98 protein-coding genes (1 of these 98 running past the window's edge) are annotated in these 115,343 nt (G+C 69.8%); 36 read left to right on the top strand and 62 right to left on the bottom strand.

Annotated features, from left to right (window positions below; genetic code table 11):
• Both ACH4EW_RS16505 and ACH4EW_RS16500 read right to left on the bottom strand, forming a co-directional pair.
• On the bottom strand, positions 1–220 hold the start of the coding sequence (locus tag ACH4EW_RS16505; protein WP_398257123.1) for an FtsX-like permease family protein. 2,096 nt of this gene lie to the left of the window's left edge; 220 of the gene's 2,316 nt are visible here — the first part of the coding sequence; the start codon lies at positions 218–220; its stop codon lies beyond the left edge, outside the window.
• Positions 217–939 carry an ABC transporter ATP-binding protein gene (locus ACH4EW_RS16500; RefSeq protein ID WP_398257120.1) on the bottom strand — a complete coding sequence of 241 codons (723 nt, stop codon included), beginning with the start codon at positions 937–939 and terminating at the stop codon, positions 217–219. The genes ACH4EW_RS16505 and ACH4EW_RS16500 overlap by 4 nt, the downstream gene beginning before the upstream one ends.
• A gap of 117 nt (positions 940–1,056) precedes the next feature.
• Here ACH4EW_RS16500 and ACH4EW_RS16495 point away from each other — a divergent pair, with 117 nt between their 5' ends.
• Both ACH4EW_RS16495 and ACH4EW_RS16490 read left to right on the top strand, forming a co-directional pair.
• Entirely contained in the window at positions 1,057–1,899 is an 843-nt protein-coding gene (locus ACH4EW_RS16495; RefSeq protein WP_398257117.1) for a sensor histidine kinase, read from the top strand.
• Entirely contained in the window at positions 1,896–2,624 is a 729-nt protein-coding gene (locus ACH4EW_RS16490) for a response regulator (protein WP_398257113.1), read from the top strand. The genes ACH4EW_RS16495 and ACH4EW_RS16490 overlap by 4 nt, the downstream gene beginning before the upstream one ends.
• Positions 2,625–2,930: 306 nt before the next feature.
• On the opposite strand, the gene ACH4EW_RS16485 is transcribed toward ACH4EW_RS16490, so the two are convergent.
• Together ACH4EW_RS16485 and ACH4EW_RS16480 are read right to left on the bottom strand one after the other, a co-directional pair.
• A complete protein-coding gene (locus ACH4EW_RS16485) occupies positions 2,931–7,508 on the bottom strand; it encodes a HEAT repeat domain-containing protein (protein WP_398257110.1) in 4,578 nt (1,525 codons plus the stop codon).
• A gap of 78 nt (positions 7,509–7,586) precedes the next feature.
• Positions 7,587–8,180 carry a TetR/AcrR family transcriptional regulator gene (locus tag ACH4EW_RS16480; protein ID WP_398257107.1) on the bottom strand — a complete coding sequence of 198 codons (594 nt, stop codon included), beginning with the start codon at positions 8,178–8,180 and terminating at the stop codon, positions 7,587–7,589.
• A gap of 455 nt (positions 8,181–8,635) precedes the next feature.
• On the opposite strand from ACH4EW_RS16480, the gene ACH4EW_RS16475 reads away from it, so the two are divergent.
• Positions 8,636–9,910 carry an exo-beta-N-acetylmuramidase NamZ domain-containing protein gene (locus ACH4EW_RS16475; RefSeq protein ID WP_398257104.1) on the top strand — a complete coding sequence of 425 codons (1,275 nt, stop codon included), beginning with the start codon at positions 8,636–8,638 and terminating at the stop codon, positions 9,908–9,910.
• Positions 9,911–10,097: 187 nt separating this feature from the next.
• Here the strand turns inward: ACH4EW_RS16475 and soxR are convergent, their stop codons facing one another.
• Positions 10,098–10,571 (bottom strand): redox-sensitive transcriptional activator SoxR, encoded by a 474-nt coding sequence (soxR, locus tag ACH4EW_RS16470; protein ID WP_398257102.1) that lies wholly within the window; start codon positions 10,569–10,571, stop codon positions 10,098–10,100.
• Positions 10,572–10,702: 131 nt separating this feature from the next.
• Between soxR and ACH4EW_RS16465 the strand changes: the two genes are divergently transcribed.
• Positions 10,703–11,164 carry a MaoC family dehydratase gene (locus ACH4EW_RS16465; protein WP_398257100.1) on the top strand — a complete coding sequence of 154 codons (462 nt, stop codon included), beginning with the start codon at positions 10,703–10,705 and terminating at the stop codon, positions 11,162–11,164.
• A gap of 18 nt (positions 11,165–11,182) precedes the next feature.
• On the opposite strand, the gene ACH4EW_RS16460 is transcribed toward ACH4EW_RS16465, so the two are convergent.
• Both ACH4EW_RS16460 and ACH4EW_RS16455 read right to left on the bottom strand, forming a co-directional pair.
• The gene (locus tag ACH4EW_RS16460; RefSeq protein WP_398257097.1) at positions 11,183–11,806 is read right to left on the bottom strand and encodes a TetR/AcrR family transcriptional regulator; all 624 of its coding nucleotides are present in this window, start codon (positions 11,804–11,806) and stop codon (positions 11,183–11,185) included.
• An 82-nt stretch (positions 11,807–11,888) separates the two neighbouring features.
• Complete coding sequence (locus ACH4EW_RS16455; protein ID WP_398257094.1) at positions 11,889–12,179, bottom strand: YiaA/YiaB family inner membrane protein; 291 nt, start codon at positions 12,177–12,179, stop codon at positions 11,889–11,891.
• 167 nt (positions 12,180–12,346) lie between these two features.
• Here ACH4EW_RS16455 and ACH4EW_RS16450 point away from each other — a divergent pair, with 167 nt between their 5' ends.
• Both ACH4EW_RS16450 and ACH4EW_RS16445 read left to right on the top strand, forming a co-directional pair.
• A complete protein-coding gene (locus tag ACH4EW_RS16450) occupies positions 12,347–13,021 on the top strand; it encodes a TetR/AcrR family transcriptional regulator (protein ID WP_398257092.1) in 675 nt (224 codons plus the stop codon).
• A gap of 15 nt (positions 13,022–13,036) precedes the next feature.
• Positions 13,037–13,759 (top strand): ArsR/SmtB family transcription factor, encoded by a 723-nt coding sequence (locus tag ACH4EW_RS16445; RefSeq protein WP_398257089.1) that lies wholly within the window; start codon positions 13,037–13,039, stop codon positions 13,757–13,759.
• Positions 13,760–13,985: 226 nt separating this feature from the next.
• Here ACH4EW_RS16445 and ACH4EW_RS16440 read toward each other — a convergent pair whose 3' ends face one another.
• Positions 13,986–15,872: an ABC transporter ATP-binding protein gene (locus tag ACH4EW_RS16440; protein WP_398257086.1), complete on the bottom strand. Its 1,887-nt coding sequence runs from the start codon at positions 15,870–15,872 to the stop codon at positions 13,986–13,988.
• Between the two features lie 155 nt (positions 15,873–16,027).
• Positions 16,028–16,648 (bottom strand): TetR family transcriptional regulator, encoded by a 621-nt coding sequence (locus tag ACH4EW_RS16435; protein ID WP_398257083.1) that lies wholly within the window; start codon positions 16,646–16,648, stop codon positions 16,028–16,030.
• Positions 16,649–16,755: 107 nt separating this feature from the next.
• On the opposite strand from ACH4EW_RS16435, the gene hmgA reads away from it, so the two are divergent.
• Positions 16,756–18,084 (top strand): homogentisate 1,2-dioxygenase, encoded by a 1,329-nt coding sequence (gene hmgA, locus ACH4EW_RS16430; RefSeq protein ID WP_398257081.1) that lies wholly within the window; start codon positions 16,756–16,758, stop codon positions 18,082–18,084.
• A gap of 82 nt (positions 18,085–18,166) precedes the next feature.
• Positions 18,167–18,937 (top strand): GntR family transcriptional regulator, encoded by a 771-nt coding sequence (locus ACH4EW_RS16425; protein ID WP_398257078.1) that lies wholly within the window; start codon positions 18,167–18,169, stop codon positions 18,935–18,937.
• Between the two features lie 11 nt (positions 18,938–18,948).
• Here ACH4EW_RS16425 and ACH4EW_RS16420 read toward each other — a convergent pair whose 3' ends face one another.
• A complete protein-coding gene (locus tag ACH4EW_RS16420) occupies positions 18,949–19,656 on the bottom strand; it encodes a TetR/AcrR family transcriptional regulator (protein ID WP_398257076.1) in 708 nt (235 codons plus the stop codon).
• A 64-nt stretch (positions 19,657–19,720) separates the two neighbouring features.
• Between ACH4EW_RS16420 and ACH4EW_RS16415 the strand changes: the two genes are divergently transcribed.
• Both ACH4EW_RS16415 and ACH4EW_RS16410 read left to right on the top strand, forming a co-directional pair.
• On the top strand, positions 19,721–20,698 hold the full coding sequence (locus ACH4EW_RS16415; protein WP_398257073.1) for an ATP-binding cassette domain-containing protein: 978 nt from the start codon (positions 19,721–19,723) through the stop codon (positions 20,696–20,698).
• A 71-nt stretch (positions 20,699–20,769) separates the two neighbouring features.
• Positions 20,770–21,522, top strand: a complete 753-nt coding sequence (locus tag ACH4EW_RS16410) for an ABC transporter permease (protein WP_382216973.1) — start codon at positions 20,770–20,772, stop codon at positions 21,520–21,522.
• Positions 21,523–21,759: 237 nt separating this feature from the next.
• On the opposite strand, the gene ACH4EW_RS16405 is transcribed toward ACH4EW_RS16410, so the two are convergent.
• Positions 21,760–22,023 carry a hypothetical protein gene (locus ACH4EW_RS16405; protein ID WP_398257070.1) on the bottom strand — a complete coding sequence of 88 codons (264 nt, stop codon included), beginning with the start codon at positions 22,021–22,023 and terminating at the stop codon, positions 21,760–21,762.
• A 272-nt stretch (positions 22,024–22,295) separates the two neighbouring features.
• Positions 22,296–23,105 carry an SGNH/GDSL hydrolase family protein gene (locus tag ACH4EW_RS16400; protein ID WP_398257067.1) on the bottom strand — a complete coding sequence of 270 codons (810 nt, stop codon included), beginning with the start codon at positions 23,103–23,105 and terminating at the stop codon, positions 22,296–22,298.
• Between the two features lie 224 nt (positions 23,106–23,329).
• On the opposite strand from ACH4EW_RS16400, the gene ACH4EW_RS16395 reads away from it, so the two are divergent.
• Positions 23,330–24,424 carry a DUF5925 domain-containing protein gene (locus ACH4EW_RS16395; protein ID WP_398257065.1) on the top strand — a complete coding sequence of 365 codons (1,095 nt, stop codon included), beginning with the start codon at positions 23,330–23,332 and terminating at the stop codon, positions 24,422–24,424.
• A gap of 82 nt (positions 24,425–24,506) precedes the next feature.
• Here ACH4EW_RS16395 and ACH4EW_RS16390 read toward each other — a convergent pair whose 3' ends face one another.
• Positions 24,507–24,884, bottom strand: coding sequence for a GntR family transcriptional regulator (locus ACH4EW_RS16390; RefSeq protein ID WP_398257062.1), 378 nt, complete (start codon positions 24,882–24,884; stop codon positions 24,507–24,509).
• A 69-nt stretch (positions 24,885–24,953) separates the two neighbouring features.
• Here ACH4EW_RS16390 and ACH4EW_RS16385 point away from each other — a divergent pair, with 69 nt between their 5' ends.
• From ACH4EW_RS16385 to htpG, 3 genes are all read left to right on the top strand, one after another.
• Positions 24,954–25,874 carry a GNAT family N-acetyltransferase gene (locus ACH4EW_RS16385; protein WP_398257059.1) on the top strand — a complete coding sequence of 307 codons (921 nt, stop codon included), beginning with the start codon at positions 24,954–24,956 and terminating at the stop codon, positions 25,872–25,874.
• A complete protein-coding gene (locus tag ACH4EW_RS16380; RefSeq protein ID WP_398257057.1) occupies positions 25,855–26,349 on the top strand; it encodes a DUF402 domain-containing protein in 495 nt (164 codons plus the stop codon). Before ACH4EW_RS16385 ends, ACH4EW_RS16380 begins: the two co-directional genes overlap by 20 nt.
• Before the next feature lie 225 nt (positions 26,350–26,574).
• A complete protein-coding gene (gene htpG, locus ACH4EW_RS16375) occupies positions 26,575–28,512 on the top strand; it encodes a molecular chaperone HtpG (RefSeq protein ID WP_398257054.1) in 1,938 nt (645 codons plus the stop codon).
• Between the two features lie 10 nt (positions 28,513–28,522).
• Here the strand turns inward: htpG and ACH4EW_RS16370 are convergent, their stop codons facing one another.
• The 5 genes from ACH4EW_RS16370 to ACH4EW_RS16350 form a co-directional block, all read right to left on the bottom strand.
• The gene (locus ACH4EW_RS16370; RefSeq protein ID WP_398257051.1) at positions 28,523–30,070 is read right to left on the bottom strand and encodes a trifunctional class I SAM-dependent methyltransferase/NUDIX hydrolase/VOC family protein; all 1,548 of its coding nucleotides are present in this window, start codon (positions 30,068–30,070) and stop codon (positions 28,523–28,525) included.
• 213 nt (positions 30,071–30,283) lie between these two features.
• Complete coding sequence (locus ACH4EW_RS16365; RefSeq protein WP_398257048.1) at positions 30,284–30,691, bottom strand: hypothetical protein; 408 nt, start codon at positions 30,689–30,691, stop codon at positions 30,284–30,286.
• A gap of 409 nt (positions 30,692–31,100) precedes the next feature.
• Positions 31,101–31,994, bottom strand: a complete 894-nt coding sequence (locus ACH4EW_RS16360; RefSeq protein ID WP_398257045.1) for an esterase/lipase family protein — start codon at positions 31,992–31,994, stop codon at positions 31,101–31,103.
• A gap of 190 nt (positions 31,995–32,184) precedes the next feature.
• A complete protein-coding gene (locus ACH4EW_RS16355) occupies positions 32,185–33,192 on the bottom strand; it encodes a DNA polymerase thumb domain-containing protein (RefSeq protein ID WP_398257042.1) in 1,008 nt (335 codons plus the stop codon).
• Positions 33,189–36,665, bottom strand: coding sequence for a DNA polymerase III subunit alpha (locus ACH4EW_RS16350; RefSeq protein ID WP_398257040.1), 3,477 nt, complete (start codon positions 36,663–36,665; stop codon positions 33,189–33,191). Before ACH4EW_RS16350 ends, ACH4EW_RS16355 begins: the two co-directional genes overlap by 4 nt.
• Positions 36,666–36,844: 179 nt before the next feature.
• On the opposite strand from ACH4EW_RS16350, the gene ACH4EW_RS16345 reads away from it, so the two are divergent.
• A complete protein-coding gene (locus ACH4EW_RS16345; RefSeq protein ID WP_398257038.1) occupies positions 36,845–37,858 on the top strand; it encodes a DUF3533 domain-containing protein in 1,014 nt (337 codons plus the stop codon).
• A 187-nt stretch (positions 37,859–38,045) separates the two neighbouring features.
• Complete coding sequence (locus ACH4EW_RS16340; protein ID WP_398257035.1) at positions 38,046–38,924, top strand: septum formation family protein; 879 nt, start codon at positions 38,046–38,048, stop codon at positions 38,922–38,924.
• Between the two features lie 157 nt (positions 38,925–39,081).
• On the opposite strand, the gene ACH4EW_RS16335 is transcribed toward ACH4EW_RS16340, so the two are convergent.
• Together ACH4EW_RS16335 and ACH4EW_RS16330 are read right to left on the bottom strand one after the other, a co-directional pair.
• The gene (locus tag ACH4EW_RS16335; RefSeq protein WP_398257033.1) at positions 39,082–39,609 is read right to left on the bottom strand and encodes a DinB family protein; all 528 of its coding nucleotides are present in this window, start codon (positions 39,607–39,609) and stop codon (positions 39,082–39,084) included.
• 99 nt (positions 39,610–39,708) lie between these two features.
• On the bottom strand, positions 39,709–40,230 hold the full coding sequence (locus ACH4EW_RS16330) for an ATP-binding protein (protein WP_398257030.1): 522 nt from the start codon (positions 40,228–40,230) through the stop codon (positions 39,709–39,711).
• Between the two features lie 252 nt (positions 40,231–40,482).
• Here ACH4EW_RS16330 and ACH4EW_RS16325 point away from each other — a divergent pair, with 252 nt between their 5' ends.
• From ACH4EW_RS16325 to ACH4EW_RS16300, 6 genes are all read left to right on the top strand, one after another.
• Positions 40,483–41,328 (top strand): helix-turn-helix domain-containing protein, encoded by an 846-nt coding sequence (locus ACH4EW_RS16325; RefSeq protein ID WP_398257027.1) that lies wholly within the window; start codon positions 40,483–40,485, stop codon positions 41,326–41,328.
• Positions 41,325–41,531 (top strand): DUF397 domain-containing protein, encoded by a 207-nt coding sequence (locus ACH4EW_RS16320; RefSeq protein WP_398257024.1) that lies wholly within the window; start codon positions 41,325–41,327, stop codon positions 41,529–41,531. The genes ACH4EW_RS16325 and ACH4EW_RS16320 overlap by 4 nt, the downstream gene beginning before the upstream one ends.
• A gap of 570 nt (positions 41,532–42,101) precedes the next feature.
• A complete protein-coding gene (locus ACH4EW_RS16315; RefSeq protein WP_398257022.1) occupies positions 42,102–47,468 on the top strand; it encodes a DUF6531 domain-containing protein in 5,367 nt (1,788 codons plus the stop codon).
• Positions 47,468–47,734, top strand: a complete 267-nt coding sequence (locus tag ACH4EW_RS16310; protein ID WP_398257019.1) for a hypothetical protein — start codon at positions 47,468–47,470, stop codon at positions 47,732–47,734. The genes ACH4EW_RS16315 and ACH4EW_RS16310 overlap by 1 nt, the downstream gene beginning before the upstream one ends.
• A gap of 60 nt (positions 47,735–47,794) precedes the next feature.
• Complete coding sequence (locus ACH4EW_RS16305) at positions 47,795–48,199, top strand: transposase (RefSeq protein ID WP_398257017.1); 405 nt, start codon at positions 47,795–47,797, stop codon at positions 48,197–48,199.
• 127 nt (positions 48,200–48,326) lie between these two features.
• The gene (locus ACH4EW_RS16300; RefSeq protein ID WP_398257014.1) at positions 48,327–49,202 is read left to right on the top strand and encodes an alpha/beta fold hydrolase; all 876 of its coding nucleotides are present in this window, start codon (positions 48,327–48,329) and stop codon (positions 49,200–49,202) included.
• 66 nt (positions 49,203–49,268) lie between these two features.
• Here the strand turns inward: ACH4EW_RS16300 and fxsT are convergent, their stop codons facing one another.
• From fxsT to ACH4EW_RS16275, 5 genes are all read right to left on the bottom strand, one after another.
• Positions 49,269–53,198, bottom strand: a complete 3,930-nt coding sequence (fxsT, locus tag ACH4EW_RS16295; RefSeq protein ID WP_398257011.1) for an FxSxx-COOH system tetratricopeptide repeat protein — start codon at positions 53,196–53,198, stop codon at positions 49,269–49,271.
• Positions 53,182–54,537: an FxsC protein gene (gene fsxC, locus ACH4EW_RS16290; RefSeq protein WP_398257647.1), complete on the bottom strand. Its 1,356-nt coding sequence runs from the start codon at positions 54,535–54,537 to the stop codon at positions 53,182–53,184. Before fsxC ends, fxsT begins: the two co-directional genes overlap by 17 nt.
• 210 nt (positions 54,538–54,747) lie before the next feature.
• Entirely contained in the window at positions 54,748–56,982 is a 2,235-nt protein-coding gene (fxsBH, locus tag ACH4EW_RS16285; protein WP_398257008.1) for a radical SAM/SPASM protein FxsBH, inactivated beta-hydroxylase extension form, read from the bottom strand.
• Between the two features lie 30 nt (positions 56,983–57,012).
• Positions 57,013–57,186 carry an FxSxx-COOH cyclophane-containing RiPP peptide gene (fxsA, locus tag ACH4EW_RS16280; RefSeq protein ID WP_398257005.1) on the bottom strand — a complete coding sequence of 58 codons (174 nt, stop codon included), beginning with the start codon at positions 57,184–57,186 and terminating at the stop codon, positions 57,013–57,015.
• A 273-nt stretch (positions 57,187–57,459) separates the two neighbouring features.
• Entirely contained in the window at positions 57,460–58,101 is a 642-nt protein-coding gene (locus ACH4EW_RS16275; RefSeq protein ID WP_398257002.1) for a hypothetical protein, read from the bottom strand.
• A 317-nt stretch (positions 58,102–58,418) separates the two neighbouring features.
• Here ACH4EW_RS16275 and ACH4EW_RS16270 point away from each other — a divergent pair, with 317 nt between their 5' ends.
• Complete coding sequence (locus ACH4EW_RS16270; protein ID WP_398256999.1) at positions 58,419–59,315, top strand: DUF4231 domain-containing protein; 897 nt, start codon at positions 58,419–58,421, stop codon at positions 59,313–59,315.
• Positions 59,316–59,371: 56 nt separating this feature from the next.
• Here ACH4EW_RS16270 and ACH4EW_RS16265 read toward each other — a convergent pair whose 3' ends face one another.
• Both ACH4EW_RS16265 and ACH4EW_RS16260 read right to left on the bottom strand, forming a co-directional pair.
• Entirely contained in the window at positions 59,372–59,851 is a 480-nt protein-coding gene (locus tag ACH4EW_RS16265) for a hypothetical protein (protein WP_398256997.1), read from the bottom strand.
• Positions 59,852–60,056: 205 nt separating this feature from the next.
• A complete protein-coding gene (locus tag ACH4EW_RS16260; protein ID WP_398256994.1) occupies positions 60,057–61,307 on the bottom strand; it encodes a DUF5685 family protein in 1,251 nt (416 codons plus the stop codon).
• A 284-nt stretch (positions 61,308–61,591) separates the two neighbouring features.
• Between ACH4EW_RS16260 and ACH4EW_RS16255 the strand changes: the two genes are divergently transcribed.
• Positions 61,592–62,035 (top strand): cell division protein SepF, encoded by a 444-nt coding sequence (locus ACH4EW_RS16255; RefSeq protein WP_398256991.1) that lies wholly within the window; start codon positions 61,592–61,594, stop codon positions 62,033–62,035.
• 22 nt (positions 62,036–62,057) lie between these two features.
• On the opposite strand, the gene ACH4EW_RS16250 is transcribed toward ACH4EW_RS16255, so the two are convergent.
• Both ACH4EW_RS16250 and ACH4EW_RS16245 read right to left on the bottom strand, forming a co-directional pair.
• A complete protein-coding gene (locus tag ACH4EW_RS16250; RefSeq protein ID WP_398256989.1) occupies positions 62,058–63,269 on the bottom strand; it encodes an acyl-CoA dehydrogenase family protein in 1,212 nt (403 codons plus the stop codon).
• Between the two features lie 73 nt (positions 63,270–63,342).
• Positions 63,343–65,034 carry an MFS transporter gene (locus tag ACH4EW_RS16245; RefSeq protein WP_398256986.1) on the bottom strand — a complete coding sequence of 564 codons (1,692 nt, stop codon included), beginning with the start codon at positions 65,032–65,034 and terminating at the stop codon, positions 63,343–63,345.
• Between the two features lie 544 nt (positions 65,035–65,578).
• Between ACH4EW_RS16245 and ACH4EW_RS16240 the strand changes: the two genes are divergently transcribed.
• A complete protein-coding gene (locus tag ACH4EW_RS16240; protein ID WP_398256983.1) occupies positions 65,579–66,622 on the top strand; it encodes a phosphatase PAP2 family protein in 1,044 nt (347 codons plus the stop codon).
• A gap of 110 nt (positions 66,623–66,732) precedes the next feature.
• On the opposite strand, the gene ACH4EW_RS16235 is transcribed toward ACH4EW_RS16240, so the two are convergent.
• The 4 genes from ACH4EW_RS16235 to ACH4EW_RS16220 form a co-directional block, all read right to left on the bottom strand.
• Positions 66,733–66,948: an I78 family peptidase inhibitor gene (locus tag ACH4EW_RS16235; RefSeq protein ID WP_398256980.1), complete on the bottom strand. Its 216-nt coding sequence runs from the start codon at positions 66,946–66,948 to the stop codon at positions 66,733–66,735.
• Between the two features lie 414 nt (positions 66,949–67,362).
• Positions 67,363–68,322, bottom strand: coding sequence for a helix-turn-helix transcriptional regulator (locus ACH4EW_RS16230; RefSeq protein WP_398256977.1), 960 nt, complete (start codon positions 68,320–68,322; stop codon positions 67,363–67,365).
• Positions 68,323–68,480: 158 nt separating this feature from the next.
• Positions 68,481–69,335 carry a transferase gene (locus tag ACH4EW_RS16225; protein WP_398256975.1) on the bottom strand — a complete coding sequence of 285 codons (855 nt, stop codon included), beginning with the start codon at positions 69,333–69,335 and terminating at the stop codon, positions 68,481–68,483.
• On the bottom strand, positions 69,332–70,615 hold the full coding sequence (locus tag ACH4EW_RS16220; protein WP_398256972.1) for a glycosyltransferase: 1,284 nt from the start codon (positions 70,613–70,615) through the stop codon (positions 69,332–69,334). The genes ACH4EW_RS16225 and ACH4EW_RS16220 overlap by 4 nt, the downstream gene beginning before the upstream one ends.
• A 357-nt stretch (positions 70,616–70,972) precedes the next feature.
• Here ACH4EW_RS16220 and ACH4EW_RS16215 point away from each other — a divergent pair, with 357 nt between their 5' ends.
• Together ACH4EW_RS16215 and ACH4EW_RS16210 are read left to right on the top strand one after the other, a co-directional pair.
• The gene (locus tag ACH4EW_RS16215) at positions 70,973–71,764 is read left to right on the top strand and encodes a hypothetical protein (protein ID WP_398257644.1); all 792 of its coding nucleotides are present in this window, start codon (positions 70,973–70,975) and stop codon (positions 71,762–71,764) included.
• 137 nt (positions 71,765–71,901) lie between these two features.
• The gene (locus ACH4EW_RS16210) at positions 71,902–72,240 is read left to right on the top strand and encodes a hypothetical protein (protein ID WP_398256969.1); all 339 of its coding nucleotides are present in this window, start codon (positions 71,902–71,904) and stop codon (positions 72,238–72,240) included.
• Between the two features lie 67 nt (positions 72,241–72,307).
• On the opposite strand, the gene der is transcribed toward ACH4EW_RS16210, so the two are convergent.
• The 5 genes from der to aroH form a co-directional block, all read right to left on the bottom strand.
• Positions 72,308–73,777, bottom strand: coding sequence for a ribosome biogenesis GTPase Der (gene der, locus ACH4EW_RS16205; protein WP_398256967.1), 1,470 nt, complete (start codon positions 73,775–73,777; stop codon positions 72,308–72,310).
• A gap of 52 nt (positions 73,778–73,829) precedes the next feature.
• Positions 73,830–74,540, bottom strand: a complete 711-nt coding sequence (locus ACH4EW_RS16200; RefSeq protein ID WP_398256964.1) for a lysophospholipid acyltransferase family protein — start codon at positions 74,538–74,540, stop codon at positions 73,830–73,832.
• Complete coding sequence (gene cmk / locus ACH4EW_RS16195; RefSeq protein ID WP_398256961.1) at positions 74,498–75,214, bottom strand: (d)CMP kinase; 717 nt, start codon at positions 75,212–75,214, stop codon at positions 74,498–74,500. The genes ACH4EW_RS16200 and cmk overlap by 43 nt, the downstream gene beginning before the upstream one ends.
• A gap of 124 nt (positions 75,215–75,338) precedes the next feature.
• Positions 75,339–76,424: a prephenate dehydrogenase gene (locus ACH4EW_RS16190; RefSeq protein ID WP_398256959.1), complete on the bottom strand. Its 1,086-nt coding sequence runs from the start codon at positions 76,422–76,424 to the stop codon at positions 75,339–75,341.
• The gene (gene aroH, locus ACH4EW_RS16185; protein ID WP_398256956.1) at positions 76,421–76,783 is read right to left on the bottom strand and encodes a chorismate mutase; all 363 of its coding nucleotides are present in this window, start codon (positions 76,781–76,783) and stop codon (positions 76,421–76,423) included. The genes ACH4EW_RS16190 and aroH overlap by 4 nt, the downstream gene beginning before the upstream one ends.
• A gap of 350 nt (positions 76,784–77,133) precedes the next feature.
• Between aroH and ACH4EW_RS16180 the strand changes: the two genes are divergently transcribed.
• On the top strand, positions 77,134–77,835 hold the full coding sequence (locus ACH4EW_RS16180) for a DNA polymerase beta superfamily protein (protein WP_398256953.1): 702 nt from the start codon (positions 77,134–77,136) through the stop codon (positions 77,833–77,835).
• 82 nt (positions 77,836–77,917) lie between these two features.
• Here the strand turns inward: ACH4EW_RS16180 and ACH4EW_RS16175 are convergent, their stop codons facing one another.
• From ACH4EW_RS16175 to ACH4EW_RS16110, 14 genes are all read right to left on the bottom strand, one after another.
• Positions 77,918–78,730, bottom strand: a complete 813-nt coding sequence (locus ACH4EW_RS16175) for a DNA polymerase beta superfamily protein (protein WP_398256949.1) — start codon at positions 78,728–78,730, stop codon at positions 77,918–77,920.
• A gap of 3 nt (positions 78,731–78,733) precedes the next feature.
• Positions 78,734–79,756, bottom strand: coding sequence for an ADP-ribosylglycohydrolase family protein (locus ACH4EW_RS16170; protein ID WP_398256946.1), 1,023 nt, complete (start codon positions 79,754–79,756; stop codon positions 78,734–78,736).
• Positions 79,753–80,487: an NUDIX hydrolase gene (locus ACH4EW_RS16165; protein ID WP_398256943.1), complete on the bottom strand. Its 735-nt coding sequence runs from the start codon at positions 80,485–80,487 to the stop codon at positions 79,753–79,755. The genes ACH4EW_RS16170 and ACH4EW_RS16165 overlap by 4 nt, the downstream gene beginning before the upstream one ends.
• Positions 80,484–81,563 (bottom strand): AAA family ATPase, encoded by a 1,080-nt coding sequence (locus ACH4EW_RS16160; protein ID WP_398256941.1) that lies wholly within the window; start codon positions 81,561–81,563, stop codon positions 80,484–80,486. Before ACH4EW_RS16160 ends, ACH4EW_RS16165 begins: the two co-directional genes overlap by 4 nt.
• A 26-nt stretch (positions 81,564–81,589) precedes the next feature.
• Positions 81,590–82,294 (bottom strand): nicotinamide riboside transporter PnuC, encoded by a 705-nt coding sequence (gene pnuC / locus ACH4EW_RS16155; RefSeq protein ID WP_398256939.1) that lies wholly within the window; start codon positions 82,292–82,294, stop codon positions 81,590–81,592.
• Between the two features lie 129 nt (positions 82,295–82,423).
• Complete coding sequence (locus ACH4EW_RS16150) at positions 82,424–83,530, bottom strand: pseudouridine synthase (protein ID WP_398256937.1); 1,107 nt, start codon at positions 83,528–83,530, stop codon at positions 82,424–82,426.
• Positions 83,530–84,177 carry an SMC-Scp complex subunit ScpB gene (gene scpB / locus ACH4EW_RS16145; RefSeq protein ID WP_398256934.1) on the bottom strand — a complete coding sequence of 216 codons (648 nt, stop codon included), beginning with the start codon at positions 84,175–84,177 and terminating at the stop codon, positions 83,530–83,532. The genes ACH4EW_RS16150 and scpB overlap by 1 nt, the downstream gene beginning before the upstream one ends.
• Positions 84,174–85,247, bottom strand: coding sequence for a segregation/condensation protein A (locus tag ACH4EW_RS16140; RefSeq protein WP_398256931.1), 1,074 nt, complete (start codon positions 85,245–85,247; stop codon positions 84,174–84,176). Before ACH4EW_RS16140 ends, scpB begins: the two co-directional genes overlap by 4 nt.
• Positions 85,248–85,356: 109 nt before the next feature.
• Entirely contained in the window at positions 85,357–85,989 is a 633-nt protein-coding gene (locus tag ACH4EW_RS16135) for a hypothetical protein (protein WP_398257642.1), read from the bottom strand.
• Complete coding sequence (locus ACH4EW_RS16130; protein ID WP_327366550.1) at positions 85,986–87,104, bottom strand: ParA family protein; 1,119 nt, start codon at positions 87,102–87,104, stop codon at positions 85,986–85,988. The genes ACH4EW_RS16135 and ACH4EW_RS16130 overlap by 4 nt, the downstream gene beginning before the upstream one ends.
• Before the next feature lie 399 nt (positions 87,105–87,503).
• Entirely contained in the window at positions 87,504–88,619 is a 1,116-nt protein-coding gene (ald, locus tag ACH4EW_RS16125) for an alanine dehydrogenase (RefSeq protein WP_398257640.1), read from the bottom strand.
• A 143-nt stretch (positions 88,620–88,762) separates the two neighbouring features.
• Complete coding sequence (locus ACH4EW_RS16120; protein WP_398256928.1) at positions 88,763–90,826, bottom strand: tetratricopeptide repeat protein; 2,064 nt, start codon at positions 90,824–90,826, stop codon at positions 88,763–88,765.
• A gap of 451 nt (positions 90,827–91,277) precedes the next feature.
• Positions 91,278–91,904, bottom strand: coding sequence for an NUDIX domain-containing protein (locus tag ACH4EW_RS16115; protein ID WP_398256926.1), 627 nt, complete (start codon positions 91,902–91,904; stop codon positions 91,278–91,280).
• 89 nt (positions 91,905–91,993) lie between these two features.
• A complete protein-coding gene (locus tag ACH4EW_RS16110) occupies positions 91,994–93,679 on the bottom strand; it encodes a CTP synthase (protein ID WP_398256924.1) in 1,686 nt (561 codons plus the stop codon).
• Between the two features lie 404 nt (positions 93,680–94,083).
• Between ACH4EW_RS16110 and ACH4EW_RS16105 the strand changes: the two genes are divergently transcribed.
• Together ACH4EW_RS16105 and ACH4EW_RS16100 are read left to right on the top strand one after the other, a co-directional pair.
• Positions 94,084–95,886 (top strand): glycoside hydrolase family 15 protein, encoded by a 1,803-nt coding sequence (locus ACH4EW_RS16105; protein WP_398257637.1) that lies wholly within the window; start codon positions 94,084–94,086, stop codon positions 95,884–95,886.
• A 218-nt stretch (positions 95,887–96,104) separates the two neighbouring features.
• Positions 96,105–96,836 carry a TnsA-like heteromeric transposase endonuclease subunit gene (locus tag ACH4EW_RS16100; protein WP_398256922.1) on the top strand — a complete coding sequence of 244 codons (732 nt, stop codon included), beginning with the start codon at positions 96,105–96,107 and terminating at the stop codon, positions 96,834–96,836.
• A 20-nt stretch (positions 96,837–96,856) separates the two neighbouring features.
• Here the strand turns inward: ACH4EW_RS16100 and ACH4EW_RS16095 are convergent, their stop codons facing one another.
• Positions 96,857–97,318 (bottom strand): GNAT family N-acetyltransferase, encoded by a 462-nt coding sequence (locus ACH4EW_RS16095; RefSeq protein WP_398256920.1) that lies wholly within the window; start codon positions 97,316–97,318, stop codon positions 96,857–96,859.
• Positions 97,319–97,401: 83 nt separating this feature from the next.
• Between ACH4EW_RS16095 and ACH4EW_RS16090 the strand changes: the two genes are divergently transcribed.
• From ACH4EW_RS16090 to ACH4EW_RS16075, 4 genes are all read left to right on the top strand, one after another.
• On the top strand, positions 97,402–99,558 hold the full coding sequence (locus tag ACH4EW_RS16090; protein ID WP_398256917.1) for a helix-turn-helix domain-containing protein: 2,157 nt from the start codon (positions 97,402–97,404) through the stop codon (positions 99,556–99,558).
• A complete protein-coding gene (locus ACH4EW_RS16085) occupies positions 99,545–100,687 on the top strand; it encodes an AAA family ATPase (protein ID WP_398256914.1) in 1,143 nt (380 codons plus the stop codon). The genes ACH4EW_RS16090 and ACH4EW_RS16085 overlap by 14 nt, the downstream gene beginning before the upstream one ends.
• Complete coding sequence (locus tag ACH4EW_RS16080) at positions 100,684–102,477, top strand: TniQ family protein (RefSeq protein ID WP_398256911.1); 1,794 nt, start codon at positions 100,684–100,686, stop codon at positions 102,475–102,477. The genes ACH4EW_RS16085 and ACH4EW_RS16080 overlap by 4 nt, the downstream gene beginning before the upstream one ends.
• A gap of 286 nt (positions 102,478–102,763) precedes the next feature.
• Positions 102,764–104,389, top strand: coding sequence for a PucR family transcriptional regulator (locus tag ACH4EW_RS16075; RefSeq protein ID WP_398256908.1), 1,626 nt, complete (start codon positions 102,764–102,766; stop codon positions 104,387–104,389).
• A gap of 27 nt (positions 104,390–104,416) precedes the next feature.
• Here ACH4EW_RS16075 and ACH4EW_RS16070 read toward each other — a convergent pair whose 3' ends face one another.
• The 6 genes from ACH4EW_RS16070 to ACH4EW_RS16045 form a co-directional block, all read right to left on the bottom strand.
• Positions 104,417–105,514, bottom strand: coding sequence for a glycosyltransferase family 4 protein (locus ACH4EW_RS16070; protein ID WP_398256905.1), 1,098 nt, complete (start codon positions 105,512–105,514; stop codon positions 104,417–104,419).
• A 178-nt stretch (positions 105,515–105,692) separates the two neighbouring features.
• Positions 105,693–106,457, bottom strand: coding sequence for a hypothetical protein (locus tag ACH4EW_RS16065; RefSeq protein WP_398256902.1), 765 nt, complete (start codon positions 106,455–106,457; stop codon positions 105,693–105,695).
• A gap of 56 nt (positions 106,458–106,513) precedes the next feature.
• Complete coding sequence (gene recN / locus ACH4EW_RS16060) at positions 106,514–108,259, bottom strand: DNA repair protein RecN (RefSeq protein ID WP_398256899.1); 1,746 nt, start codon at positions 108,257–108,259, stop codon at positions 106,514–106,516.
• Positions 108,260–108,367: 108 nt separating this feature from the next.
• On the bottom strand, positions 108,368–109,273 hold the full coding sequence (locus tag ACH4EW_RS16055; protein ID WP_398256896.1) for an NAD kinase: 906 nt from the start codon (positions 109,271–109,273) through the stop codon (positions 108,368–108,370).
• Entirely contained in the window at positions 109,270–110,085 is an 816-nt protein-coding gene (locus ACH4EW_RS16050; protein ID WP_398256893.1) for a TlyA family RNA methyltransferase, read from the bottom strand. Before ACH4EW_RS16050 ends, ACH4EW_RS16055 begins: the two co-directional genes overlap by 4 nt.
• A gap of 7 nt (positions 110,086–110,092) precedes the next feature.
• Complete coding sequence (locus ACH4EW_RS16045) at positions 110,093–110,443, bottom strand: hypothetical protein (protein WP_398256890.1); 351 nt, start codon at positions 110,441–110,443, stop codon at positions 110,093–110,095.
• 43 nt (positions 110,444–110,486) lie between these two features.
• On the opposite strand from ACH4EW_RS16045, the gene ACH4EW_RS16040 reads away from it, so the two are divergent.
• Positions 110,487–110,834, top strand: a complete 348-nt coding sequence (locus ACH4EW_RS16040; RefSeq protein ID WP_398256887.1) for an SCP2 sterol-binding domain-containing protein — start codon at positions 110,487–110,489, stop codon at positions 110,832–110,834.
• Positions 110,835–110,893: 59 nt separating this feature from the next.
• On the opposite strand, the gene ACH4EW_RS16035 is transcribed toward ACH4EW_RS16040, so the two are convergent.
• Positions 110,894–111,736, bottom strand: coding sequence for an ABC transporter ATP-binding protein (locus ACH4EW_RS16035; RefSeq protein WP_398256885.1), 843 nt, complete (start codon positions 111,734–111,736; stop codon positions 110,894–110,896).
• Between the two features lie 172 nt (positions 111,737–111,908).
• Positions 111,909–112,937, bottom strand: coding sequence for an HAD hydrolase-like protein (locus tag ACH4EW_RS16030; RefSeq protein ID WP_398256882.1), 1,029 nt, complete (start codon positions 112,935–112,937; stop codon positions 111,909–111,911).
• A 71-nt stretch (positions 112,938–113,008) separates the two neighbouring features.
• Here ACH4EW_RS16030 and ACH4EW_RS16025 point away from each other — a divergent pair, with 71 nt between their 5' ends.
• Entirely contained in the window at positions 113,009–114,292 is a 1,284-nt protein-coding gene (locus ACH4EW_RS16025) for a DUF1015 family protein (RefSeq protein ID WP_398256880.1), read from the top strand.
• Positions 114,293–114,347: 55 nt separating this feature from the next.
• On the opposite strand, the gene ACH4EW_RS16020 is transcribed toward ACH4EW_RS16025, so the two are convergent.
• Positions 114,348–115,073, bottom strand: a complete 726-nt coding sequence (locus tag ACH4EW_RS16020; RefSeq protein ID WP_398257635.1) for a tetratricopeptide repeat protein — start codon at positions 115,071–115,073, stop codon at positions 114,348–114,350.
• Positions 115,074–115,343: the final 270 nt, after the last annotated feature.

Below are 115,343 nucleotides of genomic sequence, written 5' to 3'. Positions count from 1 at the left end.
ACCGCTCCGCCGGGGCCTTCGCGGTGTCGAACGTCGCGACCACGTGGGCGCCGCGCTGCTGGCCGAAGGCCGCGTCGAACGGCGCCCGCGCGGCGCTCATGACGGCGAGTGCGAGCAGGATGGTCGTGGTCGAGCAGAAGACGACCAGGCCGATCACGATCGTCTGGAGCCTGCGCCGCTTGACCGCCGCGCGCGAGGCCCGCCACACGGCCCCGGTCATGCGGAGTGCTCCAGGGAGCGCTCGCGGGCGATCCGGCCGTCCGCGACCTCCACCAGCCGACTGGCACAGCGGGTGGCCAGGTGCGGGTCGTGGGTGACGATCAGCAGCGTCTGCCCGATCTGGTTGAGGTCGATCAGCAGGTCCATCACCTGCTCACCCGAGCGGCTGTCCAAGGCGCCGGTCGGCTCATCCGCCAGCAGCAGCGCCGGACGGTTCATCAACGCCCGGGCGACGGCCACTCGTTGGCGCTCGCCACCGCTGAGGGTGGCCGGGTAGGTGTCCTTGCGGTGGGCGACTCCGAGTTCGTCCAGCAGCTCCAGCGCCCGTCGGCGCGCCTGGCGCGCCGAGGTGCCGGTCAGCTGGGCGGCAAGGGCCACGTTGTCGAGTGCCGGCAGGTCGTCGATGAGGTTGAAGAACTGGAAGATCATGCCGATGTGCCGGCGGCGGAACAGTGCCAGCCCGGTCTCGTTCAACTGCCCCAGGTCCTGGCCGTGCACCTGGACCGTGCCGCAGGTGGGCCGGTCCAGGCCGGCGACCATGTTCAGCAGGGTGGACTTGCCGCAGCCGGACGGGCCCATCACGGCGACCGCCTCGCCGGCGCGGATCCGCAGGTCGATGCCGTCCAGAGCCTTGGCATCTCCGAACTCCTTGTGGACTTCTGACAGTTCGACGACGATCTGCGCGTCGCCCGGCCGGGTGGTCCCGTCGTCATTGCTCATGGCCGTGACGTTAGAAGCGGCAGGCCCGACGATGGATCCCACCCGGGATGTAACTGTCCGGGCCCGTAGTACCGGGGATGTACACAGACGGCACCCCCGAATGATGTGGACCATGCCGTGAGCTGGGAAGCTGGCGGCGTGTGGGGAACGAATGCGGGCTGGATCGCCGCCCTGGTGGCAGCAGGCGCGGCCAGCTGGCTGGCCGTGGCGCTCGCCCAGGCGCGGCGCGCGTACCGGGCGGCAATAGGCGAGCGCGGCTGGCTGCTGGAGCGGGAGCGGCAGAGCGCGGCGCGCACGGCCGTCGACGCCGAGCGGGCCAGGATCGCCGCGGAGCTGCACGACATCGTCAGCCACAACGTGAGCCTGATGGTTGTGCAAGCCGGTGCGGCCCGTGAGGTGCTGGCCACCATGCCGGAGGAAGCAACGGCCGCGATGACCGCCGTTGAGACCGCCGGGCGGAACGCGATGACCGAACTGCGACACCTGCTCGGCCTGCTCGCCCCCGCGCCGGACGGCGCCGACGAGCCGGATCGGGACGGCTTCGCGCCGCAGCCGAGCCTCAGTCGGCTCAGCCCGCTGATCGACCGGTTCGCCTTCGCCGGCCTGCCGGTGGAGGTGCGGATCTCCGGCGAGCCGCGGCCACTGCCGGGCGGAATCGACGTGACGGCGTACCGGATCATCCAGGAGGCGCTGACCAACGCGCTCAAGCACGGGGACGGGGTGAAGGCGGAGGTGACAGTGCGCTACGCGGACCACTACCTGCGGGTGGAGGTGCTGAACAGCGGGCCGAGCGTGCTCACCGGGGACGCGGCTGGTCCCGAGCGGCGGGCCGACGGGACGGGGCGCGGGCTGCTCGGCCTGAGCGAGCGGGTCGCCGTCTACGGCGGCGACCTCGACGCCCGGCGCCGCATCGGCGGCGGCTTCCGCATCCGCGCGCGCATCCCGCTGGACCGGCCGTGACGGACGCGCCCTCAACCGGCCAGCTCGGGCCCCGGGTCGTGATCGCCGACGACCAAGAGCTGGTCCGCACCGGGTTCCGGATGATCCTGACCGCCCGCGGGATCGACGTGGTGGGCGAGGCATCCGACGGCGCCGAGGCGGTCGCCAAGGTGCTCGAACACCGGCCGGACGTCGCGCTGTTGGACATCCGGATGCCCGGAATGGACGGCCTGGAGGCCGCCCGCCGGATCCTCGTCCAGGTCCCCCGGTGCCGGGTGATCATGCTGACCACCTTCGACCTCGATCACTACGTGTACGCCGCCCTCGCCGCAGGCGCCAGCGGCTTCCTCCTCAAGGACGTCACATCGGCCCATCTCGCCGCCGCCATACGCCTGGTGGACACAGGGGACGCGCTGCTCGCGCCCTCGATCACGCGCCGACTCGTCGAACGCTTCGCCACCGGTGCCCCCACCCCGGCCGCCTCCACCAAAGCCCCGGCGCCGCACCGCGACTTGGCCCCGCTGACGCCGCGCGAGCGGGAGGTGCTGACACTGCTGGGGCATGGCTTCTCCAACAGCGAGCTGGCGAGCGAGCTGACGCTCAGCGAGTCGACAGTGAAGACGCACGTGGCGCGGATCTTCGCCAAACTCAACCTCCGCGACCGCGCCCAGGCGGTGGTTCTCGCGTACGAGACGGGCCTGGTCTCGCCGGGTGGGGGGCAGCAGCGCCCGGTGCGCGGACGGTGACCCGGGCCAGGTTCCGCTCAGAAGGGTCCTGAGCCACCGTCGTTCCACATCAGTCACGGACGATCGAGACCTCAGCATCGTCGTCCCAACGGACATGCTTAGCCATGGGCGGCAACCTACGCCGCCCGCCCTGCCGCGCGCCTACGACCGTGGCAAGCTCCCCCAACAGGTGGCACCTCCAGCGAGTGCGCCGAACACCGGACGTCAAAAGTTTTGACAGCTATGCCGGTTTTCTGTTCCGTTCCTACCCGGACCCGGACCCGGGCTCGGTCGTCGGTGGACGGGCTCGGTTGTCGGCGGTGGTGGTCAGTGGGTTGCCCCGATCCGGTCGAGTACGGACGTGTAGAGGGAGCGTCTGTCGGGGCGGGCGTGGGCGGCGGCTCGACGGAGGGCGGGGATCGCTGCCTCGCTCATCCTGATGAGCCCCTCGGCCGCCGTCCTGCGCACGACGGGATGCGGGTGCGCGAGCAGTCCGGTCACGGCGGGGATCGCGGGCTCCCAGCCGGCGTGGCAGAGCGTGCGGATCGCCGTACGTGTCACGTCCGGCCGGGGATCGTCCAGCAGGAGCATGGTGTGGCTCAGATAGGTGCCCCGGTCCAGCATCGTCCGTGCGGTCCGGTGGGCTCGCAGGCGTACCTTGGTCCGGGGATGGTTCAGCAACTCACCGAGCAGGTCGCGCAGTCCGGGGTCCTGGTCCGTGTCCGGACCGAAGTGGGCCTCGGCCATTTCTGTGAGTGCCCGGCATATCTGTTCCGGGGTGCCGGTTCGGGCCAGGTCCAGCAGTTCCTGCCGGGACGGCCGGTGCGAGGGTCCGCCGGGTGCGGCAGGGGTGCGGTCACGGAGCGCTGCCAGCGCTGCCGCGTCCTGCTGTGCAGCGTCCGGGCCGCGCAGCGGGCCCTCTACGAGAAGAAGCCGGTCCGCAATGTCGTCGCGCCCTTCGGCGCGCAGCCGTCGGCACGTGCGCGTCAGCGCGGGGGTGCGCAGGAGCCGGCGGTCGAGGAGCAGGTCGAGGAAGCCCCAGGCCCCGGCGGCGAGGCGGTCGTCCAGGACCCTGGCGAGCGCGTCGGCGGGGTAGTTCCGCAACGCGTCACTGACTGCCGGTCCGGCGGCGGGCGGGGTGTTTTCCCACCACTCCAGCAACAGCCACACCAGCGGTTCCAGTGACCACGGAGAGAGCTTCGAGGCCACGAGAGCCACCCTGTCGCGCACGACGTCCTCGCTCCGGAGTTCCGTCTCGTCGAGGGTGAGCAGTGCAGGGGCCAGGTCCACGCCGATGGGTATGTCGATGTGCCCGCGGAGGTATGCGCGAAGCACCGGCAGCCTGGCCTCGGGCTCGGGCCACTTCGCCAGCGCCAGGGCAGCGCTCTCCCTGCGGTCCGCGGCGGTTGACCCCAGCATGTCCAGCAGGCGCTCTCTCAGAGCCGCGGAGCGGGGCTGGTCGAGGTCGTCGATGTGTACGTGCCGGGGCGGCGGCGTCGGTGCCTGGGCGGTCTCGGCCATGGTCCAGGGCGGTGCGTCGAGGGGCTGAAGAAGCGTCATCCAGTCGAGCAGGGCGGCCCGGACCTCGGGGTCCGTGCCGTGGTGGACCTCGATCAGTGCGGTCAGCCGGTCCCGCGAGCCGACCCTGCCGTCGTCCTGTCGGCGGAACTCCTCCAACGTGCCCGGTGCGCGCACCGCGTCGGCCAGTGCCGCCCGCCATGCCCGGGTCTCGGCGGGCATGCGTGCCGCGGTGGGCTCCGGGACTGCGAACGCCTCCCTCAGCACGGCGGCCTGGGCCTGCCAGGGGTCGGCTCCGAGCCGGGCCGACGCGAGCGCCTGATCGAGGTCGGCGCGGACCAGCACCGCTCCGAGCCTGCGCAGCAGCGTCAGCGTGGACCGGCTCGGCGTCGCGGGTGCGGGACGCAGTGCCCGTACCGCAGCGGTAACGGCCGGCTTGCCGGCCGCCGTCAGCGTCGGCGCGACCGCTTCGAGTACCGCTAGCAGGTCGTGCCGGTCCTCGTCCCGGGCATTGACGAGCGCGTCGAGCAGGACCGAGACGGACCGGGCGAACGTCGTCAGCTCCCCGGCCGCCCAGGGTGCGGAGCAGATACGCAGCGCGAACCGCACCACCCTGTCCCGGACCGCGGGCCGGGAGCCGGCCAGCCTGAGCCAGTCGGCGAGCATCGGTCGCAGCTTGTTCAGCCGGTCCTGGTCGAGCGGTACGTCCCTCGCTGCGACGCGCAGCGCGACCGGGGCATTCCAGCCCCCGGCCGCCAGCGACCTGATGTCGCGGTCTGTCGCACCGTCCACCGGTGACCGCTGCGCGACGGCCGATGTGGTGATGCCGTGTCCGGCCAGCGGTGTCGCCAGATCCTTCACGTCCCCGGAGGCCAGACCCACCCGGCCGTCCGCCACCAGGGAGAGCAGGGTGGCCGCCGCCGGTGACGCCTGGTCGTCCAGTGCGAGGACCGAGCGAGCACCGAGGGCGCCGTCGAGGCCCTCCAACAGCAGCTCGCGGGTACGGCCGTCCCGGCTGTGCTCGGCGGCGGCGAGAAGTGTCGCCGCGTAGGCGTCGCCGAGGACGGCGCGCAGGGCCGCGACGATTGCGCCGCGCAGCCCGGGGTTGTCGTGGTGGCCGAGCCAGAAGAGCAGCTTGGGCAGCGCCGCCGGTGTGCCCGCACGGACCAGCACATCGGCGGCGGTCTTCTTGATGTTCATGTTCGGGTGATCAAGACATGCGGCGATCGCGGTGCACGCCCAGTGGGCCTGTGCGTGACCCAGTGCCAGCAGGGCCTGCCGGACGGTCTGGATGTCCGGAGCGGTGGTCAGCGCGATCAAGGTCGCCGACAACGCCTGTGCGTCCTCGCCCGTGATGTCCCGGGCGAGCAGGGCGATGACGTGTTTGCGGACGTGCCGGTCGCGGTGGCGCAGCAGCCGGTGCACCTGGGCGCGGGTGCCCGCCCAAGGGGCCCGGAGCAGCAGTTCGAGCAGGATCGCCTGCTCACGGTCGGACAGTCCGGGCCGGTCCAGCAGATCCAGTGCCGTCGTCGCGACGAGTGCGTGGCCGGCCTCCTGCGCGTCTGCCGTGTCCAGCAGGCAGACCGGCCGGATCGCGCCCCGCTCGTGGAGACGGCGGCCCAGGGCGTGCACGGCGTCCAGGACCTCTTGGGGCACCACGGGCTCACCGCTCGGCTGTGGGTGTTCCCGCTCCTGAAACGCCGCCTGGTCGGCGACGATGCGCAGCAGCAGGTCGGCGATGACCGGCAGTGTGCCGACGTGGCCGTGGGCTGCGAGACGGCACAGTGCCGCCACCGGCTCGTCCGGGTTCAGATGGGAACTCAGCAGGGCCAGTTCCCGCTCGTCCGGACCACCGAGGTCCGCTGAGATGCGCGCAGGAAGGTCGACGGGATCGAGCCGTACGAGGAGGGCGCGCCGGAGCGCCGGATCGCGGTTCAGCTGCCACAGCACTTCGAGGGCGCGGTTCCGTACGGCGTACAGGTGAGGCGCGATCGCGTCCCCGGTGACGCCCAGCCCTTCTCGCAGGGCCAGTACCGTCTGCTGCCCGCCGATGGCCTCCAGTGCGTCCAGGGCAGCGGCGGGCGCCGAGGGCAGCAGAGCGATCACGGCGTCTTCGGCATCCGTATGGCGCAGCTCACGGATCGCGTCGAGGAACGGACCGGGGGCGGGAGCCGAAGGAAGTGCGCGTGTGATCGCGTCCCCGATCGGAAGCTCGTCAGCTCCCTGCCCGGCCAGGGCCACCAGCAGGGCGAGCCGTCGCACCCGGCTCGGATCGTCGGCGGCCGCATCCGTCAGTACCCGGAACACCTCCTTCCGGCAGGTGAACAGGATCGTTGCGATCTCACGGGGCGGAATCGAGTGATCGGCCAGGGCCAGGCCGATGACGGCCGGGACGTCCGCGCCGTCCACGAAGTGCCCGCGCCGGTGGAGACCGCGCAGGCACGTCGTCGCCGGCCCGCCGAACAGCAGCGGATCGCGTGCGGCGACGGCCGTGATTTCACCGATGTCGTCGCGGTCCGCCAAGTCGCCGAGCAGTTCCATTCCCCGTCGGCGAAGGCCCGGCGGAAGATCCGGATCGTCGATGATCTGCCGCAGCAGGTCCTTGTGACCGTGGCGGGCGGCGGTCGCGAGGGCAGCATCGGCCACCGCGGGCCTCTCCCCCGCCGGACCCGCGGCGAGAAACGGAGAGATGCACCCGGGCGGAAGCGGCTCCATCGCCGTCCACGGCTCGGTAAGTTCTCCCAGCGCGTCGGCGACGACTCTGTCGCTTTCGGCGCCGAGCAGACCGATCAGGTCTTCGCGGACCAGCGCGGGAGCCAGCAGTCCGGCGTGCAGCCCCTGTCGCGCGAGCCGAAGCGCCTCGGCCTGCAGCACGGGGTCGCCGCTGTCCGCCAGCTCGTCCACAAGTTGCGCCGGCCGACGCGCACCGCTGATGCCCGTCTCCCGTACGGCCTGGTAGAGGAGTTCACCCGGGGCTTCGTCACGGATCACCGCCGGCTCGTGGAGGAGTTCGGTGCGCAGCCACGCGATCCTCACCCGTACCGGCAGCCCGGCCGTGCGCCATGACAGGCGGGGGCGGCCCCGGAGACGGGGGCCGAGTCGCTCGTAGAGCCCCGCCAGCAGGAGGTCCGCCTCGGGCGGCCCCGTCAGCGATACGGGCAGCAGCCCGGCGAGTTCGGCCGTCTCGCCGTCGTCGGACGGGCGGCCCGCTGTCGCTCGCTCGGTGAGCATGACCAGCCCCAGATGGCGCAGGGCGGGGTCCTCGTGCCGGATCAGACGTCCAAGGACTGCAGGTGGGCAGTCCTGCGCGTCCAGGAGCCCGGGCAGCCGTCCGGCGTCGGCTCGGCACACGGCATCGTGGAATGGTTCGTCTGCCGGCGTCTTCACCGTCGGATGCTAACCGGGGCGCTGCTGGCTCCACCAACGGGATTCGCCCCTCCACGGCGGTGCGGCGGCGCACACCCGCTAGGGACGCAGGGCGCGCAGCAGCAGGTCGGCCAGGTGGTCGGCGACCTCCTGCCGGCTGAGCGGGCCGTCGGGCCGGTACCAGGTGGACAGATGGTGGACCGAGCCGAAGTGGTAGTCGACGATCAGGTCCGCCGGGGTGGCCGTGGAGAACACTCCGCTCCGCCGGCCCTCTTCCACCAGGGCCCGGAAGCGCTCGTGGTAGCGGCGCCGCTCCCTACGTACCTGCTTGTTCTTCTCCGGGCTGAGGTAGTGCATGGACCGGAAGAAGATCGAGGCGTCGTCGAGGTTCTCGATGGTCGTGACGACCACATCCGCGGCAGCGTCGCGCAGCCGTTGTTCGACCGGGGCGTCGGCGTCGGCGAAGGCGTCGAGACGCTCCTGCTGGAGCCGGAGCACCCGGGCGTAGACCTCCTGGAGGAGGTCCTCCTTGGAGCCGAAATAGTGGTAGAGCGCGCCCTTGGTGACGCCTGCCGCCTCGACGATCTCCTGGACCGAGGTGCGGTCGTACCCCTGCTCGGCAAAGAGCCGGGTGGCGGCGGCGAGCAGCCGCTGAGGGACGGGGGCCGTGTCCCCGTCCGTCGCCTTGGCCATTGCCGCCACCTTCCTTCCGTACCGTGCGTGAATCCGTGCTGTGCGTGAACCGGTCTGCCGAGGTGAACGCAGTTCCCGCCCGAGGATCTTCCCACTCGCCGTCTTCGGGAGTCCGGTCAGGATCTCGAGCAGGAGAGTTCCGGATTCCCGGGGCTGCGGGCGCCGGAGACGCGGAAGGCGTGGACCGGGGTCCCGGCGGGATCGGCGGGGGCCCGGTGGGCCTCGCCGCGCAGGGAGATCCACGTCTCCCGCCCCCTGCACCGCACTCATCGAATCCCGCCTCTCTCAGCCGGCCACCTCGGCAGACTAACCAGTCGGTATGTCGTAGTGGAAGGGGTCGACATCGCTCGGGCGACACTCCTGTCACAACTGTCGCGTCCGCCTCATTCCGTATTGCCTGAACGCGCGCTAGCGTGCGTGACCATGACAGTCGTCGCGATCACGGAGGTAGCCGAATGAGCCTGTCCAGACGTGGTTTGCTGGCCGCCGGCGGTGCGGTGGGAGCCCTCGCGGCGGCATCCGGCACCGGGGTCGCGAGCGACGCCCCCGCGGCCGGCCAGGGGCGGGGCACCGGGCACGGCCGGGTCCGTACCGGCTTCGACCGGCTGGCGGCGGACGGCTACGCGCTGCTGAAGGGCCAGAAGGTCGGGGTCGTCACCAACCCCACCGGGATCACTTCCGACGTGCGCCACATCGTCGATGTGATGCACCCGGACGAGCGGGTGGACCTGATCGCCGTCTTCGGGCCCGAGCACGGTTTCCGCGGCACCGCGCAGGCGGGCGGTTCGGAGGGGCGTTACGACGACCCGGCGACCGGACTCCCGGTCTACGACACGTACTTGAAGAGCGGGCAGCCGCTCGCCGATGTCTTCACCGCGTCCGGTGTGGACACGGTCGTCTTCGACATCCAGGACGCGGGCGCCCGCTTCTACACATACATCTGGACGCTGTACGACTGCATGGAGGCAGCCGCTCTCGCGGGCAAGCGGTTCGTCGTGCTGGACCGGCCGAACCCGGTGACCGGGCGGGCGGCGCTCGGGCCGGTGCTCGACCCGGCGTTCGCCACGTTCGTGGGCCGCCGGGAGATCTCGCAGGCGCACGGCATGACGGTGACCGAGCTGGCACTGCTCTTCAACGCGGAGTTCCTGGCCCGGCGGCCGGTGGACCTGCGCATCGTGAAGATGTCGGGGTGGAAGCGCTCGGACTTCTTCGACGCGACCGGACTGCCCTGGGTGCCGCCGAGCCCCAATATGCCGACGCCTGACACGGCGCTGGTCTACTCGGGGACCTGCCTGTTCGAGGGTACGAACCTCTCCGAGGGGCGCGGCACGACCCGGCCGTTCGAGCTGCTCGGCGCGGAGGGCATCGACCATCGGTGGGCGGCGGCCGCGAACGCGCTCGACCTGCCGGGAGTGGCCTTCCGCGAGGCGTACTTCGCACCGACGTTCTCCAAGTTCCAGGGAAAGACGGTCGGCGGTGTGCAGCTGCACGTCCACGACCGTGCGGCCTTCGATCCGGTACGAACGGGGATCGCTCTGCTGGTGACGGCGAAGCGGACATGGAGTGGTTTCGCCTGGCGCTCGGACAACTGGATCGACAAGCTCACCGGCAATAACCGGGTCCGCACATTGATCGATGCCGGGGCGGACACGGATGAGGTGGTGGGGGCGTGGGAGGCGGATCTTGCCGCGTTCCGGGCCGTGCGGAAGAGGTATCTCCAGTACCGGTGAGCCCGGCATCGGCGTAGGTGTACGCATGCGATCCGGGACTGCTCTCCTTGCGCTGCGATCCTGCCGCTTGCGCTGCGATCCTGCCGCCCGCCAGGACTCCAGCCGCTGGACGACTCCGCCGGTGGCGTGACGGACGGAGAAGGCACCCGGCGCGCCCGCCTTGCCTCTCAGCGGCCGGGCCCCGCCGCTACGGGCAGCCGGTCGACCGGCGCTCCGGCATCAGGCGTGAGCCGCTGATCCGCTGACCGGAGATGTCGTTCGGGTTGGAGAGCACACAGTTCTCCAACGACAGACAGCCGCAGCCGATGCAGTCGGTGAGATGGTCCCGCAGCCGGCCCAACTGCTCGATGCGCTCGTCCAGTTCGGATCGCCATGCCGCCGAGAGCCGCGCCCAGTCGTCACGGTTCGGGGTGCGCTCCTCCGGCAGTTCGGCGAGTGCGTCCCGGATGGTGGCGAGCGGGATTCCGACCCGCTGCGCCGCACGGACGAACGCGACCCTGCGCAGCGCGTCCCTGGTGTAGCGACGCTGGTTGCCGCTGGTGCGGCGGCTGCTGATCAGGCCCTTGGCCTCGTAGAAGTGCAGGGCCGAAACCGCGGCGCCGCTGCGCGCGGAGAGCTGGCCGACCGTGAGTTCATGGAGTGTCTGCGGGATCTGGGGCACCCCTCCAACCCTACTTGTCCACCCCTGGCCGGTCCGTCGTTGACAGGAACGCACCCGCCAACCATGCTGAGCAAGCGCTTAGACAGTGTGACGACGGATGGTCGAGAGCTGGAAGGGCAGGGACCAGGGACATGGCAGAGCCGAGGATTTTCAGGTCCGCGCAGGAGCTGCGCGACGGGGTGGACGAGCAGCTGGGTCACAGCGAGTGGCTGGAGGTCGAGCAGAAGAGGATCGACCTCTTCGCCGAGGCCACCGGCGACCACCAGTGGATCCATGTGGATCCGGAGCGGGCCGCGGCCGGGCCGTTCGGCACGACGATCGCGCACGGCTACCTCACACTCTCGCTGCTGCCGGCGCTCGTACCCCAGATCATGCGGGTCGAAGGCATGAAGATGGGCATCAACTACGGGACGAACAAGGTCCGTTTCCCGTCCACCGTGCCCGTGGGCTCGCGGCTGCGCGCGACGGCCGTCCTGAAGAGCGTCGAGGAGACCGGGGGCGGCGTGCAGGTCACCGCGCTCGTCACGGTCGAACGCGAGGGCGGCGACAAGCCGGTATGCGTGGCCGAGTCGGTGTCGCGCTACTACTTCTGACGACGCGCCCGGCGACCGCTACCGCTTGGCAGCGACCATGCGCAGCACGAGGTCGGCGTACAGCTCGCCGACCTCGTCCGGCGTCCGGCTGCCCTGCGCGTTGAACCAGCGCGCCACATCGATGCAGAGCGAGAGCACCGCGAGCGTGGTACCCGGGACGTCGGGCACGTCGAACTCCCCGGCCTGCACACCCTCGCTGATGATCCTGCGCACCACCGCGTCGCTCTTGCGGCGCAGCTCGACGATCTCGGTGCGGTGCTCCTCACCGAGGGCCTCGAGTTCGTACTGCACCACGCGGGCCGTGGTGTGCCGTTCGGCGTGCCAGCGGACGAAGGACCGTACGGCCTCGGCCAGCCGCTCGGCGGCCGTACCGCCGCCGTCGGCGGCGGCCTCCAGGACGAACAGGGCGCGGTCGTGACCGATCCTGCTGATCCGGTGGAGCAGCTCTTCCTTCGTCTTGTAGTGGATGTAGAGCGCGGCAGGGCTCATCCCCGCGCGGCCGGCGATGTCGCGGGTGGTGGTGGCGTGGTACCCGCGCTCGGCGAAGGCTTCGACGGCGGCGACGAGGAGCCGCCTGGCCGCCTCGGGCGCCACCTCGGCCCACGGCGCACTGTCGCCGTCGGTCTCCTCCGCCGTGCTCATCGTCACTCGCCCCTCTCGTCAGCAGGACGAACACCATACCCCGAACCTGAGCAAGCGCTTAGGGCCCGCCCGGGCGGGGCCGTCAGAGCTTCTGGAACGGGTCGTGCTCGGCGAGGATCTTCTCCAGCCGGGCCTGGTCGACCCGGCTGACGATCTGTCCCGCTTCCTGACGGTCACGGATGACCTTGGCCAGGGTGAAGCAGGAGGTGACGAGGTAGAGGACGCCGATCGCGAGGAATCCGCGGACCCAGGCGTCTGCGTCCAGGAAGTAGATACCGAGAGCCACCGCGGCCATCGCCACCCCGAAGGACGCGACGGCCTGGCCGTAGAAGGCTGCGGTGCTCTGCTGCTTGACCGATGTTGTGTCACTCATGCCACCCAGCATCGGCCGACGTGGTGTGCGCGACATCCGCCCCCGTACTCAGTCCGGTACTCAGACTCCCGTTCGAGCGATCCCTCGACTCTCCCCATTTACCCTTCTGCCCTTCGGCCTTAATTAGCGCTGCTAGTTTTCCGCTTGTCGCCCCTACCATGTGCCGCATGGCCCGACCGCGCAAGCCCCTCCTCAGCAGAGACCGCATCGTCGAGACGGCGAGCGCACTCGTGGACTCCGAAGGCCTCGACGCCGTCTCCACCCGTCGGCTCGCCGCCGAACTCGGGGTCAGCGGACCCTCGCTCTACAACCACTTCCGCAACAAGGACGAGATCCTGGACGCGGTCGCGGATGCCGTGTCCGCCCAGGTCGACCTGTCGATGTTCGACGAGTCGGACACCCGCGACTGGCGCGCCGCCCTGCACGACTGGGCCGTCTCCTATCGTGCGGCGCTCACCGAGCACCCGCACATCGCCCCGGTGCTCGCCCAGGGCCCGGGGCGCCGCCCTGCCGGTCTGAAAGTCGCCGACGCGGTCTTCGGTGCGATGGTCAGGGCCGGCTGGCCGCCCGCCCGGGCGACGTACATCGGGGCCCTGATGCGTTACTTCATCACCGGCTCGGCCCTCGGTTCGTTCGCCCGCGGCTTCGTCGACGACGAGACGGCGTACGACCCCGCGAACTATCCGCACCTCGGCCGGGCCCATCTGCCGGCCGACCGCCGCCAGAAGGTCGACGAGGGGGCGTTCGAGACCGGGCTGCGGGCACTGATCGACGGCCTCTCCCTCCAGTACGAGCAACTGGCGCCCGCGGGGACTGTTCGGCCTGCACCGAAGCGTTCCTGACGCATCCTGGACCACATGGCACGCATGGCGCACCCCGACCCGGCCGCACCCCGCCTCGCCGCCCTGGCCGCGCTCCTCGCCGACGAGACCCGGGCCGCCTTCTGCCTGGCCCTGCTCGACGGCCGCGCCTGGACCGCGGGCGAGCTGGCCAGATACGCCTCGGTGGCACCGTCCACCGCCAGCGAACACCTGGGCAAGCTCGTCGCGGGCGGGCTGCTGACCGAGGAGCGGCAGGGCCGCCACCGCTATCTGCGGCTCGCCGACGAACGGACCGCGCACCTCGTCGAGGACCTGGCGGCCCAGGCCGTCCCCGGCACCGTGCCCGAGCGTCCGCGCACCCTGAGCGCGGTGAGCGCCGGCAGCGCACTCGCTCGCGGACGCACCTGTTACGACCATCTCGCGGGCCGGATCGGCATCGCGATCGCCGATGCCATGACCGTACGGGGACTGCTGCGGCAGGACGCCGGCTTCGCGCTCACCGACGACGGGCTCGGCTGGTTCGGCGGACTGGGCATCGGTCTGGAGTCGGCGTCGCGGCGTCCGCTCGTCCGGAGCTGTCTGGACTGGACGGAGCGCAGGCCGCACCTGGCAGGCGTCGCAGGGGCGGCACTGTGCCGGCATGCGCTGGATGCCGGGTGGTGCGTACGGATCGGGTCCGGGCGCGCGGTGAAGGTGACCCCGGACGGGGAACGGGCGCTGAACGAACACCTCGGCATCGAGCCGTCCACCATTCGGTAGGGGCCGAACGAACGCTGTCTCACCGTCGGGTCCATGACGACGACACCCGCCCCGGCGGCGACACCCGCGGCACATCGCGACTGGCGAGCCCCTGCCGCGGCCTGCACCGGCGTGGATCGAGCTCGCGGCCGACGCCGCCCCCACTTGCCGGTCGGTCTTGGTTTTCGGGGGGCCACCGCGACTCGTGCCGGATTCCCCGGATGTCCGCCGCTCCGGACCGCCGTCGTCAGCCGAGTTCCGCGGCCTCCGTACCGGGGCTCGCGAACTGGGTGCGGTACAGCTCCTCGTACCGGCCGCCGGCCGCCAGGAGTTCTTCGTGGGTGCCCCGCTCCACGATCTGCCCGTTCTCCACGACAAGGATGAGGTCGGCCGCCCGTACGGTGGAGAGCCGGTGGGCGATCACGACCGCCGTGCGGCCGGCGAGCGCTTCGGTGAGCGCCTCCTGTACGGCCGCCTCGGAGGTGTTGTCCAGGTGGGCGGTGGCCTCGTCGAGGATGACGACACGCTGGCGGGCCAGGAGCAGCCGGGCGATGGTCAGCCGCTGGCGTTCGCCGCCGGAGAGGCGGTAGCCGCGTTCGCCGACGACTGTGTCGAGCCCATCGGGAAGTGAGGCGACCAGGCCGTCCAGGCGTGAGCGGCGCAGGGCGTCCCAGAGGTCTTCCTCGGTGGCTTCGGGGCGGGCGAGGAGAAGGTTGGCGCGGACCGACTCGTGGAAGAGGTGGCCGTCCTGGGTGACCATGCCCAGGGTGTCACGCAGAGTGTCGGCGGACAGATCGCGTACGTCGATGCCTCCGATGCGTACCGAGCCCTCGTCCGTGTCGTACAGGCGCGGCAGCAGTTGCGCGATGGTCGACTTGCCCGCGCCGGACGAGCCGACGAGTGCCACTGTCTGGCCGGGTTCGGCGCGGAAGGAGACCCCGCGCAGCACTTCGCCGCCGCCGCGGGTGTCGAGAGTCGCGACGTCTTCGAGCGAGGCGAGGGACACCTTGTCGGCGGACGGGTAGCCGAACCGCACCTGGTCGAACTCCACGGACACCGGGCCCTCCGGGACCGCTCGTGCGTCCGGCTTCTCCGCGATGAGCGGCTCGAGGTCGAGGACCTCGAAGACCCGCTCGAAGCTGACGAGGGCGCTCATCACCTCGACGCGCGCCCCGGCAAGGGCGGTGAGCGGCGCGTACAGCCGGGTCAGCAGCAAGGCCAGGGAGACGACCGCGCCCGCGTCCAGTTGCCCGCGCAGCGCGTAGAACCCGCCGAGCCCGTAGACCAGGGCGAGCGCCAGCGCGGACACGAGGGTGAGGGCGGTGATGAACGCGGACTGGGCCATGGCCGTGCGCACCCCGATGTCGCGCACCCTGCCTGCTCTGGCGGCGAATTCGGTGGACTCGTCGGCGGGCCGGCCGAAGAGCTTGATCAGTGTGGCGCCGGGCGCGGAGAAGCGCTCGGTCATCCGGGTCCCCATCGCGGCGTTGTGGGCCGCGGCCTCCCGCTGGAGCCTCGCCATCCGGGTGCCCATGCGGCGCGCGGGCAGCACGAACACCGGCAGCAGCACCAGTGCGAGCGCGGTGATCTGCCAGGAGATGGAGAGCATGACGCCGAGGGTGAGGAGCAGCGTCACGACATTGCTGACGACGCCGGAGAGTGTGTTGCTGAAGGCGCGCTGGGCTCCGATGACGTCGTTGTTGAGGCGGCTGACGAGCGCGCCGGTACGGGTGCGGGTGAAGAACGCGATCGGCATGCGTTGCACATGGTCGAAGACGGCGGTGCGCAGATCGACGATCAGCCCTTCGCCGAGGTTCGCCGAGAGCCAGCGGCTGACCAGACCGAGTGCCGCCTCCGCGACAGCGATCACGGCGATGAGCAGGGACAGGCGTGTGACGGTGCCCGCGTCCTCGCCGGCCACGATCGCGTTCACGACGCGGCCGGCGAGGACGGGGGTGGCGACAGCGAGCAGCGCCGTCGCCACGCTCAGGATCAGGAACAGGGCGACCCGGCGCCGGTGCGGACGGGCGAACGCGGCGATGCGCCGCAGGGTGGCTCGATCGAAGGGGCGTCGGTCCGCTTGTGCGTTCATGACGTTGTGGAGCTGCGTCCACGCGGTGGCTTCCATGCTCATGAAAGGAACGTACGACCTCCAGCGTGCTTGAGGTCAACCGCCGTGTTCGACAGGCCTGGACGTCGAGTTCCGGGATGTCCTTGGGCAGTGGGCGGATCCGGCGGCCGTGGTGACCGAGACGGTATTGCCGTGGTCGCGGAACGTGGCCCTCGTGGTCAGTCCAGGACTTGTGCGAGGTAGGCGCGGAGCAGGACGCGGGTCTCGGCGACGATGGCCCGGTCACCCGACGGATCGGTGCGGAAGGCGAGTTGGAGGAGGGCGTCAGCGGTCTCGACGCAGACCAGGACGGTCCGGAGCAGATCCTCGTCGGGGGCGCGGCCGAGGTGCCCGGAGAGCAGTTCGGTGAGCCGGCCCGCGACCCGGTGGTTGGCTTCACTGGCCGGGTCGTCGTCGGGGGCCGGAACGCCGAAGTCGACGAGCGCGAAACCGGCCACGGAGAGCTTCATCGCCAGGTATTCGTCCAGGACGGCATCGATGGCGCCGCGCCAGTCGGCGGCCGGGATGGCGGCGAGGCGGGCGGTGATGCGTTCGGCGTAGCCGTCCAGGTTGCGCCGGGCGAGCGCATCGGTCAGGGCGCGCTTGTTGGAGAAGAAGCGGTAGACGGAGCCGATGGGGACCTCGGCGCGGACGGCGACGGCCCGGGTGGAGAGCTGCTCGTACCCGGTCTCGTCGAGGAGTTCGGCGCAGGCGTCGAGTATCCGGGCGAGGCGTTCGGCGCTGCGCTGCTGCACGGGGGCACGGCGGAGGTTCGTGTTCGCATGGGGCACGGTCTCCATGATGCCGTGGGCCTCCTCCGACCCCCTGTGCCCCACGAATGCCGTTGACGCGTCCCGATCCAATTCCTACGGTTACCCATAGGATTCCTTCGGCACCGGGAGCGCACATGAGCGGCATCGAGCAGGCGAGGAAGACGGCGGAAGGGCTCCAGCATTCCGCCGGGTTCGGCAATCAGCACAGCTCGGAGGCGGTGCCGGGGGCGTTGCCGCACGGCCGTAACTCCCCGCAGCGAGCACCCCTCGGGCTCTACGCGGAGCAGCTGAGCGGCTCGGCGTTCACCGAACCGCGGGTGCACAACCGCCGTTCCTGGCTCTACCGGATCCGCCCGTCGGCCACTCATCCCCCGTTTGTCCGTATCGGCAACGGGGCGGTGCGCACCGCCCCGTTCACCGAATCCGTGCCCGACCCCAACCGGCTGCGCTGGGATCCGCTCCCCGAGCCCGCGGCCGGGACGGACTTTCTGGCCGGCCTGTGGACTCTCGGCGGCAACGGCGACGCGACGCAGCGCACCGGCATGGCTGTGCACCTCTACCACGCCAACTCGTCCATGACCGACCGGGTGTTCAGCGACTCGGACGGCGAGCTGCTGATCGTCCCCGAGCAAGGTGGCCTGCTGCTCCGTACCGAACTGGGCCTGCTGCGCGCGCGGCCGGGGCACATCGCGCTGATCCCGCGCGGCGTCCGTTTCCGTGTGGAGCTGCTGGATGCCACCGCACGCGGCTATGTCTGCGAGAACTACGGCCAGCCGTTCGCCCTTCCCGATCTCGGCCCGATCGGCGCCAACGGCCTGGCGAACGCCCGGGACTTCCTCGCCCCCGTCGCCGCGTACGAGGACGACGACCGCCCGGTGGAGGTGGTCAACAAGTTCTGCGGGAACCTCTGGTCCGCGACCTATGACCACTCGCCGCTCGACGTGGTCGCCTGGCACGGCAACCACACTCCGTACGTCTACGACCTGCACCGTTTCAATGTCATCGGCTCGATCAGCTACGACCACCCCGACCCGTCGATCTTCACGGTGCTCACCTCGCCGTCCGACACCCCCGGTCTGGCCGGCGTCGACTTCGTCGTCTTCGCGCCGCGCTGGCTGGTCGGTGAGGACACCTTCCGGCCCCCGTACTTCCACCGAAATGTGATGAGCGAGTACATGGGCCTGATCGAGGGCGCGTACGACGCGAAGACGGCCGGCAAGGGCGGCTTCGTCCCGGGCGGCGGCTCGCTGCACAACATGATGTCGGCACACGGCCCGGACCGGGAGACCTTCGACCGGGCGAGCGAGGCGGAGCTGAAGCCGCAGAAGATCGACGACGGTCTCGCCTTCATGTTCGAGACCCGCTGGCCTGTGACGGCGACCGGGCAGGCGGCGACCGCCGGCCATCTGCAGCGTGGCTACGACGACGTGTGGCAGGGTCTGAGCCGCAACTTCAGGCCGTAGGCAACGACGCCGCTTCTCGGCCCCGCGTCGTCGCGTCCGCTGTGTCGCAGTACGGAGAGACCAGGTGACCCAGGTGCCTCAGATGCCCAAGATGCCCCAGGGGCATGCCTTCGCCCCCGATTCGCTGGTCCTGAACCGCAAACTGCCGCTGTGGTACCAGGTCTCGCAGTCGTTGCGCGCCTCGATACTGGGCCGCGCCAAGGACGCATCGGCGCGGCTGCCGACCGAGGAACAGCTCGCCGCGCACTACGGCGTCAGCGTCCTGACGATGCGTCAGGCACTCAAGGAGCTGGAGACGGAAGGGCTGATCAGCAGGCACCGGCGGCGCGGCACCTTCATCGAGCCGCGCGCCCGCCGGGTGTCACCGGTCCGGCTGCTGGGCTCGATCGATGCGATCGTGGCCCAGCAGTCGGGCGAGCGGTCCATGGTCCTCGGCCATGGACCGCTCGCCGTGCCGGGAGGCCTCACCGAGTACTTCCCCGACTGCGCGGAGGTCGTCAGTTACCGTCGGCTGCGCCGCGACGGGGAGAGCGACGAGCCCACCAACTGGGCGGAGAACGCGGTGCATCCCGAGGTCGCGGCCCGGCTCGATGTCGCCGATCTCGAACGCTGGCCGATGACCAAGGTGCTGCGCGACCGGGTCGGTGTCCGGATCGCGCGCATCACGGACACGGTCGAGGCGCGCCTCGCCGACCCGGCCACCGCCGAGCTCCTCCGGGTGCCGCTGCTGAGCCCGATCCTTTTCTACACGGGCGTGACGTACGACGAGAGCGGCCGGGTGGTGGATGTGGCGCAGATCCGCTACCGGGGCGACCGGTTCTCCTTCTCGGTGACGGTGGAGGCGCAGCACTGACGGCCCGCGCGCTACCGGTCGAAGGAGTCCAGCACCCGGCGCAGCGCCCGGTCGAAGACGCCGTCCAGATCGATCGGACCGGGGTCCTCGGCGAATCCCGCCGCCATCCGCGGATACTTCCCGGTGGCGATCTGGCTGATCAGATAGTTGGTGCGCGCGGCGTGCTCCTGCTCCTCGGACCAGGGCAGCGACCGGCTGCGCTCCGCCGTGGCGATCTCGTTGGCCACATAGGTGGTGACCACACCGTTGACCATGGCGATGAGTTCCATCTTCTCGCCGAACCGTGCGTCGACCCCGTCCAGGCAGCTGAGCGCGTACTCCAGGTACCGCAGGACGTTCGGGCTGAAGCCGTACACGGGTGACATCAGCCGGGGCACCCAGGTGTGGCGGTGCATCATCTCGCGGGCCTGGTGGGCCAGCGCGACGAGATCGGCGCGCCAGTCGCCGGACGGCTCCGGGAACTCGTACCCGCCGCTGACCGCGTCGAGCATCAGCTCGTACAGGTCCTCCTTGCGCGGCACGTAGTTGTAGAGCGACATCGTGCCGCATCCGAGCTCCGCCGCGACCTTCCGCATGGACACCGCGTCGAGGCCCTCCGCATCGGCGATACGGACGGCTGCCGCCGCGATGTCAGCACGGCTGAACGCGGGCCTGGGGCCTCGGCCCGCACGCTCGGGGCGCGCCCAGATCACTTCGCACACAGCGGGTCGCCCCACCATCGATCACCACCTCTCCCACCATCGTAGTTACGTACACCGTACGTAGTGCGGTACGGTGTACCGCATGACAACTACGTACGCTGTACTTAGTGAAGGTCTGGAGAAGCGCTACGCCGATGTCCACGCCCTGCGCGGGCTCGATCTCGCGGTCGCCGAAGGCACCGTCTGCGGAGTGCTGGGGCCGAACGGCGCGGGCAAGACCACCGCCGTCCGGGTCCTCACCACGTTGACCGTCCCGGACGGCGGCAGCGCCCGGGTGGCGGGCCACGACGTGGTGCGCGAGGCGGGTGCGGTACGCGCGGCGATCGGCGCCACCGGGCAGAACGCCTCGGTCGACGGCGAACTGTCCGGCCGGCAGAACCTGCGGCTCTTCGCCAAGCTGCTGCGGTTCCGCGGCGGGGCCGCGCGCAGCCGCGCCGACGAGCTCCTGGAACGCTTCGAGCTGACGGAGGCCGCCGACCGCCCGGCCCGCACCTACTCGGGCGGCATGCGCCGCCGCCTCGACCTCGCCGCCAGTCTGCTGACCCGCCCCCGGGTGCTCTTCCTGGACGAGCCGACCACCGGACTCGACCCGCACAGCCGCAACCAGATCTGGGCGGCCGTACGGGAACTGGCCGGCCGGGGCACAACCGTCCTGCTCACCACGCAGTATCTGGAGGAGGCCGATCAGCTGGCCGACGACATCGTGCTGATCGACCACGGCCGGGCCGCCCATCGCGGTACCCCCACCGAGCTGAAGGCCCGCATCGGCAGCTACGCCGAAGTGGTCGTCTCCCATGAATCGGCGCTGGTCCCGGCGGCAGGCATCCTCGATCAGCTCACCGGCACCGAACCGCTACTCGACCACGAGCGCCGCACCGTGGGCGCCGTCACGACCGACATCACGCTCACCCTCCCCCGTATCGTCCGCGAACTCGACGCGGCGGGAGTACCGGTGATCGACGCGAGCCTGCGCCCGCCGACGCTCGACGAGGTCTTCCTCCGTCTGACCAGCCGCGGCGACGGCCGCACCTCCCCACCCCTGAAGGAGACGGCAGCATGAGCAGCACCGCACTGGCCCACGAGCAGTCTGTCGCGCCCGACACAAGCACCCCGATCGCCGATGCCCTGGCCATGCTGGGCCGCCATCTGCAGCGGATCAAGGCGGCGCCGGGCGTAATGATCCTGACCCAGACCATGCCGATCACGATGCTGCTGTTCTTCGGGTACGTGTTCGGCAGCGCACTGGCCATGCCGGGCCAGGAGTACCGTGCGTTCCTGGTGCCGGGCCTGCTGGCGGCGACGGCGGCCAACGGCATCATGGTCGGGATGTTCCAGGCCTCGCAGGACTGCCACCGCGGGGTGATGGACCGGCTCCGTACGCTGCCGATGAGCCGCGCCGCCGTACCGTTCGGCCAGACCGCCGCCGATCTGCTGACCACGGCCATCGGCATGATTCCGCTGATCCTGGTCGGGCTTGCGGTCGGCTGGCGGATCGAGGGCGGTCCGCTCGCCGCCCTGGGCGCCTTCGGGCTGCTGCTGCTCCTCCGGTTCGCCACGTCCTGGCTGGGCTGCTGGCTGGGCCTGCTGATCCGCAACGAGGAGATCGCCGGTCAGCTGGGCAGCGCCACCTTCATCCTGCCGCTGCTGTCGAGCGCGTACATCCCGACCGACAATCTGCCGGGCTGGCTACGGACGGTCGCCGAGTGGAACCCGATCAGCGCCATGGCCTCGGCCACCCGCGAACTGTTCGGCAACGCGTCCCCGGCCGCCGACGCGGCCTGGCCGGTCGCCCACCCGGTGGCCGGCACGCTCGCCTGGTCGGTGGTGCTCCTCGCGGTGTTCGTGCCACTGTCCGTACGGCGCTACGCGCGCGGCGGCGAGTGACCGCGCGCCGCGATCAACGGGGCAGCGCGCCGGGCCGTGACAGCCGATGCCTCCGTTCCGGCGCATGGCGGCACACCGAAGCGCTGCTGCTAGCCCTGGGGATGACGGGAGAGCAGACAGCAGCGCAGCGCCGGGATGGTGTGATCGCCTGCACGGCCCCGAGCGGGGGGCTGGGCGACGGGCCCTGGCCGGGGAGCCCGGGCGGTGGCCGAAGCGCGGTCGTGACGGGCCGTCGGGTCAGTGGCGACTGCCGAAGAGTGAGCGCCGCAGTCGCCGCAGTGGCACGAAGAGCGAGACCCGCGCGCTCTTGCTCCGACGACTGTGAGCGGCATCGCGGGCGGTGAGCTCACGCAGCAGCAGCGTCGCCTCCGCGGCTTCCCGCTGCGGCGCGGCAGGGCCGCCGAGCACCGCGAGATGGCGGTCGAGGCGCGAACTTGTCGCACTGCTCCCGCATGTGATGGCAGGCACACGCGGCCTGCTGCGCATCGCTATCTGTTCCATGTCACTCCCCACCCGTACGAGGGCACCCGGCCCGGGCAGGTTAACCCTATCCTCCCACGATGACACTCGTGTATCCCGGTCACGGGATTGTGCACACACATACAGAGGTTGACGGCCGAACTCTGAATATGCCCGATTTCAGGGCGAGTTGGACAGAACGGAAGCCTCTCTCCCGCAGCGGATCGACGGAGTGCCGGACGGAGACCCCTGCGGACGGGGCCTCCTGCCCGTCAGACGACTGAACGGGCCCGGCACATGCACCGGCCGAAAGGTCAGGCGGCCGAGTTGAAGCGGGGCAGGTAGCCACCCGACTGTCCGGCCGCGGTGGGGTGGTACGACTCACCGACGTTGAGCCAGTTGAGACTGTGCAGCCAGGCGCTTCCGGAGCAGATCTCGTGCCCGGTGAAGTTCCCCGTGACGTCGGCGAAGGTGAAGCCGTGGTCGGCGGCGCGCTTGGCGGTCGCCGCGTTGAGGTAGTCGGCGGCGCCGTTGATCGCGGTGCGCACCTTGTCGCTCAGACCGACGGCACAGCTGCCGCCGATCTTGTAGAAGCGCGGGTAGCCGAGGACGACGACACGAGCGGACGGCGCCTTGGTACGGATCGCCGAGTACACCGAGTCGAGGTTGCCGGGCAGGGTGGTGTCGACATAGCTGCGGGCCGTGGCGATCCGGCTGAGGCAAGTGGCCTCCGACTGGAGGACGCAGGTGGTCATGACGTCCGAGAAGCCCGCGTCATTTCCGCCGACGGAGATCGAGACAAGGTCGGTCGAGGCATTGAGGGGGCCGAGCTGCTTGGCCGTCACATCGCCCGTACGGGCACCCGAGCAAGCGGTGAAGCCGAAGGAAGAGGGCGAGTTGGCGGCGGCCCAGAGTGCGGGGAAGGCCTTGGTGCTGCGCTTGCAGTCACCGCTGGCACTGTCGTAACTGCCGGATCCGACGCCCGAGGAGTACGAGTCGCCGAGGGCGACGTAGTCGACGGCCTGAACAGACTGTGCGGCGTCGGCGGTGGCCGCTCCGGTCAGAGCGAGTACGCCGCCGAGCAGGAGCGAGGACGAGAACGCCACGAGCCTGGATATCTTCATGGAACCTCCCTTGGACCGACCGGCAGGATCTCCGCCTGGTCTGCCGTGTCTGTGTTAGCAGCACCCGCACCCATATTGGAAGTGTCCATGCCAAGTTGCTCCGATGAGTTCTCCTGCACGCCGCCCTGAGGTCGCGTCATGTCCGCGCTCCGCCCGCCGGAAGCAGAAAGGAAGGTGGCGAAACCTGGGTGCGCCGGGTGCCCCCTTGCCGGATCATGGGCGCCATGTCTGCCAACCCCGAGTCCGCTCTGCCGATCCGGCTCACCGTCGACGACAGCGATTCCCCGTCCGACGTCGTCGACGCGCTGTTCCTCGGCCGCTTCGCGACGGGCGAGCAGCCGTACTCCCACAGCTCCTCCCTCGACCGCGTCAAAGCCGGGGCCACCTTGCTGCCCCCGGCCGCCAAGGTGCTGCGCGCCGCCCGCGACGACGACCGCAGCGCCACGCTCGCCGAGGGAGACGGCTGGACGCTGCTCATCTCGCGGTGGAACCGCGGCGCCGATGTCACGGTCACCGCGACCAGTCCGGAGCTGGCGCAGAAGATCCTCGGCCAGGCGACGGACGGCGCCCAGGACGAACCGGAACCGCAGCCCGAGAATGTGACGATGGGCTTCTGGTACGTGTCCCCGCGCCGCGGCCCGTACCGCACCACCCGGCAGATCGCCGCCGGCACATGGGGCGAGGTCCGCAACAACTACACGGCACCGGTGGCCGATGCCATGGACCGGCTGATGAAGGTCACGCCCGACGACATCGCCGGCCGGCTGCTCCTGCTGCACGGCCCGCCCGGCACCGGCAAGACGTCCGCACTGCGCACGCTCGCACGCTCATGGCGGGACTGGTGCCAGGTCGACTGCGTACTCGATCCGGAGCGGCTCTTCAACGACGTCGGCTACCTGATGGACATCGCGATCGGTGAGGAGGACGGCACGGCGAAGGGCCGTTGGCGGCTGCTGCTCCTGGAGGACTGCGACGAGTTGATCCGTGGCGAGGCCAAGCACACGGCGGGCCAGGCGCTGTCCCGGCTGCTGAACCTCACCGACGGGCTGCTTGGCCAGGGCCGCAATGTGCTGGTGGGCGTCACCACCAACGAGGACCTGGAGCGGCTCCACCCGGCCGTGGTCAGGCCCGGCCGCTGCCTCGCCAGGATCGAAGTGGGCTCACTGACCCGCAAGGAGGCCGCGGCCTGGCTGGGTACGGAGGAAGGGCTCGGCCGCGAGGGCGCCACGCTCGCCGAGCTGTACGCGCTGCGGCGCGGCAGCAGTCCCGCGTCGGTGCCGAAGCAGGATTCCGGCGCGGACGCGGGCTTGTACCTCTGAGCCCGGCACAACCAAGCCCGTCCGGCACTTGAGGACTGCACCACCGGACGGCACCGGACACTGCCCCGCCCCGGCCTCCGACTCATCGCGCCGCGTACGCCGCCCGTACGGCGTCCTCGGCGAGGGACAGCGCCTCGGCCCGGGACAGGCCCAACCGCCGGGCCTGCTCCGCGTATTCCTGCGCCGCAGCGGCCGCATGCCGGTTCGCCGCCTCACCGGCAGCGGCGATGAACGTGCCATTGCGGCCACGGGTCTCGATCACCCCGTCGGCCTCCAGTGCCCGGTACGCCTTGGCGACGGTGTTTGCGGCGAGGCCGAGCTCCTCGGCGAAGCCGCGTACGGTCGGAAGTCTGAAACCGACGGGCAGCGCGCCGGAGCGGGCGAGTTCGGAGATCTGCGTCCGCAGTTGCTCGTACGGGGCGGTACCGGCATCCGGATCAAGGACGATCTTCAGAGTCACGCGCTGATTGTCCCCCACCGCCGGAAAATCAGCGGCGCCCCTTGCCGGAGCATGCGTAATGTCCGGGCCATGACTGTCCTCGTTCGTGAATTCCTGCTTGCCGACGCAGCGGCCTGGGTACAGGTCCGGCGCGCCGCACTGCCCTACATGGTGACGACTCCCGAGCAGGTCACCTTCGATCTGGCCTCTGCCCATCCCGACAAGCGCTACCGGCTGCTGGTCGCCGAGAAGGACGGTGAGCTCATCGGGACCGCACAGGTCGGTCTCGTCCACGACAGCCCCGAACCCGGCCAGGCGTTCTGCAATCCGTACACGCATCCTGACCGCACCGGGCACGGGGCAGGTGGGTTGCTGCTGAGTACGGCCGAGGAGTATCTGGCGCGGGAGGGCGCGCTCACGCTCTACACCTGGGTGCTCGACACCCCGTCGAACCGCGCCTTCGCCGAGAAGCGCGGCTATGCGCCGAGCCGCTCGGCTCACTTCCTCCATCTCGATCTGGCGGGCGGATCGCTGCCGCCCCGTCAGGAGCTGCCGGCGGGCGTCGAGCTGCGTACCGCCGCGGACTTCGCGGACGATCCACGCCCGCTCTTCGAGGCGGACGCCGAGACCACGGCCGACGAGCCGAGTGACACCCCGGCCGAGCTGTCCGACTACGAGCACTGGCTGAATCAGATCTGGCGCGCTCCCGCATTCGACCACGAACTCACCTCGGTCGTGGTGATCGACGGGGAGGTGGCGGCGTTCAGCGCGGCGCAGACGGACGGTCTGACCCGCTATATGTCGGGGATGACCGGCACCTGCCGGGCGTACCGCAACCGAGGCCTGGCCAAGCTCGCGAAGAACGACTCGCTGCACCGGGCGCGCGCCGCCGGATACACGGACGCGTACACAGGCAATGACGCGGGCAACGGTCCGATGCTGGCGATCAACCGATGGTTCGGCTACGGGATCTGTGCCACGGAGGTGCGGTATGTCCGCAAGCTCGGCTGAGACCACGCTGGTGGTCGCCCTGGTGAAGGCCGGGCGGACCAAGATCAGCTACCCGGCGGATGTGGTCCGCGACGACGGCACCCGGGTGACGGTGCGTGCGCCCTGGGCGGCGCCGGGGGTCCGTGACTTCGGCTTCGTACGGTTCGAGCCGGGCGATGTGTTCACCGAGCACTACTGGCGCGACCACTGGTTCGCCGTGAAGGAGGTCCGCACCGGCGCGGGCGAACTCAAAGGCTGGTACTGCGACATCACCCGTCCCGCCGTGCTGCGCGACGCGGAGCTTCTGGTCGAGGACCTGGATCTCGATCTGTGGGTGTCGGCGGACGGCTCGTCCGTACTCCGGCTGGACGAGGACGAGTTCGAGGAGAGCGGTCTCGCCGAACGCGATCCGGCTGCGGCCGAGGCGGCCCGGCGGGCGCTGGACGAGCTGGAACACCTGGCCCGCACGGAGGGCCTCGCACCGCTGCTGGCCTGACCGGCCAAGGCCTGGCCCGCGCCCTGGCCTACTGCGCCGGCACACCCTGGAGCGACTGACGCGCCTGCTTTGTGCGGAATTTCCGGTAATGCGGTTCCAGCCCTGCCGCCGGAGCCGCACGGCGGTCGCCCCCTGATCGCCGGAACGCAGTTCCCATGATGACCGGTTGATCTACAGTGCTCAGGTCAGTTCCCCACCTGGTGGCCTGAGAAGGAATCACGGATTATGCCCACTGAGACGTTCGAGTTCCAGGTGGAAGCGCGCCAGCTTCTGCAAATGATGATCCACTCGATCTACTCGAACAAGGACGTGTTCCTGCGCGAACTCGTCTCCAACGCCTCCGACGCGCTCGACAAGTTGCGGCTCGAAGCTCTCCGCGACGACTCGCTCGGCGCGGACGTGTCCGACCTCCACATCGGCATCGAGACCGACAAGCAGGCCCGTACGCTGACCGTGCGGGACAACGGCATCGGGATGTCGCACGACGAAGTGGTCCAGCTCATCGGGACCATCGCGAACTCGGGCACGGCGAAGTTCCTGCGGGAGCTCAAGGAGGCCGAGGACAGCGCCGCGGCCGAAGGGCTGATCGGCCAGTTCGGTGTCGGGTTCTACTCCAGCTTCATGGTGGCCGACGAGGTCACGCTGCTGACCCGGCGCGCGGGCGAGAGCCAGGGCACCCGATGGACGTCGACCGGCGAGGGCACGTACACGATCGAGACCGTCGACGGCGCCCCCCAGGGCACCGCGGTCACACTCCGGCTCAAGCCGGAGGACGCCGATGACCGGCTCTACGACTACACCTCTCCCTGGAAGATCAGGGAGATCGTCAAGCGGTACTCGGACTTCATCACCTGGCCCGTCAGAATGGCCCCGGAATGCGCAGCCGACGATGCCGCAGGCACGGAGGCAGAGGCCGACGACGCCCCGCGCGAACCCGAGACCCTCAACTCGATGAAGGCCCTCTGGGCCCGCTCGCGCGACGAGGTCACGGACGACGAGTACCACGAGTTGTACAAGCACATCAGCCACGACTGGCTCGCCCCGCTCGAAACCATCCGGCTGCAGGCGGAGGGCACTTTCGAGTACCAGGCGCTGCTCTTCATCCCGTCGCACGCGCCCCAGGACCTGTTCATGCAGGGGTACAAGCGCGGCATCCAGCTCTATGTGAAGCGCGTCTTCATCATGGACGACTGCGAAGCGCTGATGCCGCCGTACCTGCGCTTCGTCAAGGGCGTCGTCGACGCTCAGGACCTGTCGCTCAACGTGTCGCGCGAGATCCTCCAGCAGGACCGCCAGATCCAGTTGATGCACAGGCGTCTGGCGAAGAAGGTGCTGTCGACGGTCAAGGACATGATGTCCGCCGATCCGGAGCGCTACGCCACGTTCTGGCGGGAGTTCGGCCGCGTCCTCAAGGAGGGGCTGCTGAGCGACTTCGAGAACCGCGACGCCATCCTCGGCGTCGCTTCCTTCGCCACGACCCACGACAAGGACGAGCCGACCACTCTGCGGCAGTACGTGGAGCGGATGAAGGACGGCCAGAACCACATCTACTTCCTCACGGGCGAGTCCCGGCAGGCGATCGAGAACTCTCCGCACATGGAGGCGTTCCGGGCCAAGGGCGTCGAGGTGCTGCTGCTGACCGATCCCGTCGACGAGGTGTGGGTCGAGGCGGAGCCCGAGTTCGACGGCAAGAAGCTGCGGTCCGTCGCCAAGGGCGAGGTCGACCTCGGTACCGAGGAGGAGAAGAAGGAGGCCGCGACCGAGCGCGAGAACCGGCAGCAGGAGTACGCGGATCTGCTCGCCTGGATGACGGACCGGCTGAGCGGGACCATCAAGGAGGTACGGCTCTCCTCGCGCCTCACCGTCTCGCCCGCCTGCGTCGTCTCGGACACGCACGATGTGACTCCGGCCCTGGAGAACATGTACCGCGCCATGGGTCAGCCCGTGCCTCATGTGAAGCGCATCCTCGAACTCAACCCGGAGCACCCGCTGGTCAGCGGTCTCAACCGGGCACACGCCGAACGCGGTGAGGATGCCGGCACCGGACTGGAGGAGACGGCCGAACTCCTCCACGACCTGGCGCTGCTGGCCGAGGGCGGCGAACTGGGCGACCCGTCGCGCTTCGTCAGACTGATGGCCGACCGCCTTGAGCGCACTCTGTGAGTGCAAGCCGCTAGTCCCGGCGCCGCGCCCATGGATCGGTGTGCGGCGCCGGGTCCTGCGGCGCCGGGCGGGCTTGCTGGATTCCGGCGACCAGCTCCACCTCGTACCCGGCCGCGTCCTCCAGATAGGCGGCGATGTGCTCGTCCCCGCCCGCGTGCGGGTAGCGGTCCGGGAAGAGCGGCCGCCAGCCGTGCTCCGGGGCCCTGGCCACCAATGCGTCGAGGGTGGCCCGGTCCTGGACGTGGAACGCCAGGTGGTTGAGCCCGGGGCGGCAGCGGTCGTGCGTCCCCCCGGTCAAGTCGGGTGACTGCTCGACCACCACATAACTGTCGCCGCGCCGCCAGCTCCGCCCGTGCTCCCAGCGCTGGTACGGGACATGGCCCAGCTCGCCGAGCAGCCAGCCCCACCCCTGCTCGGCCGCCGGCAGATCGGGCACCCACAGTTCGATGTGGTGCACCCCGCCGGTGCGGGTCCCGCCGGCCGGCAGCGGGACGGCACGGCTGATCGCGTGCGGCTGGTACGCCACGGTGTCGCCGTCCTCGTGCCAGTGGATCAGGAAGTGCTCCCCCGCGCGGTAGCCGTCGAGTCCCGCCCGGCAGTAGGCGACGATGTCGTCCGGAAGGGCGTCCAGCGGGAACCACGCCAGCTCGGAGCACTTGTGCGGTTCGCGGTTGTACGGCGGGCGGCCGGGGTCGTACTCCGCCTCGAAGAACCAGCCGGTCCTGGGACTGCTGCCAGGACCTCGGTGCTGCATGACCAGGGCGACCCGCAGCTCGTCCGGGCCGAGTTCGACGCCGATCTCCTCGGCGGCCTCACGGATCATCGCCTCGCGGACGTCCTCACCGTCCTCGACATGTCCGGACGGGCCGTTGAACAGCCCGTCCGCGTACCCGGTATTGGCCCGGCGGGCAAGCAGGACGTCCGGGCCGCGGCGGAGGATCAGATGCACATCGACGACCTCGGTGTGCCGCCGTGGCGGTTCGGCGCGCGCCACCAGGGCGTAGCGCTCGTCGTCGACCTGCTTGCCCCACAGGGCCGGATCGTCGGAGAGCCGCTCGTGGTGGATGCGTTCGGTGAGCCCCGAGAGGAGTCCGGTCAGCCGCTCGGCGGAGAGGCCGACGCCGCCCCAGACGCCTTCGATCAGGATCAGCCGACCGCCGGGCCGCAGCAGGGTGAACCAGTGGCGCAGGACGGCCGCCGGATCAGGCAGCAGAAACACGACATGTCTGGCCATGATCACATCGAACTGCTGTTTTCCGACGGGTGGTTGGGCCGCATCCCCGAGAAGCACCCCGGTACCCGTCCCGGCGAGCTTGGCCCGTGCCTGCTCCACCATGCGCGGCGACCGGTCGACGGCGGTGACCCGGTGCCCCTGCCCGGCGACGAGCAGCGCAAGGCTTCCGGTGCCGCACCCCAGGTCGAGCACCTCGGAGCGCTCGCCCGGCAGCCAGCTCTCCAGCCGCTGCGCCCAGGCGTGCCGGACCACCGGGTCGAGCAGCCCGTGGTCGGGCTCCTCGTCGAAGGAGTCGGCTGCGGAATCCCAGTCGATCGTCGTCATGAGCCGATCGTGCCATCCGCCACTGACAGAGTCGATCAGCCGGCCGGCCGCTTGCGGTAGTGGAAGCGGTCGTGAGCGCCGTCCACACGGCGCTCCACCAATATCTGCTTCGAGTTCGAGTCGCGTTCGATGCTGGACCATGAGTGACAAGCTGAGGGCGGCGCCCGCGATACGGGTGCCGCCCTCAGCTTGTATGTCCGCAGCGCCGAGGCGTCAGAAGACGCTCCCCGAAACCGTCGGGAAGTCCGGCGGCCAGGGCCCGGCGTACAGCGACTCCCGGCCGCCCATCAGCGCGTACTCCGCCTCGCGCCAGTTTGGATTGCTGCCGACGACGAAGCTGTCGCCGTCAGGGTCCAGCATCCAGGTGTTGGCCGCGTCATCGGGCTCCAGCCCGTGCCGCTCCGCCAGCACCGCGAACTCCTCCGGACTGGCGCGCCGGATGTGCAGGCCGTTGCGGTAGTAGGGCTGCAGGAGCATCAGCCTCACGTGGCCGATGTACACCTCGATGTGGGTCGAGGTCCTGTCGATCAGCGTCGCTTCGCTCTGCAGGAAGAGCTGCCGGTGGGACGGGTTGAACCCGACCACGCGGAACAGCCGTCCGGTACGGATGAAATCGGTCATGCCCGAAGCCCTCTCTCAATCACGGCACCGGCTCCCCGTTGGCCAGCTTGAAGCGCTCGGGGTAGACCTTCTCGCGGCCCACGCCACTCGCTCGACGACCAGTTGCGTTGGCCCAGCCTGACCGCGGTGCGCAGCCATCGGATCACGCCACGCACAGGCGGCAAAGCGGGACTTGAGGTCCTCGACCGCGATCCGGTGCTCGGCGGTACCCGGCACCGGCGCCTTGTTCGGGAAGCCGCCCGAGCTCAGCCATCGCAAGGCGGAGGGACGCCCGAATACTGGATGTATTCGGGCGTCCCGACAACGCGGCGAGCATGGGGCCTCCCCTGCTCGAGCGCAGCCGAGAGCTTGGGGAAGCAGTTGTCGTCGCGCGCCCACCAAGGCTTACGGGACAGCCCTCAGGGGACGGCTAGCCGATGGCCGAGGCGCAGGTGGTCGGGGTGGCGTGTGCCGGGTCCAGGGCGTTGGCCACCTCGTGGTAGGCGATCCGGTCCACGGTGCCGATCGACACATGCTCGGACAGGTCGACCGGGCACAGGTCCTGGAGGAGGACATTGCGTACGTTCGGCCCGTCCAGGTACTGGCTGCGGTACGGGGTCACGACCTCGTCGTACCTGGTCGCGATGACCGTGTAACGCACCCCGGGCACGGTGTCACCGCCCGCATTGAGCCTGGTTATGAACGGGGATCCGGCTATCTGGTCGGCGAGAGCAGGGGTGTTGGCGTTCAGCAGATCCTCGGCACCCGGGAAGTACGGCAGCAGCTTCGTCAGGCCGAGGAGGGTGGTGCCGTGGTTGTCGGGCGCGAGCCCTACCAGGGCGTTCACCTTGGCGGCGCCGCCGAGGAACTTCAGGTAGTAGTTGGGCATCATGCCGCCCTGGGAGTGGCCGACGATGTCGGCCTCGGGCGCCCCGGTGGCGGCGAGCACCCGGTCGACGAAGGTGGCGAGCTGGCCGGCCGATTTGTCGATCGGGCCGAGGCCGTTGAAGAACGGTACGCCCGGCAGTTGCCCGTAGTCGAGCGAGTAGACGCAGTAGCCCCGGTTGACCAGGTACGGGGCGAGGACGAGCCAGTTGTCGACCGAGTTCCCGAAGGTTCCGTGGACCAGGACGACGGGGCGGGGGTGGGCTGCGGAGGGCTTGCAGGAGTAGTCGTTCCAGCCACGGGAGGTGGCTGCGGCGACGGTGGGGGTGGCTGCGGTTGCGGTCGCCGTGGGGGTGGCGAGCGCTGCGACGGCGAGGAGCAGTGCGGCGAGTGTTCTCCGCGCACGTGGGGTGCGCGGCGCACGCGTCCAGGGCAGCATCGTGTGATCTCCTTGCGGCTCAGGGGAGTTGCGATGTCAATGCACCCTGCGGCCCGGACCACAAGTCTTCCGTGCTGACTTTCTGTGTACGCATGCCAAATTAAGCGTGAGCAAGGTGACGAGGGAAGTTACGCGTCGGTAAAAAATGACGCCGCATCACCACTGTCGGCAGGCATCGCATGACGGCGCGTCAGCTTGCGAGCCGCCCCGGCATCACGGCCCGCGGACCGAACCTGGCCCGCAGCCGGTCCGCCACCGCCTCGATCCGCCGCGCCCGCTCGTCCACCGGGTCGAACGACAGCTGATGAGCAGTCTTTTCACGGTCCGTCAACCCTTCGGCCCGCAGTCCGAGCCCCCGCACTCGGGCCCGCTGCAGTCCGAACGAGTCATGGATCCGGTACGCGAGTGCGGTGAGCGCCGCGGAGTGAGCGGTGGGCTCCCGGAGTGTGCGGCTACGGGTCAGTGTCGAGTAGCCGGTCCGGTCGGCATAGCGCACGGAGACCGCGAGCGCACGGCACACCTGCCCGTCCCCGCGCATCCGGGCCCCCAGCTCCTCTGCGAGCGACATGAGCGCACGACGCTGCCGCTCCCGGTCCAGCTCGTCGCGCGGGAAGGACCGTTCGGCGGCGATCGACCGGGCGGCGGCGTTGGACACAACCGTCGTACGGTCGATGCCGCGCGCCCGCTCCCACAGTTCTCGTCCGGTCCTTACGCCGGTGATCCGCTGCAGGGTGCCGAGCGGGGCCGCAGCGATCCGGCCGACGGAGTCGAGCCCGTATCCGCACAGGGTGCGGGCCGTCGCCGCCCCCACACCGTCCAGCGCGGCGGCCGGTTTGGCCGCGAGGAACTCCGCTCCCCCGCCCGCGGGCACCACGAAGGTCGTCCCGGGCGCGGCCTGCCTCGCCGCCATCCGGGCCAGCATCGGGTTCTCCGCGGCCCCGATCGCGCAGTCCACGCCGTGCAGGGCGAGCGCGCGGATCCGGATCACCGAGGCCAGCCCCTTCACGTCTTGCCCGAAGTAGCGCAGCGCGCCGCGCACATCGGCGAGCGCCCCGTCGGGCGGCGCCCCCTCGACGACCGGCGTGAACGCCCCGAGGAGGGCGAGCAGCCCGGCGTAACCGGCGCTGTCCGGAAGGCCGCCGCCGACCTTGCGGAACCTCAGGTACAGGATCCCCGGCTCACCGCGTGTATCGCTCATCCCGCACTCCCCGGGGACTGGTGCCACAACTTCCTTCCGGTGGCAATGCCTTCGCCGGGCGGCTGAAGGTCGGACCAGGGGTTCATCTCGTACCCGGTGGACATCTGGATGCGACGGCTGTTGCCGGCGCCCTCGGGAACAGAATCCTCCGCCGGGACCTCCGCCAGCCGGGCCGCGACCGCGTCCAGCCCGCCGGTACGCCGCAGCTCGGCCAGCTCGGCCAGATTCCAGGCCGCGGCACCGACCACACTCAGGCTCCGCGGTCCGCGCCGCTGCACCACACCACGCACCAGCAGCAGCCAGGAGTGGAAGACCGTGTGCGCGCAGGCCGCTTGGCTGTCGTCGAAGAAGGCCAGGTCGATCAGGCCGGTACCGTCGTCCAGAGTCGTGAAGACGACCCGGCGGCCGGAACGGATCGGCGGAGTCTGAGTGGCCGCCTTGGCGCCCGCGACCAGCACGGTCTCCCCGTGCCGTGCCTCCCGCAGTCGTTTGGCGGAGACCGCGCCGAGCTCCTTCAGGAACACATGGTGATCGCTCATCAGATGGCGGGAGACATCCATGCCCAGGACGCCCAGCTCGGCGCTGAGGCGTTCGGCCTCGTTGAGGTCGGGCAGCCCGATGGAGCCGGTCCGGTTCCCACCGCCGAGCGGGAGCTGCGCGCCGGTACCGGACCGCGCCCCGGTACCCCGCTGGGCGCGGTGCAGTTCGGACAGATGCAGCAGCAGATCACGCCGGTTGGCGCCGAACGCGTCCAACGCGCCGACCTGGGCCAGCCGTTCGGCGGTCGGCTTCCCCGGCCTGGCCCGCTGCCAGAAGTCCAGCAGAGAGGTGTAGGGCTGCCCGGCCTCGATCCGGGCGACCTCGGCCTCACTGATGCCATGGACGTCCGAGAGCGCGAGCCGCACCCCCCAGACCTCCTTCCCCCTCCCACCATCGAGCACCAGTTCGATTCGATGTGCGGCCGCCGACCGGTTCACATCCAGCCCCAGCACCGGCACCCCGCGCCGCCGCGCGTCCGCGAGCAGCAGCCGCTTCGGGTACATCCCCGGATCATGGGTGAGCAGTCCGGCGTAGAAGGCCGCCGGATGGTGCGCCTTGAGCCACGCCGACTGGTACGTCGGCACGGCGAAGGCGACCGCGTGCGCCTTGCAGAAGCCGTACGAGCCGAACGCCTCGATGATCTCCCAGGCGTGGGCGATCACTTCGGCGCTGTACTTCTTCGCTGCCGCCTGCTGTGCGAACCAGACCCTGATCCGGCCCTGCGACTCGGGGTCGGAGAGCCCGCGCCGCACCCGGTCGGCCTCGTCCCGGCCGCAGCCGGTCATGATGTCGACCATCTCGATGATCTGCTCGTGGAAGACGACCACCCCGTACGTCTCGCGCAGTGGCCCTTCCAGGTCGGGGTGAGGGTAGTGGGCGGGCGTCCGGCCGTGCCGGGCCTCGATGAACGGCCGCACCATGTCGGCGGCGACCGGCCCCGGCCGGAACAGCGAGATGTCGACCACCAGATCGTGGAAGGTGGCGGGCTGGAGCCTGCCGACCAGGTCGCGCTGGCCCGGCGACTCGATCTGGAAGCAGCCCAGCGTCTCGGCACTCCTGATCAGCCGGTACGTCTCCGGGTCGCCCTGCGGTACGGCGTCCAGGTCCACCTTCTTCCCCGAGGCCCGCTTCAGCTCGGCGACCGCGTGCGCCATCGCCGACTGCATCCGTACGCCCAGCACATCGAGCTTGAGCAGCCCGAGGTCCTCCACGTCCTCCTTGTCGAACTGCGCCATCGGGAAGCCCTCGCCGCTGGTGGGCATGACGGGTGTACGGCGCAGCAGTGTGGCGTCCGAGAGGAGGACCCCGCACGGGTGCATGGCGATGCCGCGTGGCAGGCCGTCCAGCGCCTCCACCAGCTCCCAGAACCGCCCGTACTTCTCCTTCTCCGCCGCGACAGCCCGTAGTTCGGGCAGCTCCTCCATGGCCGCGCGGGCGTCGCGGGCCCGGATGTGCGGGAATGCCTTGGCAAGCCGGTCGGTCTCGGCCGGGTTCATGGACAGTGCCGCGCCGACGTCCCGGATGGCGTGGCGCACCCGGTAGGTCTCGGGCATGGCGACGGTCGCGACCCGCTGGGTGCCGAAGCGGCCGATGATCGCGCGGTAGACGTCGAGGCGGCGGGCTGATTCGACGTCGATGTCGATGTCGGGCAGCACGAAGCGGCGCTTGGAGAGGAAGCGTTCCATCAGCAGTCCGTGCTCGACCGGGTCGGCGTGCGCGATCCCGAGGAGATGGTTGACCAGGGAACCCGCGCCGGAGCCCCGGGCGGCAACCCGTACCTTCATCGTCCTTACGTCATCCACGACTTGAGCAACCGTCAGGAAATAGGAGGCGAAACCGTGGTAGGCGATGATGTCCAGCTCCTGGTGCATCCGCTCCCAGTACTCGCGCCTGCGGTCGTAGCCGCGCAGCACCATTGCGGCGGCGGCGCGGGAGGCCAGTACCCGCTGGGCGGTGCGCCGCCCGGCGCCGACGAGATGCGGTTCGGGGAAATGGACGGCGCCGAGGCCGAGGTCGCCCTCGGGGTCCACGACGCAGGCGTCGGCGGTGCGCCGGGTCTCCGCGAGCAGCCGCGCTCCGGCATCCCCGCCGAGCCCGGCGGCGGAGGCGATCCGCTCGGCGGTCTCCGCCATCGCGCGGGCATCCTTCAGCCAGCGCTCGCCGCTGTCGAGCGGGGCGCGGCGGGGGTCGACGGGGACCAGCCCGCGGGCGGCGTCGAGCACATCGGCGACCGGGCCCTGCCCGGGGTCGGCGTACCGGACGGCATTGGTCAGCACGGCCCGTACCCCCTGCTCGGCGGCGAAGCCGACGGTACGGGCTGCGAGCCGCAGCGATCCGGGGCCGGTGCCTTCGCGTCCGTGGTGGACGGCTTCGAGGCGCAGGTCGTCGCCGTAGATCTCCCGCCAGGGCGCGAGCAGCACGGCGGCCCGGTCGGGGCGGCCGGCGGCCAGCGCCCTGCCGACGTCGGAGGCGGGGCCGAGCAGCACGGTGAGCCCTTCGGCGGTCAGCTCGGACCGGCCGACCAGGGGCTGCCCGGCACCGGCGGGCGCGGGGGCGTGGGCGGCGGTGACGAGACGGCACAGCTCCGCCCAGCCCTGCGCACCGTCCCGGGCGAGGAAGGTGACCCGGGGTGCGGATTCATCGACAAAGGCGCCGCCGCGGACCGGGGTCCGCAACCGATGCGTACGCCCGCCTTCTCTCGTATGCTTCGCCGCCGCAGGGTCAACCGCGAGCTCCACCCCGAAGAGCGGCCGAACCCCGGTCCTCCCGCATGCCTTGGCGAAGCGGACCGCGCCCGCGAGCGTGTCGCGGTCGGTCAGCGCCAGAGCGTCCATCCCCCGCTCCGCGGCACGCTCCGCCAGCCGCTCCGGGTGCGAGGCCCCGTACCGCAGGGAGAACCCGGAAACGGTATGCAGATGCGTGAACCCTGGCATCTGCACCTCCTGGACCGATCCTCACTCACCACCCCTCGCCCTCCACCATAGACCAAATTTCGAACATTCGTACGATACGCGGAGTGCGGGACACACCTCCGGCCCCGGACCGGCACTCCGGTCAGCCATTCGGCCCAGTCCCACCTGCACAAGCGGCCGACGCCCCGGACCGTGGGGGCATGACTTTCGCTGATGAGGTGAAGAACGCCGTCACTCCACGGGCCGCACTGCTCGTCATCGGTGTGCTCGGACTGCAACTGCTGTTCATCACGTCCTACGTCGGGGCGCTGCACAAGCCGAAGCCGACGGACGTACCCTTCGGGGTCGTCGCACCCCGGCAGATGTCCGCACAGCTGATCACCGAGCTGAAGAACCTCCCGGGCGGCCCCCTGGCCCCCCGTGCGGTCGCCGACGCGACCACGGCCCGCGAGCAGATCCTGAACCGCGAGATCGACGGCGCCCTGATCGTCGACCCCAGGAGCACGACCGACACCTTGCTGGTCGCCTCCGGCGGGGGTGCCGCGATGGCCGACACCCTGACGAAGATCATCACGAAGGTCGATCGGACCCAGCAGCGCACGGTGCGGTCCGTGGACCTGGCCCCCGCCTCCAACCAGGACTTCGAAGGACTCTCGTCCTTCTACCTGGTCGTGGGCTGGTGCGTGGGCGGCTACCTCTGCGCCTCGATCCTGGCGATCAGCGCCGGCACCAAGCCCGCCAACCGTCAGCGCGCGGCAATCCGGACCGGCGTCATGGCGCTGTACTCCATCGTGGGCGGGATCGGCGGCGCGATCATCATCGGCCCGATCCTCGGCGCCCTGCCCGGAAGCTTCTGGGGCCTGTCGGGGCTGGGAGCGCTGACCGTATTCGCGGTCGGCATGCTCACCCTCGCCCTGCAGGCCCTCACCGGCATCGTCGGCATCGGCCTGGCCGTCCTGATCGTGGTGATCGCGGGCAACCCGAGTGCCGGCGGTGCCTTCCCGCTGCCGATGCTCCCGGACTTCTGGCGGACCATCGGCCCCGCGCTCCCGCCCGGGGCGGGCACCTGGGTGGCACGCTCGATCGCGTACTTCAAGGGCAACGCGGTCACCGGACCGCTGCTGGTGCTGTCCGCGTGGGCGGTGGCGGGCACGCTCGTCACACTGCTGACGGCCATGCGCCGCAGACCGGACAGCGACAACGGCACGGCGTGACCGTCGCCCAGCCCTGGGGGATGCGCCACAGGACGGGGACGCCGAAGACATCGTGGACGGTGACGGCCGAGGATCACCCGCGCAACCACCGCCGGTGCACCGAAGCGCCTGCGCACAGCAATGTCACTGACATGACATACGATGCGCACATCCGTTCGCAACCCTTCCGTTTGAGGATTTTCACGTCATGTCTCTCGATGTCACGTTCCGTTCCCTCCGCGGTATATCCGCTGTCGTAGCCCTGCTCTCGGTCGGAGCGGTGGGGTGCTCCGAAGCCCTCGACAGCGCAGAGGCCGGTGCCAAGAAAGTGGTTCGCCAGCGGTCGGTCTTCTCGCTCGCGACCGGCGACTGCTACAACCCGAACAGCGGGAAGACCGAGGGTGAGGAGCTCAGCGTCGAGGTCGTGCCGTGCAAGGAGCCGCACAAGGGCCAGGTCGTGGGCGAGTTCAAGATCGACGGGGAGTCGGCATACCCCGGCGAGGACAAAACCGCACAGATCGCCGACGAACGATGCCCGGTCGAGGCTCAGAAGTTCACCCCCGACACCTGGGCCCTGCCCAAGGGGGTCGACGTCTACTACTACTACCCCACCAAGGAGAGCTGGGCGACCGGCGATCGGGCCGTGAGCTGCACGTACGCCAAGGAATCGGGCACGTTCTCCGGTTCGCTGAAGAGCAAGTCCCTGAACGCCGACCAGCTCGCGTACCTGAAGGGTTCGAACGCCGTCTACGAGGCCCTGTGGACGAACCAGCCCGAAGCGGAGCAGGTCGAGGACGACCTGGCCGGCTACAAGAAGCAGGCCAAAGCCGTTGCCGCCGCGCTCGACACCCACCTCGCGGCCCTGAAGAACATTCAGCAGCCGGAGACCGCCAAGCTCCGCGCACAGCTGGAAAAGACCGCGGGCGCGTGGGAAAAGGCCGCCTCGGCCGGTGACGCGGACACCTTCTACCTCGCCTACGACCAGGCCTTCTCCGGTATCGACCCGGCCAAGACGGTCGCCGCCCGCAAGGAGCTGAAGCTCGCCACCACCGTCCCGGCCGACGAAGCCGAGGTCTGGGCCGGCTGAGCCGGTCGGATCACCGCTGGACCTGGATCCCGAGGGGCACGGCTGCCCTTCGTGATCACTGAGCGTAGAGAACTCCGTGGTCACGTGGGCCCGTGCCCATTCTGATGCTCATCCCATCTCCCGGGCACCTGCGACCTGACCGGCCTGAGAAGGAAGCTCAGTCACCCGTTGCCCCGTCGGTCCGCTCCCGCAGGAAGTCGGCGTGGCCATTGTGGCGGGCGTACTCCTGGATCATCAACACGTAGACCCAGCGCAAACTGAGGGAAACTCCGCGAGAGGACATGAAGGTCTCGTCGAGGCCGCGCCCGGCTGCCGCCGCGTCGCACGCTCTGACCTCGGTCCGGAACAATCCGAAGTCTCTCTCCGCATTGGCTGCGTGAACTCCGCCGAGTCCCTCATTGCCATCTGACGGACCGGTGAAGACATCGCCGATAGCCTCACCTGCGAAGCTTCGCCGGAACCACCATCGCTCCACCTCCGCCATGTGCCGGACCAAGCCAAGGAGGGTGAGGTCCGACGGCTCTACGGTCGTCCGCACCAACTGGGCCGGATCAAGCCCGGCGCACTTGGCCAGCAACGTTTCCCGGTGCCAACACAGCCAACCCTCCAACATCTGACGCTCAGTTACGGTGCCCAGATCGCCCAGCTGCTTGGTGCGCTCGACTGGTGGTGCTGTCCATGTCATGAATCCACCCTGCACCGCCATCCGGGAGGGATCAAGCAGGCCATATGGCGGCGTGGCAAGGCAGTCCTTTGTGATTACTGAGCGTAGAGAACTCCGTGATCACATGACCCGGTGGCTGTTCTGATGCACGTCGATGTCCGTGCCGTCACGGTGTCGTGGCTGCGCTGCCCTGCCATTCACAACAGCCACCTCCGCCCAGACCGTCTTCGTGTACACATCGCGGACGACACATCCCCAACGGTTCGCGTAGGCCTCGACGAGCAGCAGACCGCGACCCGATGTCGTAGCGGCGGACGCCGGTCCCGCTGCCGGCATGAGCGGCAGGCTCTCCGGGCGCGTGTCCGTGACCTCGATGCGGACCGCGTGAGGCAGGAGGCGGACCGTCAGCCGGAAGTCACGGCCGGGGAGATGGCCGTGGGTGATCGCATTGGACGCCAGCTCAGCCGTGACGAGGGCGACGGTCCGCGCGAGGTCGGAGTCGTACGGGATACCGCACCACTCGGTGAGCTGCTGGACAGCAAGCGTGCGGGCCAGCCGGGCGCCACGCCTGGTGCTGCTGAGCTGAATCATGAACTCGGGTGCGGGCAGGTGCGGTTCGTAGGTACTTGCCTGTTTCTTCACCAGACCATCGTGGGTTCGCATCGGTGGCGCTGACCAGGCGTGACGGCCGTACGCGGTAGCGGTTGTACGGGTGCGGCCCGGCGGGTGGGGCACATGGCTGTACGGGTCCTGTACGGGTGCTGTACGGGTTCGGGGCCGTGTCCCGGGAAGAGCGGATCGAGTTGAACCTTGCCCGGCCGCAGTGAGGTTGAGGAGCGCTGCGGGGCGGGGTGCGAGCAGGTGGGACTCGGTGACCGGAAGGGCGTGAGGGCAATGCGGGATATGCGGAACGGCCGTGCGACAAAGGCAAAGGAGGAGAACGACCTGCCGGGAGTGTGGGCGGCCTACGGCAAACTCCTCCAGCATCTGCGCAAGCGTGCCGAGTTGAGCCAGCAGGCGCTTGGGGATGCGATCGGCTACTCGCTGGAGCAGGTCGCTTCGGTCGAGCAGGGACGACGGCCGGCGAAGGAAGCGTTCACGGTGGCGGCGGACCGGGTGCTGGCGGCAGGCGGTGTGCTGGAGGTGCTCCAGGGCGAGGTGGACCGGGCGAAGCTGCCGAAGTTCTTCCGCAACTTCGCGCTCATCGAGGCGGAGGTGGCGAGCCGCTTCTCATACGATCCGCTGCTGGTGCCGGGGCTGTTGCAGACGGAGGCGTACGCGCGAGCGGTGTTCGCGGGGCACTGCCCGCCGCTGAGCGAGGAGATCGTCGACCAGCACACGGAGGCACGGCTGGCCCGACAGAAGCTGCTGACGCGGGATCCGCTCGCGGAGCTGTCGTTCATCATCGGGGAGGAGGCGCTGCGCGATCCGGTAGGCGGCGCGGAAGTGATGCGTGGGCAGTGGCAACGACTGCTGGAGCTGAGCACGTTGCGCAATGTGGAGCTTCAGGTCATGCCCGCCAAGCGCGGGTTCCACCCGGGTAAGAACGGGCCGTTCGTGACGGTGCAGACGAAGGAGCTTCAGCACCTCGGGTATTTCGAGTCACAGGGTGTCGGCTGCGTCGTCCGTGATCCTGCCGACGTCAGCGCCTTTGGGTTGCGATATGGCAAGCTGCGATCGCAGGCCCTGAACGTCGAAGAGTCTGTGAGGCTCATCGAACGGCTGGTGGGAGAGACATGAGCATGGAGCAGGTAACCGACAGCGTGGACGAGCTGAACTGGTCGAAGAGCAGCTACAGCGGGTCGGACGGTGGGGACTGCGTCGAGGTGGCCACCGGCCACGACGCCGTATACGTAAGGGACTCGAAGGTTGCGGGCGGCGGGCCGATGCTGCGGGTCAGCCGGGGCGAGTGGGCGGCGTTCGTATCGCTTGCGGCCGGGTAGTGCCGCCCAGGCTGCCAGGACACAGCACCGGGCTCGCTCAAGTCACTTGAGGTGATGCGGGCGAGCCCGTTGTCATGCCCGGCTGCTCAGAACAGGGCGCCCTCAACACCCTCACCGAAACGAAATCCGAGCCACCTCGCGCGACGAGCTGCTCCTTGCGCTTCCGGATGGCACCGGCGGAGGGCTTGGGTATGCGCGAGACGCGGCGCGCGGTTCCACTCGCCGGAACCGGCCTGCGATCCGGGCCATGGCCTGGTCGAACATCGCCCGGGCGACGGCGGGCCGCGGGGCGCCCTCCTTGAGCATCGGATCGTTTCTTGCCGTTGGCTCGTCGGCGGTGGTGAGTTCATGTGCGCCACCCCGCCCGCATGGGCGCGTTCACGCCAAACTGGTTGGCCAGGCCCGCCTCGTGATCGGGTGGCCAGGAAGTACCTGGTCACGCTTCTCTTGAGGCATCGCGGGCTTCCGGCCAAGTTCATCGCAACGGGTTAGTCCGAGCGCTTTCTTGATCAATGATCACCAAGACCCTGTTCACAACTGCCCCATAGGTGATCCATTGTGCGTGCACAAGTGCGAAGACTTGTCATAGCTGTCCTGGCCCTGACGCTTCTGGCGACAGCTGGTGTCGCCCCGTCCTGGGCGTTACCCCAGGACCGGCTGCCCTCCACGGCCGCGGCGGCCATCACCCGTACCAAAGCCCTGACGGCTGCGGATCTACCCGATCCGCCCAGGGCCATGACGCTGGCCGAGCGTCGCAAGCAGGTCGCGAAGGACCGGCACGAACTGTCCCCGATGCGCGACTACATGAACGCGCCGGAGCGGAAGTCCACGGGCAGGCCCCACAGCCGGCCGGACAAGAACCGTGTCGAACGCGGTCCCGCCGCCCGGGCGAGCGCGGCCGCTCCGTCCCTCGTAGCCGGGACCGAGAACCCGACCTGGGTGTCCGCCTGGGCCACCGCCTACCCCGGGCTCCTGTCGATAGGCGGGCAGGTGAAGCTGCCCAAGCGGGGTTCGTCCTACACCGGGATGTGGCTGTATGTCCTGGACGAGGCGGGTTCCCCCGTCGTCCAGCAGGAGATCAAGAAGGCCACGGACGATCCCAGCGGTGACACCCCGGACACCGGGGCCTGGTGCTACGACTGGTGGCCGAGCAACTCCTACCCCACCGACCAGTGTTTCTGGTGGGCCGGCAGTGGACCCGACGGAGTCCTGAAGGACGGCAAGAAGTACTACGCCTGGGTCTTCCTGACCAGCGCCGACGGGACGTCGAGCCCGGGTGGGACCACCTCGCCGCTGGTGGAAGCTTTCTACACGCCGGGGATCCCTGGCGCACAGGCGGGTATCTGCACCTGCTATGCGCAGGCGCATCGTGCCGACCCGGTCAACACGGCAACCGGAATGTTCTACGAACAGCTCACCGACGCCTCCCTGGTGAGCCCCGGCGTGCCCCTGGCTCTGGAGCGCACCTACCGCTCGGACTCGACCGCCTCCGGCCTGCTGGGGCCCGGCTGGGCGACACCGTTCGACGCGAAGCTGACCGCCGCGACCGGAAAGGTGACGTACCGGACGAGCGACGGGGCGTCGTTCGTGTTCACACAGGCCGGTGACGGCACGTACACCGCCCCGGCGGGCTCGGCGGCCAAGCTGGTCAAGGGCGCCAGTACCTACACAATCACCACGCCGGACCACACCAAGCGGACCTTCGGCACCGGTGGCCAGCTCACCTCCGTGGTCGGTACCGCAGGCAAGGGCCTGGCCCTGACGTACGCATCCGGCAAGCTCGCCTCCGTCAAGGACGCCGCCGACCGCACCACTGCCCTCACCCTCGGCACCGATGGGCTGCTGTCCAAAGTGAGCCTGCCGGACGGTACTTCCGTGTCATACGGCTACACCAACGGCCTGCTGACCTCGGTGACTGACCCGGCGGGCCGGGCTTCGTCCTACGCGTACGACGCGAACAAGCGGCTGTCCTCCTACACCGACCCGGCGGGCGGCAAGGTCACCAACACCTATGACACGGCGGGCCGAGTCACGTCCCAAACCGACCAGAACGACAAGACCACCACGTTCACGTGGGACGGCAAGAGCGAGTCGCACTCCACTGCGCCAGACGGCGGCGTGTGGACCGACGTGTACGCCAGCAACGTTCTGATGGAGACGATCGACCCGTACGGCAAGAGCATCGCCTACGACTACGACCGCTACCTGCGGCCCGTCGCCATCACCGACCAACGCGGCAACACCACCGAGATGACCTACGACGGCGCCGGGCGGATGCTCACCCGCAGCGCGCCGGCGGCCCTCGGCTACGCGGAGAGCTGGAGCTACGACACCGCGGGCAACATCACCAGCCACACCGACGGCCGCGGCAACAAGACGACATACGCGTACAACACCTCCAATCAGCTGACGTCGACCACCGACCCTCTGAGCGGCAAGACCGTCTACACATACACCGCGCTCGGCTCACTGGAGACCGTGAAGACACCGCGCGGCCACGTCACCACCTACGGCTACGACGCGACGGGCAACCGGACGTCGGTCACCCCTCCGCTGGGCGAGAAGACGACGTTCACGTACGACGAGGCCGGCCGGATCCGGTCCAAGACGGACCCTCGCGGCAACGTCACAGACGCCGATCCGGCCGCCTACACCACGAAGTACAGCTACGACGGCCGCGGCCTGCTCAGCTCGGCCACGGACGCGCAGGGCCGCACCACGACCTACGAGTACAACGGCGCCGAGCAGTTGACGTCCGCGCGCAACCCGGCGGGCGACACCACGACGTTCGCATACGACGACGCCGGGCACCCGACCCGGACCACCAACCCGGCGGGCCACTCCGTCACCCGCACCTACGACGCGAACGGGCGCCTCGCCTCCGAGACCGACGCAACCGGCAACAAGACCACCTACACCTACGACAAGACAGGTCGCCTGCTCACCAGCGTCTCGCCTCGGGGGAACATCTCCGGCGCCGACCCGGCCGCCTACACGACGACGTACGCCTACGACGCCGCGGGCAACACCGTCAAGGTCACCGGGCCCACTGGCGCGTCCACCACCACGACCTACGACGCGATCAACCGGCCGCTCGTGGTCACCGACCCGCTGGGCCACACCACCGGCTACACCTACGACGCCAACGACAGCATCACCAAGATCACCGACGCCGCGAACAAGACGGTCACCTCCGTCTACGACAAGAACAACCGGCTCACCAGCAGCACCGACCAGCTGAGCAAGACCACCACGTACGCCTACGACGCCGACGGCAACCTGCTCAGCCGTACCTCCCCGCTCGGCCACAAGTCGAGCTGGACCTACGACGGCGACGGCCGCCAGGCCACCGCGGTCGATCCGCGCGGCAACGTCACCGGCGCTGACCCTGCCCAGTACACGACCACCTACGGCTACGACCCGGCAGGCAACCCCACCACCGTCACCGACCCGCTCGGCGGCGTGACCACCACCGCCTACGACGCGGTGAACAACGTCGTCAAGCAGACGGACGCCGACAAGCGCGTCACCGCCTACGGCTACGACAATCTCGACCAGCTGACCGAGGTCACCGCCCCCGGCGGCGCGATCACCACCTACGGCCGCGACAAGGCCGGCAACGTCACCAAACGCACCGACGCCAACGACCACGTCACCGCCTACGCCTACGACGAGGCCCACCGCCTCACCTCGGTCACCGACCCGCTGAAGCGGGAGACTGCCTACGCGTACGACGCCGACAGCAACCTCACCAAGAAGACCACGCCCCTCGGATCCACCGGCTACACCTACGACCCGCGCGGCCTGCTCACCAAGACCGACTACTCCGACTCCACACCCGACGTGACGTTCGGTTACGACGACGCCGGGCACATGCTCACCCGCGCGAACTCCAAGATCTCCGAGGACTTCGGCTACGACGCCGTCGGCAATCTGACCAAGACGCGCGGCTTCGCCTACACCTATGACGCCGCCGGGCACATGCTCACCCGCAAGTACTCCGACGGCAACACGATCACCTACACGTACGACGACGACGGCCGCACCGCGACCATGGCGGCCGACGGCACGACCACCACGTACACCTGGGATCCGGCGGGCAACCTCACCAAGTCGGCACTGCCCAACACCGAGACCGAGGACCGCACCTACGACCGCGCGGGCCGCCTGACCGCCGTCACCTCCGCCAAGACGGGCACCACGGTCACCAAGACCGCGCTCACGCTCTCCCCGGCGGGCCTGCCCTCCCACGTCGACATCACCCGGGCCGGTGTCGGCACCGGCGGCTACGACCTCACCTACGACGCCGCCGGGCGCCTGACCTCCGGCTGCTTCCCGCAGCCCTGGGTCACCGGCTGCGCCGCGAGCCGCACCACGTCCTACACCTACGACAAGATCGGCAACCGCCTGACCTCCACGCTCGGCACCGCCTCGACCGGCTACGCCTACGACGCGGCCGACCAGCTCACCTCCACCACCGGCACCACGACCACCGACTACGGCTACGACGCCGAGGGCAACCAGACCAAGGCGGGCGCCGACACCTACACCTACGACCTGGCCGGGCAGATCTCCGCCGCCACCGTCGCAGGCGCCACCTACACCTACGACCACGACGCGAGCGGCAACCAGGTCGCCACCCTGAAGGACGGCGCGGTCACCCACCGCACCCAGTGGGACCCCAACGCGCCGCTGCCGATCCTGGCCACCGAGTACGACAGCGCCTGGGCGGTCCAGCAGTCCTACCGCTACGACCCGCTCGGCCAGCCCACCGCCACCAAGACCGGCACCGGGGCGCTCTTCTACTACCACCACGACACCCAGGGCTCCCCCGTCGACGTCACAAGCAGCACCGGAGCCCTCCACCAGCGCTGGGCCTACGACCCGTTCGGCGCCCGCGTGCTGGACACCACCACCAGCGGCGCCCCCGCGAGCACCCCGTCCTACACCGGCGCCCGCTACGAGACCACCACCGGCAACCTCGACCTGCACGCCCGCCAGTACAACACCGCCACCGGCCGCTTCACGAGCCCCGACCCGGCCACCCGCGACCAGTCCACGCCGTACGTCTCCGCGTACGCCTACGCCGACAACGTGCCCAGCGTACTCACAGACCCCAGCGGCCTCACCCCGGACGACCCCAACGACAAGCACATCCCCAGCCTCGGCGAGGTCCTCAACGAGTTCGGTGACGCCTTCGTGCTCGTCGCCAAGTCGCCGTTCGTGTTCCTCGGGGACCTGGAGGACGCGTTCACCGGTGAAAACGGCGGCGCGGGCGCCTTCGTCGACAAATACCTCCCCGTCCGCCCCGCCTACCGCCTCTACCGCGCCGAGTACATGCTCCGCCAGCAAGGCTGTGACGCGCTCGCTGACCAGTACGCGCAAGCAGCGGAAGAACTGACCCAGCAGATCGTCGTCGTGGGGATCGGCGGTCTTACGGGGTGGCGGCGGGCGGCTGTGGCCCCCGAGACCGCGACGGTCAACGTGGGGAACCTGCGGTTCGGCCCGGGAGGCGGCGGCGTGACCAGGGGATACGGAGGTATTACCTACAAGACCCCGCTTACGGGGCAGCTCAAAGCACTGGTCAACCCCCAAGGCGGTAACGAGAACTGCCGCGCCTGTGCGGTGGCAGTCGACCGCCTGCTTGCCGAGGGAGCTCCATCCTCGGCGCCTGGAGGACTCGGGGCAGGCCCCACCACACCGCTCGAAGCGCTGTACGGCGGCCGGCAGTTCAAGGCGTCCACACTCTCCGGCATCGTCAATCAGATCAAGAAGGCGGGAAATGGCGCGCGAGGTATCGTGATGGGTCAGAGAGGGCGGCAAGCGCACGTCTTCAACGTGGTGAACATCAAGGGAGACGTGGTGTTCCTGGATGGTCAGTCGGGGCACGCCGATCTCTCACCGTGGCGAAACTTCTCCCTCCTGAGGACCGATTGATGTTGGACATGGAAGAGGCAACCAGGCTGGCCCAGGAGTTCCTGGACAAGAAGGTCAGCCACGAGGGCATAACCTTTGCCCTCGTCGAAGGGTCGCGCACGCAGGTGGGAAACAGCTTCTACTTCGACTGCCAATCGGTCGCATACCTCCGTAGCGGAGACCTCCGGGACATGGCTGTCGGCAGCGGCTACGTGCGCGTCGACGGGGAAACAGGGGAGTGTCGCATGCTGGGAGCAACCGAGTCCGCCCGGCTCGACCTCTTCTGACCTGCCTCGCCACGCCCTTCGGTGTGACGTCTTGGGGAATCGAGCCGGTGGCATGCGGCGATGTCCGGCGCATGCCACCGGCCCGGACCGGTGCCTCAGCGCAGGTATACGCTTCGGTTGCTGTGCGCCGGCGCCCGTCGGCTCTGCCTGCCCGACAGTTCCTGGTGTCAGGATGCCGAGCGCCGCACTCGTGCCGGGGTGCCCGACCACGTGGAGTTCGCGACCAAGCCCACGCTGGCCTGGCAGATGATCGCGGCGGCACTGGACGCCGCGATCAGCGGCCACTGGGGGACCAGCGACGAGGCTTACGGACCTGACCGTCTCGCAGACCCGCCGCCTGCTCTGGGCACTGTTGAACTCCCGATCACAACGCCCAGCAAGCTGCTGAGCTGGTCGAACTGGCTCAGACACCACCAGGCCACAGCCCGCAGCAGCCGCTATCGTCGCCGACTCGCGACCGGATAGATCGCAAAGTCACACCGGAGTACTAGTCAAACACCCAGTGACGCAGGGCTCTTTGATGGGTCATCATCGAATCGGGCGGGAAAGTCGGGCAACACGCGGTGCCCGCACCATACGGAGGAGGCGCGGAGTGCGTAATCGGGTGCGCGCAACGGACGGGCGGCATCTGGTGGTGGAGCGCCTGGGAGATCCCCGGGGCAGACCGGTCTTCCTGCTGCACGGAATGCCCGGCAGCAGGCTCGGTCCGGCTCCGCGCGGCATGGTGCTGTACCAGCGCAAGACACAGCTGATCACCTACGACCGGCCGGGCTACGGCGACTCCGACCGGCTGCCGGGCCGCTGTGTCGCCGATGTCGTTCAGGACGTACGGGCCATCGCGGACCACCTGGGGCTGGAGCGGTTCGCCGTGGTGGGCCGGTCCGGTGGCGCTCCGCACGCCCTGGCCTGCGCCGCGCTGATGCCCGAGCGGGTCACCCGTACCGCCGCACTGGTCGGGCTGGCCCCCTGGGGGGCCGACGGCCTCGACTGGTTCGAGGGGATGGCCGCCTCCAATGTGCTGGCGTACTCCACCGCGGCGGCCGATCCGGACGGGCTCGCGGAGTCGTTCATCTCACGGTCGGCGGTGATCAGGAAGAACCCGGTCAGCCTCATCGACGATCTGCGCCGGGAGCTGACCGACTCCGACCGGATGGTGGTCAACGACGCCGGGGTCCGCACCATGCTGTTGCGCAACTACCGTGAGGGGCTGCGCACTTCGGCATGGGGCTGGATCGACGACGCGATCGCGTTCAGCCGTCCGTGGGGGTTCGACCCTGCGGACATCACGGGTCCGGTGATGCTGTGGCACGGCGAGAAGGATGTGTTCTCGCCGGTGGGCCACTCCCGGTGGCTGGCCGAGCGCATCCCGAACTCCACCGTCGTGGTGGAACCGGCGGCCGCGCACTTCGACGCGCTGCAGGTCTTGCCCACGATCCTCAACTGGCTGCTGGAACCAGCCGTTTGCTGAGAAACGGACCCGGGAGGGACAGGAAGAGACAAGGAGCGTCCGGTGGCGGCCGGACGCTCCCTCGGCTCATACCGCCATCGGTTCCAGTTCGCGCTCGAACCGGCGCTCGTCCCGGGCGATCCGGGTCATCGGATGGTCGTCGCCCAGCTGCCGGGACAGTTCTTCGACCGTCTCCGTTCTCAGCCGCATCGCCTCGCCCTTGCGCCCCATCGCATCGAGCGTGACCGCCATGTTCGACATCATGGCCAGGGTCTCCGGGTGGTGCGCCCCGATGGCGTTCCTGAGCTGCCCCGCTACCTTCCGTTCGGTCTTCAGCACGATGTCGAGATCGCCCCGTTCGGCCGTCGCGTTGGCCAGATTCATCACGCAGAACAGGGTGTTGGGGTGCTCCTGCCCGTACACCTCCCGCATCGACGCGACCACCCGGGTCAGCACCCGCTCCGACTCCTCCACCTCGCCCGCCCCCAACTGGTAGACGCCGAGGTTGTTCAGGGCGGCCAAGGTGTACGGGTGCTTCTCCCCCGGCACCTTCATGTACTGATCGACGACCTCCTGTGCGGTGTCCCTGGCCTCGGTCGCCTCGCCCGCCGCGTACAGGTCGGCCGCCAGATTGAGGTCACAGGCAAGCGACTCCGGGTTGGCGGCGGTGTACTTGGCCCGGTACCTGGCACGGGTGGCCACGGTGAGCCTGCGGGCGTCCTCCAGTCTGCCCGCCCGGCGCAGCGACACCGCCAGGCTCTTCGCCGCGCTCAGCGTGCCGGGGAAAGCCCGGCCGAGCGTGGCCTTGTAACTGTCGTACGTGCGGCTGAGGATGCCGACCGCGTCCTCGTAACGCCCGACGTCACGCAGGTCGCGGGCCAGGTTCATGGCCGAGGAGAGGGTGTACGGGTGCTCCGCGCCGAGCACCAGGTCCCGCTTGTCGAAGACGTCCTGGTCGATCTCCCTGGCCCTGGAGTACTGCCCGATGGACCGCAGGGTGAACGCCAGGTTGTTGGCCGCCGCCAGGGTCCTCGGGTGCGAATCGTGGAAGATCTGGTTGAACCCCTCGGTCGCCTCCGTCGCCAGCTCGATCGCCCTGGTGTACTCACCGAGCGTGCTGAGGTCCGTCGCCAGGCTGCTGGTGCTCATGTACGTGTGCGGATGCTCCGGGCCCAGGACTTCCTGCTGCATCGCCAGGGTGATCTCGTCGAGCTCCCGCGCCTCCACATAACGGCCGCGCGAGCGGTAGATGTTGGCGACGTGGAAGCAGAGGTAGAGGTACTGGATGTCCCGCTCCCCCAGCGTCTCCTTCCAAAGGGCGCGCAGCTCCTCGCCGAGAGTGGCGGCGGTCCTGAAGTCACCTCGCTTCCAGAGATAGCGGATCCGGTCGATCAGCAGCCTGCGGGTCTCGGGATCCTTGCAGTTGCGGGCGTCGGACGGGCCGAGGTGCGGCCAGATCGTGGCGAACTGCGGCCAGCTCGCGGGGTTGTCGATCGGCTCGTTCTCGTCGTCGGGCCGGGCGCCCGCCAGGATGCGGTGAACGGCGTGCCGCGCATCCCGCTGCTCCTCCTCGCTGAGCTGCGCCCGGATGACGGCCTGGACGAGCCGGTGCACCTGGATGGAGTTGGAGACCTGGTCCACCTTGGCGAGGGCGAACCGGCCGATCTCCCGGATGACCCGGCCCAGCACCAGCTTCTCCTGGAGCGAGGCGTCGTACGGCTTCAGTGCCTCGATCATCTCCTTGCTGTACAGGAGGTTCCCCGAGATGGGCTCGGGGGCGAAGAAGGCGCAGAGCTGGAGCAGCCGCACCGCTGCGGGCGAGCGCTCCTTCAGCCGCTGGATGGAGATGTTCCAGGTCGCGGCGACCGGCTCGGGGTAGCCGGCCGGCTGGTTGAGCGCCAGGACCTCCGGGGCCTGCTGAGCCAGCTGCTCCAGATAGGTGTCGATCGGGGTGGCGGTCTCCGCGATCCAGGCAGCCGCCTGTTCGACGGCGAGCGGCAGGTCACCGACCGCGGTGGCCACCTGTGCGGCGTCCTCCTCGCTCAGCCCCGGGGCCCGGCGCTGCAGGTGCTCGATGGACTCCTCGCGCAGGAAGACGTCGACGGGCAGTGCGTCGCCGTGCTGGGACCATGCCTGGTTCCGGGAGGTGACCAGGATGTGGCCGGAGCCGCCCTGCGGGAAGTAGCGCCTGAGCCGTTCAGGGTCGTCGGCGTTGTCGAAGACCAGCAGCCAGCGGTCCGAGGGCACGCCACGCCGCAGCAGGTCCACGGCCTCCTGGGAGGCGGCCGCCATGTCGTCGCCGCCCTGGGCACCGAGCCGGACGGCGAGCTCGGCGAGCGCCGCCACCACGTCGTCGGTCTGCTCGGACGAGATCCACCAGACCAGGTCGTAGTCGGCCATGAAGCGGTGTACGTACTCCAGGGCGACCTGGGTCTTGCCGACGCCGCCGAGTCCGTACAGCGTCTGCGGCTGCGGGAGCACGACGGCCATTCCGCCGCCGAGCTGGTCGCGCATCCGCTCCAGGACCATGGAACGGCCGGTGAAGCCGGGGTTGCGCGGCGGTGCGTTCCAGATCCTGGGAACGGTGCCGGGGAAGCGCGGTCCGGGCGACACACCGTCGGTGAGCTGTACGGGCCGGTCCAGGGCGCGCAGCAGGGCGGTGGTGGCATGCACCTCGTCGAGCCGGAAGAGATCGACGGGGTTGCGGTCGATGTAGGGCGCGGACAGCCGGACGTCACCGACCCTGAGCGGCAGCAGATGGCGCCGGCCACCGCCGGGGTCCTCCGCCACGGCCCGGTCCCAGAGGTCCACCGCACGCTGCGACTTGAGGTAGGCGCTGGACAGCAGCACCACGGTACGGGCCGCGTTCTCGGCGGCCGGTTCCGGGGTCTGCCGCTCGGCGGACACATCGCGCGGTACGACACGGAACCCGGCCCGGGTGAGCACGGATTCGATCCAGTCGGCCCACATCCGGTTCTCCGCCACATAGCTGAGGAAGAGATCGGCGGGCAGCGCGGGCCTGCGCCGGGTGAACGCGTCACGAATGCGCAGCCGTACCTCTTCGCCGACCGGTGGCATCGAGGTGATCTGCTGGTCGGTGATGACGGAGGTCAGTCGTTCGAAGGCGGAGAGCAGTGAGTTGGTGAGGCCGGCCTCGTCGCCGAAGGTGGCGAGGGTCTCCTCGTAGGCGTAGTAGGGGCGGTACGGAATCTCCACCGCGCCCCAGTAGGCGGTGAGTTCGTCACCGGACAGGTCGCGCGGCAGCCGGTCGAACTTCAGCCGTGCCAGTGCCCGTCCGGCATCGGCCTTCTCCTTCTCGCCCTCGTCGATGCGCATCGGGACGGGGAAGATGGAGATGGGGCGGCCGGTGTATCGCTCGGAGATCTGCCGGGCGACGGAGGCCGCGCCGTCGATGGACTGGTCGCTGAGGGTGAAGCAGTCGACGAGGATGTCGGGCAGGTGGACGGTGCAGATGTCGGCGATGTCGCTGAGGCCGGTCCGGCTGTCGATCAGGACGTAGTCGTAATTGGCCTTCATGTCGTCGCGCAGGGCGTCGAAGAAATGGCCGCCGCCGAGCCGGTCGTAGAAGTTGTCCCAGTCGAAGGTGGAGACGGTCGCGGAGTATTCGCGGTTCTGCCGCCCGGCGGAGACGAAGTCGAGGGTGCCGCCGTGCGGAAACTCCCAGCCGAGCGCCTCGGGTGTGAGGGATACGGCGTGCGGCTGGATGCGGGCGTAGTCGCGGTGCCAGTCGTCGCCGCGCTGGGCGGGGCTGGTCGCGGCCCACGCGTACTCGGTGATCAGGTCGATGACGCCGGTGGTGGCACCGAGGGTCGACGGGTCGAGGAACGGGTGGAAGAACCGGTGGAGCCCCGGTGCCTCCAGGTCCCAGTCGACGGCCAGTACCCGTTTTCCGTTGGCGGCGAGTATCCAGGCGGTGTTGGCCAGGGCCATGGTGCGCCCGGTGCCGCCCTTGTACGAGTAGAAGGTGACGATGCGCCCGTCACGACCGGCCGTCATCCGTGTCCTCCGCATCCGTCGCTGGGTGATGTGTCTCGGGGATGTAGCTCGTCTGCGCCATCGGCCCCGTCAACCGTGTCCGTTCGGTGTGCCCGCCACCGGTGGCGGGCGGGTAGACCACCGCATGTCTCAGGTACTGCTGGGCCGCCGCCTCGACCACCTGCGGCAGGATCTGCCCGAATGCCTCCATGCTGGGTACGCCCTTGGCGGCGACACGGCAGTAGGCCCGTCCCTGGCGCATCTTGGTCGGCATGGTCTGTTCGAGTATCTCGGTCAACTCGGCCTCGGCCGCCCTGCTTTCGTGGTCCTCGCGGTTCCACGGCACGACCATCGTCACCCAGGGGCGGTTCTCGGCGTCGAAGGCGGCGAGCCGCCGGCGCCGGTCCTCGTCCTGCAGAGCCCAGCGGTCGACAAGCAGGATCTCCGGTCTGCTGGGCGGCTGTTTGCCCTCCGGGTGCCCGGACTCCTCGTCGAAGGAGGAGATGGTGGCCTGGTAATTGAGGGAGCGCACCAGGTCCTCGGCGACATAGGCCAGGGGGCGTGCGGCGGCCGGGTGGTAGGGGTTCCAGTCCTGCGGGTTGTCGCCGTAGTACTCGGCGTTGCGCCCTTCGGGCAAGTCGTGCCGGGTGGGGGCGGCGATGGTCACCTGCATGGAACGGGGGCCGCCGACCCCGCTGTTCGGCGGGCCGAAGGCGCTGGGGGCCAGTCGGTAGTCGACGGGTCGGCCGGTGCCGATCCGTATGGTGTCCGCGACGTTGACGATGCGCTTGGCAAGTTCGTACACCGCGCGCTCGTACTCCTCGGTGAAGAGCTTGAGCTTGATCAGTCCGTAGAGTCCGTCACTGACGTAACGGTCCCCGAAATCGCGGTGGTTGAACTGTAATCTCTCCGCAGGGCCCGGGAGTTGGCTCGGCGGTACCGGCACCCAGAGCGCCGGGACGATCGCCTCGGCGCGCTGGTTGGAGCGGGCCCGATGGTGTATGGCGCGCTGGGCGAAGGCGTACCACTCCTTGCCGCACATCTCGCTGGCGAAATAACGCGGCGAGAACAGGGGGACGAACACCCGGCAGGTGGCGAGCACCTCACCGAGCCGCTCCGACCAGCCCTCGCCGGAGCGTATATCGCGGTCGATGAACCCGGCGGGCGCGCCCGCGGGCAGATCGGTCATGGCCATCACATGGCCGCAGAGATCCTGGAAGAGCCGCTCGACCCACATATCGGGGTCCGTTCCACCGCCGTACCCCGGTGTATGTGCATAACTCAAGAAGAAGTACGGCCGATGGTCTGCCGCTCGCTGCTGCGTTGTTGCGTGCACACGACCCCCGTCCTGTGTGAGCACCCGCACCCGAGGAGTGAGGTGAATGCGAGCGAATTCATCATTCCGGAGCGGACGTTGCTCCACCCCCATGGCGTTCGGTCATTCAACGCCAATTTCCAGTCATACGTTCCCGATTTCCATCGATCACTCCTTGATCGAATTTGGTCTGCGTCTGTTCCTCCCCGTTTGCCTGTGCGTACCGACGGCCCCGACCGAACCGGAATGTCAGCCTCAGATCTCTTTTCGCATCTGATCCAGCAGCCGTTTCCCACTGACGGTCAGTTCGGCGGCGCCTTCCAGCGTGTCGAGGGCCTGTGGTACGCCCTCCAGATAGCTCGGCTCGAAAGCCCCCAACGCCATCCGCTCGTAGGTGTCGGCCAGCAACCGGGAAAACGGAACTGGTTCTTCCCGCCAGGGCATCCGATGTTCCCAGGAGCCGTCTGCCGAGTAAAGATCCGTGACATCGCGAAGCGCCCGCAATTCGGCCCGCCGAAATCCCCGCAGCAACGCGAGCGCCAACTCCTCTGCGCTGCCGTCCGGGGAGATCCCCAGGGCGCCGTATCCGTGCCGCCCGACGGCGGGCTGCGCCGGGGCGAGACAGGTCAGCGGCGTGAGGGTGGTGAGGCGGCCCGCCATGTCCCCGGTGCGCCCGGGCGCCTTCGTCTCGATCAGCGTCCAGGCCTCGCCGATCCGGGCCCCCAGGTCGGCGGCGGCCCGGTCGTCGAGGGGGTCCGCGGCGCCCACGGAGAAGCACTTGCGGAACGGGTCGAGGTCGTCGATCACGAACCCGGGCGTCGGACCGGGCGTCGCGAGCCGGAGCAACGGCCGCCAGCCGGGACCGGCCTCCTGCGGCCGCACGACCCGCAGCTCGGCCGGGTCGCTCCCTTCCCGCCGGACCAGGAAGCCGTCCTCGGTTGCCCGCACCAGTGCCGTGCCGTGCTCCCCCGCATCCGCGATACGCAACTCACCGAGGCCGGGCAGGAAGATCCTGCCGCCCGAGAAGGTCACCCGTACGGAGAGATCGAGGCCGCCCCGTACGGCGGCGGCCGCGAGATACGCCGGCATCCGGCGCGCCACCTGCACGGCGCCGGGCGGCTCGTGGACCAGCTCCATCGCGTACAGCAGCCAGCTGCGGGTGTACGGGTACGCCAGCACCTCGTCCAGGCCGCGGGCCCCCTCCTCGCACGCCTCGACGGTGGCGGCCAGCTCCCAGACGGCGGCCCACCGCTCACCGCCGCGCCGTCCGATGTCGGCATTCAGCCGGGCGAGCAGGGTACGGGTGAGGTCCTGCTGCGCGGCGAGCAGTTCGTCGGGCTGGGCCACGGCGGGCGCGACGAGGGTCGCAGCCGTACGCGCCTCGATGCCACGCACCAGGGCGGCCAGATCGGCGCAGTACACGGACGGGTTGTCGAATGCGCCGGACGGCCCTGTGGAGCGGTACCGGTGGGTGTACAGGCCACCTCCGCACGAACGTACGACCGGGCATCGGCGGCAGGTCTCGCTGACCCCGGCCAGTCCGAGCTGGCGGACCTGTACCCCGGGGTGGGCGGCCACCTCGTCGAAGGCGTGGGTGAAGACATCGAATCCGGTGGCTGCCGCGCCTTCGTAGGCGCTCTTGAGCGAGTCGACCTGCTCCAGCCGGCCGTCGGTCTCGACGACGACGAGGTCGGTAGGGGCGAGGCCCAGGGACTCGGTGAGGCTGGGGCCGCCGCTCAGCGTGGACAGCACCGAGGAGAAGAGCCGTACCGGTACCGGGCGTCCCCGCTCCTGCCAGTGGTCGAAAACCGCGAGAAGCCAGTCGGCGTAGGCGGTGGGTGAGCCGTCCGGGCGGGGCGGCGGATCGTCCCAGGTGGCGTGCGGGAGCAGGAAGTCGATGAGTGGTGGGTCGAGTTCGGCGAGTGCGTCGAGGACCGCGCGCGGGTCGTTCTCGATGTCGAGGGTGCACAGGAGCCCGAGGTAGAGGTGGCGGTAGCGCTCCTGGCGGAGCAGCTCGACGGCCTTGAGGACCAGGGGGTGGCTGCTGCGTCCGTCGGCATAGCGGCGGTGCCGGTCGTTGGCGGCCCGGTCTCCGTCGAGGGAGATGCCGACCCTGACGCCGAATTCGTCGAAGAGGTCGAGATAGCGCGGGCTGAGCTGGAGTCCGTTGGTGTGGATACGGAGGTCGAGCTCCGCGATGCCCTCGAAGGCGGAGGTGAGCTCTTCGCAGACGCGCCGCAGTCGGGCGGGGCCTGCCAGCAGAGGCTCCCCTCCGTGCAGGATCACTGACACGGAGGGCAGTTCATGTGTCCTGGCATGGTCGGCCAGGCGCTGAGCTGTCCGGAAGATGACTTCGTCAGAGATGGTCTTGGGGCGGGTGCGCCAACTCTGATCTGCATGTTCGTAGACGTAGCAGTGATCGCAGGCGAGATCGCACCTGCTGTGCACCTTGAGCACGATTTCGCGGAATGGGACCAGGGGTCCTGTCATTCCCTCAGTCTAGCCAGCGTGCGGCGAGACTCAGAGCGCGGAACTGAAGGTCGAAACCTGGGTCCTGCGATCAGTCGAGGCCGAGAACACTCGGCCGAGCTTCCGGGTGGCTTCTGCACCGCGAGTGTCGATCTCGGCGAGCGGCGTGCGGCCCTTCTTCGCGACGGCGAAGGCACGAGGGGATTCAGAGGTCTTCACGGCCATCCTTGAGGGGAGTGTTGCTGATCATGAACAAAGCAGCCAGTTTCTGTACAACTACAGCACCTGGCGGCTCGACTTTACTCCCCTGAACGGGCTTGGCAACTGCGGAGATCTACTCGTCACACGAGTGGCATACAGGCCCGCTCGAATGTAACGAGCGGCAACCTGGAGCTCACCTACGAGTGGCGGAAATCTGCTGGTGCGGCCGGTGAATGAGTCGACACATCTGTCGCAGACCGCTGCCCGGACAACACGTTCCACAGAAGTGGCGCACGTTCAGCCGCCCGGCGGGACCTCGGTCCCCCGCACGCCCTTCATGCAGTCCATGATCCGCTCGTGGGTGTCACCCACGACGTCCGTGATTCTGACGCGCACGTACAGGGACTGGACCTGCGCGATGAAGTTCTCCGAGAACGCGCCCACCAACACGGTGTCGTGGCTCCCGGTCCCCACCAGAGGGAAGCCAACCCCGAAGGCGATGAGCCGGAAGTCCTCGCCGACGACCAACCCGGCCTCGGTCAGCTGGTCAGAGGTGTCGAGGGCGCCGGCCCACGGCGCGTCCGTGGAGTCCTGCGCGCCCTTCATCACCACCCTGTAGTGCCAGGAATCGACCACGGCGAGGTGCTGACCACCGTTCATTATTCCAACGCGCCACGCAGGCGCGTCCGTCGCGAGCTGGCCCTTCACCCAGGCAGCCCGCCAGCCCAGATACGGCCTCACCGTGCGGGCGTACTGCGCCCGGGCCAGCACGGCTCCCGCCGCAACCGCCAGCAGACTGCCCAGTGACTCCGCATCGATCAGTTGCAGACGCCACGGCCACTCGGTCCGTGCCTCGGCCGTCACATTGGCCCGGATCGCCTCCCAGACCAGCACCATGACCAGCACGACGAGGAAGACCAACGGCGCAGTGAACAACAAGGGGCTCCGGCGGACACGCCGCTGAGCGTCGGACAGTGAAGCCATGCCGTCTCGGCCTGCCCGACTGCTCATCCCCGTCTCTCCCCCGCACAGTGATGGGCACCGAAGCACACTCCATCAGTAACCAGGCGTAAAATAAGGTCAGTTGGACCACGATCTCACAACACTCGCCATCGCACGAGAGGGAACCGCGGGACCGAAAACGACCGTTGGTGCGCTCGTGGCCGTTGCAGCGCCCGAGGCACCCCCCTACGCTCATGCCTCCACAACCGCAGACGGGAGTGAACATGACGGCGATTCCCGGCCCACTTCAGAGCATGGTGTTCAGGAACGCTGATCTGCCGGAGCTCTTCCATCACACAGACGCGATCGCCATCGCGAGCCAGCGGGAGTCGGTGAACACCACCCGAGTCCAGCTGATTCTACTGGTCATGGGCGCGATGCCGGCCGCGGCGCCCTGGCACGTGGAGGTCGCCGAAGCCTTTCAACTCACCGATGTCGTCAGCGTGTTGGCCTATACAGGTGTCCTGGTCGCGACGTATCTCACCGCTCGGCGCAAGGCAAAGTCGCAATGGCAGCTCAACCGTTCCGCAGCGGAGTTCATCAAGTCGATGTGCTGGCGCTACTCGGTACACGGCTCGCCTTTCGACACCACCATTCAGCACCCCGAGGCGATGTTCGCGAACCGCCTCGAAGAGGGACTTCAGGAGCTCCGGAAGGTGGGGTGGGCCGACCCCCGCGACCTGACGGCGGATTCGGGCGGGCTGATCACGGACTCCATGCGCGAGTTGCGGAACAAAGCGTTCACCGTGCGCAAGGAGACGTATGTACGGGACCGGCTGATCGAGCAGCGCAGTTGGTACCGCAGGCGTCAGGAGGTGTCCCGGCGGGGCACGCTCGTCTGGTCGACGGCCACTGCCGTACTCACGGCGCTCGCCCTGGTGTTCGCGCTGTTGCGGACGTTCTCCGTCACTCAGTCCTTCGCCCTGACGGGAATGCTGTCGGCCGCCGCGGCAGCCTGTCTGGCGTGGAGCGAGATGCGCCGCCACCACCCGCTGATCTCGGCGCACTCGCTGGTGGAGCAGGATCTGGAGTCGATGCAGGTGGCGATGGAGACAACGCTGACTGAGCGCCAGTGGCCGCGGGCGGTTTTCGAGACCGAGCGCATCGTCTCCCCGCAGCACACCGACTGGCTTGCGCGGCATCAGATGTGACGGATCTGGCAGATGAGGAGACGCGCGGCCGTATGCGAAGAAGCCGCGCGAACGGGTCAGGTGCGCTCCACGCCCTCGCGCCAGATCACGGTGACCGGGCGGCCCAGGCTGCGGGCGTACGTCACGATGTCGCCCGTGCCGCCGTAGCCACGGGCCGGCCTTCCGTCCCACACCGCGAGCAGCCGGTCGCAGTGGTCGGCGATGTACGCGCCCGCCGCGTAGTACGCCTCGTCGGTGGAGTGCGGGTAGCCCAGCCGGACCTCCCGGACCGCCCGGTCCTTGAGGGCCCGGTAGCGGGCGAGTTCGGCCGCGTCGGCGAAGCAGGATTCGTAGTCGCCGCTGGGAATGACCACGGTCAGATCCGCACCGCGGGCCAGGGCGAGATCGGCGAAGAGCTGGTCCGCCCCCACTGCCAGGCTGGAAAGGGCCTCCAGGGAGCCTTCGAAGCCGCAGAGCGCCGCCCGTATCCCGGCCAGCACATGGGCATGAGCCTCCTGCGGGATGCTGCGGTGGCCGGTCACTCCGATGCGTTTCACGGACCTGGAACCCCCTGAGGTGTCTGCCGGGGGTTCCCGGAGGGCATCCCTCCGGAGGGCACAGCATCCACCCCCGTGTGTTCCTGCATGACCGACCTGCCCCACATCCTCTCAAAAGCCGCGGGGTGAACGGGAGTCCCCACCCGGGATTCGGGCAGGGACTCCGTCTCGGCCGACTGCTCGATCGAGGGCCGGGCCGGGGGCCTCAACAGCTGCAGTCGCAACCGCAGCATTCGCACGATTCACAGCAGTCCCCGCAGTTGCAGCAGCAGTCGCACCCGTCGCAGCAGTTGCGCCGACTGCACAGTCCCTCGCGGCGCCGATGGGTCCACGGGTCGTTGAAGGTGCCGCAGCACATCTGGCAGGTGCAGGCCAGTCCAGCCCACACCAGGCAGCCCGCGATCGGACCACGCCGGTCGCGCGGGGGCTCGGGCGGGGGCTGCGGCGGGCCGACGGGGCTGCCGGGGCTCGGCGCGTACGGATTGCCGGGCAGCGCCCCGAAGGAACCGTCCTGCCGCACACCTGACGGGGGAACAGTTCCGTCCAGTGTTACGCCATCCGCCCAATGCGAGCAGGCCGTGGTGCCGAACGCCCGGTCCACCGACTGCCGCAGTTCGTGCACCAACAGCACATGGGCCAGCTTGTCGTCCGTGAATTCCGCGTCACGCAGCGCCAGCCGTACGCCGTGCAGCGCGTCGTCACAGAGCCGTCGGGCCTCGGCCCGCGAGGTGCCGGTCGCGGTGAGCGGGTTCCAGGCACCCGTCGTGGCGTCAGCTTCCTGGTCCTCGACGGCATCCAGCAGATGCGCAAGGCGTCCGAAGAGCCGGCCCGCCTCGGCCAGCGGCTCCGCGTTCTGCGGCTTGCCCGCGAGTATCGCGGTGTGGGCGAAGGCGGCCGCGGTGGCGGTCTCGGTGGGTTCGGTGACCGTGAGCAGCGGGGTGCCGGGCCCGGCGAGCAGCTCGATGCCGGTCTGCCGGTCGACGGCGTCGACGAGCAGCGCCGTGTCGAATCCGAGCTGTGCTCCGGTGCGCGCGCCGGCCCGGTCCCAGCCCGCGGCGACCCGGCGCGCCGCGGCGGCGACCGGGCGGCGCTTCAACAGGCCGTCCCGGTCGGCGACGTGGTCCCGTACCTTCGCCGATGCCAGCACCAGGGAGACGGCGGCGGCCAGCCTGGCTCCCTCGCCGCGGGCGACCGGGGCGGTCCGCATGGCACGCAGCGGGCAGGGCCCCGCGGTGCGTCGCCATCCGGTGGTGCGCTCGGACTGAGCCTCCGTCAGAACCGAGACGATCAGGCCGTCATAGTTCGTAACGATCCGGGCGAATTGCCCGTGATCGGAGCGAAGTGCGAGACAGAGCCCGCAGAGATGGGCCATCCACTCGACCCTGAGCCCTTCGGTCAACCGGTGGGTACAGGGCCTGACGATTCCGAACACGACGATCCCCCGAGAGTCGTTCATCTCTGCGCCACGCCCGTACGTATGCGCGATGGGCATCGTATCGGGCTTCCCGTTCACCCATACGTCCCCCATGTCACCCATATGGACCGGTACATCACATTTTCTTTCTTTCAGGCCCCTGATGCAGGAGGAACCTTGACGAATCACCACATCTTCTGCACCAGTACCGTCACGAATCCCCTGTGCGCCGACTATCCACTTGGCGCACGATCCGCATCATGGACGACCATAGGGATACGAAAAAGATGCGGAACGCCACGGAACCGCGGTGAGAGGAGGCGTCCATGGGATCGGTGCGCAGGGCGAGTGCCTGGCTGGGCCTCGTAGAGGACAACGACGAGCGGTATTACGACGACGACGAGTATGCCGAGGGTGCGCAGACCGGGGCCGGTCAGGCCTGGGTGACCGACCCCCGGGTGCAGGTGGCCTCCGAGACGGCCGAGGAGACGGGCCGCCGGATCGCCACCGTCACCCCGGACAGCTTCCGGGACGCCCGAGCCGTCGGAGAGCTCTTCCGGGACGGCGTCCCGGTGATCGTCAACCTCACGGCCATGGACCCCACCGACGCCAAGCGCGTCGTGGACTTCGCCGCGGGGCTGACCTTCGGACTGCGCGGCTCGATCGAGCGCGTGGCCACCCGGGTCTTCCTGCTGACCCCGGCCGACACCCAGGTGGTCAACGGCGAAGCCGTCGGCCGGCCGGCCGACGGCTTCTTCAACCAGAGCTGAGCAGGGCGCTCGCCGGACCGGTCTACCGGAACGCGTCGAGGCCGGTGAGCGCCTTGCCCAGCACCAGCTGGTGCATCTCCACGGTTCCTTCGTAGGTGAGCACCGACTCCAGATTCGTCGCATGGCGCATCACCGGGTACTCCAGCGAGATCCCGTTGGCGCCGAGGATCGTGCGCGAGGTACGGCAGATCTCGATCGCCTCCCGCACATTGTTGAGCTTTCCGAAACTGACCTGTTCCGGTCGGAGCCTGCCCGCGTCCATCCGCCGGCCCAGATGGTGGGCGAGCAGGATGCCTTTGTGCAGTTCCACGGCCATGTCCGCGAGCTTGGCCTGGGTGAGCTGGAAGCCGGCGATCGGTTTGCCGAACTGCTCCCGGGTCTTCGCATAGTCGAGGGCCGACTCGAAGCTGGCGCGCGCCGCGCCCATGGCTCCCCAGACGATGCCGTAGCGGGCATGGCTGAGACAGCTGAGCGGGCCGCGGAGACCGGTGACCCCGGGGAGCACGGCGTCGGCCGGCAGCCGTACCTCGTCGAGGACCAGCTCACTGGTGACCGAGGCGCGCAGGGACCACTTGTGCTTGATCTCGGGCGCCGAGAAGCCCGGGGTGTCTGTCGGCACGACGAATCCGCGGATCCCGCCGCCCGTGCCGCCCTCGTCGGTCTGCGCCCAGACGACGGCGACCCCGGCGACCGAGCCGTTGGTGATCCACATCTTGCGGCCGGTGAGCACCCAGTCTTCGCCGTCGCGCTTGGCGTACGTCCGCATCCCGGCCGGGTCGGAGCCGTGGTCCGGCTCGGTGAGGCCGAAGCAGCCGATGATCTCGCCGGCCGCCATGCCCGGCAGCCACTGCTGCCGCTGCTCCTCGGAGCCGAAGCGGTGGATGGCGTACATGGCGAGCGATCCCTGTACGGAGACCAGGGAGCGGATTCCCGAGTCGGCCGCTTCGAGTTCGAGGCAGGCCAGTCCGTACTGGACGGCGGTGGCGCCCGCGCAGCCGTATCCCTGCAGGGACATGCCGAGGGCACCGAGAGAACCGAGCTCGCGGGCCAGCTCGCGGATGCCGGGCAGCTCGCCGTTCTCGTACCACTCGGCGATGTGCGGCAGGACGCGGTCGGTTGCCCAGTCGCGGACCGTGTCGCGGATGGCGAGGTCCTCGGCGCCGAGCAGATCGTCGATGCCGATCGGGTCGGCGGGGTCGAAGGGCGGGAGCTTCGAGGACGGAGTGGTAACCATGAGTGTGCCTCCGGCGGCTCGCACGATGCTAAAACTAGCAGTGTTAGTTATGGCCTCGCGCCGACGTTACGGCTCAGTGCCCCGCCCGTCCAGAGCCGGTCGCCTCGGCGGGTCGGCGCCCGGCGGGCAGCGGGTGCGGCCGCTGCGTACGGCCGGCGACGGGCGCCTCGTGCGGACCGTGGAATTCCAGCGCCTCGCCCTGGGGTTCGCCGACACCCGGTGAGGGGCACTCCATCACCCGCGGCAGCCGCAGCGCGGCGAGCGCTCCGACCAGCAGCAGGGCCGCGCTGACCAGCAGCGTGACATGCAGCCCGGCGATAAAGGAATGGCGGGCCGTGGAGCGCAGCACCTCACCCAGCGGACCGCCCAGCCGGTCCGCCACCTGGTATGCCTCACCCAGTGAGTGGGAGGCGGCCTCACCGTCCTTGGCAGGGACGCCCTCTTCGGGAAGCTTCGCGAGCCCGGAGGTGTAGACGGCGTTCATGACGCTGCCGAGCAGGGCGATCCCCATGCCCGCGCCCAACTGGTAAGAGGTCTCGCCGATCGCCGCCGCACCGCCCGCCCGGTCGGCGGGGGCCTCACTGAGCATGGATTCGTACGCCCCGAAGAGCGTGGACTGCAGCCCGAAGCCGAGTGCGACGAAGGCCACGGTCAGCAGAACGGGCCGGTCGTGCTGCCCCATCGCGGTCAGGATCAGCACGGAGGCGGCCGTGAGTACGAAGCCCCAGCCGACCATCCGTCGCGGCCCGATGCGGCGCAGGGTGTACGAGCCGGTGGCGCCCGCAGCCATGGCCGCGAAGGTGAGCGGAAGCAGCCGCAGCCCGGTCTGGAGCGGGCTCAGGCCGAGGACGAGCTGGAGGTACTGCACAGCTACCAGTTCCAGTCCGACCAGCGCCAGCATGGCGAGGACGATGCAGCCCACCGCGGTCGAGAAGGCGGGCCTGGCGAACATCCCCATGTCGATCAGCGGATGCGCACGGCGCTTCTGACGGCGCACGAAGGCTATGAGCAGCACGGCCCCGATCAGCAGCGAGGCCAGTGTGGCCGGGCTCAGCAGCCCCTCACCGGTGCCCGCCCGTTTCACGCCCAGGACCACACCGAACACTCCGGCCGCGGCCATCAGCGCACCCATCACATCCCAAGGGCCGTCGTCGCTGCCGCGTGACTCGGGGAGCAGCAGGCGACCGACCGGCAGGACCAGCGCCATCAGCGGAATGTTGATCAGAAAGACCGAGCCCCACCAGAAATGCTCGACGAGAAAGCCGCCGATGACCGGTCCGGTGGCGGCGCCGACGGCGGCGACCGCCGTCCAGACGCCGATCGCCACGGCCCGTTCGCGCCGGTCGGGGAAGACCTGCCGGAGGATCGACAGCGTCGCCGGCATGATCATCGCTCCGCCGACACCGAGCAGAGCACGCGCCGCTATCAGCACGCCGGGGCTGTCGGCCATCGCGGCGATCGCGGAGGCGACACCGAAGAGGGCATAGCCGAGCAGCAGAATGCGGCGCCGGCCGACCCGGTCGCCGAGAGTACCGAAGAGGATCAGCAGCGAGGCGCAGACCAGTGGATAGGCATCCACGATCCAGAGCAGGCCTGCGGCGCTGGGCCGCAGGTCCTCGGTGACGGCGGGGACGGCGACATGGAGCACGGTCGCGTCGAGTGCGACGAGCAGCAGACTGAGGCAGAGAACGACGAGGACGACCCATCGATTGGCACCGTCGGCGGCTGAGCGCAGCCGGAATCGGGCTGTGGTCGTCCCGGACATGCATGTACCTCCCAAAAGGTCCCTCGCGCTCGGCAGGCCAGCCGTGGATGCAGCGGTTCGCTGCCCCTCGGGGCCCGGCATCGACGGGCGAGTGATCCGTCAGCGTACGCGAGTTCGGCGCACTCACACGTGGTCCACCTCATACCTCGATGGGCCGTGGAGTGTGGTGTGCGCCACGCCAAGCCGCCGCTCGGAACCCGCTCGGACCTGCACGGACGGCCTCAGCGCCCGGCACAGAAGGTACTCGGCGCGGCTCCCGGGGTACACGCCGGGCCCACGTCGCGAGCGCTCGGTAACCGGGCGGACACCATCCGTTTCCCCCTCTGTGAGGGCGGAGAAATTCATACCGGCACCTTCTGCGCTTTTCTGTCCGCACTCAAACACCCTTCCGAAATGAGTGCGAAATCAATAGTGCAGAAACCCGTCGACACGCTTCTTCGGGTCGGGAATTAAGGCCCGGATGAGACATAGTCCACATCACATCGTCATCACAAAGAGGCCGGATCGACCTGTTCGCACACTAACTCGCTGTAACGTCGATTGGGTGCGTACCGACATCTTTGCCCGCCTGGACCGGGAGCCGGAGCCGCCGAAGATAGAGCCACCGCGGATGAGCCGTCACCGCATCGCTCTCTTCTGCGGGACGTTGGCGTTCTATCTCGCCATCGTCGTCGCCGTGCTGACCTCTTCCTGGCTGGTGACCCTGGACTGGAAGGTCATGCTCTTCCGGCCGTATCAACAGTGGCCGGAAATCCACGCCTTCCTCGACTACTACATCGTGCTCGGCCAGCGCGGCCCCACCGCCACCATGGTCGCCTGCTGGCTCGGCTGGCGCTCCTGGCGGCAGCACACACTGCGGCCCCTGCTCACGCTCGGCGCCTCGCTGCTGCTGCTCAACGTGACGGTCGGCGCGGTCAAGATCGGCCTGGGGCGGCTCGGCCCGCACTACGCGACCCAGATCGGCTCCGCGGAGCTCTTCTCCGGCGGCGATATATTCCCTTCGGGCCACACCGCCAACGCAGTCGTGACCTGGGGAATCCTCGCCTATCTGGCCACCACCCCGCGGGCCAGGCGCTATCTGTCGGCCCTGTCGGCGATCGTCTCGCTCGGCGTCGGACTCACCACCGTCTACCTCGGCACGCACTGGCTCAGCGATGTGCTGCTGGGCTGGGCCGCGGGGCTGCTGATCCTGCTGGGCCTGCCCTGGGTCGAGCCGCTGATCACCCGGGCCGAGGCCTGGATCTTCGCCCAGCGCGAGAACCTGCGGGGCCGCAAACGTCCCGTTCCTTCTCTGCCCGTCGCGGCCGGAGGACCCCGGACCGCACAGCTCCCGCAACTGGACGGCGGCAACGCCGTGGCGGAGAGCCCCGTGCTGGAGCCAGTCGCCGCGGGAGGACACACAGCGACCGCAACGGACACGGTCACGGGCACCCGCTCGCGTGCACACCCGGCGCCCGCGTCGCATTCGGCGCATCTGGTGCGCTCGGAGCGGACCCCGGTCACCCCGGCCGGCAGCCGTCGCCCGCCGCACGCGGACCGTACGCCACGCGGCGGCACCACACCCGCCCGCCCGATGACCGGCGGCTGAACACCCCAGGAGCAGCGGGGCCGGTACGCACAGCCGCTCCCCCGCACAGTGAAGGCCCCGACTTCGGTCGGGGCCTTCACTCATGCCGGGGGCCCGGAGCTCAGGGTCTCTCAGCCCACCCAGCAGCGGGTGACGACGGCGTCGGCCACCTCGAAGTTGATCCGTCCGCTCCGGAACTCCATCGTGATGATCGCGCCCGGCGGCAGGGATCTGACGGTGCTCCAGCCGTGCCTGCGGGCCCGCCGTTCAGCCGCGTCGGCGGCGAGGCCGACGTACGCACCAGGTGTGTCGTCGGGCTGGGCGGAAGGGGTCGGTATGGGTGCCATGCCTCTCACCGTAGGCGGCCACGGACCACGACGAAAGCCAGGGCGCCTGCCGCCGCACGGCATCCTCACGTCCTCCGGCGGTCACGCTTGTGTCACAGGATCACGACACGCATGCCGCTCGAAATCACGCCACCCGAGCATGCGGCCCTCGACCGGACGCACAGTAATCACACAGGCTGAGAAACGATCAAGCAGAAGGACCGAAAACAAAGCGGAATACCCCGTATGGAACAGCTGGAATTTCGCGTCGAATGGCCTGTCTAAATGAGCATGCCACCGGGAGTTCACGCTTCCTTATGGCAGCCTTATCTTTTGGTCACAAAATCCATACCACGCGGCGGTGGACGGCCGCGCGCTGCCGCCCGTATAGCGGACAACCCGAATCGTCCCGTATGGGGACGCCGATGGAAACGCTCAGCCCAGGGCCCGGGACAGCCGGTCCCTGGCCGCCTTGATCGCGTCCTTGAGCTCCGGCGGTTCGACGACCTCGAAGTCGATCCCCAGCAGCATGATGTGGATGACCAGCACATCGAGACTCGCCGCCCCGGTGCGCAGCAGACAGCTGCCGGAGCCGTCCGCCTCCAGCACCCCGGAGGACGGTGAGATCCGTTCGGCCGCGCGCTCGATCCGGGCCTTCAGCCGGATCACCGCGTGCGTCGCGTACACGGTGGTCGAGATCCCCTTCGCGACGTAGGCTGCCAGATCCTCGGCCGGTGCGTCGCGGGGGACGAATCTCGGGCCGTGCGGCGGCGTGGGTGTGATCCGGTCCACGCGGAACGTGCGCCAGTCCGCGCGGTCCAGGTCCCAGGCGACGAGGTACCAGCGGCGCTCGGTGCACACCAGCCGGTGCGGTTCGACGGACCGGCGCGACACGGAGCCGGAGTGGTCCCGGTACTCGAAGCGCAGCCGCTCGCTGTCCCGACAGGCTCCGGCCAGTTCCGTGAGGGCACCCGGATCGGCGGTGGACACGCCGGGTCCGCGTAGCAGCGGCACGGTGAAGGTGTTCAGCGCGTTCACCCGGCGCCGGAGCCGGTTCGGCAGCACCTGTTCGAGCTTGGCCAGGGCGCGTACGGAGGTCTCGCCGATGCCCTCGACGCCGTTGCCCGCCGCGGTGCGCAACCCGACAGCGACGGCGACGGCCTCTTCGTCGTCGAGGAGGAGCGGCGGCAGCTGGGCACCGGCGCCGAGCTGGTATCCGCCGCCGGTGCCGGGGCTGGCGTTGACCGGGTAGCCCAGTTCGCGCAGTTTGTCGACGTCACGGCGGACGGTTTGCGGTGTGACTCCGAGCCGTTCGGCGAGATCGGCGCCCGACCAGTCCCGGTGTGCCTGGAGCAGTGAGAGAAGGCGCAGCAGTCGTGCCGAGGTCTCCAACATGGGGCGAGTCTGCCAGGGGTTGCGGACAATCTGCGTCCGCAACCGGGTACCGGCGGTCTAGTGCGTGTATCGAAAGTCTCGTCTGGCCGGGGGGCGGACGACGCCACTTTCGAAGCGCGCCCTAGTACCGCGACGGGGCAAACCTTGCCTTCGCGGCGCTAGCAGGACTGCGCCGGATCCGGTTCGATCCGTACGCAGAGGTCGTTGTCGGCCGAGTAGCAGGGGGTGACGCGGGCGCCCTTCCCGGCGCTGCGGCCCGGGTAGACGAAGCTGTTCTTGCGGTCCCAGACGTCGTCGAGGATACGGGAGATCCGAACGCCGCCGGCCGGCTCCCCGGCGCCCGTCCCGGGGACCAGCCAGAGCGTCCACAGCTGCTGCCCGGTGACCGGCCCGGTGCCCAGCCGGTCGAGCGGAAGCGTGAAGGAGAACGTGCCTTCCTCCCCGGTGACCGGCACCCGGCAGACCCGGTCCGGGGCGCCGGCCAGTCGCGCCTCGACGCGGGCGTCGTCGCCGAGGCGGGTCCCGTACAGCGTGCCCTCGACGGTCAACCCGCCCCGGTCGAAGGTGACCGGCCCGGCCTCGGCGTGCGGTGAGCGGATCCAGCAGCGCACAGCGAGCCGGCCGTCGGCGGTCGGGTACGGGATACGCACCGCGATCCGCCCGGTCTCCGGTGTGCGGTCCATGAGGAGCCGCACATCTCTGATTCCGGGCTCGACGGCCACCGCCCCGTCGTCGTCCGCACCCGGCTCACGCACATAGACGTCCCAGCGGCCTTCGACGGGCGCCGCGGTGCCCGGCAGCACCGCGCGCAGCCGTCCCCCGTCGAGCGGGCTCAGGGGCAGCCGCAGTGTGTCGCCGTGACCTCCCGTGCCTTTGGCTCCGCGCAGCCGGAGAAGCAGTTCGGGCCTCTTCGCGGGCTCCTGGCGACGGAGGTCGAGGTCGAAGGTGATCCCTCCGTCGCGGCTTGCGGTGCAGTCGGCTCGTGGTGTCTGTCGCTCTGTGGAGACGGTCATGCGGACTTCCCCTTGCGGACGATGTCGGCGGCCTTGTAGCGCAGGGCGTACGCCCCGTCCAGCACGGCGCCGCGGGCGAGGTGCAGTGTGGTGCGCAGAGCGCCCTGCGAGCGGTCGCGCGGGCCTCGGGAGGCGAGTTCGGTGAAGAGCCGCTCATGGCGTTCGGCGATCCGTGACGGGTCGAACCGCTGCGACGCGGCCAGCGCGGCGCGGCCCGAGCGGCGCCGTGCTTCGTCGTCGTCGATCAGACCGAGCAGGGCTCCCGCCACCGCCGCCGCGTCACCGACCGGCACCAGCCGTCCGTCGGTGCCGTCCTCGATGATCTCGCGGGGGCCGTGCGGGCAGTCGGTGGCGACGACCGGCAGGCCGCAGCGCATCGCCTCGACGATGGTCATGCCGAAGGACTCGCGGTCCGAAGTGACCGCGGCGATCGCCCCCTTGGGCCACTCGGCCTCCAGCGGGTTGACCGGGCCCATCAGGAACACATGGTTGTGCAGGCCGAGTTCACCGATGAGCGCGAGCAGCGCCTGGCGTTCGTTCCCGGTCGCGTCACCGCCGCCATAGATACGCAGCCGCCAGTCCGGGCGGACGGCGACCACGTCGGCGAACGCCCGGACGAGCAGGTCGTACCGCTTGACCTTGTGCAACCTGCCTGCGGCGATCACCCACTTGCTGTCGCCGTCGGCGGGCGCGATTCTCGGCGCGGGCACACTGTTGGGAATGGACTCGATCCGTACGCCGGGCAGTTTGAGCCCGGTCCGGTAGGCGCGGGCGTCGGCCTCGGTGACGGTGGTGATCGCGTCGAGCAGGGCGTAGCGATGCCCTATCTCGCGGCGCAGACGGTAACTGTGGCTGTCGAGGGTGAGGTGCTCCTGCCCGATCCGGACCGGACCGCGCCGGGCCTGCCTGCTGATCTGCACATTGAGCCCCGGCCGGGTTCCGACCACGACATCTGCCTCCAGGGACCGCAAATGGTCCGCCACCCGGGCGTCGGTCAGCCTGCTGTACTGGCGGTATCTGCTGTCGCCTCGCGGGAACACGGTTGCGGAACGGGCGTGTTCGGCCGCGTCGCCGTCGTAGTCCGGGCTCTTCTTCCGCAGGTCGACGAGGTGGCTCAGGCGCACGCCCTCGGGGGCGCCCAGCACGGGGACGTCGCGGTGCCGGAAGACCGACACGATTTCGATGTCATGGTGTCCGGCCAGCGCCCCGGCGAGATTGAACGTCGTGCGGATCGTGCCCCCGACTCCGTAGGCGTTGTGGAGCAGGAAAGAAATGTGCATGAAACGCCATATCTCCCGGTTCGGCTGGTCAGTGGCGAAACGCCACTGACCAGGACGGCACAGACCGGCCGGGGGTTCCTCCGGGCACCGACCAATCTCAGCCAGCCTCACACTCACCTGTTTTCACGATTTATCTATGTATCGGTGAACCGGTCCAAGGCCGAGTCGACCACATCGCCGTACGGCCAATCAGGAGAAACGGGTCGTAATTGGCTCTTCGGATCCTGAGATTCACCCTCTGCGTCGGATGGTTCGATTACGTTCCCCTTCTCGCGTGACCCCGGCCGCAGATCGCCCGTTGTCTTCTGCATGAGCCGGGAACCGCCCGGCGCACGCACCGAGTTCGAGGAGCCACCCGTGCCGCGCATGCTCGACGTCAGCGAGGACGTACGCGCCGAGATCGGCGACGCCGAAGCCGACCGGCTGCTCGTCGGCGACAACACCCCAGGCAGTTACGACTGCACCTCCTGCCGCACCCCCGGCGACTCCGAACAGGAACGCACCAGCACGGTGCTCTTCGTCGGTGAGGAAACCGCTGTCCTCGCCTTCGCCCACGCGACCTGCATCCCTTCGCAGGTCGTCCAGATCGCCGAGGAGCAGTTGCAGGGCGCCGTACGCAGCATCACCGGCAGCGACCCGGAGCACCCTGAGTACCCGGAGGGCCTCGGCCCCGAACAGGCCGTCCTCGGGATCACCAGCGGCCTCGTCCTGATCGACGACGAGCTCCACCCGGCCCTCGTCGTCGAGCCGACCGGCGCAATCGCCCGCCCGGGCACGGACGGCAGCCGGGGCGACGAATTCCTCCAGCTGCTGCTGGAGCAGGGCTTCCAACCGGTACACCGGATGGACCATGTGCCCTCGGTGCTGCACGGCTGGTCGATCCTGCTCGCCATGGGCCAGCTCCACGCCGTGCTCCAGCCGGGCACCGGCGGCGGTGCCCCGGTCGCCTGGTGGCAGGCTCATGCGCCGCTCCAGGTCACCGAGGGCTGGCGGACCGCGGCCAACAAGTCGCAGACCGTGCTCGTCTACGCCGCCCCGGCGGGCGCGATCGGCCAGCAGCCCCGTGAGGACCTGCTGCGCGAAGCTCTCGACAGGGCCGCCGCAAGCGGGCTCCTGGTCGCCGCGGCGATGCCGCTGGCCGGGACCTGATCATGACCGCCGGCTCCTCGCACCCGCGGCGAACAGCTATTTCTCCGCCGGGCCCGCATCCGACGGGCAGTGGGGTCGTTGGCACATACGTGCACTCATACGACTCCTCCCACCAGCGCCCGAGCCCAATCCCTGCCATGCGTCCCTCGCAGGATCCTTCGGGCGGCCTGTCCCCCACCCCGATCTACGACGCGCTGTACTCCGAGTACCGCCGTTCGTTCCGGGCGCTTCCGGGTGATCGTAGCGGCGAGGAGAATCTCGGCTTTGTGGCCTTCGGCAGCCGCGCCCCGCTCAGCAGCCACTCCGGTTTCTCCGGTCTGTCCACGGGGCTGTCCGTACACAACGGGGCCCCCGGACACGGCAGCGCCCCGAGCACACACACCGGCAGCCTCGGCTCCTGGCAGCGGGTTGGCCGGCACTCCGGGCGGGCCCAGCCCGCAGCGCTGCCCCCGGGATCGGGATCGCGAGGGGCCTGACCCATGACGGAGCCCTGGTCCGTTTCGGAGACGAAACGGACCAGGGCTCCGTCATGGGGCCTTCGTGCTACTTGTTGCGGCCGCGCTTTTCGCGGACCCGCACCGAGATGTGGATCGGGGTGCCCTCGAAGCCGAACTCCTCACGCAGCCGGCGCTCGACGAAACGTCGGTAGCCGTGCTCCAGGAAGCCCGAGGAGAACAGCACGAAGCGCGGCGGCTTGGTGCCCGCCTGGGTACCGAAAAGGATGCGGGGCTGCTTGCCGCCGCGGACGGGGTGCGGGTGGGAGGCGACGATCTCACCGAGGAAGGCGTTCAGCCGGCCGGTGGGAACGCGGGTCTCCCAGCCGGCGAGGGCGGTCTCGATCGCCGGGACCAGCTTCTCCATGTGCCTGCCGGTGACGGCAGAGACATTGACCCGCGGGGCCCACGCGATCTGCGCGAGCTCCGTCTCGATCTCGCGCTCCAGGTAGTAGCGGCGCTCCTCGTCGAGGGTGTCCCACTTGTTGTACGCGATCACCAGGGCGCGCCCGGCCTCCACGGCCATGGTGATGATGCGCTGGTCCTGGACGCTGATGGACTCGCCGGCGTCGATCAGGACGACGGCGACCTCGGCCTTCTCCACGGCGGCGGCGGTACGCAGCGAGGCATAGTAGTCCGCGCCCTCCTGGAGGTGGACGCGGCGGCGGATACCGGCCGTGTCGACGAACTTCCAGGTGATACCGCCGAGCTCGATCAGTTCGTCGACCGGGTCACGGGTGGTGCCCGCGAGCTCGTTGACGACGACGCGGTCCTCGTTCGCCACCTTGTTCAGCAGTGAGGACTTGCCGACGTTCGGACGGCCGATGAGCGCGATCCGGCGCGGTCCGCCGATCGCGGTGCCGAAGCGCTGCGCCGGGGCCTCGGGAAGTGCTTCGAGTACGGCGTCGAGCAGGTCGCCGGTGCCGCGGCCGTGCAGCGAGGAGACCGGGTACGGCTCACCGAGGCCCAACGACCAGAGCACGGTGGCGTCCGCCTCGCCGCTCTGCCCGTCGACCTTGTTGGCGCACAGCACGACGGGCTTGCCGGCCCGGCGCAGCAGCTTGACGACGGCTTCGTCGGTGTCGGTCGCGCCGACGGTGGAGTCGACCACGAAGACGACCGCGTCGGCGGCCTCGATCGCGTACTCGGCCTGGGCGGCGACGGCCGCGTCGATGCCCAGCACGTCCTGCTCCCAGCCGCCGGTGTCGACGACCTTGAAGCGGCGGCCCGCCCACTCGGCCTCGTAGGTGACGCGGTCGCGGGTGACGCCGGGCTTGTCCTCGACGACCGCCTCACGACGACCGATGATCCGGTTCACCAGCGTCGACTTGCCGACATTGGGGCGGCCGACAACGGCAAGCACGGGAAGCGGTCCGTGACCGGCCTCACCGATCGCGCCCTCGACCTCTTCGGCGTCGAAGCCCTCCTCCGCGGCGAGCTCCATGAACTCCGCGTACTCGGCGTCGCCAAGCGCTCCGTGCTCGTGGTCCGAGCCGCCGGAGTGAATCTGGTCGTTCATGAAGTCCGTTCCTCTTTGCATCATCATCGATGGGCCACGACCACGCGGCCCACTACTCAAGTCTTACCTGGCGCCCGGTGAAACGCCTGGCCTCCTCCAGGTGGCCGGTCAGCCGCCCCTGGATCCGTACCGTCGCCTCGTCCAGCGCCTTGCGCGTGCGCCGCCCGCTCCCGTCGCCCGCGTCAAAAGCATCGCCGAACACGACATCGACCCGGCTGCGCAACGGTGGCAGTGCCGATATCAACCGTCCGCGGCGCTCGGTGCTTCCCAGTACGGCCACGGGCACGATCGGCGCCCCGCTGCGTACCGCGAAGTATGCGAGCCCGGCACGCAGGGAGGCGAAGTCTCCTTCGCCCCTGGTGCCCTCGGGAAAGATCCCGAGCACCCCGCCGTTCTCCAGCACGCCGAGGGCGTGGGTGACGGCGGTGCGGTCGACGGTCGTACGGTCCACCTTCAGCTGACCGATTCCGCGCAGGAACGGGTCGAGGGGGCCGACGAACGCCTCTTTCTTGATCAGGAAGTGGACGGGCCGGGGCGCGGTGCCCATCAGCATCGGACCGTCGATGTTGTGGGAGTGGTTCACCGCGAGTATGACGGGTCCGGAGGCGGGAACCCGCCACGCACCGAGGACACGGGGCTTCCACAGCCCGTACATCAGCCCGATGCCGATCCCGCGCCCGACCGCCGCGCCGCGCAGCGTGGGCGAGCCCGTGACCTGGGTCACTGCGCGGCCTGCTTCTCCTCGACGAGGGTGACGACGCACTCGATGACCTGCTGGAGGGTCAGGTCGGTGGTGTCCACCTCGACGGCATCGTCCGCCTTGGCCAGCGGGGAGGTCTTGCGGCCGGAGTCGGCGGCGTCCCGCTTGATCAGCGCTTCCTTGGTGGCTGCGAGATCGGAGCCCTTGACCTCTCCGCTGCGGCGGGCGGCGCGCGCCTCGGGCGATGCGGTGAGGAAGATCTTCAGGTCGGCGTCGGGCAGCACCGTGGTGCCGATGTCACGGCCCTCGACCACTATGCCCCGCTCGGCCGCGGCGGCGATGGTGCGCTGCAGCTCGGTGATCCTGGTGCGCACCTCGGGGACCGCGCTGACGGCGCTGACCTTGGAGGTGACCTCCTGGGTACGGATCGGGCCCGAGGCGTCCTCGCCGTCGACAGTGATCGTCGGGGCGGCCGGGTCCGTACCGGAGACGATGACCGGCTTGGCGGCGGCGGTCGCCACCTCCATCGCGTCCTGCACGTCGATGTCGTTGTTCAGCATCCACCAGGTGATCGCCCGGTACTGGGCGCCGGTGTCCAGGTAGCTCAGGCCGAGCTGCGCGGCGACGGCCTTGGACGTGCTCGACTTACCGGTGCCGGAGGGTCCGTCGATGGCGACGATCACTGCGGCCGGGGCTGTCCGGGCGGCGGCGCTTGCGGTTTCCACGGTGGTGGACACCTTCCTGGTACACGGGGTGGGCGGGACGGGGGCGCGCGAACCCGCCCCGCACAAGGTTACCGAGTGTCGGAGCGGTCCTCTGCACCCCTGTGGACAACCGCCTCCCGGGCCCGCCGTCCCGGGCCTACTGGCGTAGCGACCAGCCCCGGTCACGCAGTGCCGCGCTCAGTTCGGGGGCCGCGCTCGGCTCGACCATCAGCTGGACCAGGCCCGCCTGCTGCCCCGTGGCGTGCTCGATACGGACGTCCTCGACGTTGACCCCGGCCCGGCCGGCGTCGGCGAAGATCCCGGCCAGTTCGCCCGGCCGGTCGCTGATGAGCACGGACACGATCTCGTACGAGGCGGGGGCCGTCCCGTGCTTGCCGGGCACCCGGACCCGCCCCGCGTTGCCGCGGCGCAGTACGTCCTCGAGGCCTTCGGTGCCTTCGCGGCGCCTGTCCTCGTCACCGGACTGCAGACCACGCAGCGCCCGTACCGTCTCGTCCAGATCGGCGGCGACCCCGGCCAGCACGTCGGCGACCGGGCCCGGGTTGGCGGAGAGGATCTCCACCCACATCCGGGGGTCGGAGGCGGCGATCCGGGTGACGTCCCTGATGCCCTGACCGCAGAGGCGTACGGCGGTCTCGTCGGCCTCTTCCAGGCGGGCGGCGACCATCGACGAGATCAGCTGCGGGGTGTGGGAGACCAGGGCGACGGCCCGGTCGTGCGCGTCGGCGTCCATGACGACCGGAACGGCGCGGCAGAGCGCGACCAGTTCCAGTGCGAGGTTGAGGACCTCGGTGTCGGTGTCCCGGGTCGGGGTGAGGACCCAGGGGCGGCCCTCGAAGAGGTCCGCGGTGGCGGCGAGGGGGCCCGATCGTTCCTTGCCGGCCATGGGGTGCGTACCGATGTACGGCGTGAGGTCGACGCCGCGGGCCTCCAGCTCGCGGCGCGGGCCGCCCTTGACGCTGGCGACGTCGAGGTAGCCGCGGGCCACGCCGTCCCGCATGGCGGTGGCCACCACCGCGGCCACATTGGCGGGCGGCACTGCGATGATCGCCAGGTCGACGCGGCCCTCGGGTGCCTCGTCCGTACCGGCGCCGAGCGCGGCCGCGGTGCGGGCCGATTCGGGGTCGTGGTCGACGAGGTGGACATGGATGCCGCGCCCGGCAAGGGCGAGGGCCGCGGAGGTGCCGACGAGGCCCGTTCCGATGACGAGTGCGGTTCTCACTGGGCGATGTCCTTGCGGAGTGCGGCGGTGGCGCCGAGGTACACGTGCGCGATCTCGGACTTGGGAAGGTACGTCTCGACGTGCGCGAGGATGCGCACCACACGGGGCATGGCCCCCACGATGTCCAGTTCCTGGGCACAGATCAGCGGTACGTCGACGATACCGATCCCGCGGGCCGCGGCGGCCGGGAAGTCGCTGTGCAGATCGGGGGTGGCCGTGAACCAGATGCTGATCAGATCGTCCGCGACGAGGTTGTTGCGCTCCAGGACGGCGGTGAGCAGGGCTCTGACCCGCTCGTCCATGTGTCCGGCCTCGTCCTGATCCAGCTGGACGGCTCCACGGACCGCTCGTACCGCCACGTCGTGCTCCTCGCTCTTTCGTACGTGTCGCGCCTGCTGTCCGCCTGCGTGACCCCCCGCACGATCAGCCTAGAGGGGCGGCGCGACGGGCGGCCGGGGTGCTCTCCCCATGAGACGGGGCACGCGTGTGCGGTGCCCGGTACGGGCCGCCCGCCCAAACCGTCCCTGCCCGCGGCCGCCGGGTCCGTGGCGGAGCACCACGGCCGTCACCCCCGCCGGAGTGGCGGGAGCGACGTCCGCCGTCGTGTCCAGGACCGGGTGCGCGCCGGCCTTTCCGGTCGTCGTCATGGCGGCGGGCCGCGGGCGGATCTCCCGGTGCAACCCGTCTGCGCTCACGTAATCTCGCCGGCATGGACACCACCGGCCCCGAGGCTCTCGTACGCGACCACACGGTCTACTCCTGTGTGATGGGCTCACGCGCCTTCGGGCTCGCCACGGACAGCAGCGACACCGACCGGCGCGGCGTCTTCCTCGCGCCGACCCCGCTGTTCTGGCGGTTCGACAAGCCTCCTACGCATGTCGACGGACCGGCGGACGAGCAGTTCTCCTGGGAGCTGGAGCGCTTCTGCGAACTGGCCCTGCGGGCCAACCCCAATGTGCTGGAGTGCCTGCACTCGCCGCTGGTGGAGCACATCGACTCCGTGGGCCGTGAACTCCTGTCCCTGCGGGCGGCGTTCCTTTCCCGGCTGGCCCATCAGACCTTCGTCCGGTATGCGTTGGGCCAGCGAAAGAAGCTGGAGGCGGACATCCGGCAGTACGGGGTGCCGCGCTGGAAGCACGCCATGCATCTGCTGCGGCTGCTGACCAGCGGCCGGGATCTGCTGCGCACGGGCACGCTCACGATCGAGGTGGGCCCGGCCCGGGAGGAGCTGCTGGCCGTGAAGCGCGGCGAGGTGGCGTGGCCGGAGGTCGAGCGCCGCATGGTCCGTCTCGCCGAGGAGAACGAGGAGGCGGCGAAGGACTCCCCGCTTCCCCCGGAGCCGGACCGGGCCCGGGTGGAGGATTTCCTGATCCGCACGCGCCGTGCGTCCGCGTCGTGGACCGACCGGTAGAACCCGGGGCCCGGGGCGGGCCCCTCCGGCCGCGCTCCGGGCGGAGCGGCACGTGGACCCCTGCCCCCGGACCGGCGGAGGTTCAGGCCCGTCCGGCTGCCGGAGACGACGGCGCCCACGTCTTCGACCGCGCACGCACCACCAGATCGTGCAGCCCGTCGAACCCGCCGGCCGCCTCGGGGAGCCCCGAAGCCGCCTGCGCCTCGTCGAGCACCCCGTGCAGCCTCTCGACGTCCCGGCGCACCACTGCTTCGTCCACGCCGTGGGCACCCCCGTGCTCCGCCTCGGCCTTCGCGTCAATCAGCTCGGGCAGATATGCCGGCGCGGCCACCTCCCCGAGGAGCGTCGGCAGATGCGCCCGCACCTCACCACTGCGCATCAGATGGATGCCGGTGAGAAGCGCCCGGAAGGTGTACAGCAGCGGCTTCAGTTCGCCCGTCTTCTCGAAGAGCCGCCACTGAGTGCCGGCGAAACCCCGGTAGTGGTGCGCGTGATTGCGGGTGAGCACATCGGGCGCCAGGTCCACCAGCTCGTCGTGCACCTCACTCGTGTGCACGACGAGCCCGGAGAGCAGCTGCTCCAGCACGTAGCCGTTGGGTTTCAGCATCAGCCGGACGAACTTCCGCAGATCGTGGGTGACGAGGTCCATCTCGACCCCGTCCCGGTCCCACATCCGCGAGCGCGTCTCCTCGGGCTTCCGCAGCCCGAGGAGGTCGTCCGCGGGCAGGAGATGGACCCCCCGAAGGTCCACATCCGAGTCCCTGGACGGAAACCCGTACAGGTGCGCCCCGGAGACCGTGGCGAACAGCAGCGGGTCACGCTCTTCGGCGAGTACCGGGCCGAAGTCGGCGACCGGCAGCCCGGCCTCCTGGAGGTGCTTGGTGTCCGTATACATGGATCAAGAGTCCCAGAGCGCCCCCAACGACAGCAGATCGCTCCGGTACTCGATCCGCTCCGACCATTCCTTGGGCCAGGCCTCCGCCCCCAGATGCGCCCCGGCGAGCGCGCCGGTCAGGCAGCCGAGGGAGTCCGAGTCGCCCCGGGTGCAGGCGGCCCGGCGCAGGGCGGTGACGGGTTCTTCGGGGAAGAGCAGGAAGCAGTGCAGGGCCGTGGCGAGGGCCTCCTCCGCGATCCAGCCGTCGCCGGTGGCCTCGCAGGGGTCGGTCTCCGGGGACGGGTCGCCCAGTGCGTCCTGGACGCGGGCCAGGGCGGTGAGGCATTCGTCCCAGCCGCGCTGGATGTACAGCTCCGGGGAGGAGTCTCCGGCGTACCGCCAGAGGTCGCCGAGCCAACGCGTGAGGTAGCGGCTGCTGTTCTCGTACGCGTAGCTGCGCAGCTGCCCGATCAGACCCATCGGCTCCGCTCCCTGCGCCAGCAGGTACACCGCGCGGGCCATCAGGTCGGAGGCGGCGAGAGCGGTCGGGTGGCCGTGGGTGAGGGCCGCCTGCAACTGGGCGGCGCCCGAGCGCTGTTCGTCGCTCAGCCCGGGCACGAGTCCGACCGGCGCGACCCGCATATTGGCGCCGCAGCCCTTGGAGCCGGTCTGGCTGGCCTCCTGCCAGAGCCGGTCACTGTCGAGCAGGCGGCAGGCGGTCATGCAGGTGCGGCCGGGGGCACGGTTGTTGTCGGGCGAGTGGTACCAGTCGACGAACTCCTCGCGCACCGGGCGGACCAGCCGCAGCGGGGTGAGCAGCCCGCGGTCCATGGCGGTACGGATGCCTCGCCCCAGGGCCAGCGTCATCTGGGTGTCATCGGTGACGACCGCCGGCTTCGGCAGCTGCATCCGGCGCCAGGAACCGCACTTGGCGAGGATCGACGGCACGTTGTTGAACTCGGTCGGGAAGCCCAGTGCATCGCCGAGCGCGAGCCCGGTCAGTGCGCCGGTGGCGGCCTGTTTGGTGACGGTCCTGGTCACGATCACGTGGTTCTTCCTTCCGGTCTCAGGAGTGGAGGGTGCAGGGCGGTAGCGGCACCCGCCCGGTAGAGCGCGGCCGGCTTCCCCCGTCCGCCGGTGCGGCGCGGTGATCCCTCCACGGCCTGGACGAAGCCAGGCGTGGTGAGGACCTTGCGCCGGAAGTTGGGGCGGTCCAGCTCGACGCCCCAGACCGTCTCGTACACCTGCTGGAGTTCCCCCAGAGTGAATTCGGACGGGCAGAAGGCGGTGGCCAGACAGCTGTATTCGAGTTTGGCACCGATCCGGTCATGTGCGTCGGCGAGGATGCGGTCGTGGTCGAAGGCGAGGGGTCCGGGGGCTCCGGCGTCCCACCACCGGGCGTTGGCCGCGTCGCCCCCGCCGTGCGGTTCGGGCAGGTCGGGTATGAGTGCGGCATAGGCGACGGAGACGACCCGCATCCTCGGGTCGCGGTCCGGATCGCTGTAGGTGCGCAGCTGTTCCAGGTGGAGGGCGCAGACGGTGCCCTCGGTGAGCCCGGTCTCCTCGGCGAGCTCCCGGCGGGCGGCGTCCTCGGCGGACTCGTGGGGCAGTACGAAGCCGCCGGGCAGCGCCCAGTGGCCCTTGTAGGGGTCCTCGCCCCGTTCGACGAGCAGGACGTGCAGCCGGGTGTCGCGGACCGTGAAGACGGCAAGGTCGACGGTGACCGCGAAGGGTTCGAAGGCGTACGGGTCGTAGCCTGCGGGGACACCGGCGCTCATCGGTGCTCCGGGAGGGGTGCGGCGAAGTTCCAGCCGGCGGCGAGCAGGGTGTCGACGGCGGCGACCGCGGTGGCCAGGCGCTCCTGGTGGGTACCGGTGAGCTCGATGAACTCCCTTCCGGTACGGGTGAGTTCGTCCCGGAAGCGGTCGGTCATCCAGGGCCGCAGCTCCTCGCCGTCGCGCAGCCCGTCGTCCTCGAAGGCAACGCCCTCGTGGTCGGTGAGCAGCCACAGATGGCGGGCGACCCGGTCGGCGGTCTCCTCGACGAGCGGGTTGCGTCCGCCGATGTACCGCTCGTGCCAGACGGTGGTCGCGAAGGAGTCCGTGTCGCAGAAGAGCACCGGCGACCCGGTGCGCGCGGCCGCCTCCTCCTTGGCGTTCTGCGCCCGGGCGATCTGCGGGAAGTCGTCGGTGGTGAAGGCGACGTCCTCCCACTGGGCTCCGGGCCGCCGGGCGCGCAGCGCGGCCAGCTTCTGTTCGCTGAACTCCCGCCCGTACTCGGCGACGTAACGGGTCTGTGCCCAGACGCCTCCGCGCCGCCGGTAGTGGTCGGTGAGGGCGCGGGCCATCGTCGTGGTACCGGTGGATTCCGCGCCGAGGACGACGATCCGGCGGGTGAGCGCGGCCCGTACGGGCGGTTCGAGAAAGTCCCAGCAGCCGACCGGGTCCTTGCGGACGGCGGTACCGGAGACCGGGAAGACCGTGCGGTCGGGGTCGACGCAGACGGATTCGGCACCGAACCGGCGGGCCAGTTCGTCCCCGTACGACTCCGAGGTGAAGACGGCGTCCACCGGCTCGGGGACGGCCTCGGTGAAGACGGCCATGTGTGCGTCCCAGATCACCGGGTCGTGGAGGTCCATGCGGATGTCGTCGACGGCACCCACGACCCGTACATCCGGGTGCACCTCCCGCATCCAGGCCACCCGGTCGGCGAGCGGTACGGACTCGACGGAGGCGGCGCAGACCAGGACGGTCAGCCGCTCGCAGCGGTCCTGCGCGGTGCGGACGAGGTGGTGGTGGCCGGCGTGCGGCGGGTAGAACTTGCCGAGGACGAGCCCGTGCGAGAAGCGCTTCATGCCGTCAGCTCGTGGAAACCAACCGCTCACAGCGACCCCCCACGCCCCCGGCCCACGCCGGCCCCGTACCCGGGTGCCACCGCCACCTCCACGGGCTGACACTGCTGCTGGACGGCGAGATCGCGCTTCCAGTTGCGCAGGCCGATCAGGCAGAGCGTGAGGAAGCCGACGTACAGCAGGGAGGTCAGATAGAGCTCCTTGTGCGCGTACAGCGGGATGTACACCACATCGGCAGCGATCCAGAGCCACCACGACTCCACGAGCTTCCGGCACTGCCCGTACGTCGCCGTCAGGGACAGCGCGGTCGTCAGGGCGTCCCAGAAGGGCACGGTCGAGTCGGTGGCGTGGTCGAGCAGGACGGTGAGGGCGAAGGCCCCCACCGCCCCTGCCGCGAGCAGCCAGGCCCATTCGGTGCGTGTGGTGCTGCGCACCGGCAGGTCCGGTGCACCTGGTCCACCCCCGTGGGTCCAGGTCCACCAGCCGTACGCGGCAAGGGCGATGAAGACGATCTGGAGGCCGGCGTCGGCGTACAGGCCGGACTGACTGAACAGCAGGATGAAGAAGAGGTTGTTGGCGATGCCGATCGGCCAGTTGGCGAGGTGCTGGCGGGCCACGAGCCAGACGCACAGCGCCCCACTGCCGAAGCCGAGCACCTCGGTCCAGCTGACCGGGGTGCCGAGGACCGTCACCAGGGGTTGCTGCAGGGGATCGAGGACATCCGCGAGACTCACTCCCGCCTCCTTAATAGTCATAGTGACTATAAAGGAGGAACGGCCGCAGCAAAAGACCCGCGGCCGATTCCTGTTCGAAAGTCGAAAGCAGGAACCGGCCGCGGGCCGTGGAGCGGACGGAGCGGGCTCTTACAGACCGACCTCGCGCATCAGCATGCCGACCTCGGTGTTGGTGAGGCGGCGCAGCCAGCCGGACTTCTGGTCGCCCAGTGAGATCGGCCCGAAGGCCGTCCTTACGAGCCGCTCGACCGGGAAGCCGGCCTCGGCCAGCATCCGGCGGACGATGTGCTTGCGGCCCTCGTGGAGGGTCACCTCGACCAGGTAGTTCTTGCCGGTGTTCTCGACGACCCGGAAGTGGTCGGCGCGGGCGTACCCGTCCTCCAGCTGGATGCCGTCCTTGAGCCGCTTGCCCAGGTCGCGCGGGAGCGGTCCCTGAATGGCGGCCAGGTAGGTCTTCTTCACCCCGTACTTGGGGTGGGTCAGGCGGTGGGCCAGCTCACCGTGGTTGGTGAGCATGATGATGCCCTCGGTCTCGGTGTCCAGCCTGCCGACGTGGAAGAGCCGCGTCTCACGGTTGGTGACATAGTCGCCGAGGCACTGGCGGCCGTCCGGGTCCTCCATGGAGGAGACGACACCGGCGGGCTTGTTCAACGCGAAGAAGAGGTACGACTGCGCGGCGACGGTCAGACCGTCGACCTTGATCTCGTCCTTGTTCACATCGACGCGCATGCCCTGCTCGACGACGATCTCGCCGTTGACCTCGACGCGGGCCTGCTCGATCAGCTCCTCGCACGCCCGGCGCGATCCCATGCCTGCCCGGGCGAGAACCTTCTGCAGCCGCTCGCCCTCCTGCTCGGCGCCAGGGTGGGTCTTGGGCGTCCTGACGACGGGCTTGCCGGCGTACCTGTCCCGGTTGCGCTGCTCGATCTTGGCGTCGAGCTCACGCGGACGCGACGGGGCACCCTGACGGCGCGGGCCGCCGCTCCTGCCGCTGCCTGCCTGTGCGGCCTTCGGGCCGCCCTTGGCGCCGCCGCGGGCCGCCGCGCCGCGGCCCTTGCGGGGGCCTTCGCCGCTCTTCTCTCCGGTGGAGCCCACGTCGTAGCGGCGCTCCTCGGGCCGGGGCCGGCGGGGACGCTGCTCCTGCTTGCCGTCGCGCCCGGCGCCGGCACCCCGGGGATTCCGGTTGCCGCCGCTCTTGCCGCTGCCGCTTCCGCTGTTCCTGCCACTGCTTCGCATCAAAATTCCGTCTTGTCGTCTGCGTGAGTATCCGGGGTGTCCGGTGCGTCCGGATCGAACGACGGCACACCCTCTAGCGTCTCAGCCTCGATCGCGTCCGCCTCGGGAAGGAAGGGCGCGAGCTCCGGGAGCTCATCCAGGCCACGCAGGCCCATCCGCTCCAGAAAGTAGTTCGTCGTCCTGTACAGGATCGCACCTGTTTCGGGTTCCGCGCCCGCCTCCTCGACGAGGCCCCTCTGCAGCAGGGTCCGCATGACTCCGTCACAGTTCACTCCGCGGACCGCGGAGACCCGCGAGCGGCTGACCGGCTGACGGTACGCGACCACCGCCAGGGTCTCCAGGGCCGCCTGCGTGAGACGGGCCTGCTGGCCGTCCAGAACGAAGCCCTCGACGGCCGCCGCGTACTCCGGGCGTGTGTAGAAGCGCCAGCCGCCCGCGACAGGCCTCAGATCGAAACCGCGGCGCTGCACGGTGTACTCGTCGGCCAGCTCCCGCAGCGCGTCGGCGACGGCTCTGCGGGGTCGCTCCAGCACCTTGGCGAGGTGCTCCTCGGTGGCGGGCTCGTCGACGACCATGAGGACGGCTTCCAGGGCGGGCTTGAGATCAAGATCCGCGACGGTGGAGCCGGTGGTGTTCTGCTGACTCATGCCTTCACATCCTCGGAGACGTCCCGCACCTCGGTGTCGAACTCGTCCGTCACGACGGGCTCGGCCCCCTCTTTTCCGGCCCAGCGCACCAGGAGCTCGCCGAGCGCCTCGTCCTGGTCGAGTGCGACGGCCTTCTCCCGGTAAAGCTCCAGCAGCGCGAGGAACCTGGCGACGACGGTGAGGGTGTCCTGGGCATCCTCGGTGAGCACCCGGAAACTGGTCTCCCCCGCCTCCCGCAGCCGCGCCACCACGACCGCTGCCTGCTCCCGCACGCTGACCAGCGGTGCGTGGATGTGGTCGACGTACACCTGCGGCCTGGGCTTCGGCTGCATCGCCTTCTCCGCCAGCTTGGCGAACCCCTCGGCCCCGATACTGATGACGACCTCGGGCAGCAGCTCGGCATGGTGCGGCTCCAGCCCCACGGTCCGCGGAAAACGCCGTCCCTCCGACTCCAGCCGGCCGCTGAAGATCTCCGCGATGCGTTTGTACGCGCGGTACTGGAGCAGCCGGGCGAAGAGCAGGTCCCGCGCTTCGAGCAGCGCCAGATCCGCCTCGTCCTCCACTTCGGCGGCGGGCAGCAGCCGGGCGGCCTTCAGATCGAGCAGGGTCGCGGCGACGACGAGGAACTCGGTGGTCTGATCCAGATCCCAGTCCGGCCCCATGGCGCGGATGTGCGCCATGAACTCGTCGGTGACCTTGGACAGTGCGACTTCGGTCACATCCAGCTTGTGCTTGGAGATGAGCTGCAGAAGCAGATCGAACGGTCCCTCGAAGTTCGCCAGCCGAACAGTGAAACGCCCGTCGTCGGCGGACCCGGGGGGCGAGCCGGGCGTTGTCGGTACGGCGGACTCGGGGGGCGTCACGGGCACCTCGGGGGCGGCGGTCCCGGCGGACGCCGTCGCATCGGCCACCAACAGGTCCGGGAACGCTTCCGCGGCCCCGGGAAGAGGCGGGGCGGCGGATTCACGGCCGATGCCCCGCTCCCCCGCCGGCCCGGGCGCGGACCGACCGCCCGGGCCGCGCCCCAAGGGGCGGCGAGGGATACGGGCGGGCTCGTCGGTCGTCGGCATGAAGGTCCAGGGGCAGCGGGATACGGGCGGCGGGCAGCGGCCCGTACGGAAAGGTCCCGACCACTCGGCCGGCGGCGGCACTCCGGGCAGGCTACCGGCGCCCCACCGGTCAGCGGCCGCGCAGCCGCCGTACGAGGATGCTCGCGTCGCCCCGTGACTCCAGGTCCGCGAGAACCACCGCGACCGCCTCACGGACGATCCGCCCGCGGTCGACCGCGAGCCCGTGCTCCCCGCGGAGCACAAGACGGGCGTGTTCGAGGTCCATCAGTTCCTCGGCCGAGACATAGACGGTGATCTTCTCGTCGTGGCGCTCCCGGCCGCTGGGCCGCCGGTTCGCCCCGCGTCCGCCTCCGCGCCTGCGCTGCTGTTGCTGAACGGCGGGGGCGGGAACCACCTCCTGCGCGGACGACGGCGCGGCTGGCTGCGTGGACGGCGAGGGCTGCTGAGGCCTGCGCCCCGACTGCCCTGCCACCGCACCCCGGTCACCGTCACCGCCGCGGCTGCGCGACTCCCCCGCGTCGGCGTCCGCCGCGGAGTGCTCCTCCTGCGAAGGGGCCACGGTGCCGGCTGCGGCCTCCGCCGCGCCTGCCCCGGACCCGTCGGCCGCGGGATCGCTCTCCCCGGCCGGACCGGGCACCCGGGCCTCGCCGTTCGCCTTGCGCCGCCGGTCCACGGGGGACGAGGCCTGAAGTCCCATCCCCCCGGTGGTGCGGAACAGTTCGTCGGCCCCGGGCAGACTCACTCGGCGTGACACCGGGCGAGCACCTCCCTGGCGAGCTGGCGATAGGCGGCGGCACCGACCGAGTTGGAGGCGTACGTGGTGATGGGCTCACCGGCGACCGTGGTCTCCGGGAAGCGCACCGTGCGCCCGATGACCGTGTGGTAGACGTGATCGTCGAAGGCCTCGACGACGCGCGCGAGGACCTCGCGGCTGTGCACCGTACGGGAGTCGTACATGGTGGCGAGGATGCCGTCGAGCTCCAGATCCGGGTTGAGCCGCTCCTGGACCTTCTCGATGGTCTCGGTGAGCAACGCCACACCTCGCAGCGCGAAGAATTCGCACTCGAGCGGCACTATCACCTTGTGGGCCGCCGTCAGGGCGTTCACGGTGAGCAGGCCCAGCGAGGGCTGACAGTCGATCACGATGTAGTCGTAGTCGGCCATCAGCGGCTTCAGGGCACGCTGCAGCGTGGACTCCCGGGCCACCTCGCTCACCAGTTGCACTTCGGCAGCCGACAGGTCGATGTTGCTGGGCAGCAGGTCCATGTTCGGGACCGCGGTCTTCAACAGGACCTCGTCGGCCGACATGCCCCGCTCCATGAGCAGGTTGTAGACCGTGAGGTCGAGCTCCATCGGGTTGACGCCGAGCCCGACCGACAGGGCTCCCTGCGGGTCGAAGTCGACGAGCAGGACGCGGCGTCCGTACTCCGCGAGTGCGGCGCCCAGGTTGATGGTCGACGTGGTCTTGCCGACGCCGCCCTTCTGGTTGCACATCGCGATGATCTTCGCAGGACCGTGATCGGTCAGCGGGCCCGGGATCGGGAAGTAGGGCAGGGGCCGACCGGTCGGGCCGATCCGCTCGCGGCGCTGACGGGCAGCGTCGGGCGCGAGGGTGGCCGCGTACTCCGGATCGGGCTCGTACTCGGCGTCGGGGTCGTAGAAGTGCCCCTGGGGCACCTCGTCGAAGTCGGCGAAGTGGGCGGTCTCTCGGCCACTCTCGTTGCCGGCCATGGCGTTCACGTGTAGGCCGTCCATCATCTGGGGAGCTGTCGTCATGTGCTGGTGGGTGGCGAAGGTGCGGACAGCGACGGAGCCGACAGCCTCCAGCCCGTTCGGGCCCTGGCCCCGTGCAGGCATCCCTGGTTGAACACCCCCGGGAGTAAATGTCGACTCATTCACAAGTCGTCTTACCTCCTTGGACGTGACCAGGAAACTTATCGATAGGTCAGCGTGGCACCATGCCGACGATTGGCGACTCTATGGCGTGTCACCGCTCCGCAGCAACACAATCCCCCGGACCCGGCTCGATGTGTCGGCAATCGAACACCTCCCTGTCAAGAGCACACAGCCGCCCGGCACACTTTTAACGGGTGCACGAATCGGTTGAAGGGTTGCGTTCGAGGCGAGTTGGACGAGGGCCTCACAGGGGCCCGGCATGCGTCCGGCCGGACCTTGCTGAGCAAGGTCCGGCCGGACGCATGAGGTTGACGGGATACGAGGGGGCCCCTCCCACGCCCTTTGGGCTCTGGGGGTCCGTCAGCCGAGAAGCGAGCTCAGCTCGACGTGCTCCAGGCCGTGAGCCTCGGCCACCTGACGGTAAACGACCTGTCCGTCATGGGTGTTGAGACCCTTGGCGAGTGCCGCGTCACGGCGCAGAGCCTCGACCCAGCCGCGGTTGGCGAGCTCCAGGATGTACGGCAGCGTGGCGTTGGTCAGGGCGTACGTGGAGGTGTTCGGCACCGCGCCCGGCATGTTGGCGACGCAGTAGAAGACCGAGTTGTGGACCTTGAAGGTCGGCTCGGCGTGCGTCGTCGGGTGCGAGTCCTCGAAGCAGCCGCCCTGGTCGATCGCAATGTCGACAAGTACACTTCCGGGCTTCATCTTGGCGACGAGCTCATTGGTGACCAGCTTCGGGGCCTTCGCACCCGGGATGAGCACGGCGCCGACGACGAGGTCCGCCTCGAGGACGGCCTTCTCCAGCTCGAAGGCGTTGGAGACGACCGTCTTCACCTTGGTGCCGAAGACCTTGTCGGCCTCGCGCAGCTTGTTGATGTCCTTGTCGAGCAGCGTGACGTGGAAGCCCAGACCGACGGCGATCTGCGTGGCGTTCCAGCCGGAGACGCCGCCACCGATGACGACGGCCTCGGCGGGCGCGGTACCCGGGACGCCGCCCGGCAGCACGCCGCGGCCGCCGACCGAGCGCATCAGGTGATAGGCGCCGACCTGCGGGGCCAGCCGGCCCGCGACCTCGGACATCGGGGCGAGCAGCGGCAGCGCGCGGTTCGCGGTCTCGACCGTCTCGTACGCGATGGCGGTGGTGCCGGACTCCAGCAGCGCGTCCGTGCACTCGCGGGAGGCGGCGAGGTGCAGGTAGGTGAAGAGCGTCTGGTCCTTGCGGAGGCGGTGGTACTCCTCTGCGACCGGCTCCTTGACCTTGAGCAGCAGGTCGGCAGTGGCCCAGACCTCATCGGCGGTGGGGAGGATCTGCGCCCCGGCGGCGATGTACTCCTCGTCCGTGATGGAGGAGCCGGCCCCGGCGTTCTCCTCGACGACGACCTGGTGGCCGTGGCGTACGAGCTCGTTCACACCGGCGGGCGTGATCGCCACGCGGAACTCGTTGTTCTTGACTTCGCGGGGGATACCGACCTTCACGTCGATCACGGTCCTTGGCTCAGAGAGTTACCCGGGCATAGCTATACATACCCGGATAGACACTGCGTAATTGGAGACACCGCGAACGCACGCGGTAGAGCCATTCTAATGAAGGGCTTCGCGCTGTCTAGCCTTACAAAGCATTAATTTTCAGTCACTGCACTACGGATTTCGTAGGCTGCACCCTTATCGCCCAGCAATCTGTCGGCCAGGCCCCGGTGCAGTCGGGCCGCAGTCGGGTCTCCGAGCCTTTCGAACGTGTCGGCCAGCCGGAGCTCCAGCGCCGCCTGCAGCCGTACGTCCCCGGCCCTCCTGGCCCACTGAACGGCCTCCTGGCAGGTGTGCAGCGACTCGCGCGGCCGGCCCGCGTACTCCTGCACCCGGGCCGCCTCGCTCAGCGCCCGCGCCTGGGCCGGCGCATCGCCGAGCCTGCGGTACCCGGCCGCGGCTGCCCGCCAGTTCCGCAACGCCTCGCCGTACCGCCCCGCATAGGTGTGGACGGCGCCGAGCCGCCCGTACAGCCGCGCCTCGTCGGCCCGCTCGCCCTGGGAGAGCCGCTGCGCCAGCGCCCGGCCGTACCAGTCGGATGCCCGCTGGAAGTCCCCCAGCTCGGCGTACGCGCCGCCTACGGATTCCATCGCGCGGCCGGTGGCATACGTATCCTTCGCGGCCCGTCCGGCGTCCAGCGCGGCCCGGTAGCGGGCCAGCGCCTCCCGTGTACGGCCGGTCCTGGCATCGAGGTCGGCGAGGTTGAGCAGCGCGGCGGCCCGTTCGCGCGGCAGCTCGCGCCGCTCGGCAACGGCCAGAACCAGACCGTGCAGTCCGTACAGCTCGGGCGCGGCCGCCTCGGTGCCCTGGTGCACGGCCAGCGCCCGCACCAGCGCGGCCACCAACCGCCTTGCCAGAGTGTCGAGTTCACCGTCCTCTACAGCGAGCCTGGCCGAAGCCAGCAGGGCGGGCCGACGGATCCGCAGCCATTCGGCGGCCGCATCGGGGCTGGGGAAGCGCAGCGAGCGCGGCAGCCCGGCGAGCTTGCGGCGGGCCGGGGAACCCTCGGGGTCGGTGACCGCCCGGCAGGACTGCAGCAGCCGTACGGTCCGCTCCAGCATCCGGGCCCAGGCGAGCTGGATCTCCGCCGGCCGGTCCCTGGCCTCCAGCAGCGCCCGTAGCAGCGGGGCGAGGCAGCCGGGCACCTCGTACTGCGGCTCGTCCGCCCCATTGGAACGCAGCAGTCCCAGGGCCACGAAGTCGTCGAGGGTCGTCCGGGCGGCGGAGACGGAGCAGCCGGCCAGTGCGGAGGCGGTGTGGGCGTCGGCGAGTCCGGCGGGGGCGAGGGAGAGCAGTCGCAGTATCCGGGCGGCGGTCGGCGGCAGGGAGTCATGGACCAGCCGGAAGGCGCGAGCCAGCGGGCGGGCGCCGGTGGACTGCTCCGTGTCGTCCGGCAGCTCGCGCAGCTGTTTGGTGACATCGGCGACCGACGCCATGGGGTGAGCGGCGAGCCAGCCGCCGACCATGACCAGAGCGGCCGGCAGACCGGCGCACTCCTCGGCGAGGGTCTCGGCGGTGCGCGGGTCGACGGTGATCCTGACCTGGCCGATGATGCGGGCCAGCAGCCGGACGGCGGAGCCCGCGTCCAGGCCGCCGATGGTGCAGGGGCGGACACCGGGGATACCGGTCAGCGGGCCCTCGGAGGTGGCGACGACCAGGCAGTCGGGGTTGTCCGGCAGCAGCGGGTCGACCTGTTCCGCGTCCACGGCGTCGTCGAGGAGCAGCAGGGCGCGGCGCCCGCTGAGCGCCTTGCGGACCATCTCGGAGAGCTCGTCCCCGTCCGCGCCCGGCGGCCCCGCCACCCCCAGCTGGTCGAGCAGCTCGCGGGCGGTGCGTTCGGTGGGCACCGGTGTGCCGCCGGGTTCGGTGAGCCTGACCCGGAGCAGACCGTCGGGGTGGTCGTCGGTGGAGAGCAGCCGGCGGGTGAGCTCGCCGGCAAGTGCGGTGCGTCCGGAGCCGGGGCGTCCGGCAATCAGCAGGACCCGGGCACGGGCGGCCTTGCGACCGGCCAGGGTGTCCAGTCCGGCTCGCTCGATGTCGGACCGAAGCTCCTTCAACTCACGGTCACGGCCGAAGAATTGGGGTGGGACGGTGCCGGACGGCTCCTCGGCTCCCGCCGGCTTGGCCGGGCCGCTGGTGTCCACCGCCTGATCCGTCACGGGCCACGCTCCACTTCGCTGCACGCGTTGCCCGCCGGGACTCCGGTCAGGGCATTCCGAGCGTAGTTCAGGCGTATGGACGATTTCCGTGGAGCACGGCGTGGAGGTCCCCCGACCGGATCAGCACCTTTTCCGACCGGAGGACATCAGTGAACCATTCAGTGGCCTAAGGGCTGTCCCGTAATCCGTGGTGGATCAGCGCGCGGCGTCAGATGTGGTGCATCGCAAGGCGGAGGGACACCCGAATACTGGATGTATTCGGGCGTTCCGACAACGCGGCGAGGTGCCGCAGCTGTCGTCGTGCGCCCACCAGGGATTACGGGACAGCCCTTAGCGGAGACCCGGCCCTCGGACGATCCCTGCAAACCGCCGGACTCGAGGCCTGCAAACCGCCGGACTCGAGGGCAGTCCGCAAATGGGCAGGCGGCGTCGACACGATCCTTACGAACCGTCAGATCTCGAACGGGCGGGCCGGCCAAGGCGCCTCGGCCGGACGCAGCGAGTCGATTCCGTCACCGGCGAGCACCGCCGCGAGCGAGAGGACGCCCACCACGAGGCAGTTGTTGTGCAGATCCCCGGCGAGCACGCCGCGTACCAGTTCCTGGAGCGGCACCCGGGCCAGCTCCATGTCGGCCTCCTCCTCGGAAACCTCGAAGCGCTCCCCGTCGGCCTCGGAGAGATTCCGGGCCAGGAAGATCCGTACGGCTTCGTCGCAGCCGCCCGGTGTGGTGTAGACGTCGGTCAGCACCCGCCAGTCCTCGGCCTTGGCGTACGCCTCCTCGTAGAGCTCGCGCTGGGCCGCGTGCAGCGGGTTCTCACCGGGGATGTCGAGCAGTCCGGCCGGGATCTCCCAGAGCTTGTGGCGCACCGGGTGGCGGTACTGCCGCAGCACGAGGACCCGGTCCTCCTCGTCGAGCGCGAGCACGGCTACCGAGCCCGGATGGACCTGGTAGTCGCGGCGCACGACCCTGCCGTCGGGCATCACCACTTCGTCGGTGCGGACGCTGGTCTTGTTGCCGGTGAAGGGCGTCTCGGTCGCGGTGACCTGCCACTCCTCGGGCGTGTCCTGGAAACCCATCTACGTCCTCCCACAAAGAACAGAAACCGGGGCACGCATCCTCAGCGGATCCGTACCCCGGTCAACGTTAACGCCTGCGTACCGCCGGACTACTTGCCCGAGGTGGCGCCCCGCTTGCCAGCGGCACCGGCGCCGGTCCTGCGCTCGACGGCCGCCTTCACCAGACCCGCGAAGAGCGGGTGCGGACGGGTCGGGCGGGAGCGGAGTTCCGGATGCGCCTGGGTGGCGACCAGATAGGGGTGGACCTCGCGCGGGTACTCGACGTACTCGACGAGCTTGTTGTCCGGGGAGGTGCCGGAGAAGACCAGGCCGGCCTTCTTCTCCAGCTCGGCGCGGTAGGCGTTGTTGACCTCGTAGCGGTGGCGGTGACGCTCCTCCACGTACGGCTGGTCGTCGTACGCCTCACGGACCAGCGAGCCCTCGGCGAGCTTCGCCGGGTACAGGCCGAGCCGCATGGTGCCGCCCAGGTCGCCCGCGCCCTCGACGTACGCCAGCTGCTCCTCCATCGTCGAGATGACGGGGTGCGCGGTGGCGGCGTCGAACTCGGTGGAGTTGGCGTCGGGGATCTCGGCCAGGTTGCGCGCAGCCTCGATCACGATGCACTGCAGGCCGAGGCAGAGGCCGAGCAGCGGCACCTTGTTCTCACGGGCGTACTGGATGGCGCCGATCTTGCCGTTGACACCGCGGTCGCCGAAGCCGCCGGGGACACAGATCGCGTCGACGTCGGAGAGCTGCTTGGCGGCGCCGGCCGGGGTCTTGCAGTCGTCGGAGGCGACCCACTTGACCTTGACCCGGGCCTTGTTCGCGAAGCCGCCGGCCCGGATGGCCTCGGTGACCGAGAGGTAGGCGTCGGGCAGGTCGATGTACTTGCCGACAAGCGCGACGGCGACCTCGTGGTCGGGGTTGTGGACGCGGTCCAGCAGGTCGTCCCACGTGGTCCAGTCGACGTCGCGGAACGGCAGGTCGAGCTTGCGCACGACATAGGCGTCCAGGCCCTCGGTGTGCAGCACCTTCGGGATGTCGTAGATCGACTTGGCGTCCACGCAGGCCACCACGGCGGCCTCGTCGACGTCGCACATCAGCGAAATCTTGCGCTTGATGGCGGTCGGTACGTCACGGTCGGCGCGCAGCACGATGGCGTCGGGCTGGATGCCGATGTTGCGCAGCGCGGCGACGGAGTGCTGGGTCGGCTTGGTCTTGAGCTCGCCGGACGGGCCGATGTAGGGCAGCAGCGAAATGTGCACGACGAAGACGTTGTCCCGGCCGACCTCGTGGCGGACCTGGCGGACGGTCTCCAGGAACGGCAGCGACTCGATGTCACCGACCGTGCCGCCGACCTCGGTGATGACGACGTCGACGTCGTCGGTCGCCATGCGGCGGATGCGGTGCTTGATCTCGTTGGTGATGTGCGGGATGACCTGCACGGTGTCACCGAGGTACTCGCCGCGCCGCTCCTTGGCGATCACCTGCGAGTAGACCTGGCCGGTGGTGACGTTGGCGGAGCCGTCGAGGTCGACGTCGAGGAAGCGCTCGTAGTGGCCGATGTCCAGGTCGGTCTCGGCGCCGTCGTTGGTGACGAACACCTCACCGTGCTGGAAGGGGTTCATCGTGCCCGGGTCGACGTTCAGATACGGGTCGAGCTTCTGCATGGTGACCCGAAGGCCGCGCGCCTTGAGCAGGGCACCGAGGCTGGAAGCAGTCAGACCCTTGCCGAGGGACGAGGCGACACCCCCGGTGACGAAGATGTGCTTGGTCGTCGTGGATGTGGGCTGCATAGCCAAAGGGGGCTCCCGTGGTCGCGATCGTGAGGTGCGTACCGGCGTTGCCGTCCGGAGATTCCGGAGGTGCCGTCGCTGCGGTTCGGGGGCCTCGTCTGCTGTTGCGGACGACCACCGGTCCACGGGCTACCAGGGTATCAGCGACGAAGGGAGCCTGCTTCCGGCCACACCCCGCACGCTCACCGGCCTGATCGCCGCGAGACCCTCCCGCCCCACTCGTTCGGCGCAGGCACGTTACTGAGACAGTCGCGCAGATCATCCGGGTGCGTCGTATCCTGCTCGGACACTCGCTCCGGGCGAGGTACCGAGCTCGCAGGTTCCCCCACAACGACCCTTGCGACTACCTCTTGACCCGCAGTAATGCCCCACGGGGCGACATGGCCGTTCGACTGGAGATGCACGTGGCCGGGCGCATCGAGGATTACGCACTCATCGGAGACATGCAGACCGCTGCCCTGGTCTGCCGGGACGGCACAGTGGACTGGCTGTGCCTTCCCCGCTTCGATTCACACGCTATTTTTGCGGGACTGCTGGGTACCGAGGAGCACGGCTTCTGGCGCCTGTCACCGGCGCGGGAGGACGGGGCGGAGCCGCTGTCCGCGGACCGCCGCCGCTACCGCGGGGACTCCCTCATCCTGGAATCGGAGTGGGACACACCGCGCGGAACGGTCAGAGTGACCGATTTCATGCCGCCGCGTGACGGTGCGCCGCAGGTGATCCGGATCGTGGAGGGAATCAGCGGCCGGGTGGAGATGCGCTCCGAGCTGCGGATGCGGTTCAGCTACGGGCGGGTCACACCGTGGGTGCACAAGGTCGACGGCCGTACGGTCGCCGTCGCCGGCCCGGACTCCGTCTGGCTGGACACCCCTGCCGACACCTACGGCGAGAACCTGACGACGTACTCCGATTTCACGGTCGCGCCCGGGGACCGGATCGCGTTCACGATCAGCTGGCAGCCGTCGCACCACGAGCCGCCCGGTCTTCCGGACCCGGAGAGTTCGCTGGACGCGACCGCGGACTTCTGGCGTGAATGGGTCGAGCAGTGCACGTACCACGGGCCCTACCGCGAGGCCGTGGTCCGCTCCCTGATCACCCTCAAGGCCCTGACCTACGCGCCGACCGGCGGCATCGTCGCCGCGCCGACCACCTCCCTGCCCGAGGACATCGGGGGCTCCAGGAACTGGGACTACCGCTACACCTGGCTCCGCGACGCCGCGATCACCCTCTCCTCCCTGCTGCGCACCGGCTACCGCGAGGAGGCCCGTGCCTGGCGCGAGTGGCTGCTGCGGGCGGTCGCCGGCGACCCGGAGAACCTGCAGATCATGTACGGCATCGCGGGCGAGCGCGAGCTGGGCGAGGCCGAGCTGGACTGGCTGCCCGGTTACGAGAACTCCGGCCCGGTCCGGGTCGGCAACGGCGCGGCGAACCAGCTCCAGCTGGATGTGTACGGCGAGGTCACCGAGGCGCTGCACCTCGCCCACATGACGGGCCTGACCCGCAACGACTACGCGACGGGCCTCCAGCTCAAGCTGATCGAGTACCTGGAGAAGCACTGGGACGAGCCGGACGAGGGCATCTGGGAGGTGCGCGGCCCGCGCCGCCACTTCGTCCACTCGAAGGTGATGGCCTGGGTCGCCGTCGACCGCACCATCAAGCTGATCGAGTCCGGGGACGCGGAAGGTCCGCTGGAGCGGCTGCGGGAACTGCGTGACGAAATCCACCGCGATGTCTGCGACCGGGGCTACGACCAGGAACGCAACACCTTCACCCAGTCCTACGGATCGAAGGAGCTGGACGCCTCCCTTCTTCTGATCCCCCAGATGGGCTTCCTGCCGCCGGACGACAAACGTGTGATCGGCACGATCGAGGCGATCCAGCGCGAGCTGTCCACGGAGGACGGCTTCGTGCTGCGCTACCCCACCAGGGGCGAGGACGCGGGCGTGGACGGGCTGGAGGGCGACGAGGGTGCGTTCCTGGCCTGCTCGTTCTGGCTGGCGGACGACCTGGCGATGATCGGGCGGGTCGACGAGGCACGCCTGCTCTTCGAGCGGCTGCTGTCCCTGCGCAACGATCTGGGCCTGCTGGCGGAGGAGTGGGACCCCCGGCTGCAGCGCCAGGTGGGGAACTTCCCCCAGGCGTTCAGCCATGTGCCGCTGATCGACACGGCGCTGCGTCTGACGGCGAGCGGGGCGTACATCGGCTGACTCCGTGTGGGATCCCAGATCCCGTGTCCTCTTCCCACCGGTGATGTCCACCGCGTGGCCAAAAGGACAGGGGGATGGGATTCATGCCCCGTGAGCAAGTAGTTCCCCTCTTTGTGTACAGGACCGCCCCGGTCAGCGTCTGCGTGCGTGGCCGGGGCAGGACCCCGGCGTTCGGCGGCCAGTGGGGCCGCCTCGGGAAACGCGGGGTCGGTGGTCCGATGGGTACAGCGGTGGCCGCGCCGGTACGGCTGAGCGTCCGGCGTGGTGACGAGTCCGTGGTGGAGGACCTGGAGTGGCCATCGGCGCCGCTCGGGCTGCTGCGGGAGGCCCGGCCGTGGCGGACGTTCCGCTGGTACAAGGGGCAGCAGCACTATTCGGGCACGTACTGGGCGGCCACCGTCGGCGATCACGTGATCTACGAGTCGCGGCTGGAGCTGGGTCGGCTGCTGTTCGCTGACTTCGCCCCGGAGGTGCGGCACATCGTCGCCCAGCCCTTCCTGCTCAAGGCCGACGTTGACGGCAAGGTCCGCAAGCACATCCCGGACTATCTGCTGCTGACGGACGACGGCCCGGTGGTCGTGGACGTCAAGCCGCGTCACCGGCTTGAGAAGCCGGAGGTCGCCTTCACGTTCGCCTGGACGCGGGAGGCGGTCACTTCGCGCGGGTGGCAGTACGAAGTGTGGAGTGAACCGGATCCGTACGTGCTGGAGAACGTCCGGTTCCTCGCAGGCTACCGCCGCGCCTGGCTGTTCGACCCGGATCTGGTGTCCGCGCTGCGGGCCGCGGATCTGGACGGGATGTCGCTGCGCGATGCTTTCCGGCTGCTCCCGCAGTGTCCCCGGCCGCTGGTGAAGTCGGCGGTGCTGCACCTGTTGTGGTCCGGGCACGTGACGACCTCGTTGGACCGGCCGCTGAGTGTGGGGCACGTGCTGCGGAGGGCGGCCCAATGACGTTGTCAATCAGTGCTGGTTCAGTGCTGGATAGTGACGACCATCTGCGGAAGCACCCTGCCGGCAATGGAGCCAGAAGGGACGTTTCCTATGCGTACTGCGCCCATCGCACGGTAGAAAGGCTCGGCGTTCGGGTCAGCGTCGATCGTGAGCTGGGCAAACCCCAGTTCTCGCCCGGCAGCGATGGTGTGTTCGAACAGCAGGCGGCCGATCCCCTGGCCGATGACCTGCGGCTCAACGAACATCATGCCCAAGACGCCTGTGGGTGGCCCTCCTTCAAGGGTCGTGAAGCCCAGGATGTGACCGTCCCTGTCAGCCACCATGGCTCGTCGGCTTGCGACCTCATTCGCGCCAACGGTGAGCTCGTCTCTGCACGCGTCAAGGAACTCTGCGTCATAACCCCAATGCGCCTTGGATCGAAGCGCCAAGTCGCTCAGGATCTCGGCTTCTGTCACCCGCGCTGGCCTGATCAGCACGCTCATCTACGCCCCCCGTCAAATGTGGGTCTCTCGATCTTCGCACCCCGCAGCCTCCTGCGGCAGCCCCAGGAGAAAGGAAGAGTCGCATGAGCGGGGCGGGGACGAGGCTGGGGGTCGGAACGCACTTCCGGCTCGATGGCGAGACGGTCGAGGTCGTGGAGTTCGCCAGCCTGGCCACGGGCATGGAGGTCGTCCTCAAGGACGGACGTGATCGGCTGGCCCGGATGTCGCTGCGTGAGCTGCTGACTTCGGACCGTGCCGAGCTGATCCACGACAGGGCGCGTTCGTCGTCCGGCGATGACGAGGACCTCGCGGCCGTGGTGCTGAACCGGCTGACCAAGGATGAGAAGAAGGACGTCCTGGAGCGAGCCGAGCATGTCCGGGAGATGCTGACGGGCTACCGCTCCGGCAGCGAGGACCTCCCACGGCCGGATGAGCCGCGCCCGCAGTATGCCCCTGGCTTGCCCCTGCGGGCTCGGTATGAGGCCAAGGCGGCGGAGCTAGGGGTGACCGAGCGGACGGTGCGCCGGTGGGCGCGGGCCTTCCAAGAGCTGGGCGAGGCCGGGCTGGTGCCGAAGACCGCGCGGGCGGACAGCGGGCTGGGCAACGCCGATCCGCGCTGGGTCGAGGCCGCGGAGGAGGTGCTGAAGGAGTACGAGGAGGAGTCACGGCCCTCGGTGAAGGTGGTGCTGGAGGAAGTCGAGGCCCGTGTCAGGACCAAGTTCAAGCTGGTCAAGGTGCCGGTGCCGCCGCGGACGACGGCCTATCGGTGGATGCAGGAGCTGGAGCGGCGCCATCCGACGTTCCGGCTGAGTACGCAGCGCAACCGGGACATCGCCGATCGGCCGAAGGGGGTCTACGGGAAGCTGCGGCCCACGCGGCCGGGCGAGTACGTGCTGATGGACACCACGCGGCTGGACGTGTTCGCGCTGGACCCGGTGACGCTGCGGTGGATGCAGGCGGAGCTGACCGTCGCGATGGACTGGTACACCCGCTGCATCGTCGGCCTGCGGGTGACGCCGGTGTCGACGAAGGCGATCGACGCCGCGGCCGTCCTCTACCAGGCCTACCGTCCTCAGCCGGTTCCGGAGAGCTGGCCGAGGGAAGCTGCCTGGCCCGAGCACGGCATTCCGCGCGGGGTGCTGGTGGAGGCCGAGGCAGTCCACGGTCCCGTCACCGGGGTCTGGGGCCCGAAGGTGGCGCCCGAGACGTTGATCGTCGACCACGGCAAGATCTACCTGTCGGCGCATCTGACCAGTGTCTGCCGCCGGATGGGGATCTCGGTGCAGCCGGCGAGGCTGCGCACGGGCCGCGACAAGGGGCCGGTGGAGCGGTATTTCCGCACGCTGCGGGAAGACCTGCTGCAGCGGCTGCCCGGCTACAAGGGACCGGACATCCACTCGCGCGGGCTGAACCCGGAGAAGGACGCCTTCTTCTTCCACCACGAGTTGGAGGCGATCATCCGGGAGTGGACCGCGGTGACGTATCACCGCAGGCCACACGAGGGTCTCGTCGATCCGCACCTGCCGAAGGTGGAGTTGTCCCCGGCGGCGATGTTCGAGCATGGGCTCGCGCGGGCGGGCTACATCGAGGTGCCCCGCGACCCGCACCTGGCCTACGAGTTCCTTGACGTCACGATGCGCACGGTCCAGCACTACGGTGTCGAGATCAACGGCCGCCGCTACAACGGCGGCTGCCTTGACGGGCTGCGGGACATGGCCGGCTCCGACATCGACCTGGACAAGCGGCGGCTGGAGTTCTTCGCGGACCCCGACGATGTCACCCGGATCCATTTCCGGGACCACGAGCGCATCTGGCACACGCTTCAGTGGGAACACGCGCCCAGCCTGGCCATGCCGCTGAGCGAGGAAGCGCTGCAGTTCGCCCGGCATCTGGCGGCGAAGGAGTACACCTATCCCGACGATCGGCTCGCCATGGCCCTGCTGCTGAAGCGGTGGAACCTCGGCCTTGGCACTTCCCTGGTCGAACGGCGGATGGCGCTGCGGCTCTCCCGCGAACAGGTCGCCCTGGATCTTCCCGAGCAGCAGGCCGACGACGTCAGTTCGCTGCCGTCCGTCGCCCGCGTGCTGTCCCTTCCCGAGCAGCCGGCGCCTCCAGCGATCGAGGCCGTCCCAGACCGGGAGCCGGAGGCGGGCGATGACGACGCCGACGGTCTGGAGGAGCTGGAAGAAGAACTCGACTTCTACGCCACTGCCTTGAAGGACATCGATGACGACGAGTAAGCCGACCCGCGCCCAGGCCGGGGAAGTCGATCTGCGCTCCCGGCTGGATCACCTCACGCTGTCCCGCAAGGAAGGCTTCGGCCGCCTGGCCGAAGCCCCGCGCAGGAAGCGTCCGGAGCTGCTGTCCCGCCGCCAGCTGAAGAAACTGGGCACAAAAGCCCTTGCCGAATACAACCGCAACCGCCGCAAATGGCACGCGAACCTCGGCCCGCTGGGGACACCACAAATGAAAGCCCTCCACGAAGATCTCTGGGACATCTTCGACAGCAACGATCAGGACAGCGACAAAGTAAAGGGGGGAATCGCCCTCGATGCATTCCCTGGACTCGGGAAGACCACAGCCGTGCTCGCCTTCGCCAAAAAGGTCCATCGCCGCATCATCGAGGAGGAAGGGAAGTACACCGACGAGGGCCACGAACGGTGGCCAGTCTGCCGTGTCGGATTGACCAGCAACACCGGAATGCGCGACTTCAACCGAGCCATCCTGGAGTACTTCGGGCATCCCGGCCGCTTCCGCGGGACCGCCGCCGACTTCGGCTACCGCGCCCTAGATTCGATTCTGTCTGCGGAGACTCAACTCTTGATTGTCGACGATCTGCACTTCCTGAAGTGGCGGAACAAGAACGGGATCGAAGTCAGCAACCACTTCAAATATATCGCCAACGAGTTCCCGGTTACCCTGCTCATGATCGGCGTCGGTCTGGAAAAGCGGGGCCTGTTCAGCGAAGGCTCAAGTTACGAAGACGCGGTTCTCGCACAGACCGGGCGCCGCACCACCCGGCTCGATATGGACCCGTTCACCATCTCCTCCGAGCAAGGGCGGAAGGACTGGCGCGACACACTCCTCGGGGTCGAGGAACGCGTCGTCCTCGCGGACAAGTACCCCGGAATGATCGCGGACGATCTGTCCGACGAACTCTTCGCCCGCAGCACCGGACACATCGGCTCGCTCATGACGCTGATCAACCGCGGCTGCCAGAGAGCCGTACGCACCGGCGCCGAACGCTTGGACAAGGAACTTCTGGACCAGGTGAAGAACGACGCCGCGGCCGAGCAGGCCCGCGCGGAACTCCAGCACGCCCTCGCTTCCGGCCGCCTGGTCAGCCGGCCAGGGAAGAAGGCGGCATGAGTGAACTGCGCACCCTGGCGATCCGTGTCATGCCCCGCCCCGGGGAAAGCCTCGACAGCTGGCTGGAGGCTCTCGCCCGACGCTCCTGGACCTCGCTCTCGGCTCTGCTGGACGCTTTGGGCCTGCCCGAGGTGCCGGCCAGGGAGCGAACGAGCCGTCTGATCACCTCCCTCCCCGGCAGGGCACTACGGCGGCTGGAACAGCAGGTGACACTGCCTGCACGTTGCCTTGACACTGCCGTCCTGCCCGCCGAGATCTTCGGCCTCCGGGCGCCCAGCTGGCGATTCTGTCCCCAGTGTCTGCGTGACAGCGAGGGCCGCTGGCCGACGCTCTGGTGGCTGCCCTGGGCCTTCGCCTGCACCAAGCACCACACCCTCCTCCATCGCGTCTGTCCGAGCTGTGGTCGCGAACCGCGCTACTTCCTGCCCAGGGCCGTGCACCTGCATCCACGCGGACACTGCATGCGCCGGACCGGCAGGAGGAACGTCTGCGGCGCCGACCTGAGCAGAGCGCCACAGCTCAGCCTCGGTCACGGTCATCCGATCGTTCAGTCCCAGACCGAGATCAACGGCATCACTCTGCATCCCTTCACCTCTGCTGACGACGTCTTCGTCGAGGCGGACCGCTTGTTGTCCACGCTCGCCGAGTCCCTGCAACCGTCCGACCTGCGCAGGATGAGCACCGACTGCCGTTCCGCCTGGGAAGCCGCGTTCACGGACGCCACCAAGTCGAAGTCCCCGCTGGGCAGCTGGCGCTTCCACGAACGCCGCGTCCGGATCCTGACGCCTGAATTCCTGCAGCGCGAGTACACCGAGGGCGGGAAAAGCCTTGCCATCCTTGCCAGAGAAGTAGGTATGCCCATCGCGCACGTAGTCCGCCACGCCAAAAGCCTCGGCGTCACCATTCATCGAGGAGGAATCCGACCACCGACGTTCAACGACAAATGGCTCCGCGAGCAATACGTCACACAGAAACGAACCGGCCGTGACATCGCCCAGGAAGTCGGCACCCACCGCGATGCCGTCCACCGTCGCCTCGAACAACTCGGAATCCCGCGCCGGCCATCAGGCCGTAGTAGTCCAGCTCTCATTACGAAGCTCGATACATCAATTCCGCCCGACATTCGGGCAGCAGCGGAAGAAACACTTCACGGCTGGCGCCGCCTACGCCGTTTCCAGATCAGCATATTCTTTCCGACACTCACAAGCAGCGCCAACTACCTCGGTCTCCAGCCGGGCACGCTCACGATGCAACTCGACCAACTGGAATGCGCTGTTGGAGCCGAGCTCTTCCACCGATCGGTCCGGCACTCTCCACAGCACCCCACCAGACGAGGAACCCGTCTCCTGCGTGACCTCGACCGCGAGGACGTCCGGAAACTCATGCACGACGAACTCGGATCGCGGATCGAGAAAAATCCCGGCCAAGACGCGATCAGTGCCGCAATCGCCGCGGCCGACGGTGAGCGCGGCGCGCTGACCAATCTCCATGCCGACGCCCAGGACAACGGCCAACTCCACATTCCTCCTCCGACGCTGCCCCTCCTGAGACATCTCTTCGCCCAAAGGGATCAGGAGAACTGTCTGGCTCAGATTCAGGCAGCAACCGGCATGCCCACGAACACGATCTTCAAGCAACTCAAACGCCTCGAAGGAGCCGGCTGGCTCACCAGCCGCCGCGAAACCCCGACCGAACGGGCAAGGGGGCGCCGGGGCCGCACCTATTACTCGCTGACCCCAATCGCACGGCGCCTCCAACCGTCGCTCACCCAGCTCACGGAGACCAAATGAGCAGGACAGCCCGGAGGAAAAGGACACGATCATGGAACAGACCCGTGGACATACCACTGGGACCAACAGCAGAAACCGCAGGTCACAGCACAACCAGTGGCCAGCAGCGAAGGGAACCTACACTCCGGGGAGGGGCGGGCGTGGCGGATGCGGGGCCTGCCCCTCCACCGGACAGGCGCGGCGCGCAGCTCCTGTGCCGGGCGCGCCTCCGGCACGCGGGGCCGGTACCTTCCTGAATCAGGGCGACTACCCGCCCGACCCGAATGGAAACGCGAGGCCGGAACCAGTGGAGACCCAAGGCGGAATCACCGTGCAGCGAGCCCTTGAGCTGCCGGGGCTGCGCAGCGGGCTCCCGGAGGTGGTGGCCGGCGCGGACCGGCTGAACCGAACGGTGCGCTGGGTGCACGCGGGCGAGGTCCCGAACATCGCATCGCTGCTCAAGGGCGGTGAGCTGCTGCTCACCACGGGTCTGGGGCTCGGCACCCGCCCCGCCGAGCAGCGCGCCTTCGTCCGCAGGCTCGCCGACCGCCAGATCGCCGCCCTGGTGGTGGAGCTCGGGCCGCGCTTCAGCAGGCTGCCCGCATCGATCGTGGACGCCGCCCGCGCGGCCGGTCTGCCGCTGGTGCAGCTGCATCGCGAGGTGCCGTTCGTAGCGGTCACCGAGGAGATCCACACCGAGATCGTGAACGGTCACTACGCGCTGCTGCGGCAGGCCGAGGATGTGCACCGGCGGTGCACGGAGGCGTTGCTCGGCGGCGGTGGGGTGCCGCAGGTGCTGGGCATCCTGGCGGACTTCACGGCCAACCCGGTCTTCCTGGAGACGGCGGACGGCCAGTTGCTGTACGCGGCGGGCCCCGGGTCCGGCCCGGTGTCCGTCGATCCGCTCCAGGTGTGGGACGGGATGCGCGGCGACCGGGCGGCCCGTGAGACACCGCCCACCGGTTCGGTGCTGGTGGATGTGCCGGGCGGCGGCCCCGGAACCGGCTCGGTAAGGGCCAGGCTGGTACTGCTGGCCGTGGCCGGGCCGCTGATGACGGTGCACCGGATGGCGGCGGAACGGGCGGCGGACATTCTCGCCGTCGTGCTGATGCAGGCCCGCCAGGAGGAGGAGCTTGCCGCGCGCGGCCGGGGCGACTTCCTGACGGATCTCGCCGAGGGCCGGATCACGCCGGAGGACGCGCCGGCGCAGGCCCGCGTACTGGGCTTCAAGCCGGGTGAGATGCCGCTGCTGCCCGTGGTCATGCGGCTGGCCCCCGAGCTGTCCGGGTCGGGGAACTGGGCGCTGCTGGCACGGGCGGTGCTGGAGGAGCTCTCGTCGGTGGGTGTGCCGGTGCTGCTCGGTGTACGTCCCGTGGAGGGCCGGGTTCCGGTGCTGCTGGGGCTACGGTCCGATACGGAGCGCACGGCGGTCGCGGACCGCGTCGCGGCGGCGCTGCGGGCAGGTGTGGAGCGGGCCGGTCTGGAGCGTGCCGGATCGCATCCGCCGGTCGTGGTGGTGGGCGTGGCGGGGGGCTGGGCGGCTGCCGGCGCGGGGCTGCGGCACGCCGCGGAGACGGCGACGGCCGCGCACGGTCTCAGCGACCGGCCCTGGTACGACGCCCGGCGCCTGGACATCGATCTGCTGCTGTGGCGGCTGCGGGACCATCCGGATCTTGCGGCGTTCGTGGACCGGGCGATAGGTCCGCTGCGCGATCACGACCGCACCTCTCGCCCTCCGCTGCTGCCGACGCTGGAGACGTATCTGGCCCACGCGGGCCGCAAGGCGGAGACGGCACGCGAACTGCATCTGAACCGTCAGACGCTGTACAACCGGCTGGGCCGCATCGGTGAACTGCTCGGCACCGACCTTGACGACCCCCAGGCGGTCCTGGCCCTGAGCCTGGCCCTCCGGGCCCGCCGCTACACGTCGTAGCGGCGGGCCCGTCCGCCGAGCAGTCGCTCACCGCGTCCGCGCCACCACCAGGGGCTTCGTCAACTCGTCGTAGATGCTGAGCACTTGAGCGATCGTGTCGTCCTCCGTCGGCCAACTCGCGGCCTGTGCACGCCCGGCGGCCACCAGCTCCGCGCGCCGCTCCGGACTGCCGAGCAGCCTGCTCACCACCCGCGCGAGCGCCTCCGCGTTCCCGTACGGTACGAGTTCCGCCCCGTCCCCCACGAGTTCGGGCACCCCTCCGACCGCGGTGGCGACCAGCGGAACGCCCAGCCGCAGCGCCCCCTGGGCCAGCACCGACCGCGCCTCCCACCGGCTGGACAGCACGGCCAGATCGGCGACGGCGAGAAGTTCTGCGATGTCGTCGCGGCTGCCGATGAGCCGGACGGGCAGTTCCTCGTCCCTGATCCGGCGCTGCAGAGCGGCCCGCTCCCGCCCCTCCCCCACGATGATCAGCAGTGGTAAGGGATCGATTTCGCGCCATATCCGTGCGGCGTCGAGCAGCATGTCGTACCCGCGATGCGGTACGAGACTCCCGCACGAGACGATCAACGGCCGTTCCACCACACCGAGTTCGGACCGCGCCTTGCCTTCGTGGATGTCGGCGGGCACGCGCGGTACGGGGGCGGAGACCGGCGACAGCCGGGCATCGCGCGCTCCTCGGCGCCGCGCCCGGTCGACCAGGTCCGATGTCGTACCGAGCACAACTGCCGCCGCACGGGCGGCCCTTCTCTCCATCAGATGAAGCAGCCGACGGCGGGAGCCCTCGACGTGGGCACGGGCATACCAGGTGACAACCAGCGGGATACGGCGGCCGCCGAGCGCAAGAGCGGCGCGTACGGCGGCGTGCAGGCCGTGCGCGTGGACCACGTCCGCCGTCAGGCAGGCGGTGCGCAGCGCGGCGACGGCGGCGGGATCACTGCGCCGCGGCACGGCGGCGAACCGGGCACCCGTACCGGAGAAGCCGTAGGCACGGTCCAGTTCGGCCGGGGCACAGACGGTGACGTGCACGCCTCTCGCCACCAGCCCTGCGGCCAGCGAGCTGACGTGGGCGCTGCTGCCCGCGCTGCCGCCGCCCAGGACTTGGACCGTACGCAGCTGTGACACGTTGAATGGCTCCCGGGGCTCCCGAGTGGGCGGTGATGGCACCGCCAAGGATGCCAGTCCGTACGCACGTTCCGGCACAGTTGAGCCACTGTCCCGCTGCGTACAACAGCTACCGGCCATGACGTACCACCCGCACGGGTGAAAAGGTGGCGCAATGTTGCCAGGTCCGTGGACCCTGTCAGCGGTCCGACAGCATGCGGGCGAGCCGGCTGACCCGGTCCCCGTACACCGTCGCCGCGACAAGCACCGCCGCATGGGCGACGAGTCCGGCCCGGCCGCGGCCCGCGACGATGGCGACACCGAGTGCGGCGCCCAGTGCGTGGGCCCCGGTGTCCCCGATCATGGTGCGCTCCCCCAGGTCGTCGGCGACGAGGGCTGCCGCGGCTCCCATCGGCGCGGCGGCGAGTACGCCCCCCAGCAGGCCCGGGGCCCCGAGGGCGAGCACGGTGGCGGCGGCCGCGGCGGGCCGTACATCCATGAGATTGACGAGGTGCGCACTTCCGGCGATCACGACGCCGGCGAGGACCCGGTCGACGGGCAGCTTCTTGAGCAGCGCACCGGCCGCCAGCCCGGCGGCCCCGATCCCGAAGAGCTTCGCCGCGCCACTGGTCAGCTCGCCGTCCCGCAGCGCACCCAGGTGGGCGCGGAACCCGCGGCGCGGATCGTCCGCACCGGCGAGGTCGTCGTACGCACCGCAGCCGCCGGCCGCGAGTACGGCGAGCACGGCGGCGTACCGGGTACGCGCAGGCAGTGGGAGGACGGCGGTTCCGGCTGCGGCGCCGAGGGCGACGGCCGGGCCCGCGTACAGATCGACGGTACGGCCCGCGTAGTTGGTGCGCTGCCAGCGCCTGCGTGGCCGGGCCCGCAGCGCCCGGTACGCACCCCCCGCGACGGCGGCGGCGACGGCACCGGACACTGCGGCCTTGCTGAACGTTGCTCCCATGCCGGCCAGGCTACGCAGCGTTCCGCCGCGACCGCCCGGCGGCCGCCGAGCCCCCGCTACCCGTCCGCCCGCGCCGCTGCCAGTAGTTCCTCCGCATGGGCTCGTGCCGTCTGCGAGTCCTCCTGTCCCGCGAGCATCCTGGACAGTTCCCGTACCCGGTCCTCGCCCTCCAGGACCGTGACCCCGCTGCTGGTCACCGCCCCGTCGACGGTCTTCTCGACCAGCAACTGCCGGTCGGCGAAGGCCGCCACCTGCGGCAGGTGCGTGACGACGACCACCTGCGCGGACCTGGCGAGCTTCGCGAGCCGCCGCCCGACCTCGACGGCCGCCTTGCCGCCGACGCCCGCGTCGACCTCGTCGAAGAGGTATGTGGGTACGGGATCGGAACCGGCGAACACCACCTCGACGGCGAGCATCACCCGGGACAGCTCACCGCCCGACGCGCCCTTGGCGATCGGCCGCGGCTGGGCACCGGGGTGCGGGGCCAGCAGAAGCTCGACCTCGTCGGCGCCGGACGGCCCGTAGACCACGCTCCGCCCGCCGATCTCGATGCCGGACGCCTCGTCGGCCGCCTCGGTCTGCCGGATGTCGAAGGAGACCCGGGCGTGCGGCATGGCGAGGGATGCCAGCTCCGCAGTAACCGCCTCGGCGAAGCGCTCCGCCGCCCCGGTACGTGCATCGGTCAGCGCCTGCCCGAGGCCGGAGAGTTCGGCACGCAGCGCGTCGCGCTCCGCCGTCAGCTCGCCGATGCGGTCGTCGTCGCTCTCCAGCTCGGTCAGCCGGGCGGCCCCTTCTTCGGCCCAGGCGAGCACGGCGGTGATGTCCTCGCCGTACTTGCGGGTGAGTCCGGTGAGGGCGGCTCGCCGCTCCTCCACCGCGGCGAGCCGCAGCGGATCGGCGTCCAGCTGGTCGGCGTACCCGGCCAGTTCGCCCGCGACATCGGCGAGCAGGATCGAGATCTCGCCGATCCGGTCGGCGAGCGCGGCCAGCGCCGGATCGTGGGCGCGCACGGCGTCCAGGGACCGTCCGGCGGCCGCGACCACGGTCGTCGCGTCGACGCCCTCCGGGTCCTCCGGGTTGCCCGCGAGCGCGGTGTGCGCGAGGGCCGCCGCGGAGGCGAGCGCTTCGGCGTGGCCCAGCCGCTCGGCCTCGGCGGCCAGGTCGCCGTCCTCGCCCGCCAGTGGTTCGACCGCGGCGATCTCGCCCAGTCCGAAGCGCAGCAGATCCGCTTCCTGGGCGCGTTCGCGGGCACGCGTCGTCAGTTCGTCGAGCTCCGTGACGACGGCCCGCAGCCGCCGGTAGGCCGCGGCGTACTTGGCGTGCGGCACTGCGACACCGTCGCCCGCGTACCGGTCGAGGGCCTGCCGCTGCCGCGCGGACTTGAGCAGCCCCTGCTGGTCGGTCTGGCCGTGCACGGCGACGAGTTCGTCGGCGAGTTCGGCGAGCACCCCCACCGGCACGGATCTGCCGCCGAGATGCGCCCGGGAACGCCCCTCCGCGGAGACGGTACGGCTGATCAACAGCGCGCCGTCGTCGAGTTCAGCCCCGGCCTCCTCGGCCCGCAGAGCCACGGCGTCGCCCTCGGACACCGTGATCCGCCCCTCGACCACCGCGGCTTTGGCCCCGATCCGTACCAGGGCAGGATCGGCACGCCCGCCGAGCAACAGCCCCAGGCTGGTGACGACCATGGTCTTGCCCGCGCCGGTCTCACCCGTCACCGCGGTGAAACCGGGCGACAGCTCGACCACCGCGTCGTCGATGACTCCGAGTGACCGTATCCGCATCTCCTCCAACACGGACATGACCTTACGAGGTCCGGGCCTCGAAGTGCGACGGGCCCCGCCACCCGGGGTTCACTCTCCCGTGTGCTCCGGAAGCATTCGCACCGCCTCCGGGGCAATGTCCGCCGGTCAGTGCGGCGCGCCCCGCCACCCCGAGACGGGCAGCGCGAACTTCGCCACCAGCCGGTCCGTGAACGAGGCGTGGTGCAGCCGTGCAAGCCGTACGGGCACCGCACCGCGCCGCACCTCGACCCGTGCACCCGCGGGCAGCTCCACGGTCCTGCGCCCGTCGCACCACAGCACCCCGTGCGGGGTGTGCTGCTGGACCTCGACGGCGAGCACCGAGGTGGGCGAGGTCACCAGCGGCTTGGCGAACAGCGCATGGGCGCTGATCGGCACCAGCAGCAGCGCCTCGACCTCGGGCCAGACGACGGGTCCGCCGGCCGAGAAGGCGTAGGCGGTCGATCCGGTCGGGGTCGCGCAGACGATCCCGTCGCAGCCGAACCCGGTCACCGGCCGGCCGTCGATCTCCAGGACGACCTCCAGCATCCGCTCGGGCGACACCTTCTGCACTGCCGCTTCGTTGAGCGCCCAGTCGGTATGGACGATGTCGCCGTTGCTGTGCACGACGACGTCGAGCGTCATCCGTTCCTCGACCTGGTATGCCCGCGTGACGACCCGGTCCACGACCTTGTCCAGGTCGTCCCGTTCGGCCTCGGCGAGGAAGCCGACCCGGCCGAGGTTGACGCCGAGCATCGGCACCCCGGAGGCGCGGGAGAGTTCGGCGCCGCGCAGCAGCGTCCCGTCCCCGCCGAGCACGATCAGCAGCTCACAGCCGTCCATGGCCCTGGGCGTGGTGTCCGTGACCGTCTCGACGGACGGCGGCAGCGGGAGATCAGCCGCCTCGGTGGCCAGCACCCGTACACCGAGACCGCTGCGCAGCAGTCCCTGTACAACCAGCTCGGCGCTGCGGATCGCGGCCGGGCGGCCGGTGTGCGCCAAAAGAAAGACAGTTCGTGCCGCATTCGTCGTCAACGAGGCCCCTCCGCCACTGCACGGTCGACATCTGCGGGTTCCAGCTCAGGTGCTCCGGCCCGCAGCCAGAGAAAGTACTCGACATTTCCCGAGGGCCCCGGCAGCGGACTCGCGGTCACCCCCTGCACTCCGAGGCCCAGCGCCCAGGCCCGGCGCGCCACCTCCCGTACCGCTTCGGCCCGCAGCTCGGGGCTGCGCACCACGCCGCCACTGCCGAGCCGCTCCTTGCCGACCTCGAACTGCGGCTTGACCATGAGGACCAGGTCCGCGTCCGGGGCGGCGCAGCGCGCCAGGGCTGGCAGGACCAGCCCCAGCGGGATGAACGACAGATCGCCGACGACCAGGTCCACCGGCTTCCCGTCGATGGCTTCCAGCGTCAGCTCCCGTACGTTGGTGCGGTCCTTGACGGTGACGCGCTCATCGGAACGGAGCGACCAGGCGAGCTGCCCGTAGCCGACGTCGACGGCGACGACATGGCCGGCGCCGGCCCGCAGCAGTACGTCGGTGAAGCCACCGGTCGACGCCCCGGCGTCCAGCGCCCGCCGCCCCTCGACCTTCAGCCCGAGGGGTACGAAGGCGGCGAGGGCGCCGGCGAGCTTGTGCCCGCCGCGCGAGACGTACTCGGGGTCGCTGTCGTCCTTGATCACGACGACCGCGGCGCTGGTCTCGACCTGGGTGGCGGGCTTGGTCGCGGTGTTTCCGCCGACGGTCACCCGCCCTGCGGCGATCAGCTGGCTCGCGTGCTCGCGCGAGCGGGCGAGCTTGCGGCGTACCAGCTCTGCGTCGAGACGGCGACGTGCGACTCCTGCCACGTTCGGTTCAGCTCCTGTTGTTGTACGAGGGCATCGGTGCGGGTACCGGTGCGGGTGCGGGCCTGGCATCCAGCGCGGTCAGCGCGTCGCGCAGCCCACGATGTACATCCTCGTACACCTCGATATGTCCGTCCGCCGGGAGGTGGTCCGCATCGGCGAGACGCTCCAGCCGGGTGTCGACCCCGGCGTTGCCGGTGGGGGTACGCCCGACGCCGAGGGGCACGGGTGCGGCGGGGTCGAGGGGGGTTGCGGCAGCCGGGACCGCGCCCTTGCCGGACCGGCATTCCGCCGCGTCCACGGGTGTCACTCCGGGCGCTGTTCCGGCTGCCGGCCCGGGATCCGGCATCGAGTCGCTCATGCGGGAAACGCTACCGCGAAGGGCTGCGGTACCGTCTGTCACGATGGCGACCATGGCGGAGTGCCGCAGCGCACTCGACAAACTTTCCGACAACCTCGCGGGGGCCGACGGCGACGTGCGCAGCGCGGCTGCCCTCGACCGCTCGCTGAGCTGCCACATCAAGGACCTCGGCATCACCTTCACCGGCCGGCTGACCAATGGCCGGATCCAGGTCCTGGACACGGTCGACGGCCCGCCCGGGGAGAGGGCGGAGATCCGGCTCGCGATGACCGGCGACGACCTGGTGGCCATGGTGAACGGCGAGCTGAACTTCGCCAGGGCATGGGGGGCGGGCCGGGTCCGCCTGGAGGCCGGCTTCCGCGACCTGCTGAGACTCAGGGCGTTGCTGTAGCGGCGGGGCAGGTCCGCTTTGCCGGCCCGTCCCGCCACTGAGGGCAGGCCCTCGTTCGGTCAGTCCCCCGCCGGCACCCCGGCAGACGTCCTGCCCTGCACGCCCACGGCGCCGCTCCGCGGCTTGCGTGCGGCCGGTACCACCAACGGCGTTCCGGTCTCCGGATCATCGATGACCTGGCAGCGCAGCCCGAAGACCCTCTCCACCGTCTCCGCAGTCACGACCTCGCCGGGCGCCCCCTCGGCGATCACCTCGCCCTCCCGCATCGCGATGAGGTGCGTTGCGTAACGCGCGGCATGATTCAGATCGTGCAGGACGGCCACCAGGGTGCGCCCCTGGGTCTCGTGCAGCTCCGCACAGAGGTCGAGGACATCGATCTGGTGCTGGATGTCGAGGTACGTCGTCGGCTCGTCGAGCAGCAGCAGCGGCGTCTGCTGGGCGAGCGCCATGGCGATCCAGACACGCTGCCGCTGCCCGCCGGACAATTCATCGACATAGCGATCGGCAAGCGCATCGACTCCGGTCGCCGCCATCGATTCCTCGACAATGCGTCCGTCGTCCGGCGACCACTGACGCAGCAGCCCCTGGTGCGGATACCGGCCGCGCCCGACGAGGTCGGCGACGGTGATGCCGTCCGGCGCGATGGAGGACTGCGGCAGCAGCCCCAGCGTCTTGGCGACCTTCTTGGCCGGCATCCCGTGGATCGTCTGCCCGTCCAGGAGCACCCGCCCGCGGTTCGGCTTCAGCATCCGTGAGAGCGCGCGCAGCAGGGTCGACTTGCCACAGGCGTTGGGGCCGACGATCACCGTGAACGAGTTGTCGGGGATCTCGACCGAGAGATTCTCCGCGATGACCCGCTGGTCGTAGCCGAGGGTCACCGAGTCCGCGGTGAGGCGCTGCATGGTCGTACTCCCGGAGTCGGAGGAGATCGGGTGCGAGGTCGTCCTTCACCACGAGAGGCGGCCGAGGCCGCGCCCGGCCGGGTGGGCCGGCCATCCGGGCAGCGGCACACCGAACAGAACAAAGTTAGGTTAGCCTATCCTATTTTGAACTCGCGCTACCGGGAGTCGTCTTTCACAGCCCCAGCCTGGCGACCGCCTTCCCCGCGTCCAGCCCGCACGAGCCGTCTCCGGCGTACGACCACGCCGCCCCGCAGAGCGCCCGCAGCCCGTCGAGTACGTCCCCCTCCCCTTCGAGCACCAGGTCGTCACCGCGCACCGACGCCGTCCAGCCACCGCAGCCGAACCCGTCGCCCCTCCGCGTCACATCGGGCTGCCCGGTCAGCAGCCCCCGCAGATCCGCGTCCACATACGTCGGCCGGCGCTTCGGCTCGGCGGCCACCAATTGCGCCGCGTCCGTCACCCCGGTGAGCACCAGCAGCGAGTCCACGCCACCGTTGAACGCGCCCTCGATGTCCGTGTCCAGCCGGTCCCCGACCACCAGCGGGCGCTGGGCCCCGGTCCGCAGCACAGTCTCCCGGTGCATCGGCGGCAACGGTTTCCCGGCCACCTGCGGCTCGGCCCCGGTCGCGATCCGTACGACCTCCACCGCCGCACCGTTCCCCGGCGCGATCCCCCGGGCACTCGGAATCGTCAGATCCGTGTTGGACGCGAACCACGGCACCCCCCGCGCAATCGCGTACGAGGCCTCGGCGAACCGCCCCCACGTCATGCCGGGCCCGCCGTACCCCTGCACCACCGCGGCCGGCCCGTCGTCCGCCGATTCCACCGGCACCAGGCCGCGCTCCCGCAGCGCGACGCGCAGCCCTTCGCCGCCCACCACCAGCACACGTGCCCCGGCCGGCAGCTGATCGGCCATCAGCCTGGCCACCGCCTGCGCCGAGGTGATCACATCGGCGGGCTCGGCCGGAACCCCGAGTTCGGTCAGGTGCTCGGCCACCGCGGCCGGGGTCCGCAGGGCATTGTTGGTCACATACGCCAGGTGCATCCCGCCGTCCCGCGCCGCTCCCAGCGAGTCGACAGCGTGGACGATCGCATGACCGCCCGCGTACACCACCCCGTCGAGATCGAGCAGCGCCGTGTCGTAGGCCTCGTTCAACGCGGTGCTGCTGCCGCTCGGCCTGGTCCTGCTCACCTGACTCATTCTTTGCGCTCCTCAATCCGTACTTCTGTCCCGATCATCGCGCATCCCGGCCACACACATACGATGCAGAAATGAACACATCAGGTCCGACCGGCCCCGGCCAGGGACTGCGTCTGATCCCCTTCCGTGGACTGCGATACGTCCCCGAGCGGGTCGGCAGTCTTGCCGCGGTGACCTCACCGCCGTACGACGTCGTCGTGCGCCCCGACGGCCTGCACCACCTGGAGTCGGCGGATCCGCACAACATCGTCCGGCTGATCCTGCCGCAGGCCGACACGGCCGCGGCCCGCCACACGCAGGCCGCCGATACCCTGAACCGCTGGCTGGCCGAGGGCATACTCGCTCCCGATCCCGAGCCCGCGCTGTACGTCTACGAGCAGCGCAACGCCGAGATCCTGCAACGCGGCATCGTCGGGGCGCTGGCGCTCTCCGCCCCCGCCGACGGCATCGTGCTGCCGCACGAGGACGTGATGGCCCATGTCGTCGAGGACCGGGCCAACCTGATGCGTACTACCGCGGCCCATCTCGAACCGCTGCTGCTCACCTACCGCAGCGAAGGCCACCCGACCGGCGCGACCGCCGTCATCGAACGGACCATCCACCGGACACCGCTCCTCGCCACCACCACCGAGGACGGCTACAGCCACCGGCTCTGGGGGGTCACTCACCCGGCCGACCGCGCCGAGATCGTGGCCGATCTCGCCCGTCACCAGGCCCTGATCGCCGACGGCCACCACCGCTGGGCCACCTACCTCCGCCTCCAGCAGGAGCACACCGCTCCCGGCCCCTGGGACTTCGGCCTGGTCCTCCTCGTCGACACGGCCCGCTATCCGCTGCGGGTCCGCGCCATCCACCGTCTCCTGCGCAGCCTCCCGGTCGCCGACGCACTCGCCACGCTGAACAGCCTCTTCCGTATCCGTGACGTCGAGGGCCCGCTCCCCCCGGCCCTCGACGCACTCGCCGAGGCGGCCGCCGAAGGCAACGCATTCCTGCTCGCGGGCGACGGCGGGTTCCACCTCATCGACCGTCCTGACGCCGACCTGCTGTCCCGTACGATTCCGGCCGACCGTCCGACCGCCTGGCAGACCCTCGACGCGACGGTCCTGCACGCGGCTCTGCTCGACCATGTCTGGCAGATCCCCGATGCCCCGGAGCACATCGCGTACATACACGACACCGCGGCCGTCGTCGAACAGGCCGAACGTCACAACGCCACGGCGGTCCTGATGCATCCGGTACGCGAAGAAGTCGTCCGGGATCTCGCCCTGCAGGGCGTCACCATGCCCCGCAAGTCGACTTCCTTCGGCCCCAAGCCGGCCACCGGCCTGGTCCTGCGAAGCCTCACCCTGGACTGACCGCCACGGCAACAAAAGGGCGGCACCCCTTCCGGGGTGCCGCCCTTCTCATGCCTTACGACTCGGACGTACCGTCCTCGTCCTTCTTGTCCTTGCCGTCGCTCGTGCCGTCATCCGCAGCGGCGGCCGGCGCCTGAGCGGCGTCGTCCTCGTCCTCGTCCTCGCCGAGGGCGTCGACGAACTCGACACCGTCCAGCTCGGCGAGCCGGTCCGAGGCATCGGTGGCGCCGTCCTTGTCGGCCTCCAGCGCCTTCCCGAACCACTCACGCGCCTCGTCCTCGCGCCCCGCCGCCAGCAGCGCGTCCGCGTACGCGTAGCGCAGTCGCGGAGTCCACGGGTGCACGGCGTTCGAGGCGAGCTCGGAGCTCTGCAGCGTGACGATGGCGGCATCGATCTGCCCCATGTCCCTACGGGCCCCGGCAGCCACCAGACGCATCTCGACCTGACCGGCCTTGTCCAGCTTCTGTACCTCGGGCTCGCCGGCCATGGCCATCGCCCGCTCGGGCCGCCCGAGTCCGCGCTCGCAATCGGCCATGACGGGCCACAGCTCCACGGAACCGGTCATCCGCTTGGCCGCCCGGAACTCCGCCAGCGCCTCCGAGTACTTCTGCGTCGCGTACGCGGCAAACCCAGCCGCCTCACGCACGGCAGCGACCCGCGAGGCCAGCCGCAACGCGATGCGCGAGTACGCGTAGGCCTGCTCAGGGTCTTCGTCGATCAGCCGGGCCACCATGACGAGATTTCTGGCGACATCCTCGGCCAGGGTCTTCGGCAGGCTCATCAGCTCCTGCCGCACGTCCTTGTCGATCTCGTCACCGGTGACGTCGTCAGGAATCGGAAGCCGCTTGATGGGCTCACGGTCCCGGTCGTCCCGCCGTTCATACCCACTACGGTCATCGCGCCCGCGGTAACCACCCCGGCCACCACGGTCGTCCCGCTGCCCGCGATAGCCCCCGCCACGGCTGTCGTCACGACGGTAGCCACCGCCGCGGCTGTCGTCGTCACGACGGGGGCCACGCGGCCGGTCATCACGCCGATCGAACCCACCCGC

Source organism: Streptomyces sp. NPDC018000 (assembly GCF_044328025.1).
GTDB lineage: Bacteria > Actinomycetota > Actinomycetes > Streptomycetales > Streptomycetaceae > Streptomyces.
The sequence above is the reverse complement of the archived record's forward strand: the minus strand, read 5'-3'. Positions and strand labels throughout refer to the sequence as shown.

Coding starts and splice junctions, on each gene's coding strand:
- ACH4EW_RS16500 (WP_398257120.1), bottom strand. CDS start 939: ATGAGCAATGACGACGGGACCACCCGGCCGGGCGACGCGCAGATCGTC.
- ACH4EW_RS16480 (WP_398257107.1), bottom strand. CDS start 8,180: ATGGCCAAGGCGACGGACGGGGACACGGCCCCCGTCCCTCAGCGGCTG.
- ACH4EW_RS16475 (WP_398257104.1), top strand. CDS start 8,636: ATGAGCCTGTCCAGACGTGGTTTGCTGGCCGCCGGCGGTGCGGTGGGA.
- ACH4EW_RS16465 (WP_398257100.1), top strand. CDS start 10,703: ATGGCAGAGCCGAGGATTTTCAGGTCCGCGCAGGAGCTGCGCGACGGG.
- ACH4EW_RS16460 (WP_398257097.1), bottom strand. CDS start 11,806: ATGAGCACGGCGGAGGAGACCGACGGCGACAGTGCGCCGTGGGCCGAG.
- ACH4EW_RS16455 (WP_398257094.1), bottom strand. CDS start 12,179: ATGAGTGACACAACATCGGTCAAGCAGCAGAGCACCGCAGCCTTCTAC.
- ACH4EW_RS16450 (WP_398257092.1), top strand. CDS start 12,347: ATGGCCCGACCGCGCAAGCCCCTCCTCAGCAGAGACCGCATCGTCGAG.
- ACH4EW_RS16445 (WP_398257089.1), top strand. CDS start 13,037: ATGGCACGCATGGCGCACCCCGACCCGGCCGCACCCCGCCTCGCCGCC.
- ACH4EW_RS16440 (WP_398257086.1), bottom strand. CDS start 15,872: ATGAGCATGGAAGCCACCGCGTGGACGCAGCTCCACAACGTCATGAAC.
- ACH4EW_RS16435 (WP_398257083.1), bottom strand. CDS start 16,648: ATGGAGACCGTGCCCCATGCGAACACGAACCTCCGCCGTGCCCCCGTG.
- hmgA (WP_398257081.1), top strand. CDS start 16,756: ATGAGCGGCATCGAGCAGGCGAGGAAGACGGCGGAAGGGCTCCAGCAT.
- ACH4EW_RS16425 (WP_398257078.1), top strand. CDS start 18,167: ATGCCCAAGATGCCCCAGGGGCATGCCTTCGCCCCCGATTCGCTGGTC.
- ACH4EW_RS16420 (WP_398257076.1), bottom strand. CDS start 19,656: ATGGTGGGGCGACCCGCTGTGTGCGAAGTGATCTGGGCGCGCCCCGAG.
- ACH4EW_RS16415 (WP_398257073.1), top strand. CDS start 19,721: ATGACAACTACGTACGCTGTACTTAGTGAAGGTCTGGAGAAGCGCTAC.
- ACH4EW_RS16410 (WP_382216973.1), top strand. CDS start 20,770: ATGCTGGGCCGCCATCTGCAGCGGATCAAGGCGGCGCCGGGCGTAATG.
- ACH4EW_RS16405 (WP_398257070.1), bottom strand. CDS start 22,023: ATGGAACAGATAGCGATGCGCAGCAGGCCGCGTGTGCCTGCCATCACA.
- ACH4EW_RS16400 (WP_398257067.1), bottom strand. CDS start 23,105: ATGAAGATATCCAGGCTCGTGGCGTTCTCGTCCTCGCTCCTGCTCGGC.
- ACH4EW_RS16395 (WP_398257065.1), top strand. CDS start 23,330: ATGTCTGCCAACCCCGAGTCCGCTCTGCCGATCCGGCTCACCGTCGAC.
- ACH4EW_RS16385 (WP_398257059.1), top strand. CDS start 24,954: ATGACTGTCCTCGTTCGTGAATTCCTGCTTGCCGACGCAGCGGCCTGG.
- ACH4EW_RS16380 (WP_398257057.1), top strand. CDS start 25,855: ATGTCCGCAAGCTCGGCTGAGACCACGCTGGTGGTCGCCCTGGTGAAG.
- htpG (WP_398257054.1), top strand. CDS start 26,575: ATGCCCACTGAGACGTTCGAGTTCCAGGTGGAAGCGCGCCAGCTTCTG.
- ACH4EW_RS16370 (WP_398257051.1), bottom strand. CDS start 30,070: ATGACGACGATCGACTGGGATTCCGCAGCCGACTCCTTCGACGAGGAG.
- ACH4EW_RS16365 (WP_398257048.1), bottom strand. CDS start 30,691: ATGACCGATTTCATCCGTACCGGACGGCTGTTCCGCGTGGTCGGGTTC.
- ACH4EW_RS16360 (WP_398257045.1), bottom strand. CDS start 31,994: ATGCTGCCCTGGACGCGTGCGCCGCGCACCCCACGTGCGCGGAGAACA.
- ACH4EW_RS16355 (WP_398257042.1), bottom strand. CDS start 33,192: ATGAGCGATACACGCGGTGAGCCGGGGATCCTGTACCTGAGGTTCCGC.
- ACH4EW_RS16350 (WP_398257040.1), bottom strand. CDS start 36,665: ATGCCAGGGTTCACGCATCTGCATACCGTTTCCGGGTTCTCCCTGCGG.
- ACH4EW_RS16345 (WP_398257038.1), top strand. CDS start 36,845: ATGACTTTCGCTGATGAGGTGAAGAACGCCGTCACTCCACGGGCCGCA.
- ACH4EW_RS16340 (WP_398257035.1), top strand. CDS start 38,046: ATGTCTCTCGATGTCACGTTCCGTTCCCTCCGCGGTATATCCGCTGTC.
- ACH4EW_RS16335 (WP_398257033.1), bottom strand. CDS start 39,609: ATGACATGGACAGCACCACCAGTCGAGCGCACCAAGCAGCTGGGCGAT.
- ACH4EW_RS16325 (WP_398257027.1), top strand. CDS start 40,483: ATGCGGGATATGCGGAACGGCCGTGCGACAAAGGCAAAGGAGGAGAAC.
- ACH4EW_RS16320 (WP_398257024.1), top strand. CDS start 41,325: ATGAGCATGGAGCAGGTAACCGACAGCGTGGACGAGCTGAACTGGTCG.
- ACH4EW_RS16310 (WP_398257019.1), top strand. CDS start 47,468: ATGTTGGACATGGAAGAGGCAACCAGGCTGGCCCAGGAGTTCCTGGAC.
- ACH4EW_RS16305 (WP_398257017.1), top strand. CDS start 47,795: ATGTCCGGCGCATGCCACCGGCCCGGACCGGTGCCTCAGCGCAGGTAT.
- fxsT (WP_398257011.1), bottom strand. CDS start 53,198: ATGACGGCCGGTCGTGACGGGCGCATCGTCACCTTCTACTCGTACAAG.
- fxsBH (WP_398257008.1), bottom strand. CDS start 56,982: ATGACAGGACCCCTGGTCCCATTCCGCGAAATCGTGCTCAAGGTGCAC.
- fxsA (WP_398257005.1), bottom strand. CDS start 57,186: ATGGCCGTGAAGACCTCTGAATCCCCTCGTGCCTTCGCCGTCGCGAAG.
- ACH4EW_RS16270 (WP_398256999.1), top strand. CDS start 58,419: ATGGTGTTCAGGAACGCTGATCTGCCGGAGCTCTTCCATCACACAGAC.
- ACH4EW_RS16260 (WP_398256994.1), bottom strand. CDS start 61,307: ATGAACGACTCTCGGGGGATCGTCGTGTTCGGAATCGTCAGGCCCTGT.
- ACH4EW_RS16255 (WP_398256991.1), top strand. CDS start 61,592: ATGGGATCGGTGCGCAGGGCGAGTGCCTGGCTGGGCCTCGTAGAGGAC.
- ACH4EW_RS16250 (WP_398256989.1), bottom strand. CDS start 63,269: ATGGTTACCACTCCGTCCTCGAAGCTCCCGCCCTTCGACCCCGCCGAC.
- ACH4EW_RS16245 (WP_398256986.1), bottom strand. CDS start 65,034: ATGTCCGGGACGACCACAGCCCGATTCCGGCTGCGCTCAGCCGCCGAC.
- ACH4EW_RS16235 (WP_398256980.1), bottom strand. CDS start 66,948: ATGGCACCCATACCGACCCCTTCCGCCCAGCCCGACGACACACCTGGT.
- ACH4EW_RS16230 (WP_398256977.1), bottom strand. CDS start 68,322: ATGTTGGAGACCTCGGCACGACTGCTGCGCCTTCTCTCACTGCTCCAG.
- ACH4EW_RS16225 (WP_398256975.1), bottom strand. CDS start 69,335: ATGACCGTCTCCACAGAGCGACAGACACCACGAGCCGACTGCACCGCA.
- ACH4EW_RS16220 (WP_398256972.1), bottom strand. CDS start 70,615: ATGCACATTTCTTTCCTGCTCCACAACGCCTACGGAGTCGGGGGCACG.
- ACH4EW_RS16210 (WP_398256969.1), top strand. CDS start 71,902: ATGCGTCCCTCGCAGGATCCTTCGGGCGGCCTGTCCCCCACCCCGATC.
- der (WP_398256967.1), bottom strand. CDS start 73,777: ATGAACGACCAGATTCACTCCGGCGGCTCGGACCACGAGCACGGAGCG.
- ACH4EW_RS16180 (WP_398256953.1), top strand. CDS start 77,134: ATGGACACCACCGGCCCCGAGGCTCTCGTACGCGACCACACGGTCTAC.
- ACH4EW_RS16175 (WP_398256949.1), bottom strand. CDS start 78,730: ATGTATACGGACACCAAGCACCTCCAGGAGGCCGGGCTGCCGGTCGCC.
- ACH4EW_RS16165 (WP_398256943.1), bottom strand. CDS start 80,487: ATGAGCGCCGGTGTCCCCGCAGGCTACGACCCGTACGCCTTCGAACCC.
- ACH4EW_RS16160 (WP_398256941.1), bottom strand. CDS start 81,563: ATGAAGCGCTTCTCGCACGGGCTCGTCCTCGGCAAGTTCTACCCGCCG.
- ACH4EW_RS16150 (WP_398256937.1), bottom strand. CDS start 83,530: ATGCGAAGCAGTGGCAGGAACAGCGGAAGCGGCAGCGGCAAGAGCGGC.
- scpB (WP_398256934.1), bottom strand. CDS start 84,177: ATGAGTCAGCAGAACACCACCGGCTCCACCGTCGCGGATCTTGATCTC.
- ACH4EW_RS16140 (WP_398256931.1), bottom strand. CDS start 85,247: ATGCCGACGACCGACGAGCCCGCCCGTATCCCTCGCCGCCCCTTGGGG.
- ACH4EW_RS16130 (WP_327366550.1), bottom strand. CDS start 87,104: ATGCCTGCACGGGGCCAGGGCCCGAACGGGCTGGAGGCTGTCGGCTCC.
- ACH4EW_RS16115 (WP_398256926.1), bottom strand. CDS start 91,904: ATGGGTTTCCAGGACACGCCCGAGGAGTGGCAGGTCACCGCGACCGAG.
- ACH4EW_RS16110 (WP_398256924.1), bottom strand. CDS start 93,679: ATGCAGCCCACATCCACGACGACCAAGCACATCTTCGTCACCGGGGGT.
- ACH4EW_RS16100 (WP_398256922.1), top strand. CDS start 96,105: ATGGGTACAGCGGTGGCCGCGCCGGTACGGCTGAGCGTCCGGCGTGGT.
- ACH4EW_RS16095 (WP_398256920.1), bottom strand. CDS start 97,318: ATGAGCGTGCTGATCAGGCCAGCGCGGGTGACAGAAGCCGAGATCCTG.
- ACH4EW_RS16090 (WP_398256917.1), top strand. CDS start 97,402: ATGAGCGGGGCGGGGACGAGGCTGGGGGTCGGAACGCACTTCCGGCTC.
- ACH4EW_RS16085 (WP_398256914.1), top strand. CDS start 99,545: ATGACGACGAGTAAGCCGACCCGCGCCCAGGCCGGGGAAGTCGATCTG.
- ACH4EW_RS16080 (WP_398256911.1), top strand. CDS start 100,684: ATGAGTGAACTGCGCACCCTGGCGATCCGTGTCATGCCCCGCCCCGGG.
- ACH4EW_RS16065 (WP_398256902.1), bottom strand. CDS start 106,457: ATGGGAGCAACGTTCAGCAAGGCCGCAGTGTCCGGTGCCGTCGCCGCC.
- recN (WP_398256899.1), bottom strand. CDS start 108,259: ATGTCCGTGTTGGAGGAGATGCGGATACGGTCACTCGGAGTCATCGAC.
- ACH4EW_RS16045 (WP_398256890.1), bottom strand. CDS start 110,443: ATGAGCGACTCGATGCCGGATCCCGGGCCGGCAGCCGGAACAGCGCCC.
- ACH4EW_RS16040 (WP_398256887.1), top strand. CDS start 110,487: ATGGCGACCATGGCGGAGTGCCGCAGCGCACTCGACAAACTTTCCGAC.
- ACH4EW_RS16035 (WP_398256885.1), bottom strand. CDS start 111,736: ATGCAGCGCCTCACCGCGGACTCGGTGACCCTCGGCTACGACCAGCGG.
- ACH4EW_RS16030 (WP_398256882.1), bottom strand. CDS start 112,937: ATGAGTCAGGTGAGCAGGACCAGGCCGAGCGGCAGCAGCACCGCGTTG.
- ACH4EW_RS16025 (WP_398256880.1), top strand. CDS start 113,009: ATGAACACATCAGGTCCGACCGGCCCCGGCCAGGGACTGCGTCTGATC.
- ACH4EW_RS16020 (WP_398257635.1), bottom strand. CDS start 115,073: ATGAGCCTGCCGAAGACCCTGGCCGAGGATGTCGCCAGAAATCTCGTC.